104 protein-coding genes, 5 pseudogenes and 1 riboswitch (2 of these 110 only partly in view) are annotated in these 115,343 nt (G+C 34.5%); of the genes and pseudogenes, 30 read left to right on the forward strand and 79 right to left on the reverse strand.

Annotated elements, in window-relative coordinates; genetic code table 11:
- Nucleotides 1-501 carry the start of a DUF2812 domain-containing protein gene (locus ACTXGU_RS01185; protein WP_443479660.1) on the reverse strand. The gene continues 684 nt to the left of window position 1, outside the view, so the window shows 501 of its 1,185 coding nt (coding positions 1-501); its start codon is at nucleotides 499-501; its stop codon lies off the left edge, out of view.
- Complete coding sequence (locus ACTXGU_RS01190) at nucleotides 498-827, reverse strand: PadR family transcriptional regulator (protein WP_443479661.1); 330 nt, start codon at nucleotides 825-827, stop codon at nucleotides 498-500. The genes ACTXGU_RS01185 and ACTXGU_RS01190 overlap by 4 nt, the downstream gene beginning before the upstream one ends.
- Before the next feature lie 563 nt (nucleotides 828-1,390).
- Nucleotides 1,391-1,450: riboswitch (Fluoride riboswitch) on the forward strand.
- A 128-nt stretch (nucleotides 1,451-1,578) separates the two neighbouring features.
- Here ACTXGU_RS01190 and ACTXGU_RS01195 point away from each other — a divergent pair.
- Nucleotides 1,579-2,457, forward strand: a pseudogene (locus ACTXGU_RS01195) (chloride channel protein); the annotation flags it as partial.
- A gap of 573 nt (nucleotides 2,458-3,030) precedes the next feature.
- On the opposite strand, the gene ACTXGU_RS01200 reads toward ACTXGU_RS01195, so the two are convergent.
- The 4 genes and pseudogenes from ACTXGU_RS01200 to dacB (ACTXGU_RS01215) all read right to left on the reverse strand — a co-directional run bounded on the left by ACTXGU_RS01200 (nucleotide 3,031) and on the right by dacB (ACTXGU_RS01215) (nucleotide 5,768).
- Entirely contained in the window at nucleotides 3,031-3,354 is a 324-nt protein-coding gene (locus ACTXGU_RS01200; protein WP_443479662.1) for a DUF1304 domain-containing protein, read from the reverse strand.
- Between the two features lie 39 nt (nucleotides 3,355-3,393).
- A pseudogene (locus ACTXGU_RS01205) lies at nucleotides 3,394-4,032 on the reverse strand (nitroreductase family protein).
- Nucleotides 4,033-4,046: 14 nt separating this feature from the next.
- On the reverse strand, nucleotides 4,047-4,481 hold the full coding sequence (locus tag ACTXGU_RS01210; RefSeq protein WP_443479663.1) for a MarR family winged helix-turn-helix transcriptional regulator: 435 nt from the start codon (nucleotides 4,479-4,481) through the stop codon (nucleotides 4,047-4,049).
- A 561-nt stretch (nucleotides 4,482-5,042) separates the two neighbouring features.
- Entirely contained in the window at nucleotides 5,043-5,768 is a 726-nt protein-coding gene (gene dacB / locus ACTXGU_RS01215) for a D-alanyl-D-alanine carboxypeptidase/D-alanyl-D-alanine endopeptidase (RefSeq protein ID WP_443479802.1), read from the reverse strand.
- A 194-nt stretch (nucleotides 5,769-5,962) separates the two neighbouring features.
- On the opposite strand from dacB (ACTXGU_RS01215), the gene ACTXGU_RS01220 reads away from it, so the two are divergent.
- Genes ACTXGU_RS01220 through ACTXGU_RS01230 form a run of 3 tightly spaced genes read left to right on the forward strand, consistent with a single transcriptional unit; the run spans nucleotide 5,963 to nucleotide 9,568 of the window.
- A complete protein-coding gene (locus ACTXGU_RS01220) occupies nucleotides 5,963-7,105 on the forward strand; it encodes a tyrosine-type recombinase/integrase (RefSeq protein WP_443479664.1) in 1,143 nt (380 codons plus the stop codon).
- Nucleotides 7,102-9,195: a tyrosine-type recombinase/integrase gene (locus ACTXGU_RS01225; RefSeq protein ID WP_443479665.1), complete on the forward strand. Its 2,094-nt coding sequence runs from the start codon at nucleotides 7,102-7,104 to the stop codon at nucleotides 9,193-9,195. Before ACTXGU_RS01220 ends, ACTXGU_RS01225 begins: the two co-directional genes overlap by 4 nt.
- Nucleotides 9,188-9,568, forward strand: a complete 381-nt coding sequence (locus ACTXGU_RS01230) for a DUF6262 family protein (protein WP_443479666.1) — start codon at nucleotides 9,188-9,190, stop codon at nucleotides 9,566-9,568. Before ACTXGU_RS01225 ends, ACTXGU_RS01230 begins: the two co-directional genes overlap by 8 nt.
- A gap of 599 nt (nucleotides 9,569-10,167) precedes the next feature.
- Here the strand turns inward: ACTXGU_RS01230 and ACTXGU_RS01235 are convergent.
- Together ACTXGU_RS01235 and ACTXGU_RS01240 are read right to left on the reverse strand one after the other, a co-directional pair.
- Nucleotides 10,168-10,689 (reverse strand): VOC family protein, encoded by a 522-nt coding sequence (locus ACTXGU_RS01235; RefSeq protein WP_443479667.1) that lies wholly within the window; start codon nucleotides 10,687-10,689, stop codon nucleotides 10,168-10,170.
- Nucleotides 10,690-10,806: 117 nt separating this feature from the next.
- Nucleotides 10,807-11,853, reverse strand: a complete 1,047-nt coding sequence (locus ACTXGU_RS01240; protein WP_443479668.1) for an NADH:flavin oxidoreductase/NADH oxidase — start codon at nucleotides 11,851-11,853, stop codon at nucleotides 10,807-10,809.
- 193 nt (nucleotides 11,854-12,046) lie between these two features.
- Between ACTXGU_RS01240 and ACTXGU_RS01245 the strand changes: the two genes are divergently transcribed.
- Nucleotides 12,047-12,466 carry a MarR family winged helix-turn-helix transcriptional regulator gene (locus ACTXGU_RS01245; protein WP_443479669.1) on the forward strand — a complete coding sequence of 140 codons (420 nt, stop codon included), beginning with the start codon at nucleotides 12,047-12,049 and terminating at the stop codon, nucleotides 12,464-12,466.
- Between the two features lie 272 nt (nucleotides 12,467-12,738).
- On the opposite strand, the gene dacB (ACTXGU_RS01250) is transcribed toward ACTXGU_RS01245, so the two are convergent.
- Complete coding sequence (gene dacB, locus ACTXGU_RS01250) at nucleotides 12,739-13,560, reverse strand: D-alanyl-D-alanine carboxypeptidase/D-alanyl-D-alanine endopeptidase (RefSeq protein ID WP_443479670.1); 822 nt, start codon at nucleotides 13,558-13,560, stop codon at nucleotides 12,739-12,741.
- A gap of 480 nt (nucleotides 13,561-14,040) precedes the next feature.
- Between dacB (ACTXGU_RS01250) and ACTXGU_RS01255 the strand changes: the two genes are divergently transcribed.
- Together ACTXGU_RS01255 and ACTXGU_RS01260 are read left to right on the forward strand one after the other, a co-directional pair.
- Nucleotides 14,041-14,574 carry a sigma-70 family RNA polymerase sigma factor gene (locus ACTXGU_RS01255; protein WP_443479671.1) on the forward strand — a complete coding sequence of 178 codons (534 nt, stop codon included), beginning with the start codon at nucleotides 14,041-14,043 and terminating at the stop codon, nucleotides 14,572-14,574.
- On the forward strand, nucleotides 14,567-15,589 hold the full coding sequence (locus ACTXGU_RS01260) for a DUF4179 domain-containing protein (protein ID WP_443479672.1): 1,023 nt from the start codon (nucleotides 14,567-14,569) through the stop codon (nucleotides 15,587-15,589). The genes ACTXGU_RS01255 and ACTXGU_RS01260 overlap by 8 nt, the downstream gene beginning before the upstream one ends.
- A gap of 158 nt (nucleotides 15,590-15,747) precedes the next feature.
- On the opposite strand, the gene ACTXGU_RS01265 is transcribed toward ACTXGU_RS01260, so the two are convergent.
- The 11 genes from ACTXGU_RS01265 to ACTXGU_RS01315 all read right to left on the reverse strand — a co-directional run bounded on the left by ACTXGU_RS01265 (nucleotide 15,748) and on the right by ACTXGU_RS01315 (nucleotide 25,564).
- Nucleotides 15,748-16,716, reverse strand: a complete 969-nt coding sequence (locus ACTXGU_RS01265) for a DMT family transporter (protein WP_443479673.1) — start codon at nucleotides 16,714-16,716, stop codon at nucleotides 15,748-15,750.
- A gap of 11 nt (nucleotides 16,717-16,727) precedes the next feature.
- Nucleotides 16,728-17,387 carry a GntR family transcriptional regulator gene (locus ACTXGU_RS01270; RefSeq protein ID WP_443479674.1) on the reverse strand — a complete coding sequence of 220 codons (660 nt, stop codon included), beginning with the start codon at nucleotides 17,385-17,387 and terminating at the stop codon, nucleotides 16,728-16,730.
- 327 nt (nucleotides 17,388-17,714) lie between these two features.
- The gene (locus ACTXGU_RS01275) at nucleotides 17,715-17,933 is read right to left on the reverse strand and encodes a carboxymuconolactone decarboxylase family protein (protein ID WP_443479675.1); all 219 of its coding nucleotides are present in this window, start codon (nucleotides 17,931-17,933) and stop codon (nucleotides 17,715-17,717) included.
- A 10-nt stretch (nucleotides 17,934-17,943) separates the two neighbouring features.
- Nucleotides 17,944-18,693 carry an ABC transporter permease gene (locus ACTXGU_RS01280; protein ID WP_443479676.1) on the reverse strand — a complete coding sequence of 250 codons (750 nt, stop codon included), beginning with the start codon at nucleotides 18,691-18,693 and terminating at the stop codon, nucleotides 17,944-17,946.
- Nucleotides 18,694-19,455 carry an ABC transporter ATP-binding protein gene (locus ACTXGU_RS01285; protein WP_443479677.1) on the reverse strand — a complete coding sequence of 254 codons (762 nt, stop codon included), beginning with the start codon at nucleotides 19,453-19,455 and terminating at the stop codon, nucleotides 18,694-18,696.
- Nucleotides 19,456-19,716: 261 nt separating this feature from the next.
- Nucleotides 19,717-20,058, reverse strand: a complete 342-nt coding sequence (locus ACTXGU_RS01290) for a DUF1048 domain-containing protein (protein ID WP_028402823.1) — start codon at nucleotides 20,056-20,058, stop codon at nucleotides 19,717-19,719.
- Between the two features lie 71 nt (nucleotides 20,059-20,129).
- Entirely contained in the window at nucleotides 20,130-20,450 is a 321-nt protein-coding gene (locus tag ACTXGU_RS01295) for a PadR family transcriptional regulator (protein WP_443479678.1), read from the reverse strand.
- Nucleotides 20,451-20,930: 480 nt separating this feature from the next.
- Nucleotides 20,931-21,524 carry a hypothetical protein gene (locus tag ACTXGU_RS01300; protein WP_443479679.1) on the reverse strand — a complete coding sequence of 198 codons (594 nt, stop codon included), beginning with the start codon at nucleotides 21,522-21,524 and terminating at the stop codon, nucleotides 20,931-20,933.
- Nucleotides 21,525-21,548: 24 nt separating this feature from the next.
- Nucleotides 21,549-22,931: a DEAD/DEAH box helicase gene (locus ACTXGU_RS01305; protein WP_443479680.1), complete on the reverse strand. Its 1,383-nt coding sequence runs from the start codon at nucleotides 22,929-22,931 to the stop codon at nucleotides 21,549-21,551.
- A 376-nt stretch (nucleotides 22,932-23,307) separates the two neighbouring features.
- On the reverse strand, nucleotides 23,308-24,366 hold the full coding sequence (locus ACTXGU_RS01310) for an undecaprenyldiphospho-muramoylpentapeptide beta-N-acetylglucosaminyltransferase (RefSeq protein WP_443479681.1): 1,059 nt from the start codon (nucleotides 24,364-24,366) through the stop codon (nucleotides 23,308-23,310).
- Nucleotides 24,367-24,763: 397 nt separating this feature from the next.
- Nucleotides 24,764-25,564, reverse strand: a complete 801-nt coding sequence (locus ACTXGU_RS01315; protein WP_443479682.1) for an HAD family hydrolase — start codon at nucleotides 25,562-25,564, stop codon at nucleotides 24,764-24,766.
- Between the two features lie 242 nt (nucleotides 25,565-25,806).
- Between ACTXGU_RS01315 and ACTXGU_RS01320 the strand changes: the two genes are divergently transcribed.
- From ACTXGU_RS01320 to ACTXGU_RS01340, 5 genes are all read left to right on the forward strand, one after another.
- The gene (locus ACTXGU_RS01320; protein ID WP_443479683.1) at nucleotides 25,807-26,187 is read left to right on the forward strand and encodes a GntR family transcriptional regulator; all 381 of its coding nucleotides are present in this window, start codon (nucleotides 25,807-25,809) and stop codon (nucleotides 26,185-26,187) included.
- A complete protein-coding gene (locus ACTXGU_RS01325; protein ID WP_443479684.1) occupies nucleotides 26,184-27,050 on the forward strand; it encodes an ABC transporter ATP-binding protein in 867 nt (288 codons plus the stop codon). The genes ACTXGU_RS01320 and ACTXGU_RS01325 overlap by 4 nt, the downstream gene beginning before the upstream one ends.
- Entirely contained in the window at nucleotides 27,040-27,681 is a 642-nt protein-coding gene (locus ACTXGU_RS01330) for an ABC-2 transporter permease (RefSeq protein ID WP_443479685.1), read from the forward strand. The genes ACTXGU_RS01325 and ACTXGU_RS01330 overlap by 11 nt, the downstream gene beginning before the upstream one ends.
- Before the next feature lie 240 nt (nucleotides 27,682-27,921).
- Nucleotides 27,922-28,716 (forward strand): alpha/beta fold hydrolase, encoded by a 795-nt coding sequence (locus ACTXGU_RS01335; RefSeq protein ID WP_443479686.1) that lies wholly within the window; start codon nucleotides 27,922-27,924, stop codon nucleotides 28,714-28,716.
- Between the two features lie 30 nt (nucleotides 28,717-28,746).
- Nucleotides 28,747-29,379: a DUF2238 domain-containing protein gene (locus ACTXGU_RS01340; RefSeq protein WP_443479687.1), complete on the forward strand. Its 633-nt coding sequence runs from the start codon at nucleotides 28,747-28,749 to the stop codon at nucleotides 29,377-29,379.
- Nucleotides 29,380-29,613: 234 nt separating this feature from the next.
- Here the strand turns inward: ACTXGU_RS01340 and ACTXGU_RS01345 are convergent, their stop codons facing one another.
- The 6 genes from ACTXGU_RS01345 to ACTXGU_RS01370 form a co-directional block, all read right to left on the reverse strand.
- On the reverse strand, nucleotides 29,614-30,186 hold the full coding sequence (locus ACTXGU_RS01345; protein ID WP_443479688.1) for an NAD(P)H-dependent oxidoreductase: 573 nt from the start codon (nucleotides 30,184-30,186) through the stop codon (nucleotides 29,614-29,616).
- Nucleotides 30,187-30,680: 494 nt separating this feature from the next.
- Nucleotides 30,681-31,964: an aminotransferase class I/II-fold pyridoxal phosphate-dependent enzyme gene (locus tag ACTXGU_RS01350; protein ID WP_443479689.1), complete on the reverse strand. Its 1,284-nt coding sequence runs from the start codon at nucleotides 31,962-31,964 to the stop codon at nucleotides 30,681-30,683.
- Between the two features lie 495 nt (nucleotides 31,965-32,459).
- Nucleotides 32,460-33,215 (reverse strand): exodeoxyribonuclease III, encoded by a 756-nt coding sequence (locus ACTXGU_RS01355; protein ID WP_443479690.1) that lies wholly within the window; start codon nucleotides 33,213-33,215, stop codon nucleotides 32,460-32,462.
- A 330-nt stretch (nucleotides 33,216-33,545) separates the two neighbouring features.
- On the reverse strand, nucleotides 33,546-34,166 hold the full coding sequence (locus ACTXGU_RS01360; protein WP_443479691.1) for a nitroreductase family protein: 621 nt from the start codon (nucleotides 34,164-34,166) through the stop codon (nucleotides 33,546-33,548).
- Between the two features lie 207 nt (nucleotides 34,167-34,373).
- Nucleotides 34,374-34,814, reverse strand: a complete 441-nt coding sequence (locus ACTXGU_RS01365) for a CoxG family protein (RefSeq protein WP_443479692.1) — start codon at nucleotides 34,812-34,814, stop codon at nucleotides 34,374-34,376.
- 104 nt (nucleotides 34,815-34,918) lie between these two features.
- The gene (locus tag ACTXGU_RS01370; RefSeq protein ID WP_443479693.1) at nucleotides 34,919-35,878 is read right to left on the reverse strand and encodes a tyrosine-type recombinase/integrase; all 960 of its coding nucleotides are present in this window, start codon (nucleotides 35,876-35,878) and stop codon (nucleotides 34,919-34,921) included.
- A 219-nt stretch (nucleotides 35,879-36,097) separates the two neighbouring features.
- On the opposite strand from ACTXGU_RS01370, the gene ACTXGU_RS01375 reads away from it, so the two are divergent.
- Both ACTXGU_RS01375 and ACTXGU_RS01380 read left to right on the forward strand, forming a co-directional pair.
- A complete protein-coding gene (locus tag ACTXGU_RS01375) occupies nucleotides 36,098-36,400 on the forward strand; it encodes a DUF5658 family protein (RefSeq protein ID WP_443479694.1) in 303 nt (100 codons plus the stop codon).
- 99 nt (nucleotides 36,401-36,499) lie between these two features.
- Nucleotides 36,500-36,757 (forward strand): DUF2533 family protein, encoded by a 258-nt coding sequence (locus ACTXGU_RS01380; RefSeq protein WP_443479695.1) that lies wholly within the window; start codon nucleotides 36,500-36,502, stop codon nucleotides 36,755-36,757.
- Between the two features lie 403 nt (nucleotides 36,758-37,160).
- On the opposite strand, the gene ACTXGU_RS01385 is transcribed toward ACTXGU_RS01380, so the two are convergent.
- From ACTXGU_RS01385 to ACTXGU_RS01445, 13 genes and pseudogenes are all read right to left on the reverse strand, one after another.
- Entirely contained in the window at nucleotides 37,161-37,592 is a 432-nt protein-coding gene (locus tag ACTXGU_RS01385) for an RrF2 family transcriptional regulator (RefSeq protein ID WP_443479696.1), read from the reverse strand.
- 59 nt (nucleotides 37,593-37,651) lie between these two features.
- Nucleotides 37,652-39,016, reverse strand: coding sequence for an MFS transporter (locus ACTXGU_RS01390; RefSeq protein WP_443479697.1), 1,365 nt, complete (start codon nucleotides 39,014-39,016; stop codon nucleotides 37,652-37,654).
- A gap of 207 nt (nucleotides 39,017-39,223) precedes the next feature.
- Complete coding sequence (locus ACTXGU_RS01395) at nucleotides 39,224-39,679, reverse strand: hypothetical protein (protein ID WP_443479698.1); 456 nt, start codon at nucleotides 39,677-39,679, stop codon at nucleotides 39,224-39,226.
- 444 nt (nucleotides 39,680-40,123) lie between these two features.
- Nucleotides 40,124-40,717 carry a type 1 glutamine amidotransferase family protein gene (locus ACTXGU_RS01400; RefSeq protein ID WP_443479803.1) on the reverse strand — a complete coding sequence of 198 codons (594 nt, stop codon included), beginning with the start codon at nucleotides 40,715-40,717 and terminating at the stop codon, nucleotides 40,124-40,126.
- 126 nt (nucleotides 40,718-40,843) lie between these two features.
- A pseudogene (locus tag ACTXGU_RS01405) lies at nucleotides 40,844-41,200 on the reverse strand (Tn3 family transposase); the annotation flags it as partial.
- Nucleotides 41,201-41,299: 99 nt separating this feature from the next.
- Nucleotides 41,300-41,932, reverse strand: coding sequence for a type 1 glutamine amidotransferase family protein (locus ACTXGU_RS01410; protein WP_038182224.1), 633 nt, complete (start codon nucleotides 41,930-41,932; stop codon nucleotides 41,300-41,302).
- A 74-nt stretch (nucleotides 41,933-42,006) separates the two neighbouring features.
- Nucleotides 42,007-42,969: a helix-turn-helix transcriptional regulator gene (locus ACTXGU_RS01415; RefSeq protein WP_047155544.1), complete on the reverse strand. Its 963-nt coding sequence runs from the start codon at nucleotides 42,967-42,969 to the stop codon at nucleotides 42,007-42,009.
- 63 nt (nucleotides 42,970-43,032) lie between these two features.
- The gene (locus ACTXGU_RS01420) at nucleotides 43,033-43,608 is read right to left on the reverse strand and encodes a recombinase family protein (protein WP_033728358.1); all 576 of its coding nucleotides are present in this window, start codon (nucleotides 43,606-43,608) and stop codon (nucleotides 43,033-43,035) included.
- Nucleotides 43,609-43,803: 195 nt separating this feature from the next.
- Complete coding sequence (locus tag ACTXGU_RS01425; protein WP_443479699.1) at nucleotides 43,804-44,751, reverse strand: AlbA family DNA-binding domain-containing protein; 948 nt, start codon at nucleotides 44,749-44,751, stop codon at nucleotides 43,804-43,806.
- A 221-nt stretch (nucleotides 44,752-44,972) separates the two neighbouring features.
- On the reverse strand, nucleotides 44,973-45,407 hold the full coding sequence (locus tag ACTXGU_RS01430) for an NUDIX hydrolase (RefSeq protein ID WP_141434276.1): 435 nt from the start codon (nucleotides 45,405-45,407) through the stop codon (nucleotides 44,973-44,975).
- A 213-nt stretch (nucleotides 45,408-45,620) separates the two neighbouring features.
- Nucleotides 45,621-46,433, reverse strand: coding sequence for an AAA family ATPase (locus ACTXGU_RS01435; protein ID WP_443479700.1), 813 nt, complete (start codon nucleotides 46,431-46,433; stop codon nucleotides 45,621-45,623).
- Entirely contained in the window at nucleotides 46,426-47,874 is a 1,449-nt protein-coding gene (locus ACTXGU_RS01440; protein WP_443479701.1) for a Mu transposase C-terminal domain-containing protein, read from the reverse strand. Before ACTXGU_RS01440 ends, ACTXGU_RS01435 begins: the two co-directional genes overlap by 8 nt.
- A 19-nt stretch (nucleotides 47,875-47,893) precedes the next feature.
- Nucleotides 47,894-48,448: a recombinase family protein gene (locus ACTXGU_RS01445; RefSeq protein WP_443479702.1), complete on the reverse strand. Its 555-nt coding sequence runs from the start codon at nucleotides 48,446-48,448 to the stop codon at nucleotides 47,894-47,896.
- 383 nt (nucleotides 48,449-48,831) lie between these two features.
- Between ACTXGU_RS01445 and ACTXGU_RS01450 the strand changes: the two genes are divergently transcribed.
- Together ACTXGU_RS01450 and ACTXGU_RS01455 are read left to right on the forward strand one after the other, a co-directional pair.
- Complete coding sequence (locus tag ACTXGU_RS01450; RefSeq protein ID WP_443479703.1) at nucleotides 48,832-49,782, forward strand: serine hydrolase domain-containing protein; 951 nt, start codon at nucleotides 48,832-48,834, stop codon at nucleotides 49,780-49,782.
- A 403-nt stretch (nucleotides 49,783-50,185) separates the two neighbouring features.
- Nucleotides 50,186-53,153: pseudogene (locus ACTXGU_RS01455) on the forward strand (Tn3 family transposase).
- A gap of 68 nt (nucleotides 53,154-53,221) precedes the next feature.
- Here the strand turns inward: ACTXGU_RS01455 and ACTXGU_RS01460 are convergent.
- The 3 genes and pseudogenes from ACTXGU_RS01460 to ACTXGU_RS01470 form a co-directional block, all read right to left on the reverse strand.
- A pseudogene (locus ACTXGU_RS01460) lies at nucleotides 53,222-53,803 on the reverse strand (Tn3 family transposase); the annotation flags it as partial.
- Nucleotides 53,804-53,887: 84 nt separating this feature from the next.
- Nucleotides 53,888-59,707: a TIM-barrel domain-containing protein gene (locus ACTXGU_RS01465; RefSeq protein ID WP_443479704.1), complete on the reverse strand. Its 5,820-nt coding sequence runs from the start codon at nucleotides 59,705-59,707 to the stop codon at nucleotides 53,888-53,890.
- Nucleotides 59,708-59,835: 128 nt separating this feature from the next.
- Nucleotides 59,836-61,125 carry an ROK family transcriptional regulator gene (locus ACTXGU_RS01470; protein ID WP_443479705.1) on the reverse strand — a complete coding sequence of 430 codons (1,290 nt, stop codon included), beginning with the start codon at nucleotides 61,123-61,125 and terminating at the stop codon, nucleotides 59,836-59,838.
- Between the two features lie 285 nt (nucleotides 61,126-61,410).
- Between ACTXGU_RS01470 and ACTXGU_RS01475 the strand changes: the two genes are divergently transcribed.
- Nucleotides 61,411-61,941, forward strand: coding sequence for a ribonuclease H-like YkuK family protein (locus ACTXGU_RS01475; RefSeq protein WP_443479804.1), 531 nt, complete (start codon nucleotides 61,411-61,413; stop codon nucleotides 61,939-61,941).
- Nucleotides 61,942-61,986: 45 nt separating this feature from the next.
- On the opposite strand, the gene ACTXGU_RS01480 is transcribed toward ACTXGU_RS01475, so the two are convergent.
- The 4 genes from ACTXGU_RS01480 to ACTXGU_RS01495 form a co-directional block, all read right to left on the reverse strand.
- Nucleotides 61,987-62,751: a TerC family protein gene (locus tag ACTXGU_RS01480; RefSeq protein WP_443479805.1), complete on the reverse strand. Its 765-nt coding sequence runs from the start codon at nucleotides 62,749-62,751 to the stop codon at nucleotides 61,987-61,989.
- Nucleotides 62,752-63,582: 831 nt separating this feature from the next.
- Nucleotides 63,583-64,329 carry a glucose 1-dehydrogenase gene (locus ACTXGU_RS01485; RefSeq protein WP_443479706.1) on the reverse strand — a complete coding sequence of 249 codons (747 nt, stop codon included), beginning with the start codon at nucleotides 64,327-64,329 and terminating at the stop codon, nucleotides 63,583-63,585.
- A 110-nt stretch (nucleotides 64,330-64,439) separates the two neighbouring features.
- Nucleotides 64,440-65,078 (reverse strand): DUF1796 family putative cysteine peptidase, encoded by a 639-nt coding sequence (locus ACTXGU_RS01490; protein WP_443479707.1) that lies wholly within the window; start codon nucleotides 65,076-65,078, stop codon nucleotides 64,440-64,442.
- Between the two features lie 37 nt (nucleotides 65,079-65,115).
- Nucleotides 65,116-65,685 (reverse strand): DUF1796 family putative cysteine peptidase, encoded by a 570-nt coding sequence (locus ACTXGU_RS01495; protein WP_443479708.1) that lies wholly within the window; start codon nucleotides 65,683-65,685, stop codon nucleotides 65,116-65,118.
- 87 nt (nucleotides 65,686-65,772) lie between these two features.
- Between ACTXGU_RS01495 and ACTXGU_RS01500 the strand changes: the two genes are divergently transcribed.
- Complete coding sequence (locus tag ACTXGU_RS01500; protein WP_443479709.1) at nucleotides 65,773-65,925, forward strand: hypothetical protein; 153 nt, start codon at nucleotides 65,773-65,775, stop codon at nucleotides 65,923-65,925.
- 21 nt (nucleotides 65,926-65,946) lie between these two features.
- A complete protein-coding gene (locus tag ACTXGU_RS01505; RefSeq protein WP_443479710.1) occupies nucleotides 65,947-66,159 on the forward strand; it encodes a hypothetical protein in 213 nt (70 codons plus the stop codon).
- A gap of 111 nt (nucleotides 66,160-66,270) precedes the next feature.
- Here the strand turns inward: ACTXGU_RS01505 and ACTXGU_RS01510 are convergent, their stop codons facing one another.
- From ACTXGU_RS01510 to ACTXGU_RS01530, 5 genes are all read right to left on the reverse strand, one after another.
- Nucleotides 66,271-66,705 (reverse strand): peptidylprolyl isomerase, encoded by a 435-nt coding sequence (locus ACTXGU_RS01510; protein ID WP_443479711.1) that lies wholly within the window; start codon nucleotides 66,703-66,705, stop codon nucleotides 66,271-66,273.
- 87 nt (nucleotides 66,706-66,792) lie between these two features.
- A complete protein-coding gene (locus ACTXGU_RS01515) occupies nucleotides 66,793-67,440 on the reverse strand; it encodes a peptidylprolyl isomerase (RefSeq protein ID WP_443479712.1) in 648 nt (215 codons plus the stop codon).
- A gap of 365 nt (nucleotides 67,441-67,805) precedes the next feature.
- Nucleotides 67,806-68,012: a hypothetical protein gene (locus ACTXGU_RS01520; RefSeq protein ID WP_443479713.1), complete on the reverse strand. Its 207-nt coding sequence runs from the start codon at nucleotides 68,010-68,012 to the stop codon at nucleotides 67,806-67,808.
- A gap of 77 nt (nucleotides 68,013-68,089) precedes the next feature.
- Nucleotides 68,090-70,330 (reverse strand): AAA domain-containing protein, encoded by a 2,241-nt coding sequence (locus ACTXGU_RS01525; RefSeq protein ID WP_443479714.1) that lies wholly within the window; start codon nucleotides 70,328-70,330, stop codon nucleotides 68,090-68,092.
- Nucleotides 70,331-70,469: 139 nt separating this feature from the next.
- A complete protein-coding gene (locus ACTXGU_RS01530) occupies nucleotides 70,470-70,997 on the reverse strand; it encodes an HD domain-containing protein (RefSeq protein WP_443479715.1) in 528 nt (175 codons plus the stop codon).
- Nucleotides 70,998-71,843: 846 nt separating this feature from the next.
- Here ACTXGU_RS01530 and ACTXGU_RS01535 point away from each other — a divergent pair.
- Both ACTXGU_RS01535 and ACTXGU_RS01540 read left to right on the forward strand, forming a co-directional pair.
- Nucleotides 71,844-72,347, forward strand: a complete 504-nt coding sequence (locus ACTXGU_RS01535; protein ID WP_443479716.1) for a GNAT family N-acetyltransferase — start codon at nucleotides 71,844-71,846, stop codon at nucleotides 72,345-72,347.
- Nucleotides 72,348-72,834: 487 nt separating this feature from the next.
- The gene (locus ACTXGU_RS01540; protein WP_443479717.1) at nucleotides 72,835-74,220 is read left to right on the forward strand and encodes an amino acid permease; all 1,386 of its coding nucleotides are present in this window, start codon (nucleotides 72,835-72,837) and stop codon (nucleotides 74,218-74,220) included.
- A 50-nt stretch (nucleotides 74,221-74,270) separates the two neighbouring features.
- Here the strand turns inward: ACTXGU_RS01540 and gltD are convergent, their stop codons facing one another.
- On the reverse strand, nucleotides 74,271-75,764 hold the full coding sequence (gltD, locus tag ACTXGU_RS01545; protein ID WP_443479718.1) for a glutamate synthase small subunit: 1,494 nt from the start codon (nucleotides 75,762-75,764) through the stop codon (nucleotides 74,271-74,273).
- A 16-nt stretch (nucleotides 75,765-75,780) separates the two neighbouring features.
- Complete coding sequence (gltB, locus tag ACTXGU_RS01550; RefSeq protein ID WP_443479719.1) at nucleotides 75,781-80,340, reverse strand: glutamate synthase large subunit; 4,560 nt, start codon at nucleotides 80,338-80,340, stop codon at nucleotides 75,781-75,783.
- Nucleotides 80,341-80,478: 138 nt separating this feature from the next.
- On the opposite strand from gltB, the gene ACTXGU_RS01555 reads away from it, so the two are divergent.
- Nucleotides 80,479-81,381: a LysR family transcriptional regulator gene (locus ACTXGU_RS01555; protein WP_443479720.1), complete on the forward strand. Its 903-nt coding sequence runs from the start codon at nucleotides 80,479-80,481 to the stop codon at nucleotides 81,379-81,381.
- A 123-nt stretch (nucleotides 81,382-81,504) separates the two neighbouring features.
- Here the strand turns inward: ACTXGU_RS01555 and pepF are convergent, their stop codons facing one another.
- On the reverse strand, nucleotides 81,505-83,316 hold the full coding sequence (pepF, locus tag ACTXGU_RS01560; protein WP_443479721.1) for an oligoendopeptidase F: 1,812 nt from the start codon (nucleotides 83,314-83,316) through the stop codon (nucleotides 81,505-81,507).
- 53 nt (nucleotides 83,317-83,369) lie between these two features.
- The gene (locus tag ACTXGU_RS01565) at nucleotides 83,370-83,984 is read right to left on the reverse strand and encodes a protein kinase family protein (protein WP_443479722.1); all 615 of its coding nucleotides are present in this window, start codon (nucleotides 83,982-83,984) and stop codon (nucleotides 83,370-83,372) included.
- Between the two features lie 296 nt (nucleotides 83,985-84,280).
- Between ACTXGU_RS01565 and ACTXGU_RS01570 the strand changes: the two genes are divergently transcribed.
- On the forward strand, nucleotides 84,281-84,469 hold the full coding sequence (locus ACTXGU_RS01570; RefSeq protein ID WP_443479723.1) for a hypothetical protein: 189 nt from the start codon (nucleotides 84,281-84,283) through the stop codon (nucleotides 84,467-84,469).
- 3 nt (nucleotides 84,470-84,472) lie between these two features.
- Here ACTXGU_RS01570 and ACTXGU_RS01575 read toward each other — a convergent pair whose 3' ends face one another.
- Nucleotides 84,473-84,676: an IDEAL domain-containing protein gene (locus tag ACTXGU_RS01575; protein ID WP_443479724.1), complete on the reverse strand. Its 204-nt coding sequence runs from the start codon at nucleotides 84,674-84,676 to the stop codon at nucleotides 84,473-84,475.
- 191 nt (nucleotides 84,677-84,867) lie between these two features.
- Between ACTXGU_RS01575 and ACTXGU_RS01580 the strand changes: the two genes are divergently transcribed.
- Nucleotides 84,868-85,689 carry a Cof-type HAD-IIB family hydrolase gene (locus ACTXGU_RS01580; protein WP_443479725.1) on the forward strand — a complete coding sequence of 274 codons (822 nt, stop codon included), beginning with the start codon at nucleotides 84,868-84,870 and terminating at the stop codon, nucleotides 85,687-85,689.
- A gap of 226 nt (nucleotides 85,690-85,915) precedes the next feature.
- Here the strand turns inward: ACTXGU_RS01580 and ACTXGU_RS01585 are convergent, their stop codons facing one another.
- Both ACTXGU_RS01585 and ACTXGU_RS01590 read right to left on the reverse strand, forming a co-directional pair.
- Entirely contained in the window at nucleotides 85,916-86,986 is a 1,071-nt protein-coding gene (locus ACTXGU_RS01585; RefSeq protein ID WP_443479726.1) for a branched-chain amino acid aminotransferase, read from the reverse strand.
- Between the two features lie 587 nt (nucleotides 86,987-87,573).
- Nucleotides 87,574-87,705 (reverse strand): hypothetical protein, encoded by a 132-nt coding sequence (locus tag ACTXGU_RS01590; protein WP_443479727.1) that lies wholly within the window; start codon nucleotides 87,703-87,705, stop codon nucleotides 87,574-87,576.
- A gap of 291 nt (nucleotides 87,706-87,996) precedes the next feature.
- Here ACTXGU_RS01590 and ACTXGU_RS01595 point away from each other — a divergent pair, with 291 nt between their 5' ends.
- A complete protein-coding gene (locus ACTXGU_RS01595; protein WP_443479728.1) occupies nucleotides 87,997-89,127 on the forward strand; it encodes a CAP-associated domain-containing protein in 1,131 nt (376 codons plus the stop codon).
- Between the two features lie 260 nt (nucleotides 89,128-89,387).
- On the opposite strand, the gene ACTXGU_RS01600 is transcribed toward ACTXGU_RS01595, so the two are convergent.
- From ACTXGU_RS01600 to ACTXGU_RS01650, 11 genes are all read right to left on the reverse strand, one after another.
- Nucleotides 89,388-90,299 carry an AEC family transporter gene (locus ACTXGU_RS01600; protein WP_443479729.1) on the reverse strand — a complete coding sequence of 304 codons (912 nt, stop codon included), beginning with the start codon at nucleotides 90,297-90,299 and terminating at the stop codon, nucleotides 89,388-89,390.
- Between the two features lie 738 nt (nucleotides 90,300-91,037).
- Nucleotides 91,038-92,345 (reverse strand): allantoinase AllB, encoded by a 1,308-nt coding sequence (gene allB / locus ACTXGU_RS01605; protein WP_443479730.1) that lies wholly within the window; start codon nucleotides 92,343-92,345, stop codon nucleotides 91,038-91,040.
- Between the two features lie 117 nt (nucleotides 92,346-92,462).
- Nucleotides 92,463-92,816: a hydroxyisourate hydrolase gene (uraH, locus tag ACTXGU_RS01610; RefSeq protein ID WP_443479731.1), complete on the reverse strand. Its 354-nt coding sequence runs from the start codon at nucleotides 92,814-92,816 to the stop codon at nucleotides 92,463-92,465.
- Nucleotides 92,817-92,965: 149 nt separating this feature from the next.
- On the reverse strand, nucleotides 92,966-93,481 hold the full coding sequence (gene uraD, locus ACTXGU_RS01615; protein ID WP_443479732.1) for a 2-oxo-4-hydroxy-4-carboxy-5-ureidoimidazoline decarboxylase: 516 nt from the start codon (nucleotides 93,479-93,481) through the stop codon (nucleotides 92,966-92,968).
- A gap of 36 nt (nucleotides 93,482-93,517) precedes the next feature.
- Nucleotides 93,518-93,994, reverse strand: coding sequence for a (2Fe-2S)-binding protein (locus ACTXGU_RS01620; RefSeq protein ID WP_443479733.1), 477 nt, complete (start codon nucleotides 93,992-93,994; stop codon nucleotides 93,518-93,520).
- Nucleotides 93,995-94,014: 20 nt separating this feature from the next.
- Complete coding sequence (gene pucD / locus ACTXGU_RS01625) at nucleotides 94,015-96,306, reverse strand: xanthine dehydrogenase subunit D (protein ID WP_443479734.1); 2,292 nt, start codon at nucleotides 96,304-96,306, stop codon at nucleotides 94,015-94,017.
- 28 nt (nucleotides 96,307-96,334) lie between these two features.
- Nucleotides 96,335-97,201, reverse strand: coding sequence for an FAD binding domain-containing protein (locus ACTXGU_RS01630; RefSeq protein ID WP_443479735.1), 867 nt, complete (start codon nucleotides 97,199-97,201; stop codon nucleotides 96,335-96,337).
- Nucleotides 97,149-97,835: an NTP transferase domain-containing protein gene (locus ACTXGU_RS01635; protein ID WP_443479736.1), complete on the reverse strand. Its 687-nt coding sequence runs from the start codon at nucleotides 97,833-97,835 to the stop codon at nucleotides 97,149-97,151. Before ACTXGU_RS01635 ends, ACTXGU_RS01630 begins: the two co-directional genes overlap by 53 nt.
- 101 nt (nucleotides 97,836-97,936) lie before the next feature.
- On the reverse strand, nucleotides 97,937-98,935 hold the full coding sequence (locus ACTXGU_RS01640; RefSeq protein WP_443479737.1) for an XdhC family protein: 999 nt from the start codon (nucleotides 98,933-98,935) through the stop codon (nucleotides 97,937-97,939).
- 391 nt (nucleotides 98,936-99,326) lie between these two features.
- Nucleotides 99,327-100,934 (reverse strand): aminotransferase class V-fold PLP-dependent enzyme, encoded by a 1,608-nt coding sequence (locus tag ACTXGU_RS01645; RefSeq protein ID WP_443479738.1) that lies wholly within the window; start codon nucleotides 100,932-100,934, stop codon nucleotides 99,327-99,329.
- Between the two features lie 100 nt (nucleotides 100,935-101,034).
- Nucleotides 101,035-101,598: a glycerol-3-phosphate acyltransferase gene (locus ACTXGU_RS01650; RefSeq protein ID WP_443479739.1), complete on the reverse strand. Its 564-nt coding sequence runs from the start codon at nucleotides 101,596-101,598 to the stop codon at nucleotides 101,035-101,037.
- A 385-nt stretch (nucleotides 101,599-101,983) separates the two neighbouring features.
- Between ACTXGU_RS01650 and ACTXGU_RS01655 the strand changes: the two genes are divergently transcribed.
- Both ACTXGU_RS01655 and ACTXGU_RS01660 read left to right on the forward strand, forming a co-directional pair.
- Entirely contained in the window at nucleotides 101,984-102,220 is a 237-nt protein-coding gene (locus ACTXGU_RS01655; protein WP_443479740.1) for a helix-turn-helix transcriptional regulator, read from the forward strand.
- 441 nt (nucleotides 102,221-102,661) lie between these two features.
- Nucleotides 102,662-103,393, forward strand: a complete 732-nt coding sequence (locus ACTXGU_RS01660; protein ID WP_443479741.1) for a hypothetical protein — start codon at nucleotides 102,662-102,664, stop codon at nucleotides 103,391-103,393.
- Nucleotides 103,394-103,417: 24 nt separating this feature from the next.
- On the opposite strand, the gene ACTXGU_RS01665 is transcribed toward ACTXGU_RS01660, so the two are convergent.
- Both ACTXGU_RS01665 and ACTXGU_RS01670 read right to left on the reverse strand, forming a co-directional pair.
- Complete coding sequence (locus ACTXGU_RS01665; protein ID WP_443479742.1) at nucleotides 103,418-104,176, reverse strand: LysM peptidoglycan-binding domain-containing protein; 759 nt, start codon at nucleotides 104,174-104,176, stop codon at nucleotides 103,418-103,420.
- 205 nt (nucleotides 104,177-104,381) lie between these two features.
- Nucleotides 104,382-106,511, reverse strand: coding sequence for a PAS domain S-box protein (locus ACTXGU_RS01670; protein ID WP_443479743.1), 2,130 nt, complete (start codon nucleotides 106,509-106,511; stop codon nucleotides 104,382-104,384).
- Nucleotides 106,512-106,915: 404 nt separating this feature from the next.
- Here ACTXGU_RS01670 and ACTXGU_RS01675 point away from each other — a divergent pair, with 404 nt between their 5' ends.
- Nucleotides 106,916-107,065, forward strand: coding sequence for a hypothetical protein (locus tag ACTXGU_RS01675; protein ID WP_443479744.1), 150 nt, complete (start codon nucleotides 106,916-106,918; stop codon nucleotides 107,063-107,065).
- A 117-nt stretch (nucleotides 107,066-107,182) separates the two neighbouring features.
- Here the strand turns inward: ACTXGU_RS01675 and ACTXGU_RS01680 are convergent, their stop codons facing one another.
- The 6 genes from ACTXGU_RS01680 to ACTXGU_RS01705 all read right to left on the reverse strand — a co-directional run bounded on the left by ACTXGU_RS01680 (nucleotide 107,183) and on the right by ACTXGU_RS01705 (nucleotide 112,458).
- The gene (locus ACTXGU_RS01680; protein ID WP_443479806.1) at nucleotides 107,183-107,374 is read right to left on the reverse strand and encodes a cold-inducible protein YdjO-related protein; all 192 of its coding nucleotides are present in this window, start codon (nucleotides 107,372-107,374) and stop codon (nucleotides 107,183-107,185) included.
- A 369-nt stretch (nucleotides 107,375-107,743) separates the two neighbouring features.
- Nucleotides 107,744-109,900: a DNA helicase RecQ gene (recQ, locus tag ACTXGU_RS01685; RefSeq protein WP_443479745.1), complete on the reverse strand. Its 2,157-nt coding sequence runs from the start codon at nucleotides 109,898-109,900 to the stop codon at nucleotides 107,744-107,746.
- Nucleotides 109,901-110,043: 143 nt separating this feature from the next.
- Nucleotides 110,044-110,205, reverse strand: a complete 162-nt coding sequence (locus tag ACTXGU_RS01690; RefSeq protein ID WP_443479746.1) for a YjcZ family sporulation protein — start codon at nucleotides 110,203-110,205, stop codon at nucleotides 110,044-110,046.
- A gap of 28 nt (nucleotides 110,206-110,233) precedes the next feature.
- On the reverse strand, nucleotides 110,234-110,350 hold the full coding sequence (locus ACTXGU_RS01695) for a YjcZ family sporulation protein (RefSeq protein WP_443479747.1): 117 nt from the start codon (nucleotides 110,348-110,350) through the stop codon (nucleotides 110,234-110,236).
- A gap of 380 nt (nucleotides 110,351-110,730) precedes the next feature.
- The gene (locus tag ACTXGU_RS01700) at nucleotides 110,731-111,021 is read right to left on the reverse strand and encodes a hypothetical protein (RefSeq protein ID WP_443479748.1); all 291 of its coding nucleotides are present in this window, start codon (nucleotides 111,019-111,021) and stop codon (nucleotides 110,731-110,733) included.
- 246 nt (nucleotides 111,022-111,267) lie between these two features.
- Nucleotides 111,268-112,458, reverse strand: a complete 1,191-nt coding sequence (locus ACTXGU_RS01705; protein WP_443479749.1) for an MFS transporter — start codon at nucleotides 112,456-112,458, stop codon at nucleotides 111,268-111,270.
- Nucleotides 112,459-112,723: 265 nt separating this feature from the next.
- On the opposite strand from ACTXGU_RS01705, the gene ACTXGU_RS01710 reads away from it, so the two are divergent.
- Complete coding sequence (locus tag ACTXGU_RS01710) at nucleotides 112,724-113,455, forward strand: ZIP family metal transporter (protein ID WP_443479750.1); 732 nt, start codon at nucleotides 112,724-112,726, stop codon at nucleotides 113,453-113,455.
- 119 nt (nucleotides 113,456-113,574) lie between these two features.
- Here the strand turns inward: ACTXGU_RS01710 and ACTXGU_RS01715 are convergent, their stop codons facing one another.
- Nucleotides 113,575-114,399, reverse strand: a complete 825-nt coding sequence (locus ACTXGU_RS01715) for a formate/nitrite transporter family protein (protein ID WP_443479751.1) — start codon at nucleotides 114,397-114,399, stop codon at nucleotides 113,575-113,577.
- A 273-nt stretch (nucleotides 114,400-114,672) separates the two neighbouring features.
- Nucleotides 114,673-114,810 (reverse strand): hypothetical protein, encoded by a 138-nt coding sequence (locus tag ACTXGU_RS01720; RefSeq protein ID WP_443479752.1) that lies wholly within the window; start codon nucleotides 114,808-114,810, stop codon nucleotides 114,673-114,675.
- A gap of 524 nt (nucleotides 114,811-115,334) precedes the next feature.
- On the opposite strand from ACTXGU_RS01720, the gene ACTXGU_RS01725 reads away from it, so the two are divergent.
- Nucleotides 115,335-115,343, forward strand: partial view of an ABC-F family ATP-binding cassette domain-containing protein gene (locus tag ACTXGU_RS01725; RefSeq protein WP_443479753.1) — the start only. It continues 1,611 nt past the right edge of the window; 9 of the gene's 1,620 nt are visible here — the first part of the coding sequence; its start codon is at nucleotides 115,335-115,337; its stop codon lies off the right edge, out of view.

Genomic DNA, 115,343 nt, shown 5'->3' on the forward strand with positions numbered 1-115,343 from the left:
GGAAAGAATAATTAGTGCTATCTCCATTCCAAAAAAAGTGTAGGTTAAAATCCACAAAGGACTTTCATCTACTTTACCAGATGCATTTTGAAACAAAGAAATGCCTATAGTAGATATAATGAATGTCAGATTAAGTAAAAAATATATTAATACCGCGCTAAAAATGTACATAATTTTCCTGTTGTGTTTGATAATACCGTCGCGAACAGACGACGTTTTTATTTGTTCAATGGGCTGTTCATTCGACGTTACATACCAGTTTCCACTCTGTATTACCTTTACCCAGTCTTCTTCTAATAAAGATGTAGACAATGAAACACCTTTAATTTTATCGTACCCTATTCGATAAGTGATTGATTTGGACTTGTCTTGACGAAAGAAAAAGCAGCGTGTCCATCGATTTAACCCGACTAATAAATAGCCTTTTTTCGCCATAGAGGAAAGCCATGCTTCTGTTTTTGATACATCATAGCTCCAAAATGGCCGAAATACTTTAATCATAAAAAATCCTCCTCGTATTTTCGTGCATTTTCGTGTAACTCTTTTAGTCTGCTTATCTCAGCTGTCATTAATTTTTTTCCAATTTCCGTTACTTCATAAACTGTTTTTCTTTCTTCATCCGCAAATACAGTGATAATCCCATCTTTCTGCATTTTCGTTAAAGTCCCGTATACGGTACCCGATCCTAATCTAATCCGTGATTTTGAAATCTCCTCCACATGTTTGACAATTCCGTATCCGTGTCGAGGTTTTGTTAAGGATAGAAGAATATAAAATGCAGTTTCAGTCATGGGAATGTACTTTTTCAGTATCTTTTTAATATCCAAAATAACCACCTCTTTTTCAGTACAACTGTGGATGTTGTATGACAATGCGATAGCAATCTTCTATATCGCATTTAGATATATCATGATATGACTATATCACAACGTGACATACTAAACAATAAAATTCATTCCATATTTTTGTATTTTAACTAATAAGAAGGAGAACTCAAAGAGGCTGATTTGAGTTTGAAGAAATAAAAGAAATAGGGTCCCATTACATGCCCATCTAGCTAATATTTTCTAGTGCCCCCAGAACGAAAATCTTGTGTAATTCTCACCACGATTCATGAACCTATGTTATGAATCTACTTAATACTTTGGCATTTTTTTAAACCAACCCACCCGTTAGTTTAAGTAGCAATCTTCACAATCTCTTCTGAACTTGACAATAAAATGGATAACCTCAATATCTCCACGATCAAATACACCTTAGCTTTTTCAAACTAACTCAACACTTTAAATATCTTGAAGTGATATGATTATTTTTACATCTAGTTGTAACAAAATAGTTATAATTTTATCTTGAAGCCATACATTGTAATATTGTATAGTGAAAAAGGACATGATGAATAGGCGATGGAGTTCGCCATGAACGCCCTAGAGCTGATGACTCCTACTAGAGATGTGACCTGAAACGGTCTTTCCCTAGTAGGAGTCTATTTTTTTGTCTAAAAAGAACTATACTAAGTAAAAAGGAGAGAGAGCATTGGAGAAAATAAAACAACGTATTGTTACAGTTTCTTCCCAGAGAATGCATGTTGGTCTGCTATTTTATGTATTCAAATGGATCATATTAGGTGGAGGAGTAGGGATTCTGGCTGGTTCGGCCTCTGCATTTTTTTTGGCAAGCTTAGATTGGGCTACGAAAACACAACAAACGTATTTATGGCTGTTATTTTTATTACCTATTGGAGGAGCATTTGTTAGCTTGCTTTATTGGAAATTTGGTCAAAACTCTTCGAAAGGAAATAATTTAATTATTGAACAAGCGCATGGTGCGAAAGAAAGTGTACCATTTCGTATGGCACCTTTGGTTCTATTTGGTACAGTTGTGACACATTTATTTGGTGGGTCTGCAGGACGTGAAGGAACCGCCGTTCAAATGGGTGGTGCTTTTTCTGAATTAGTAGGTAAATTATTTAAATTAGATGAAATCGATCGTAAAATTATTATGATTTGTGGGATTAGTAGTGGTTTTGGCTCAGTATTCGGAACGCCATTGGCAGGTACCGTATTTGGGTTAGAAGTATTAGTAATTGGACTCATTCGTCATGAAGCCATTTTTCCTAGTTTTGTTGCAGCCTTTATAGGGGATATTGTGACAAGTGCTTGGGGCATATATCATCACCAATATCATATTGGAAGGATTCCAGAATTATCGTGGTTATTAATTGTAAAAATTGTAATAGCTTCAATATTATTCGGCTTAACTAGTACGTTGTTTAGTGAATTAACGCATTTGTTAAAGAAAACTTATACAAAATTGTTCCCTAACCCAGTTATTAAAAGCTTTATTGGTGGACTTATTGTTGTTGTTCTTGTTTATATTGTAGGCACAAGAAAGTATTTAGGACTGGGGATTCCTTTAATTGATCAAGCGTTTGATGGGACAGTATCGTTCTTCACGTTTTGGAATGTATATATAAGATTGAGCTAAAAAAAGGAAAACTTCGTTTAAATCATAAATGCATAATCCAGACGGTGGATCATGGACGTTAAGGCCAGGGAGTCAACCCGCTTTTTATGATATGGATTCACTAGGTGTGTATACATTTCATATTGAAGTTGGGGAATATGACAATATGGAGGACCGTTTTGAAGTGGTAAATAAAGCAATGAGAGAAATAGCAATCTTTTCATATATAATTGAGCCTTTGGTATAGGGAAGTTATACAAAAAGAACGCAGGGTTAAAAACCTTTTGCGTTCTTTTTCATAGTTTACAAACGAAAAAAGCAATTTCCTGTTTTTGCTTTTAAAATTATCAAGACCTAAATTTTTAAAAACCAAAAAACATAAGCTGTTTGATATATTATACATGACTAATGTGTTGAAAAAGCTTTTTTATTATGACTAAAACCCTCATTTCCTATGATTCTACAGAAAGAATAGCGTATTTTTTCAAAAATGAGTTCTTTTATTGAAAAGCTTTGGTTCTATATCATAGATAAAAGGGCAACCAGTGCTAAAATAGCTGGAAGTCCTTATTTCACAAGAATTGATTTATTAGATGTGAAACCTCCGAAAATAGCTGCTACCACCACACAAATTACGAAAAATAATTGAACCATATAACCAATTGGGTTGAGCCCAAGTATAAGTCCCCAAATGAGACCTGCGGCTAAAAATCCATTATATAAACCTTGGTTTGCAAACATAATGGCTACATTTCGATCTCCTTCTAAATGCTTCAGTAATTTGAAAGCGCGTTTTGCTACTTTTGAATCAATAAAAAACATTTCGAGGATCATGATAAATAAATGTTCTAATGCTACGATCCCGACTAAAATAGCTGCGATTATTTCCACACCATTCTGCCCCCTCTACTCCCTAATATCAGTTTTATACTATTTCCATTGTGCAATTCTATCAACAGGGAGACGGTATGAAGCATATCCTTCGTCGGCTGCTTTACCGATAGATAGAAGCATAACTGGTACATAGCGCTCTTTTTCCAATCCAAAGATTCCAGCGATATTTTCCTTGTCATAACCCCCGATTGGATTTGTATCATATCCATGTGCACGTGCTGCCAGCATTAACTGCATGGAGACAAGCCCTGCGTCAATCAGAATAGTTTCGCGATTTTCTTGGACTGGAAGCTTTTCAAAATGTGCAGTCAATGCTTGTACTTGTCTGTCTTTTACCTCTTGCGGCATATATCCTAGCTTAACAGCTTTTGAATATATTTCTTCTATATAGTCACTGTTGTCCATATCTGCAAATACTACTATAACGGCAGATGAAGTAGAAACTTGTAATTGATTGAATTTAGCGAGTTTTGCAAGCTTTTCTTTTCCCTCCGAGCTTTCGATAACAAGAAAGCGCCATGGTTGTGCATTAACTGAGGATGGTGCCGTAGTAGCTTCCTTTAATATTTCAGCCATCTCTTCTTTGCTGATTTTGACTGTTGGATCTTAATTACGTATGGATCGACGTCCTTTCATTATTTTCATAAAATCGTTTGTTTTTAATGTAGTTCCCATGTATAAACACTCCTCTATCCTTTAATATTCTCTACATTTTTTTGCATCTGTGATAGAACATGAATAAGTACATTGCGTTCTTCTACACTGATATTTACGAGCATTTCCTTCATAAAACGTTCCTTTTCTTTCTTGGAAGACTCGATTCGTTCTCGTCCTTGCTCAGATAACCGAACAAGCGTTATACGGTTATCCTCAGGCTTCTTTCTTCTTAATACGATTCCTTTGGCTTCAAGCTGCTTAACGTGTCTGGTGATGGCTGCGCCATCAATATTCACCTTTTTTTGAAGGTCGCTTTGACTAATTTCATCAACATGATAAAGCAATGCGAGCAATTCCAATCGAGATTGACTAATACCAATGCATGCTTCAAACTTCGCACCAATTACTTTGCTCAAACTTTGTAGCTTATATAAAATTTCGGCATCTTCTGAACAACATGTTTTCAAAACTCACCCCTTCTTTCTTATTAAAAAATTAATTGACGTATCAATTATTGATACGTCAATAATATACATCTCTCTTTTTAGTTTTGCAAGTTTTTTTTTGCTCAATTAGTTTTATTTTGTTCCAGCAGCTTTAAATTAATTCACAACATCAGTTCGCATTTCTAGAAATCATAGTTATTTTAAGTTTATTCTGATAATCATATTTAGCTAAATATATAAAGGAATTGAGTTATATCACCATCAAGTTAAAAAAATTAGTTTTTTCTAAAAACGGATATTTTATGTATTTTATAGTAATGAAACTCATTTTTATTGTTTTGGGGGCAATCCATTTTGTTAGCTTGATAGTGATGTGGCGGGACCCCCAAAAGAGAAAATACTTATTGATTAACGGGTGCCCATTACTTGAAAAGACATCAAAAAATGATCATATCTTTGTAAACCAATATTTACATTGAATGCATGTAAATATTGTGAGAACCATTGATATTCCAATAGTTCTCACATCGAAGTTAAGGTAAACGTGAAATGTTAGCGGTACCCCTACTATTACAATAACTTTCATTGTTTTGCTAATAACTCCACTATTTTATCCTCAATTACCTTTCCTTTTTCTTCATCTAATAAATGGTTAAACAGTATTGAAAATATATATTGATGTCCGGTTTTTGTTTGAACATAACCAGACAGCGTACTAACTGAGGATAAAGTTCCTGTTTTTGCTTGAACCTTTCCTTTTGTATTTTCTGATTGAAGACGATTCCGGAGTGACCCTCCAACCATTCTTTCTTTGTTTCCGGAAACAGGTAAGGAATGTAAATAAGTAGAAAACCATGGTTGCTTCTGCACCGTAAATAAAAGCATTGATAAATCATTGGCAGTCAACAAGTCAACTGGTGAAATGCCAGAAGCATCCCGCAATAGCATATTGTCTGGATTTAACCCGAAGTGAACTAGCTCTTTTTTCATTACCTCTAAGCCCTTTTCAAAGCTTCCTTCCCCTGTTTCCACTTTTCCCATTTCTTTTAACAGCGTTTCTGCTATTGTATTATTGCTTAGTTTCATAAATGGAATGAGTAATTCAGACAACGGAATGGAGGAATGGGATGTTATTAATGATGATAGTTCTGGCGTTGTACCTTCTTTTATTCTCCCTTCAACGCTTATCCCATTTTTCTGCAAGGATTGTAAAAATAAATCTGCTGCAAATGTACTAGGGTTCCAAACGGAAATCCATTCTTTCTCTAAAGGCGCCTCCATCGGAATCGTTCCGGTGATTTCAATGATTAACTATAGTAATATTTTAAGAGGATATTATGTCCATTATAAGGGCATGTATTCTCTTTTTTTAATATATTAAATTAGTTAAATGGGTCTTAAAAAATATGTCTACTATGTTTACTATATTATGTCTAGATGGGAGGTTAACCAATCATACATAAAAATAATGTTCATTATTGAAAGCATAAGGTGGAGAGTAAATGAGGGTTCAAGAGATTTACTTAGAGAATAATGCCAAGAGATACATACTCGTAGATGGAGAGGGAATACCAGTTATTCCCGTCATGAAATACTTAAAGTATTTGGATGTCACAGAAAAAAGTAGAAATACACAAAAAACCTATTGCTACGCACTAAAACAATATTTTGTTTTCTTAAAGCAAAATAACTTAGACTACAAGATGATTAAATTAGAGGATTTGGTCGAGTTTATAGCATGGTTAAGAAATCCTCATGTAAATCTAAAAGCTACCCCTCTGCACCCTGCAAAAGCAAGAAAGACAGAAAGTACAATAAATCTTACCCTTACTGCAATTACAGGGTTTTACAATTATTTATATCGCAATGAGGAAATGGATACAGCAGTGGATGATATAGTTATGAAACAGGTTTTTACCAGGGGACAAAGGAAGTATAAAGATTTCCTTTACCATGTGAATAAAAATAAAACGGTACAGAAGAACATTTTGAAAATCAAAAAGAAGAGGAGAAAAATCAAAACATTAACTAAAGAGGACGTACGGGAATTAATTAAAGCAACTAGTAATATTAGGGATAGGCTGCTGTTACAAACTCTGTTTGAAACAGGACTAAGGATTGGAGAACTACTTTCTCTCTACCTGGAGGACTTCGTGTTTGATCATAAAAATGGTCATCGGATACGTTTAGTTGATCGGGGAGAATTAGAAAATGGAGCAAGGTTGAAGACAGGGGAAAGAGAAATATATGTTTCCCAAGAATTAATGGATTTGTATGATGACTATTTATACGAAATCTTAGATGAAATGGATATTCATAAAAATTTTATATTTGTTAAATTACGTGGGAAAAATGCAGGCCAGGGCATGGATTATCAAGATGTATCAGCTTTCTTTAAACGATTAAGGAAAAAGTGCAACATCTCTGTTCACCCCCACCTTTTACGTCATACGCATGCGACTCTTTATTACAATCAAACTGGTGATATTAAACAAGTTCAAGAACGGCTAGGTCACAGCAATATACAAACAACCATCAACCTATACCTTCATCCTTCTAAAGAAGATATTCGAAATAATTGGGAAAAAGCCCAAGATGCTTTTAAAATTTACAATAAGAATAATCCTGGAGGAAACATTGAATGAGCACCAATCCCTTAATGATTCATGGTTTTGAAAGTGTACACGATTACATGAGAAATGAACTATCGTCGTATGTAGACCGATATATTGATGAAGATGGAAATGAACAAAAAGAGATTGTCAATAATCCATATTTTTTATATAAAAATTCTTGGCATATTGATTTTTTCAGTGCCATTTCTCAGTTTAAACCTTATTTAAAAGAGCCTACGTTTAACAGAAAAGCAATACATATTCCATTCAAAAGCGAACTAATAAATTTAGAAATTAAATTTTTTGTACATACAAAAATATTTCGAGATGAATGGACTATGAACACTATGTTTGTTGGACAAGCGAATAACATTCAATTATTTAACCGATTTATAAATGAAAAACACCCCAATTTAAACTCTCTAATTGATTTAAATATTGATAGGACAAACCGAGAGTGGCTATTTTGGTTAGAGAAAAACGGAATATCGACCACTTACATTAGTAAACGGGACGGATATAAAGTAAAGTCTCCTCAAGCTAAATACTTATCAAATCTTCTATCCGAGCTTAATAAACTGATAGACTTTCGCGATGAATGGGAAAAGGATATTTGGGAAGCTAAAAATCTGAATAAAGAGTATGGTGTGTATTTTAATCAAGCTTCAAGTCATACTACAATCGACTTTACAGTGATTAAAAATCTTAGATTCCGTGAGGAAACAAAACAATATTTAAAACGTCGCTTATTGTCAAATGATTTGACATGGGGTTCTGCTAGAAACTATATGAGTTTTATCCCTCCGTTCCTAGATTTTATTTTTACATTGGAACCTGATTGGTACAACTTGGTCATGTTAACTAGAAGTCACATTGAAAAATACCTAGAGAAACTAAATAAGGAAGTGAAGATTAAGCAAAGAGTAACAAATTCACGACACCATATCATAAAATCAGTTTCAGCAGTTAAAAAATTTCTTCAGGGATTACAAGAGGTTCATTCGGATTTAGCACCTGAAAAAGATATTAGAGTACTTATTTTTCCAGAAGATAAACCAAAATATAAAAGAAGGTCAGAAAAAGTAAACTTCATCCCGGATAATGTATTAGAGCAGTTATTTGAGAATTTAAGTTATCTTCATGAGGAAGTACAACCGATTATTTGGATAGCATTCAAAACAGGCTTGCGAATTTCTGATACTTTAAGACTTAACCATGACTGTTTAGTCAAATTGAATGGAAAATATCAATTAGTAACGGACATTTCTAAAACAAATGTGCCAGATCACTCAGTACCAATAGATGACGAACTAGCAGATATTCTCGCTGTGCTAATAGACAAATCAAAAAAGAATAGCAATGAAGAAAACAACCCAAATCGATTTATTTTTGTTAGGTATAGAGGAGTTCGAAAAGGTCGTCCCTTTTCGAACGGTTGGATAAGTGAAAAACTCAACGATCTTGCGAAAGCAAGAAGAATAGTGGATGAAAATGGCGATATTTATCATTTTAGATTCCATCAGTTCAGACACACGTATGCAGTTAAAATGTTAAATAGTGGAGCTGATATACTTACAGTTCAGGAACTATTAGCTCATTCCTCTCCTGAAATGATTATCCGGTATGCAAAATTATTAGATAGTACCAAGCGAAGAGTATTTGAAGAAGCTATGAAACAGGGTTTGTTTAGCTTCGATATGAATGACCAAATGAAACAAATTAGTCCAGATGATGAAATACCAACAGATATACTCGAAATGCTATGGCGTGATCATAAATTAAATGCAATTGATAATCCATATGGAAGTTGCCACGCAAGAATAAATGGTAACTGTCCTTATTCAGAAGAACCTCCTTGCCTAACTTGTAACGGTGGAAGTCCTTGTAAGGATCTAGCGATTGGTTTTTCCGATTTAGACAAACAGAAATATGAATTATTGATAAAAGCAACTAGAAAGACGATTGATGCCTTAGAAAAGCGTGGGCGATTGGATATTGCAGAAAAGAATAAAAAGAATTTAAGCCGTTATACAAGTATTTTAAACACTATTGAGGGCGGACACATTATATTTGGTCGACTAGAAAGATTAAAACGAAAGCAGGAAGAAAATAATGTCTAATTTCGACCTTAAAGAACATCTAAAACAAGTACATAAGCACCGTAAGGCTGCCACCACTCAAAAAGTTGATGAAGCTATTAAACAGCTCGTGAGAGCCAATAAGTACATTAATTTTAATAGCGTAGCAAATGAATCGGGTGTATCGAAAGCAACCCTCTACAACAATGTCGCTATTCGGGAACGGATTGAAGCATTAAGGCAGCAACAATCACTAGAACCTACACCTAAACAAGTTAAGCGAGAAATAAATGAGAGCAACAAGGATGCTCTCATTGAATCACTGAGACGAAAGATTAAGAATCTAGAAGGTGAAAACAAGCAACTACGAGACCAATTGAAAGTAGCGTACGCAGAGGTATATAAAAGATTTTAGTATCGATTGGAGAAAAACTCCCTTCCTACTTGTCTTTATCTTCAACAATCGGGCCAGATTGTTGAGCAAGGTTTTCAATAAAATTGGATAATTTATGTTTAAATATAGAGTAGAGATTGTGAATGTTTGCACTTAAACAAAAGGTTAGTTGAAGAAGAAATTTCCTTTTCCATGAAAATAGGTATGCTAATATACACACCTAATAACTACTATGGTGTAGGTTAATTGCTAAACGACTTAATGCAGCATATCTACATACGACATTTAAAATGGGAGACAATAATAAATTTAAATAATATATTAACTTCTACGATGTGTACTTAAAGTATATGGTAAACAATTTTTTAGAGAAAGAGAACTTTATGAATAATTGGGGCAGTCTTATTTAGTTTTTGAGAATACACAATAGATACAAAAAATTTTAAAAAGTATAGGATGGTTAACTGTTCATCATTACTTGTCTGGCATCATTTATTTAGTTAACGAATAAGAAATATGGTTACTATTTCAATGAACAAAAAGCGCATTCCTATATTTATAGAAATGCTGCTTTTTGAGTTATTTTATATTTTAAATATGACTAGTCACCAAATTAGCCATTAAGGTGTAAAACGTTTTGCTTCACTCTCTACCGGATAATTTAATCCATTTGGTGTATAGCTAATGAGTTCGATTAACATTCCCCAAGGTGCACGGCCATATACAAAATGTCCTGTTCCATCTTCAACATCTCCTAACAATTCGCCAGGATCATTTAATAGCTCTCCGCCTGCTTCAACGAAACGATTAGCAGCTTCTTTTATGTCATCCACATAGAAGCCAAAATGTTGAACACCGTAATCAGAAGCAATAGACGGTTGTCTTTGATCAGTATCTACGTATTTAAATAGTTCGATACTAGCACTGTTTTCGAAAGAAAGTATACGCATATGGACAATTCTTGTCCCTTTTTTGAGGCCTAATGTTTTTTCTACATCTGGTCCGGCTAAAGGTTCATCTTCTAATTTTTTATTATCATAAGCAATTTTAGCGTCAAAAGCTTTTTTAAAGAAAACTGTAGCTTCTTCGATATCGGGTACTGTTACTCCAATATGGTCAATGCCTCGTGTAATGTTTGTCATGTTGTAAAATCTCCTTTGTTAAATGTTTTATTAGTATCAGTATTGTTTTAAAAGCGTATGCACACATTTTAAAACGAGACTATAGAGTTATTTAAGAAAGAAATGCTTTATAAAACGTTATCGAATTGCTCTTTCGTACTGTACAGGAGGTGTTACTGTTCGAGCTACTACTTTTATAGCGTGCAATCCCCAATATGGGTCATTTAACATTCCTCTAGCTACAGCTACAAGATCTGCATCTCCATTTGCAAGTGTAGCTTCTGCTACCTGTGCGTCACTTAAGTTACCTACTGCAATAACAGGAATATTTAATGCTTCTTTAAATGCACGTGCAAAAGGTACTTGATAAGCCGGATGATTTGCTGGCTTTAATTCGCCTGGAGGTCCTTCTCCACCACTTGAAATATGGAATATATCGATACCGGCATTTTTAAATTCTTTAGCCATTTCAATAGCATGTTCAATCTTATAACCGCCATCTATATATTCAATAGCTGACATTCTCATAATAAGGGGCATGTCCTTTGGCATAACACTGCGCACAGCTTGAACAACTTCCACTCCAAATTTAGATAGATCTTGACCATACTCATCAGTGCGATTGTTAATTGCTGGTGATAGAAATTGATGCATTAAATAGCCATGTGCACCGTGAAGTTCAATTGTGTCAAAGCCAGCTTCAACAGCTCGACGTGCAGCCTCCTTAAATTGAACTACTGTTTTTTTAACTTCTTCTGTTGTCAAAGCTCTTGGTGGTTTTAACTCTCCATTTTTGCTTTCTTCTGGTAAAGGTTCCACCGTGATCTCTGAGGGACCTACTGGTTGATTTGCATCTTCAGCTTTTCGACCAGCATGTGCAATTTGAATACCAATTTTCGCTCCGTATTTATGAACTTCATTGACAATTCTTTTATAAGCAGGAATTTGTTCGTCTGACCACAACCCTAAATCTCCATTTGTAATACGCCCCTCAGGATCAACACTTGTCATTTCAACGATGATAAGTCCTGTTCCACCTATTGCTCTTGAAACATAATGAACAAAGTGCCAGTTGTTTGGAGTACCATCCTGTTTATCTACTGAATATTGACACATAGGTGCCATCACGATTCTGTTTTTAAGTTCTAACCCTTTTATGGTAAATGGCGTTGGTAAAGTTGCCATAAAAATCATCTCCTTCATTTAGTTGTTTGTGCAAGCAACTAATTTAGTATTATATTGCTTGCGCATGCAAGTAATAATAATTCAATCCTATATATTTGTCAAACATTCAGTATGGTAGATAAAAAATTAGAAAACATAACACATGACATGTTATAGTGATTTTATATTTAGTTGTAAAGTAGGGTGAATTGTTTTGAAGAATTCTGACCATATAGTTGATTCCTGGGTTAATTATGCTAAGTTTTATTCTAGATTACAAAGTAGTATTGATTATGCGTTACAACAGCAATACCAACTAAGTTTAAACGAATTTTATTTTCTGTACTACCTTTCCAAAGCAGATAATCAGACACTAAGATTGTCTCAACTTCAACCTAAAGTTGGTCTTAGTCTTAGTGCAATATCTAGGCTGGTAACACGCATGGAAAGTTATCAAAATAAACAAATTGTAAAGAAATCCACATATTTAGAAGATAAACGGAGTAACACTGTTACGCTAACAAATGAAGGAGAAGAATTGCTCGCTTTAATTGAGGTGACGTTAAACGATAAATTACGCGGATTTTTAACAGATAGTGACTTAGAACACATACTTAAAATTGCAAATGAATAAACATTAGATAGCTGTTATTTTACTATCACTGAACCTTTCTGTAATAAAAGAAACTGTGAAAAGAACAAGAATGTGAACTAATTCACTTAAACTATCGGGTGCAATAGTTAAAGATGAAGGTCGCTGCGGCGGTCTTTTTTTGATGAACTAACTGGCAGCAATAGTGAAAGAACATTATTATTATCTTTTAAGGTTATCTTGAAATCGAGTCTTCTGTTAAAGGACGCGATTGTTGAGGAGTATTCCTAATAAATAGGCTGTTTACATATTAGTCATGTATAATATGTTAAACAGCCTATGTTTATTGTTTTTTTAAAATTTAGGTCTTGATAAATAATGATATTACTGCCATGTTCCCGGCTAAAATGCAGCTCTTTTTTTCCTTCTTTTTGTACGGTTTTTGTTTTATTGATGATGTTTACTTCATTCGTTTGCGGTTTGACTGTAAGGTTTGCAGTTTGCCCCGCTTTTTTTGAAGGTGTAACTTCTGCAATTACGGTCCCTGCATCATAGTCTTTGTTTGGTGATGCGGTTAATGCGGAAATTTTGGCGCCATAATAGGTGGATTCATCACTCCATGCTAAATCAATAGATAGAAGGGTGGAATCATACCAGCTGCTGTCAGCAATAAGATTACCGGTAACTTGCTTTATACCTTTGTTCTTTAATGTTTTGGCAAGCTTATCTAGTTCAACAGCATCAAGGCTGGTATCCCCTTTTCCCTTTAAATAAAGATCTCCATGCAATATCCCATTTTTTACGATCCCATCTGTATACAATTCTGTTTTAAATCGATAATTTTCCCCTAAAATGGCTAATGCAGTCGCTGCTGTTAATAGCTTCATATTAGAGGCTGGCGCCAATCTTGTGTTTCCTAAATGCTCATAAACAATCACTCCGCTGTTTTGGTCACGAATGCTAATAGCTGCTAGACTTCCTTTCAAATCAGGTTCACTTGTCAAAATGGTGTGAATATCGCTGCTTAACTTGCTTGTATGTCCAGTTGCTTGAACATGCTGATTTCTGCTCCCGTTTAATTGTATGATGAGAGAAAAAACTAGCATAAATAACAATATTTGTTTTGTGGATTTCATTCATTTCTCCCCTACTTTTATTATTCAGCTAATCAGTATGGGCAAAAAATCGCTGATATAAACGAATCTCAGTAACTATCGGCAACTTAAAAATAAAGTTTTTTTTAAAAGAAATAGTTATTTAATATATTGTATTATTGTATAGGTTGCATGCCTTTTTCTGTGAATACATAACAGGTAAGTTAGCCTATTTTCCCGCTAAATTATTTAACTTAATTTAAAAAATAAATGATTAAACTTTTGTTTAATTACAAATAAAGTCGGTTAAGGAATAACTTTAATATTTTATTTTTCTCAATTTTAATGAGTGCTTATGAGGAAAAAGCGTCATGTATTTATGATGGCTGTTTTTGAATTTTAAGTAGTTCAGTAAATGTATGTTAGAAATTAATAGAAGTAGAAATGTTGCTGTTTTTAATTATATTGCAACGTTTTCACTTCCCTATTCGACTTTATGGTGTATCGGAGGGGATAGTCAAAATGGATATTGCTAAATTAGTACAAAATGCGAAAAAGGGTAATGATGAAGCGTTTGAACAACTGATTAGTTCTGTTCGCCATAAATTGTATCGAACAGCCTATTCATATGTTAGAAATGAGCAAGATGCTCTTGATATTTATCAAGAAACAATTTATAAGGCATATACTTCTTTAAAGTCATTGAAAAAACCAGAGAGTTTTCAAAGCTGGATTTTAAAGATTCTTGTTTTCAAATCTATTGATTTTATTCGAAAAGATTCACGCCATTTTACTACAGATAATACTGAGATATTTGCAGAGCTAATTTCTAAAGAAAACGTTGATTATATAGCTCATTCAATGGATCTTTCGGATGCTTTTAAATTCTTGGACCCTAAATATAAGACCATTATTTTATTAAGGTATTATCACGATCTGTCTATTAAGGAGATTGCGACCATATTGAATTATCCGGAAGGCACGGTAAAATCCTACATCAATAGAGCGAAAAAAGAGCTAAAACCGATTTTAAAGGAGGGCTATATGTATGAATAAAGAAAAATTTAGTCGTTATATTGATGATATTAATGTACCAGAAGAACTATTAATGGAAAGAGAAAGGGTTGCTATGTTCCAAGCGAAGAAAAAACGAAAAATTGGTAAGAAAACAAAACCCATGATTCTTATTGCATCCGGTATTTTTATCTCCTTATTCGGATCCGGCTTTATTTTACCTGGTGCGGCAGAGGCATTATCCAAATTACCACTTATTGGTCCTATTTATGAACAATTTAATGACGTTGCCTCAGAAAAGATTCAAAATGATAATCTCTCTACAAAAATTGAAAAAAAGGATAGTCATGATGGGTTAACCATGAATGTGAAGGAAGCAGTCTATGATGGTGGGCGTTTAGTAGTAACTGTAGAGTACGAAGGAAATAAACCTTTTTCAAATAATGAGGCAAACACAGGTTTTAGTTATATAACCATCAATGGAAAAGAAGCTAATGTTTCCATAGGTTCTTCTAAACAAACTTCAAAGGATTCTAATATTATTGTTCAGTATCATGAATTCACTTTAACTAATTATGATGAGTTTGGTGATGAAATCGCTGTTGCTGTCCATGGGGAAAATTTATTTGGATATAAAGGTAAGTGGAAAGTTGACTTCCCACTTGAAAAAGTAAATGGAAATATACACGAGTTCTATCCAGAAGTAAAGGCTGAAACAATGGACAAGGTTTATGTTTTAAAAGCTGACAAAATATTATTTTCCCCCCTATCAACAAGAATAGACTTAACGGTAGATTACCCTGCTGAAATGGATGAAAACGATACATGGCCATGGTTCGAGTTCTCTGTAGTCGATGATACAGGTAAAGTATATGAGGGAATAAAATTGCAAGAAGGCATGGCAGGAAACAATGGACGCCATATGATTCTAGTTTTGCCTCCAATGGATAATATACCTCAATCTTTGACTTTCAAACCTAAAGATGTTGATAATGAAGGTCAAAGTGAAGAAATAAAGGATTTAGAGTTGGTCGTTCCATTGGATAAACTGAAATAAAATGGTCATTCTAATCAACTTTTTGTTGCAACTCTTTGAAGTTTGACTCAGTATTTTAAATGAAGTGTTGTGCTTTAAGAAAGAAGACAAATTCTTTTACGAAAACAAATCCCAACTGTCCAGATGAAAAGTTGGGATTTGTTTATTTTTAATAGACTTTATGCACTTACATCTTTACTGCGTATAACTTCCCCTCTATGAGAAGTAAAACTATGTAAAATCATCCCAAGCATAATAATCAACATGCCACACCACGATAACACGGAAGGAAGCGGTGAAGCTAATAAATAGATTTCTCCGATCACAGCGAAAAGTACTTCCATCGATTGAGTCGCTTCTACTGCAGCTAGCTTTTGCATGTCTCCTTTCACTATATCCGTTGCTTTGAAAAATAATATCGTTGCAATTACCCCTGAGCTAAGCGCCACTAAAAAAGATTGCATTGTTTGCTCTTTACTTGGTGCTCCTGTTGTAAAAAAACTGTACAATGATAGCATTAACCAAAATGGCAGGCTAGCCAAAGTCATTCCTAACACCCTTTGAAATACATCTAAACGCTCTCCACAAATCTCCATCATTTTACGGTTGCCAAGTGGGTAAGCAAAAGAAGCAACGATTACTGGGATAATGCCTAACATAATATCGGTTGCAGAAAGATGTTTTGCTTGGTCCACTTGCATAAAGATAATCCCAAGAAGAATAACGAGGGACATAGCCAAACCTTTCATCGGTATTTTGCCTCGTTCTTTAAGAAGCCCTTCTGGTGTTTGAATCGTCTGTATAAACAAAGGTGCTAGTAATGATCCAGATATGATCGTTATTTGCCATGTTCCAGCAATGATCCATCCTTGAGCATGTGCTGCAGCAAAGCATAATGGCGCATAAAATAGTCCGAATCCGACAAAACTCCATAAAAACCATGGTTTTGGATTTTCTCTCATCACTTGTAATAGAGAAGTTAAATTTTTTCTAACTATTACAATAAGCAAGAGGAATGGAATCATAAATATAAATCTCAGCGATGCACTCCACATCCAGTTTCCTCCCGATAATTCCATTGCTCGATTAAGAATAAACGTAAATGCAAAAAAGAAAGCAGCACAGCTGCCTAAAAAAATTGGACGCAAGTAAATTCACCTCATTTTGTTTGATCAGTCAGTATTTTTCCAAGGCTTAGCCAGTTTTGTTCCACCAAATGCACTGTTTCTTCTAAATTATTATGTTTACAGGTTTCGATAATTTGTTGATGCTGCTCTACTGACTTTAAACCATTTACAGACGTAAATTGCGAAATCTCAAGGCGCTGAATCTTTGGGATGCTTCTTTCTAATGCAGTAATAATTTCAGGATTTCCTGCCGCTTCTAAAAAAACATCGTGAAATAACTCATCTGCTTCCATTGCTTTAAAAACATCTTTTTTCTCAATCGCCTTTAGCAGAGCATGATTATGGAACTCTAACGCTTCAATATCCGCTTCTTTTATGAACGGAACTGCTAAACGAGCAGCTAAAGCGTGTAAAGCTGCTACAACAGTAAATGCATGTTTCGCCTCCTCTAGATTTAATGGAGCAACGCGAGTAGATGAACCAGGGATGGATTCTACAAGCCGATCATCTTCAAGACGTTTTAGAGCTTCTCGAACAGGAGTGCGGCTAATACCAAATTCCTCTGCTAGTTCTTTGTCATTTAAACGCTGCTCTGGCTGTAATTCCAATGTAATAATTGCTTTTTTTAACGTTTGATATACTTCTTCTCTCAGTGACATCCGTTTAATTGGCTTTATCTTAACTTTTTTCATAAAACCAATATATCGAATATTGGATTTTTATTCAATTTAATTTTTTATTTTAGGGGTACTACCGACAAAACACGAATATCGTATAATATCCGTGTATTGTCGGCGGGAACGCATGCCCATCAAGTTAACTATTGTTCAAGAGGATTCCTAAATAAAATGTGTGCTGTTTTTAAGTAATAAAATAGCCCTCAATCGAAAAAAACTATGGATTACATTCCAACTAAAATGTAATCCATAGTTCCTTAACTTAATGACATTGATTACCAAAGCGGTTTTGCTTCGGAATCTACTCTTTTACTGTCAATTTTATCTATGGGCTTTATTCTTTTAGTTTCTCCTCCTGCGAAAGAGCACTACCCGCTGTAAATTCTTTTTAAGCATGCATGGCAAACCTAGCGTTGGGATAAGTGATCGAGCCGCACCAATCACACCAATTTTGAGGGTTTCCATGATTTCGTCGATGGTTGCCCCGGCATTTAAGCAGCCTTCCATGTGATAGCAAATGCATTCATCGCAGCGGCTGACTATTGATATGGCTAATCCCATAATGGTGTACTTACCCTAACTTACGTTTAAATTCTTTACTGGCGAAGAAGTAAGCGATGACCATGATGCCGACGCACCAGGCAAGCGCGATCCAGATACCGTTGCCAACAGACCCTTCATACAAGAGGGCACGAATCGCATTCACGATTGAAGTCACGGGCTGGTTCTCAGCGAACGCACGGACAATTTTAGGCATGGTTTCGGTGGGGACAAAGGCCGAACTGATAAACGGCAGGAAAATCAGTGGATACGAGTAGGCTGTCGCCCCTTCCATAGACCCTGCTGTTAATCCGGGAATGACCGCCAGCCATGTCAGCGCAAGCGTAAACAGCCCGAGTATCCCAGCTACCGCGAGCCAATCCAGGATATCAGCGCTGGAACAGAAGCCCATCAAGAGCGCGACGAGGATAACCACCACGACAGTAAGCGCATTGGAAACAAGCGAGGTCAACACGTGAGCCCACAATACCGACGAGCGCTTGATGGGCATGGTAATGAAACGCGCCATCAGCCCGCTCTTTACATCCGTAAACAGCCGCACGGAAGTGTAAGCGACGCCGGATGCGATAGCCATTAGCAAGATTCCCGGCAATAAATAATTGACGTAGTTGTCCGTGCCTGTCTCTATGGCGCCGCCAAATACGTAGACAAACAGCAGCATCATCATAATCGGCGTAATCGCCACCGTAATAATCATATCCGGGCTGCGCATGATGTTGCGCATTAAACGCCCTAGTAATACCCCTGTTTTGCTTTTCATTTACATCTCCTCCTTTTTGCCGATGATCGCGAGGAAAATTTCCTCCAATGTCGGCTGCTTCTCGATGTACTCCACTTTCGCTGGCGGGAACATCTCTTTGAGTTCGGTAAGGGTACCGGTCGTGATGATTTTTCCGCCATGCAGGATGGCGATACGGTCCGCCAGTTGTTCGGCTTCCTCCAGGTACTGGGTCGTCAGCAAGATGGTCGTGCCGCCGCCGGCAAGCTCCTTGACGGTATCCCAGACTTCAAGCCGTGCTTCGGGGTCAAGCCCTGTCGTCGGTTCGTCGAGAAAAATGACTGCTGGCGTCCCGATCAGACTCATAGCGATGTCAAGCCGGCGCTTCATCCCGCCGGAATACTTATCCGCCCGGCGGTTGGCCGCATCGGTCAGGCTGAATCTTGCAAGCAGATTGTCGGCGACTTGAGCGGGATTGGAAACTCCCCGCAACTTGGCGATCATCATCAGGTTTTCCCGCCCGGTGAGCATGCCGTCTAAAGCTGCGAACTGCCCTGTCAGGCTGATACTCTGGCGAACATGATCCGGTTGACGCTGGACGTCAAAGCCGCAAATACCTACTTCGCCGCCATCGGGCTTCATCAGCGTCGAGAGGATGTTGACCGTCGTCGTCTTGCCCGCTCCATTTGAGCCCAGCAGTGCGAAAATTTCGCCACGCCGCACCTCAAAATCCACCCCCTTTAAGACTTCCTTGTCTTTAAAGGATTTTTTTAACCCTTTTACAGAAATCGCTGCATTGCTCATACTTTTTTCCTCCTTATAAAAAGCGCAGCAAGGCCGCTTGCGAGATCCGGAAATTACGGAGCTTTGTCTGATAAGCGAGCGGGTTGCTCTCACGGAGTAATTATCCGGTCGAGCGTCTTGCGGAGCTAGATTGCCTATACTCTTCTATTTAGTATGACTGATAATCTGTATAACTTATTACAAGGTTGAAAATATAACTGAATAGCGAAGGTGGCAATTCACATTTGTAACCAGCTATTCAGTCGGTATTATCTATTGAATTTATTTTTTTCCCAATCGCTTCATGATACTCTGATTCAAATCTTCACGATACTTGGCGACATAGGTTTTAGCGTTTGCCACTAGTTCGTCGGCAAAGGACGCTACGTCGTCCCCAGTGATTTCCAGCACTTGTCTGCCTTCCGCCGCACCGGCTTCGAACAACTCGATTAATTCATACTGTATGTGCAGCATATCCATCCCGCCTCCCGCTGAGAAATTCCACATGTAGTTTTGAATTTTCTTAAATACAAACTGGTAGTCCTCTGGCAGGGCTTCAACCCGTGCCATCATCATCTTGTACTCTTTTTTATCACCAATCATTTTTTTGAACATTTCCATCATGTTATTTTTCCTCCTTTTTTATAAAGCTGAACAAGACACTCCAAAAATATCGGACGGAACATCTTATGAAGCTAGATTGACTTTAAGACGTTGATTTTTGATGATACAAAATTCCACTTTTTCCAAAACAATTCAAGTTCCTGGCGGCCAGCCTCATTAAGTGAGTAAAACTTGCGGGGCGGCCCCATATCTGACGGCTTCTTTTCTATGTTCACAAGTTTTTTCTTTTCTAATCGCACGAGGATGGTGTAGACCGTCCCTTCCACAACTTCGGTAAACCCAAGCTCGTTCAAGCGGCGGGTAATCTCGTAGCCATAGGTTTCATGACGGCTGATGATTTCCAGTACGCAGCCTTCCAGCGAACCCTTCAGCATTTCAGTTAAATTTTCCATGTTCATAGCCTCATTTCAGTTAATTTTTCCATTTCATAGCCTCCCCTATTTTGTCTGACTTATATTCAGTATAACTTAGTACTAAGGGAATTTTTACTGAATAGCTATTGGGAAATCACGCTATTCAGTATTACTTATTACATGTACAGTGTAACACTGAGTAGAGGGGGTGTCAAATAATTTTCTTAAAAATACTTTTGTAACCTCACTATTCAGTGGTGTTGGTATCCAGTGTGACCTACTACAGGTAAATCGTAACACGTAGTAGTCGGACTGTCAACTGGATTTTCTAAATATAGGGTAGCACCACATCGCCATCAAGCTAACAAGAACGAGTTACCCCAAAACGATAAAAACAAGCAACATGCACAAAATTTTCGTTCTGGGGGTATTATGATATCTTAACTTGATGGTCATGCGGCGGGACCCCTTTGTAGAAAAAAAGAAGCCACACATAATGTGTAAGCCCCTAAGGTAGGATCATGATAATTTATCTTCTATTTCATCTTCCATTTGAAATAAAAATAAATAGACTAATTGCAGCGCTTCATTAATTTCCATGTCTTTCGAAAAAGTGTTTAACGCTTCAATTGGAAAATTAACTTCCCATAACCCTTCTTGATCATTAAATAGCAGGTTATATGTAAGCCCTTCTTTTTTTATGGATTCGTTAAAATAAGAGCGAATGGCATCTCCCAACTTTTTAGGCAATTTTAATCCAAATATTACTTCGTACGTTCGAAAAACAGAATCGACCTCAAATATTAACCCATCTATACCAATTATTTCAAATGTATCAGTTTCGAGATACAAATAATGATCTAAATGCTGCTCAAAATAGTTCATTTTCTCTGATAAAAAATCTAGATTGATGTTATCTTGAATCCTTTCATCGCTTTCTTTATTCACCAGCTCGAGATATAAATTTTGAAATCTTGCTGGAGAATCTGCTAAAGCAATCTCTGCTTCTCCTAATAATGATTGTTTAAATACATATGCCTTTTCTTCTGAAAATAAAGGATATTTTTGATTATTTTGATTTTCAATATAGCGTTGAAATTGTTTTTTTAACATGTTGTTCCTCCATGCGGAAAAAAATTATTTTCTTTTTGATTTTTTCGGCTTGAAAATAGCACTACCGGTTGCTTTTCTATTTCTCCCTTTTAATAAAGGCTTTTCTGTTTTTCTGTTTTGGTTTCCCTCGCTGTTCCCTCGAATGGACGGGGAGGATTGCTTTTTTGCCGTTCGGTTTTCCGATGAAAACGTATTTTCCTTCGATTTACCGGTTGTCTTTCGACTTTTTGAAGTTCTAACCGGTTTTGTAGGAGAATATTGATTATTCGCAGTTGCTTGCTTTTTCTGTTCTGTTTCTTTTTTTGGCAGCTGCATTTTCTCTATTTTGATTTGTAATTGCTTTTCGATTGTATCTAATAAAGGTCTGTCTTCTGAAGTATAAAAAGTAATAGCAACGCCTTCAGAACCTGCTCGTCCAGTTCTGCCAATTCTGTGTACATAGCTTTCTGCATCTAACGGAATATCATAATTAAAAATATGGGTAATCCCATCGATATCGAGTCCTCGTGCAGCTACATCCGTTGCAATCAGCAATTGAAATTTCCCTTCTCTAAACTCTTTCATGACTTGCTCTCTTTTTCCTTGTGAAAGGTCACCGTGCAGCTCACTGCATGAAAAATGATAAGCTTTAAGTGCTTCATATAATTTGCTTACCCGCCGTTTTGTACGGCAAAATATAACCGCCATAAACGGCTGTTCCTTTTTAATGATCGTCATTAAGGCAGCTTGCTTTATACGAGGCGGCGTATGGATACACTGTTGTTTTACCGTTAACGCTGGCCCCTGCTTTTTTTCCACCGTAATATATGTCCCATTATTGGTGTATTTTTTCGCTAATTGTTTGATGTCATTTGAAATGGTGGCGGAAAATAACAGCGTTTGCCGCGTTTTTGGTGTTTGTTTTATAATAAAATCGATTTCTTCTAAAAATCCGATATGCAGCATTTGGTCGGCTTCATCTAGTACAAGGCAAGTTAGTCGGCTAAGATCAATCGTTCCTCTTTTTAGATGGTCCATCAGTCTTCCAGGTGTTGCCACGACAATGGAAATTCTTTGCTGAAGGCGATGTAATTGTTTTTCGACGTCTTGTCCTCCATATGCCGCTAATACTTCAATATCGTCGCTTTTTATCTTGTTTATCTCTTCTGTTATTTGAATCGCTAACTCTCTTGTTGGACTAAGAATTAATGCTTGAATATAAGTCGCTTCCTTGTTTATTCTTTCCAATATAGGCAAAGCAAACGCAAATGTTTTTCCTGTCCCAGTTTGTGCTTGCGCAATAATATCTTTTCCGTTTAAAATGGTTGGAATTGCTTGTTGTTGAATCGGTGTTGGTTTCTTAATATGATGTTTTTTTAACGTTTCCTGCAACAAAGAAGAAATTCCTAATTGTTGAAAATCCTGCAAATGTATCCCTACTTTCTAAATGCCGCTAATTGCGACTGAACATTACTTATTGTGGCTTTTTCCAGCAAAAATAGCAAGAAAAAGCTGCGAAAAATCGTATTATCAAGTACAAAAGCGCAAGCGCCTTGAACAGCTCTGAAGAAAAATGTTCACATGACTCAAAAAGTGCTTTTTACTTTTAGAGGCATGGGGTTATTTTTCACAAGAGCTAGGCGCTGGCCGGCTAAATACGCCACGTCCTGTGGCGACGCCGGCACTAGTACATCCTGTACGTCGGAGCTGGATGCGGACACAACCGCCAAGTTATCCACAATCCCATTTCGTTTATAATTTCCTAGACGATTAGAAAAAGCTTCCCAAAAGGAAGCCAATTTCATTAATATTTTTTTAATTCCTGTAAAATTTCTGTTAGTCCACCATTTTTTACATTAGAATTCATTGCTTGTTTAATGGCTGCTTGTTTTTCATCCAATTGCTGCACAGTCTCTAAAAATGTTACAGAAGTTAAATTTTCCTCTTCCAACGTTAAGGAAAAACCTTTCTTCGTAAAAGATTTTGCGTTTAAAATTTGGTCTCCCCTGCTCTGTTGTTTACTTAGTGGAATAATAAGCATCGGCAATTTTAAAGCAAGAAATTCGAAAATCGCGTTGGAACCGCCTCTTGTGATAACGAAACTAGTTGCTGCTAAAATATCGGCTAGTTCATCATGTACATATTCTAACTGTTTATAGCCTCTATTTGTTGTTAACGCTTCGTCTACATTGCCTTTCCCGCATAAATGGACAATTTGATATTTTTTTGTTAATACGTCCAAGTTTTCGCGAATCGCTTTGTTAATTTTTTTAGCACCTAAACTTCCGCCCATAACGGTAATAATAGGTTTGCTGCTAGTAAAGTCTAAAAAGTGTCTTCCAGCTGTAGCAGAGCCTGTTAAAATATCTTTACGAATCGGAGATCCGATACAACTGCTTTTTTCTTTTGGCAAATAGTTTAACGTTTCTTCAAAAGAAGTAAATATTTTTGACGCAAAACGCATCGCAATTTTATTGGCAAGACCAGGCGTCAAATCACTTTCATGAATAAGAACGGGAATCTTTAACATGCTTGCCGCAATGACTACAGGTACAGAAACAAATCCTCCTTTTGAAAAAACAACATCCGGCTTAATTTTTTTTAGTAATTTTCTAGCATCATAACAGCCTTTTAATACTTTAAAAATATCCTTTACATTTTCAACAGACAAATATCTTCTTAACTTTCCGCTGGAAATAGAATAATAAGGGATGTTGATTTTTTCAATTAGTTCCTTTTCAATCCCTTTTTTTGAACCTATGTAATGGATATCCCATTCATTTTTATTTAATTCCTTTATAATGGCTAAATTTGGGGTAACATGTCCCGCAGTCCCTCCGCCAGTAAAAACAATTTTCTTCAAAATTTCATCATTCTCCCTACGTTAATTCCTTTTATGAATCTTATTGTAATTCTATGTACTATACCAATTAAACATTATAAATTATTTTATAGAAAAATGCTTGAATAATTGGCATTATATAACGCTCTTTTCGTATAGATTGTTGTTATTTACCCCACAGCCTGAATACACTTCGCTTTCCGCGGACGAGTGCCGAGCCTCCTCGTCGCTATGCTCCTGCACAAGTCTCGTCTTTCTTGCTTTTCTAAGCAGGAGTCTACGTGTATTCAGGGTGCTCAGTGCTTTAGCCACGTTTATTATTTTATTCAAAAACATCAAACTTTTAGAAAACAGCCTTATATAAAAAACGTTTCTACTTAGGGACAGTAGAAACGTATGTACATTATCTCAAAATACTTTACACCAATTTTAATATATGCTCAATAGCGTATGCTACTCCATCTTCATTATTGCTTTTCGTTAAATCGCTTGCGCTTTTTTTAATTTCATCTGGTGCATTTTCCATCGCAAAGGAGCGGGTAGATACTTCAAACTGAGTCACATCGTTTCCACCGTCCCCGAACGAATAAATTTCCTTAAAGGTTACATTTTTGATATTTTCATATCTTCTAATTGCTTTTCCTTTTTGTGCATCGTTGGAAGTAATTTCACAGTTATTTGGAAAAGACGAGGAAAACGAAATTGTTTTGTAGTTTCGCAGTGTTTGTTTTACTGACTCAATTTTCGCAATTTCCGTTTCGGCAACAACCGCAATGATTTTATATATTTTGATGCCTTCTATTTGTGGAATGCTGTCATAATTTTGGGCATCAAACATCTTTTGGATTTCATCCCATGCTTTCCCTCTTAACTGAGGCAATGTTGCTGGAAATCCACCTTGATTCGTATAAACAAGAAGGCCGACGTCTAATTTTTGTAAATCGGCTAAAAGCTCGTAATATAGGTCAGTTGTTAGCGTTGTTTCGTATATTAACTCTCCTGTTGGAGAATACATCATGCTTCCATTTAAGCAAAAAATCGGAACTTCTAATTCTGAAACACCTGCAACTTTGATTACATCCGGATATTGTCTGCCCGTATTTAAAATAACATGTACATCGTTATCCTTAAGTTTTTGTATTATCTTTTTATTTGCTTCCGTAATTTCATGATGATCATTTAATAATGTACCATCTAAATCAATCGATACACATTTCATTTTGGTTCTCCCCCTAAATTCTTTAGTGTCTATAAATTATATGTTCATAATAGCACAGAAAGCAGCGTACATGCTTTGATTCTTTTTTCAATAACTTTGTAGGTAGTTGTTCACGAGCAGTATATCACCTATTTTCTAAATGTGACATTTTTATGAACTTCCTTAATTTGGTTGAAGAAAATGATCATTGTGTATATACTGTGTATTAAATATATATACAGTTGAAAAACGAGGTAATTTTCATGAACATTATTATTCAAAATCTTTCCGATAAGCCTTTGTATCAACAAATTAAAGAACAAATCAAATCTGCCATCTTACGTCAAGAATTAGTCACTGGAGAACAGCTGCCATCTATTCGTTCGTTAGCAAATGATTTACAAGTGAGTGTACTCACGACAAGAAGAGTATATGAGGAGCTTGAAAAAGAAGGTTTTATTATTACGAAAGCTGGCAAAGGATCTTTTATTGCACCAGATAATCTAGAAATGTTAATAGAATCCAAAAAATATATGATTGAAAAAAAACTAGCAGAAGCATGGAAAATGGCAAAAGATTTCGGCATATCAAAAGAAGAATTATATCAAATGATGGATGTACTTTTTGAGGAGGAAGAAAAATGAATACGATATTACAAGTGGAAAACTTAGACAAACAATTTAATGGATTTTGTTTAAACAACGTATCTTTTTCTTTAAAAGAAGGCTGTATTACTGGATTTATTGGCGTTAATGGTTCAGGGAAAACCACAACAATCAAAACAATATTAGGACTATATACAAAGGATAATGGAAGTATCCTATTTAATGATAAGGACTTTACAAAAGCCGAAAAGGAAATAAAAAATCGAATCGGTGTTGTCCTAGATGAGGGATATTTATATGAAGAAATGACGTTAAAGGAAATGAAAAGCATAATTGCTCCTTCCTATTCAAACTGGGATGAAACCGTTTTTTTAAGCTATATAAAAAGATTTCAATTACGTTTAGACCAAAAAATTGCCACTTTATCAAAAGGAATGCGCATGAAATTTGCTCTTAGTTTAGCTCTTTCCCATCATGCTGATTTATTGATCATGGATGAACCAACAAGTGGACTTGACCCATTAGTTAGAACAGAGCTCTCTAAGATATTGTTAGAATTTATGGAGGAAGAAGGAAAAAGTGTTTTCTTTTCTACCCATATAACAACTGACCTAGATAAAGTGGCAGATATGCTTATCTTAATTGATGATGGAAAAATTGTCTTAAATGAAAGCAAAGATGACTTATTAGACAGACATCGAGTCGTTAAAGGAGACAAAAGGTATTATACAGATGATATCCAATCTTTATTTATAACGAGTCAACAAACACTGTATGGCTTTGAAGGTTTAACCAATCAAGTAGATGTGGTAAAGAAAAAAATACCGGATATTATTACCGAACGACCAACGATTGAACAAGTGATGCTTGCATACATTGGAGGTAGTTGTCATGCTATTTAATTTAGTGAAAAAAGACTTTATTTTAGTCAAAAAATATCTAATATTTATGCTGGTGTTTTCGATCGTAGCACCTATATTCATTTATTCAAAGTTCGATGTAAGCAATGGAAGCAGTATTAGTTTTTTTATAACGGTGTTTTATGTCGAATTTATTTTATTTAGTTCTGTTTCCATGATAGAAACAAAATACAAAGGTGCTGCACTTCTATGTACTACTCCCTATACTCGCAGTGGAGTTGTAAAAGCAAAATATCTTTTTATTTTAGTTATTTTTCTAGGGTGCTATTTGTTGTATCAACTTGCAGTACTATTTGGTGCTTCTCGTGGTTTAACAACACTATCTATCTTTTCAACCGGTATCAGCTTACTTATTATCACCGTCTTATTTGGCATACTTATACCGGTTCAAATAAAGCTTGGTTATATAAAAACAAAAAATATTTCTATGTTCATCGTGTTTATCACGCCATTTGTACTTCCGCATTTAATGAAAAATATACCAATACATCAGTTGACAAACTTCAAACTATCTAGCTCTATTGAGGAATGGATTCCGTTTATTCTTGCATGTTTAGTTTTTTTAGTATCGATGCAGATTTCTCAAAATCTATATAATGGAAAAGACTTATGAAAATCTTATTTCAATAAAAATATTAAAAAGATCTCGTTCTAGGCAAAGAATTATCTAGTTCGAGATTTTTCTATTTTTCCGGCATTTTCGAGTAAATATTCGATAAGAAGCAATAACATATTCGAACCTAGATGTCCTCCCGATTTTTTACGAAAACAATTAGTAATAAAAAAACAATAAAAAGGGAAAATAAGATAAGACTTTTGAAACGATATTATTTTTATTGAGGTGATCTATTACATGCCAATGTTAGACGTAGATGGTATTAGCTTGTACTATCATGTGAAAGGAAAAGGAGTTCCAATTATTTTTATTACTCCTCCTTTACTCTCTGACATGAATTTCACATATCAAATAGAGGAATTATCCAAAGAATTTCAAATTATTACTTTTGATATTAGAGGCCATGGAAAGAGTCAGTATTCAAAAGTACCCATTACCTATCCACTAATTGTAAACGATATGATATCGATTTTGGACCATTTAAACATTAAAAAAGCAATGATATGCGGATATTCTACTGGTGGTTCGATCGTATTGGAATATTTGCTTCATTTTTCTGATCGGGCATTAGGAGGCATTGTCATAAGTGGTATGTCTGAAGTGAGGGATATTTTAAAGGATAAAATTTCGGTAGGAGTAACCCTTGCGAATAATAAAGAATTTCCAGTGCTTGCGCTAGCAATTTCATGGAGCAATTCTAATACGAAAGAGTTGTTTAACAAGATGTATCAAGAAGCTATAAAAGGAGATGCAAGAAATATTGAGCAGTATTACCGTTTTAGTTTGCATTATAACTGTACCAATCAGCTAGAGAAAATCAAACAGCCAGTTTTACTTGTATATGGTAAAAAGGATCGGATATTTTCCTATTATGCCAAAATATTAAATGAAAAATTGCCATGTAAGGAATTAAAGTACATTAGTGGTGTAAAACATCAAATCCCTACAAAAGCTGCACATGAACTTAATGAAATGATTAAAGACTTTATTTATAAACATCATGAAATGAATACAGATGGAACCTACTATTAAAAAATACATGAATATAATGGAGTGAAAAAATTGGAAAAAGATAAAAGTAGAGGAACTTCTTTATTATTACTAATATTAGTAATAGCCGTTCTTATTTGGTCTGTTATCCAGCCATCTGGATACTTGATATGGACGATGGAAGCACTTCCAGCAATTGTGCTATTGATCCTTGTCATGGCTACATATAATAAATTTCGCCTTACTACATTATCCTATATCATTATTGCGATTGTTACGATTACTATGTTTATCGGCGCACATTATACGTACGAAAAAGTTCCTCTATTTAATTGGATAAAAGATCAATATGACCTAAAACGGAATCACTATGATCGGTTTGGACATCTACTAAAAGGTTTATTTGCAATTGTGATTAGAGAAGTATTAATACGAAAATCCCAGTTAACAAAAGGAGCATGGTTATGGGCTGTTACATTAAGTTTTGCACTTTCAATTGGAGCGTTATATGAAATTATAGAATGGTTAGCCGCAATCATTTCAAAAGGCAATAAAGCTTCAAAAGACTTCTTAGGAACACAAGGCGACATTTGGGATTCACAATGGGATATGTCATTAACATTAATAGGCTCTATCATTGCACTGCTTATCTTATCAAAACTTCATAACAAGTTGTTAAGTAAAAAAAATATTCACATTGATTAAATGTTATTTCGTTATCTTCACGCTATATTGGATAGCTTCATGAAAAATATACAACGTCAATATTTACTTCACTAAATAACTCGATTCCTTTGTCTAAGTCAGGATATGGGGTTGTTATTTTCTATGAATTTCGGAGCAAATGAACACTTCTATCATCTTGTATAATTAACCGATGGGGTTCTTAAGTTTTAGAACTTAAGAATCCCCGCTTTAAGCTTGCTAAGTGGGAATAGTTCAACCTTCTAGTTGTTTTATATAGTTGCGAAGGCGAATCTTCGGGTTTAATTCTTTATTTGTAATATGTTCTACATATCGAATCGCACTTTGGGCGATTTCTTGGTCGCTGATTTTATTTGCACGATATTCGACAAAGGAAGGAAGATAAGTCATGCCTACTAAACTAGCAGATGCTTGGAACGGCTTTGTCAGTTCGCTAACTGAAAATAAATTATATCCACCGGCTTGATAAGAATGTTCTGGTGAACCAATGGAAATGGCTATTACCCATTCCTTCCCATTCAATTTCGTTCCACCAGGGCCATGAGCCCAACCGAAGGTAAACACTTCATCAAACCACTGTTTTAAAAGTGGAGGACTGCTGTACCAGTATAACGGAAATTGAAAAACAATACGATCATGAGCGAGTAGTAGTTGTTGCTCTAATTCTACATCAATGGGTTGATTACGATATTTTTCATAGAGATCATGAACTGTTAATCCTGGTACAGTCAAAACCGCTTCTTTCCACTTTTTATTTACTCGAGAGGATTCTATGCTTGGATGCACAACGAGTACTAGCGTTTTCATATAAATCTCTCCTATCGTTTTTATTGTTTGTACAAACAAATATGTGTTTAAAATTTTTCCTTAACTCAATTTGCAGCTAGCCCCTAGAAGATGACTACTCAATTGATTACAAGCTTCTTTTCCAAGTACAGTTGAATATCTTTAAATAGTTTTTCCCTCATTTAGTATTAGTATCACTTCTCATGTATTATTTGTATGTACAAACAAATAATACATCCAATCTACCGTAATGTCAATATATTGAATTATAGTTGTATCTTGTATACTTAATAAACCCTTTCCTCTTTTCGTTTAATAATCTGTTTACATTTTTTCATCGTAAAAAAAGCCTATCTGAACATAGACGGCCTCTTCCCTAAAATATATTTTATTTCTATAATAACTCCTTATTTCTTGAATCGGTGCCATACTCAAACTAAATAATCTAGATTATCTAGTTTAGAATTTTTCATATTTTCTAACTATAGTTATATCAGTTTACTCAAACTGGTCTTTTATTTATTTTGAAGTAACTTTTTAATACTCGCTAGTTGTACACATAAACATAATACCTCAATTGCCGTTTTTAATTCTGTTGTCGTTGGGTATGTAGGAGCTATGCGAATATTTCTATCTCTAGGGTCTTTTCCATAAGGAAATGTCGCTCCTGCTTTCGTTAATGTAACGCCAGCTTCAGAAGCAAGCTTTACTACTTCTGCTGCACAACCATCTAATGTATTTAAACTGATAAAATAACCGCCTTTAGGTTTGCTCCATGAGGCAATTTTATATTGGCTTAATTGGGAATCAAGCACGTTTAATACGATATCGAATTTAGGTTTGATGATATCACCATGTTTTTTCATATGTAATGTAATATGTTCCAAGTTCTTTAAAAAACGAACATGCCGTAGCTGATTAATCTTATCTGGACCAATTGTTTGTACAGAAAGCTGCTCTCGAATAAAGGAAATGTTTTCTTCACTGGCTGCCATCACTGCAACACCAGATCCTGGTAATGTCACCTTAGATGTAGAAGCAAAGATAAAAACTCGATTAGGATGACCTGCATCGCGACAAGCTTTTAGGATACTTTTTAAATGAGGCTGTTCATTTGTTAAATGATGAACAGTATATGCATCATCCCAGAAAATTTTAAAATCATTGGCTTTCGAAGACATATTTGCAAGTCGGTTAACCACTTCATCACTATATATTATACCTTCTGGATTGCTATATTTAGGAACACACCAAATCCCTTTTATCGAGTCATCTTTACTTACTAGTTCTTCAATTTTATCCATATCTGGTCCATCATCTAACATGTCTATTGTGATCATTTCGATATTAAAAAATTCGCAAATAGCAAAGTGCCTATCATAACCTGGACTTGGACACAAAAACTTTACTTTAGGTAATTTTACCCATGGCAAGTCACTGTCAATAACCCCTTTTATTAATGCCCTCGATATCGTATCATACATTAAATTAAGACTAGAATTACCGCCAACAATTATTTCTTGAGGACTTACTTGCAGTATTTCAGCAAATAGATTTTTTGTTTCTGTTAAACCATCCACTGATCCATAGTTGCGAATATCTATTTTATCAGCTGCTTCCATTTCACCAGCATCCAAAATGGTGAAAAGATCAGATGAAAGCTCTAGTTGATCCGGACTAGGCTTTCCTCTAGACATATCTAATGATAGCTTTTTATCTTTAAATTCCGAATATTTTTTCTCAAAATTTGCATATAGTTCCTCTAAATTTGTATGATTTAAAGTGCTTAAGTTTGACAAAATGAACCCCTCCTAATTTCCTTGAAATTTTACATGATTAATAAATTTTTACGGTGTTTCATGAATAAACTTTTTCCTATATGTTAGCAACTTCAACAATCATAATTTCGATTACATGCGGCCAATTTTTTATAGGAATTCAATGGTAAATTCGATATATTCATTATACGAAAAAATCGAACTCTTTTCACTGAAATTTCGGAAAAATCAAGTGGAGAGTCTACTTCAATAGATTGCTGTTGAGTACTTCTTCTCCCATTTTTTTACTTAAAAAACAACAAACTTTGAGAAAACCCACCCGTCTTTTTAAAATTTTACTTGTAAGTTTATTTCTAAGGACTTTAGAAAAGCGTCTTGAAAATGTGCTTTTTATCGTAGAGTCACATTTTTCAAGACGCTATCACTTTATCGGTGAAATTGTTTTTCGCTTCAATTAGATTCCAATCTACACTATATCCATTTTTAAAAGTGTATCAATCGTCCCCTTCTTTCAAACTATATGTTAATAGTCAAAGAGACTGGACAGTGATCGCTGCCCATGATATGACAATGACTTTCTACATCGATCAGCTTATCTTTTAAACTTTCCGATAAAATAAAATAATCAATTCTCCAACCGATATTTCTTTCTCTTACTTTTGCCATATACGACCACCATGTATATACATCCGTTTTTTCGGGATAAAGATAACGGAACGAATCAATAAAACCTGCTGCAAGCAAAGTGCTCATTTCCCCTCGTTCTTCTAGCGTAAAGCCGGAATTCCCCATGTTTGATTTTGCATTTTTTAAATCGATTTCTTGATGAGCTACATTTAAATCGCCGCAATAAATAACGGGTTTTTTTTCCTGCAGGGAAATTAAATAGCTTTGTAGTTGTTTTTCCCATTCCAATCGATACGGCAGTCTGCTCAAATCTCGTTTTGCATTTGGTGTATACACATTTACTAAATAAAATGTGTCAAATTCAAGGGTAATCGCTCTTCCTTCTCGCTCTTCAAAATCATCTCCCAGTCCATAAGCGACGGAAAGTGGTTTTATTTTTGAAAATACGGCCGTACCCGAATAGCCTTTTCTTTCTGCATAATTCCAAAACTGATGATAGCCATCCAGTTCTAATGAGATTTGTCCTTCTTGTAATTTTGATTCTTGAATACAAAATATATCTGCATTTATTTCGTGAAAAAAATCAAGAAATCCCTTTTTCACACATGCTCTAATTCCATTTACATTCCATGTTACTATTTTCATGAAAAAAAGCTAACTCCTATCGTTTATTATTTCATTCTATATGATAGATTAACAGAATTATGTTTTTTCATAAAGAATTTTTACATGGTTATTCAATCACCCTGACATGAATCCCTATTTATTTATCTATGTCTTACTATAAGAGGAGACAAACTTGCTTCAATTTTTTCACTTTGTGATTCATACCATGCGGGCAACATTGATATTTATCCTAGATGAGAATCCTCTTAATCAACAGTAAATCCAGGGGAATCTGTTGCTATTTCACTATAAAAATCAAAATTCTCTTGTGGATTACAGCCAATTGCTGAAATATGATGTTTTCCTCGCTTACAGAAAGGTAACAAATTCACCAACAGGTTTACGATAACCACGCGGCTTTCGACTTTCTACCTTTTCTTTTCCGATCGTAATCATAAGTACAGGTTCTAGGTTGTCATCAATTTTTAATAATTCGCGAACTTTTTCTTGATCAAAACCTATCATGGGACAAGTATCCCATCCTTTATTTTTTGCTGCAAGCATAAAGAGCATCGCTGATAAAGATGCATTGCGTATCGCTTCATCTCTTTGAAAAACAATTCCGCGATTTTCATGTAATTGAATGACTTCTTGGACCATTGCTTCATATTGGATATCATTTAAAATCCCTAACATATTTAAGCCTTCATAAATTTTTGCCACGTTTTGATATGCTTGTTTATCACCTAAAACAATAATAACTGCAGAGGATGTTTTAATCTTGTATTGACCATACGCTGCCTCTCTTAATTGTTCTTTTAATGCATGGTCCTGAATGACTATATATTGGGCGTGCTGCAAATTAAACGCACTTGGCGCTAATTTCACTTCTTCAAATATTTCGTTTAATTCTTGCTTGGAAATTGATACATTTTCAACAAAATTGTTAGCAGATCTTCTGTTTTTTATAATCGTTTCAAAATTTGTCATTGGATATAGTCTCCTTTTAATAAGTTAACCTTGTTAATAGGTTTATTGTACTAGAAAATTATTTCGAATTCAAGATATTTGAATGAAATGAAAACAGCACTCCCTCTACTTTTGTTTACATAATATTATTATTGTTTTTATAAAGATATGAAAAAACCTAATAATAGATAATTAGGTTTTTAGTTTACATAATGTTATTATAGTAGCTTATAAACTCTCTATCTCTTTACAAATACTAATCGTCAATTCCTGTATTAATTCATCTAACTTTGGTTCAAGCATACTGTTCTTCATACTCGCAAACGTACCAACAGCTTCTATTTGTAGGAAGCTTGTCATTTTTGTTTCCTTTTTGGAAATGGGACTTGCCAAAAAATAGCCGCTGCCAGTAAATTTATCGTTTATTCCTGTTAATTTAAACGTTATTTTACTTGGTTCTTCCCATTTTAGAATATCTACCCTCAATTGAATTTGTTTCTGAATAAAACCAAAATCCGTTTTAAACTCCCATGTAGAGACTAAATCAGACAGAACTTGATGTTGAATATAACCAGGAACAAGTGGTGCCCAGTTGTTGATAGATCGTACGAAATTCCATACTTTCTGAATGTCTGCTTTTACAATGATGCTATGTTTTTTCTGAGGCATCGCAACACTTCCTTACTAAGCACTTATATTTCTATTTCTATGCATAGATAAGTAAAATATGCCTATATCCAACCGTTAGTTTACATAATATTATTATGGTGATATCAAGATAAATAATCTGAGATTTCCATATCCATCGCTTGCTCTTTTTGGCTATCTGAAACATGCGTATACTTTTGAGTTGTATTTAAATTTGTATGTCCTAATAATTCCTGAACAGTTCGTATATCTCTTCCATCTCGGACTAAATGTGTTGCAAAGGAGTGCCTTAATTTATGACTGGAGATTCCTTTCGCTTTCCAATGAAACTCTGGAAATTCCTGCTCAACTCCATTACAGATTCTTTCTGTTATTTCTTGTATTCTTCTACGAGAAATTCTTTTTCCTCGTCTGGAAATAAAAATAGCCTCTTCATACCCTTTCATTGGTAGAATTCTATCCTCCTGAATATAATAGAGCAACTCATCATATAAGGCTGCTGGAAGTGGAATATATCTTGATTTATTGCCTTTCCCGATCACTTGTATTCCTTTTTTATGAGTATGAATCGATGTTACATTTAACGTATGTATTTCTGTTACACGAAGGCCGGCAAATGCCATTAAACCTAGCATCACTTTATTTCTTCGTACATGCTGTTTTTGTGATACTTTCTCAATCATTGCGAAAAATGATTTTAACTCCTCCTTTTCCAGATAACTAGGCAGTTTGCCTTTTTGTTCTTTGGCACTTTCATAGTCATTCGCTGGATTTTTTGCAACGAGTTCATAATCGATTAAACATTTATAAAAGGAGCGAATCGCAGTTAACCGTCTATTTCTAGATTCAGCACTGTTTGCTCGTTTCGTTTTTAATTCATTCATAAATAATGTTAACGTAATTTTTTTCACTTCTTCTAAAGGAACTTTTTGTTGTTTTTTGCGGGTAATAAATTCTAAATAGAATAAAATATCGCGAAGATAATTGTCGATAGTGAATCTACTATAATCCTTATTATCCATATGTGTCGTAAAGATCGTTAATTCTTCTTCATACCATTGCGATAAAAGTTCTTTTTCTATCATTATATCCTTCCACCTATCTATTAATTTACTAGTTTAAGTATACTATATTCCTTCAAAAACCGCACATAAGAGATATTATGCGCGGTAATGCAGTAGAATCCATTACAATAGAATTATTTGCACTTTCATTAGCAAGTACCTATTTCATTTCTTCATTAAAATAGCGATAATTAGTAAAAAGTTTCCATTTTGGTTATACTTATACTAGGAGCTGATTGTATGAAAATATTATTTATTTTGCTTAGTTTATTTAATCTGGCTGATGGACTTTTCACTTGTATTGGATTGCATTTACATTTCATTTCAGAATCTAATCCGCTTATGGAAAGTATATGGAATATTTCTCCCTTTCTGTTTCTTTTTTGCAAAATTACTCTTTCCGTTTTGTTATTTTGCATTTCGATGCTTTTTTTAACTAGGCATCAAAAAACATGGACGATTTTCCTGTTTGTCCCACTAAGTTTATATTTATGCATTATGCTGCTTCATTTTGCTTGGATCGTTACAGCAGTTTCATTTTAGTTTACTATAATTATGTTATGTAATTTAATAAATGTTCTTTCATTTTTTTAAAAACAATATTACAATGAAGAAAGATTGATAAAAAAGGGGTAGTAAATCATGAGTGTACATAAAGCAATTACAAAACATGTGGAACAAGTAAATAGTCGGGTGAATGTTTTTAAACAATTGGATGATTTGCGTGAACAATATATTGAAGAAGCCTTACAGCTTTGTTCAAAAGGAGAAAGCTTCTCTGTTCAAAAAATAAATGAAGTAACAGAAGAAATCAATACAATGGCAAAACTAGGAGTTACTCCGACACGAAAAGTAGTAACAATCGAAATGGTTAAGGAATACGCAGAAAAGTTGAAATGATTAAAAAAGCAGAATTTCTACTAGATGGAAGAAATTCTGCTTTTTTAATCATAAAGGATGCAAATGATAGAAAATTTAATCAATATGTCTAAAGAAACAATAGGAAGAAAAAAAATTAATCTAAAAGGCATAGTGACAGGGTTCCTGCTGTAGACCGCAAAGTAAAATTGGTGAAATAATAAAACGCGCCCTATTTTTTTATTTCTTCAAGCCTTCTTCTATTGACTGCTCTATATAAAGAACCTGGATAGGTTACACTTAGTTGGACAGATATTTTAAGGTCAAGTAGAATACGAATAAGACAATTAGAGGAGAAGCTACAATGACCAAAAAAGCACGCCGAACATTTACTGCGGAATTCAAACAACAAATGGCCTTTTCCGCTATATATCATAGCTTTCATTTAATCCTCCATAATTTCCCATACAGTTTTCTTTTTCAAAACCTCTAACATCGCTTGTTCAGCTTCATTTAATAAATCACTAACCTGATTGAGTTGCTTTTCGACTTGTTGAGCGTGTTCAAATTTAGAGACATCAAATCCTTGATAAAACTTAAACATGGCTTTACTGCCTTCTATCGCTTTAAAAATGTCAAATAAAGTAATGTTTTGCGTTTTTTTCATTAACATTAAACCACCTGAAATGCCCGTTTTTGAAGTAATTAGGCCTTCGTTTTTTAGCAATCCGACCAGTCGTTTTACACTTGGAATTGGCATATTTAGTTTTTCTGAAATACTCTGTATTGACAAGTATTTAGATTGTTCTTCCTCTGACTTTATGCTGATATACAGAATAATTTCTGTAGCTTGTGAAAATGCGATTGAATATGACATGGGATAATTCTCCTATTTGGTATAATTAAGTTATTTTAATTATACCAAATAGTTAAAGTTTAATCCATCTTTTTTCTTTTAAAGAGAAGACTCACCATTGATGTTAAAAACACAAAGAAAAGCGCAACTTTATATATACTTGTGAAAGCTGAAATTTGGGTATATTTAACATCAATTTCTTGAATGTTGCTATTAAGAGCTGAGATAAAAACCGCAAAAGCAAAAACTAGACCAACTTGACGCAAAACAAACAAAACAGATTGCGAAGCTGTCAGTAGATCACCTTTAAAATCACTCGCCCCTAAAACTTGAACTGGCCCAAGTAAAAGTCCATATCCAGCACCTAATAAAGCACAAGCAACATAAATTTGTATCGTGCTAGTCATACTTATCGTTGCAAAAAGACTATAAGAAATTCCCATCAAAATAAATCCTAAGAAAATAATTAGTCTAGCACCAATTTTTGAAATCAACATAGAAGCCATCGGTGAAAAAATAGAAAGTACAATGCTAATAATCGTCAAAAGTAACGCAGCTGCCAATTCAGTTTGATGTTGAATTTTAACAAAATAAGTTGGCAAAATAATGAACACCCCAACAAAGAAAACTGTACTCAAAACCATAGTTAAAGCCGCACCGTTGAACTGGCGATAACTAAAGAGCTTCATTGGAATCATAGGGTAATCAATTTTATTTTCATACCAAATAAATGCGAGCAATGAGATGAAACTAATTGCAAATAAACTCATTATAGCCAGACTTGTCCAATGCCAAGCATTGCCCTGTATTGAGGCAAGTGTTAAGGTAAACAACGTTGAAATACAAAGAAGCGATCCGATGACGTCAATTTTTTCATTATTTACAGTTTCATTTTTAAAATCTAGTGTGTAAAAACATAAAGCAATAATGAGGAAAATGATTGGAGCATTTACAAAAAAGACCCAACGCCAAGAAAAGTATTGCGTCAAAACACCTCCAATACTGGGACCAAGCGCTCCCGCTAGACCCTGAGTCATTGCAACTGTTGCAATAATTGGTTTTCTGTTTTCCACAGCAACTGTTGAATAAGCAATCGTCATTGATAAAGGTAGCACAATCGCTGCACCGAATGCTTGCATAAGACGCCCGCCAATTAGAAATGCAACATTACCTGCAGCACCTGAAACAAGTGAACCTATTAGAAAAACAACAATACCAATCAAAAATGACTTATTTAGCCCGATACGTCCTGCCACCTTCCCTAAAGGAATCGCAAAAGCCGCAAATAATAGACTATAAACATTTAATGCCCAGTTCAAAGCTGTTAAATTTGTGTTCAAACTTACTTGGATACTTGCCAATGCAATATTCATTACCGTTGTATCAAGCAAGGTCAAGAAGACACCTAAACACATTGCAATTATAATTAATATGTTTTTATTCATGTCACATTCCTTTCTTAAAATACATAACTGAAAAATAACCACTTAAAAATAATTTAGAATTTTGATACACAGTGAAGAGACATAATCCTATTCCTTTATTTTTCTTTCCTTTTACTGGGATCGTTTGAATCAATATATCGTTACTTCTTTGAACAATATCTCTATATTTTTTAAATTCTTCAATGATATGATACTCGGCATCTGAACCTAAAAATCTAGATAGACTGTTACCATAGAAGTTTGTCTACATAATTCAGTTAATAGACTTGCTTCAATGTGTTCCTGATTGACATGGTCTAAATTTATTTCAGTTGTATGTGTAACATCACCTGAAAACAAACCAATTTTTGTCTTTATTGGCAACTCAATTTCTGAAATCATAACATTTTCCTGCGATGTTTTATGAACTATATTTTTATCTACTAACCTTATTTTTGTTCCCAATAAACCACTGAAATTAATTTTTTCTAAACATTGAAGCAGACACTTTTTATCAGAAGGTGTGATTCTTGACTTTAAATAATTTTCTAAATTATGTTTTTCTAGACAGCCTTGAGTTTTAAAATCTTGAGCTACTAAACAATTTTCAAGCATATAGCGAAATGCTGTCAGGCTTTCTTCATCAGATACTACTAGTACTTTTTCTTCTCCTTTCCTTGTCAAAAGTTAAAACGTAACGTACTTCACTGAACTTTACCTCTACTTCTTGCATAAATAACCTCATTTCTTTCATTAAAATAATAAGCATAATTAGTATAAGTCATTTATACTAATTTATCAATTATCAAGCATAAATATTTTTCTAATTTATTAATAAGTCGGTGAATAGTATGAATTTTATTAATCCTAACAAAACAGATTTTTGGGATTCTGAAATTGAAAAAATACTCTATTATGAGTTAGTAAATAACATGCCCAGTACAATATGGGGTCCTACCAACAAAAAGCGCAAAACATACGCTAAGCAAATTTCGACATAAAGAAAGCCGATTTTCCCTACGTTAAGGAAGTATCGGCTTTTATAGTTGCTTTGGAATTTAAAGTTTGACCATTGCTGTGATCCATCCTTATGCCATTAAAGCGCTCGGTTCCGGAGGATTGATTAAATTAACCAAAATACGGGTTCCCATATTTTTCGCAATAATTATAAAAACCATGCCTATTCATATACATCATTTTTTCAATATTTTCAGGGGTATCAAATTCTATCAATTCCAAAATTAAATTAGTAAATTCAATAGGAGCCGTTCCATTTGCAGTAACCAAATTTTTATCTTTTACTGCTTGTTTCTCTAGAAAACTGCTAGTAGGATTATAATTTTCATAATCATTCCAAATATAAACTGAGTTACCAGTATGGTTATGATCATTTAGAAAACCGTTTCTTGCCAAGAAGTCCACCGCACCACATATAGCTCCTATGGGAATATTGTTTTGAAATGTAGTTTTGATTAACTGTAAAAGCTTCTTATTATCATTACTCCATGAATTTCCGCCAATCATCACTAGTAAATTAAAATCTTCAGGTTCAGACCCAATGATATAATCGACAGAAGTTTTAAAGCCACCTATTGAACTTACAATACTATCTAAAGAAATAGTATTAACAGACCAATCCTCTCTTTGATTTAATGTCGATGATAAGTAGGCACCTTCCCAATCTGCATACTCGTCTAATATAAGAAATAACGCCTTTTTCAAACTATATTTCCCCCGTATATTTTTAGTTTTTGAGTGTAGTTGTGCAACAATCTGGCCCGTTTGTTGAATTGTCACAATTTGGCTTCCCAACGTAATTGTATCAAACTTTTCAAATCAACATTTATTTTATTGAATAAGAGGTCGCAACGAATGTAGGCTTGCTATTTTCTTCATATCAAAGGTGTATTCACCAAGAAAATTGATATGTTCCCATCCTAATGGCGAAATATGTTTTAGTAAGTCTTCTCGTAAAATCCCTTTTTCCTTCAGTAAATTTGTTGCTTCGGTTAGATATACGGTATTCCATACGCTAATGACGTTAATTATAATATTTAAGGCACTTGCACGTTGAAGTTGGTCTTGCAGCCCTCGTTCCCGTAACTCACCCCGTTTTCCAAAAAATAATGCTCTTGCCAAACCATTCATTGCTTCCCCTTTGTTCAATCCCCGTTGAATACGCCTACGAAGTGCTTCATGGGGTAGCGTCAGGAAAATGCGGATTTACAACGATAAGGAAATTCCAAATTAAAAAGCCCAACTTCTCTACAAATCAAAATAGAGAAATTAAGCTTTTCAGTTACTTCATTTATTTATTGAATTCATTAACTGGAAGAAGTATTCAGGTTTATGAGTCTTATTTAGGTTATACCATGAATGTAATGCATCTGGTGTAAATACATCTATTTTTTTCAGTACCTCCATTGCAAATTCCAGAGGAGCTATTCCTGATGCAGTAACTAAATTCGCATCAGATACCGCAGATCCCAACTCATAGAACTTTTCTCCTTTATAGTTAGGACATACCATTTTAGTATATTCTAAGTTATTACTTGTATGCTTTCTAGTATCTAAGTATCCCATATTCGCGAGGCCCTCAGTTGCACCACAAATTGCAGCAACAATAGTGCCAAGCTTTAAAGCTTGGCCAATTCTTTCCAAGATAGGTTGATGAATTTCTTCACTCCAAGTAGTCCCTCCTGGTAAAATTAAAAGATCTTTACTCTCAAGAGTACATTCATCAAGGGAAATATCTGGTTTTATGCTCAGTCCTCCCATAGTAGTAATCATTTCTTTATTAGCTCCTACTGTAATTACTTTTAAAGGTGCTAAATCTTTTTTGAAATATCTTCCTGAGTTTAGTTCAGCAATTAAATATCCATATTCCCAGTCCGACATTGTATTAAATACATATAGAAAAACTTTTTTTGTTTGCATCCAATAACACTCCAATCACAATTGATATAGCTATTATAATATAACTTCCCTGACAGTTAACGTCAGGGAAGTTATCATACTTGATGAAATTTTATTAATTCCGACAGAACTTCAATAAGTCTTTTCTTAAGACTTATTGGCTCAATAACTTTAATAGATTTATTGTACGGTAAAAGTAAATAAGGTACATATGTATGTATCATATCTTTTTCAAGAAGAAAAACTGCTTGATTTGAAGTCCGTTCTTGTAAATAATGTCCTAAAAACCAATGTTGGCAAATATCAGCCAATACACTTTTATCCCCATTAATAACCAAAGAAATAATCCCTTCCTTATCTTCTATAGTTGGAAGAAGACTTTTTATAAAAAAGTCACGTGCTGAAAAATTTTCTGGCCGGTTAAACTTATTTTCGGTTAGCATTAGACTTTCAATTCGATCTACTCTAAAACTACGGATATCATTCCTAAGATGACAAAATCCAATCACATACCACTTATTATTCCAATAGATAATTCTGTACGGATCGACCAATCTATAATTTAATTGCTTTTCGCCACTTTTATGGTAAAGAATTTTTACTGAGTACCCGTCAGCTACGGCCTGCTCCAACTCCTTCAAAAAAGGTTCCATAGAGAGTGAACTTAATCGACTTATTACTTCAAGACTAGTTAAATGTTGGTTTATCTTTGTTTCCTGCTCTTGATTTGAGTATTTACTTAGTTTTGAAATGGCCCTATTTAGTGCTTCACCTCCATAATATCCGGCTTCTTCTGCAAAAACAGCAGCGTGAAATAGTGAAGTTTGCTCCTCAAAATCAAAAAAAAGAGGAGCCTCAATAAAATTGTTCAATAAAGTGTATCCACCGTTATGTCCTGGTTCTGAAATTATAGGTACGCCACTTGTTGAAATTGTATCAATATAACGATACACAGTCCTTATATTCATCTCTAACTTTTCTGAAATTTGTTTTGCAGTAATTTTTTCACCTGAACGAAGCATCCATAGAATTGCTAACATATTGTCAATTTTAGGCATATAATTCCACCTCTATATGAAATTTATTTTCTATTATATATTTCCGATTTTTGGTATAACTCATCAACTGTTCCTTTCCGATAGCTTTCTATATAATGAGGCCCTAGACACATTTGTAATTTCACAAATTTGATTTACAGTCATATCTCCCTCTTTATAAAGCTTTACTGCATAATTCATTCCTGCATGATTTTTATGGTACTTCTTTAACCGACCTTTAAACTTTCCTTCTTTCTTAGCCAGTTCAATTCCTTCACGCTGCCGCATACGGATAAGATCACGTTCTAATTGGTTTACACCCGCCATAACCGTAATTAAGAATTGGCTGTAGGGATTATCTTCTGATAAATCTAGCCATGTATCTTTTAAGGATTTTAAATTCGCCTTTTTACTCCGTATGTTATCGATTAATTCAAATAAATCTTGTGTACTACGAGTAATCCGAGTTAAGTCCGTAACATAAATGATGTCACCTTCTTGTATATCCTCTAACATTTTTTGAAGTTGCTCACGATCTTTTGTTGCTCCGGAAACTTTTTCTTCAAAAATAATATCCATTCCGATTTCGTTCAGTTGCTGAAATTGCCTTGAAGGATTCTGGCTAGTTGAACTGACACGTATATAACCGATTTTTCGCAAAATATCACCTCATTTTTGAGACAAGTCTTATGAGACGCTCTTAACTATGATTTTATCAGTCTCCTTGTCACTTTAGGAGGTATTTTGCTTCTATTTTAAGTGTTATTTTGCACTATAAGGAAAAATAAAAAAGCCCAATTTCTCAGCATTGAAATTAAGAAATTGGGCTTTTTTTTACTCCGGAAAAGCGCCCGATTACGGAATAAACCCATTTAACAGCGCTTGATTGCTAAAAGATACTATATCTGATCTTACTTTTGCTCCACTAACATCAGTTAATTCAAGGTACCCTGTTGTATTTGAAAAATCCTTCTCTCTAAATTCAGAGTACTCTTCTTCTCCTTCATATATAAAACCCATATTTACTTTTAATATATCATTTGGAGGTATCTTAATATATTCATCATACTCTAATCGTCTCCATAAATTGTCTACAGTATTAAAAAAGCTATTGTGTTCGAACTTATAAGATTCACGTTCATTTTCAATTAATACTAATTTTGCTTCTTTTACCATGTTTATGTTTTGACCAGTATTTAATATATGAGCATTAAACCCTAAAGTTTTAATTCCTTTTTGACCAACAGCTGGAATTAATGTAAAAATTGTATTTTTTGATAAATGAATTGCTAATCTATACGGTGGAATCACTATTTTATCTCTTTCACTGTACATTAAATCTAAATCATATTTAGTCGCTGCATTTATACTAGTACCTTTACGTACAGGAATAAAATGATGTCTATTATTAAAAGATTTTATTACATGTGGTTTATTTTGTGATTTTGGGATATGGACAATAATAATATTCTTTCCTTCAACTTCTTCTTCATAAAACTCAACATCCATTGGCTCAATAACCTTTTTATATATTAAACCAATTATCTTAGAAGGGTCATCATAATTACTTTGCGGAAAAGGTGAATTAAAAAGGTCTCCATTTTTCCCATCTAATCCTATAATTATATACCCATCATCACCTTGTGTATTAGCCATAGCTGTTACATCCTTTATAAATTCTTCTTGTCCCTTATTTTGCGAAAAATCCCACCACTCTTTTTTTAATTCAATCTTTGGGTTTTCTACAGTCCCACCGTTTTTTATTATTCGACTATACATTTTAATTTCATCAACATATAGCATATTCTCACCCTTATAATCTATTTTTCATAGTTTTCCATTTCTGCATTTTGTGACAAATAACCTCTATTTTTACGGATGAAGAAATTATAAAATCACTTCTCCACTAGCTCCTTATTTCTTTCATAATCTGGACCGATTGTTGAAGTTCAGTGGCTGCTGAAGATGGCTCGCATTTATTGAAACCTAACACTCTTTAGTTGATTTATATAGGTAGAAACAAGTTAAATCCATTTCCTTAAAAGCCTTAGCATATAAGGTTCCTTTAAATATCTTGTAATATTAGTTTTATTATTTAGGTAATCCTTAATTTGAAGTTTCCTGTTCGGTATTAAAAATAAAGGCACTTTTTTTGGATAAAACCAAGCTAACTTTGAAGTCTCTGTTCCATTCTCAATTGCTTTTCCACCTACAATTTTAGCTATAAATAAATGCTGCGTGTCCTGGTATTGAGGACGATGGTACTCCCCAACTTTTTTTACTATACTAATCTTATATCCAGTTTCTTCTTGCGTCTCTCTGATTGCGCATTCTTCTAATGACTCTTCGTTTTCTAATCTACCACCTGGAAAATCCCAAATTGGGTAGTCTTTTCTTTTAACTAATAACAATTTATACTCTTTATTTACAATAATTGTAAAACAGCCTTGTGTATTCATTTCCCTCTCCCAAACGATAATTTACTTTATTTGTTAATTCTTCAAATCCCTTAACGATTCCTTTTTCTTCAGTAAACTAAACTGCCACTTTAATTTAAGTTTATTCCTTCGCATTCTTATACCAACATTATCATTAATATCCATTTTCGTTTAGATGTCTTACTCAATTAAATGGCCCGATTGCTGAACAATCGGGAAAAACTTTTTTTACTTTTACTTTATTCCGATTACTAAACTATCTCGTGCGGCTTCAACAACTTCTGTTGTTATCTTATCAAGATTATTAATTTCAAGTATTCTTTCAATTTGTGTAAATAGTCTTTGTATGAGCCTAAAGTTTCCTCCAGTAATCTTAATTATACTTGTTATTGCTTCATAATCAGAAAAATCTTCAAGCTTTATAGATAGTCCTAACTCTTCCCATTTATATTCTAAAATATGATGGGTTTCATCTTTACTAAGTTTATCAAATTCATGAGCAAATCCAATTCTAGAGTAGAGTTGAGGATACCGGGCTAATCGCTTTTCAATGCCGGGCATTCCAATTAATATCATTGCTATATCATTTCGATCATAAATATCCCTAAGTTGTTCTAAATTTTGCATTTTTAGACGATCAATTTCATCAACAATAATCAAGTCAATGTCATCATAATCATTAGCGGAATACTTTTCTTCTTCTCCTTTAGTGAGGACTTTGTACATTGTCCTCGTCATATTCATTCTAGCTCCAATAAGATTAATCTGTTCAGTCATTTTAGTCGCTCGTACTGCTGGAGCCGTATAAAAAATTGTTTTAGCTTCAAGTATTTCTTCATTTGCGTCTAATCCTATATTGTTAGCTGATTTGTAAGCTATTTGTTTTTCAATGGAACCCCAATTTGAATAATACCTCGATGATAACGTTTTTCCGACACCAGGTAAACCATAACAAATGCCTATGTACTTGTATTTAATGCAATCGTCACAGAACTCGGCAAACCTTTTATATTCCTTTGTTTCAATAAATTTTTGACCTTTATTCATTGAAATACCTCTTTAATTTTGACTTTTTAGCATTTGGTTTGTCTGTGTTGTTCTCAAAATCCTTTTGCTTTGACAAGGCAATTTCCTCTGCAACAGTTTTTCCAGAATCAAATTGTTTTTTTAGATTTCTCCGTACTTTATTTCGTGCTGATACGATCTCCTTTAAATCTACTGTATAATCTGAAATTTCTGGGGAGATAGCCGTACATAAGTATTTATCTTGATAAAACACTCGTATTTCCGCAATATCTCTTGGATCATAACGAATAATGACTGTTTCACCGACGTATGCAGCTAGATTCGTGTCTATATATCTAAGTCCTTGAAAGTGAATCCCATCAGAATGAACCTTCCTTGGTTTAGCAACGTTCAACAGTAATAAATCAAGGCTTTCCAAACTCTCAGGCATATTGGGAAGAAATCCAGAGTTATTCCACGACTGTATCGGTTCTTTTTTGGTTGTCCCATGAATCCTATGGTGATAATTATATAGGATGAAATTCAATAATTTTTTATTTAGTTCCTTAAGGGTAAGAAGTGAAGTAGTAGTCTGATTTCCCAAGTACCCGGGTAAATCTTGTAAAAACAATTGATTAACGGTTAAAAAGAATCTTTCTATTTTCCCTCGCCCTCTCGGAACACCAATTGAAGAAAAGACCAGATTAATTTTCAAATCAATTGCTACTTGCTCCAAATGGTTGGACGTAAAATCACTTCCATGGTCTGTATAAAATGTTTCTGGGATACCGCATATTTGCCAATCTGGATTGCATTTTTTCCATATTGCTTGATGTAAGACCAATGATGTATGTGTAGCTGAGGGGTTTTCAAAGGTTAAAAAATACCCAGCGACTGCTCGGCTGTAATCATCTAAAATAATTGTGAGCCAAGGTCTTTCGGGTTTCCCTTTTTCATTTAAAACTATAATATCTAATGGGGTATGATCGGCCTGCCAAATTTCATTGGGGTAGCTCGCTTCCCTACGATAAACTAAATCATATTGGTTATCGTATGCTTTTTTGCCATCATGCGCTAACTTCTTCAAGCCTGGTGAAAGGGATTGCGATACCTTATACACTTGATAATAACTTGGTTGTTGCCAGCCGTTTTTCTGACATTGCTCACAGATCATTCGATGAATAGATGTTAGTGAATTCCTTTTGTACTTTAAAATCAGTTGTTCAATCGAAGAGACAATTTCCGGTTCTAAATGTATTTTGCCGTTATCACTTCTTGTTTTTCGAATTAAACCTTTTAATCCAAATTGTTTATAGTCCCGAATCCAGTATTGCAACGTTCTCTTTGAAATACCTGTTTCTTCTGTAATGGTGGTTAATGTTTTTTCATTGATAAGATAGGGTGCGATAATTTTATACTTTTCTACTGCTGTTTGCCGTTGTTCTTCCGAATAAGCTGTTAATGGGAGTTGTTCATTTTGCATAGGCATCAACCTTTCCGATTTACTGTCTTTCCAAATAGCGATAAATCGTTGTGCGAGACACACCCCACTTTTCCGCAACATCTTTAATCGGTGTGCCACTTTCAATTAAATCCTTCATCATTTCAATATCTTTAGCTCCATACTTTTCAGGGCGTCCACCTAGACGCCCACGTGCTTTGGCAGCTGCTCGTCCCGCAGCAGAGCGCTCCTCGATCAAATTACGTTCAAATTCTGCAAATGCTGCGAACAAGTGAAACATTAATTGCCCCGTCGCATTGCTTTTGTCCATTGTTATGTTCTCTTGCAGACTATGAAAGCCGATACCTCGATCATTTAAGCTATTTACAATTTGAATCAAGTCTTGCATATTGCGCCCTAGTCGATCTAATCGCCAAACGACAAGCGTATCTCCTTTACGTGCATACTTAAGCGCTTCTTCCAAACCGGGGCGTTGTTTTTTTGATCCACTCATTTTGTCGTGGAAAATCTTCGAACAACCATGTTGCGTTAAAGCATCCAATTGTAAATCCAAATTTTGTAATCCCGTTGATACACGTGCATATCCAATTAGCACAAAACCACTCTTTTCTGATTTTTACCTTTGATTTCATTGTAACATAAGATGTTAAATACATGGTTAATGAACATAGATTAATGAACGGAGTTTTGTTACATTTTAAGCGGTAAAAAACGCCTTCTATGAATCTAAAAGGGGCGTGTTCAGAAAAGGACGAGTTTTGGAACATAAAAATTTCATGAAATTTCCAATAGTTCTTTTGGCAGCATAAATATAGAGAATCTGAAGTAATTTTTCCACATTGTTATTTATATGTAAAAATGAATTGAAAATAATTTTATAATAAATTATTCTTTATTACATCAATATTGATCAATCAATTTAACGAAAGGAATGGATTGATATATTTGACGTCAATGTGTCAATACGAAAAGGTGAGAATGAATAATAATAACTTTGAAGATTTAATAAAAAGAGAATATTCCAATATAGCAGGCATTGCTATTAGAAAAGATGAAAGTTTGATTTATGAAAAATATTTTGATGGGTACACCAAAGATGATGTATTGCATATAGCATCTGTAACAAAAAGTGTAATATCAGTTCTTATTGGTATTGCAATAGATAAAGGATATATCAAAAATACAGAACAGAAAGTTTTAGAATTTTTTCCGGATTACACAGTTAGGCGTGGCGAAAAAACAATACAAAATGTCACCATAAAAAATTTGATGACAATGACTGCACCATATAAATACAAGTCAGAGCCATATACAAAGATTTATACAAGTGATGACTGGGTAAAAGCTACATTGGATTTACTAGGGGGAAAAGGCGGTTTTGAAGAGTTTAAATATTCTACCGTTGGCACACATATTTTATCAGGTGTTCTTACAAATGCAACTGGTCAATCTGTGATTGATTTCGCTACAGAGAGCTTGTTTGAACCTCTTGAAATCAAAGCTCCTAATAATGCATTTATACAAAATAAAGAGGAACATTTCGCTTTTCTTAAGGATAAATATGTAACTGGTTGGGTAATAGACCCTAAAGGTGTAAACACCGCCGGTTGGGGGCTTACTTTAACGCCACGGGATATGGCAAAAATAGGTCAGTTATATTTAAATGGCGGTGTATGGAACGGTAATCAAATTCTATCTTCCAAATGGATAGAGGACAGCACAAAGGAAAAAAGTAGATGGGGAGAGTTGTCATATGGTTACTTGTGGTGGATTGTTGATGATTGCTATGCAGCTTTGGGTGATGGTGGAAATGTAATTTTCATAAACCCCAAAAAGGAAATGGTAGTTACTATTGCTTCTCGCTTCATGCCACGTGCCAAAGATAGAATTGAATTGATTAGAAAGCATATTATTCCATTGTTCGAATAGAGTCAAGAGATTGTGAAGGATTCTACTTAAACTATCGGTAAGGTTAGCTTAACAAGCCAAACAAAAAAGTCGATTCCTTAGAATACAGGAATTCGACTTTTTTTAGGTTGAAATTCTCTTACCATACAAAATGCGTAATGTTGGCGGTACGCCTAATAGGGTATTCCCGGACGATATTTAATTAAAAGGCGCTTTCCGGAGTAACGAGAAAAGTCCAATTTTTCAATTTTAATGCTGAGAAATTGATTTTTTTATATTTACTTATAGTGCAAAATAACGCTTAAAATAGATGCAAAATAACTCCTAAAGTGACAGTCTCCTACACTTGTATCAATAGAGTAAACTCTATTGATATATAATTGAACTAATTAACTGAATAATTACAGAAATGAGATGATACTGTATGAAAATTGCGAGAGGTAGGGAATTGCTTACATCAGAACAGAGACAGGCTCTTATGCAAATTCCTGAAGATGAGTGGGTACTAGCAACCTACTATACTTTATCAAAACAGGATTTAGAAATTATAAATAAGCGAAGGAGAGAAGAAAACCGTTTAGGATTCTCCATTCAATTAGCCGTTCTTCGGTATCCCGGTTGGCCATACACTCATATCAAAAGTATCCCGGATTCAGTCATACATTATATATCGAAACAAATCGGTGCCACTCCTTTTTCGCTTAGTCTTTATCCCCAAAGAGAAAATACACTTTGGGATCATTTAAAAGAAATTCGTAATGAATACGACTTTGTAACTTTTACTCTAAAAGAATATCGAATGACATTTAAGCATCTTCATCAATTAGCTTTTGAAAATGGTGATGCTATTCATCTACTTTATGAATGCATTGATTTTCTAAGAAAAGACAAAATCATACTGCCTGCTATCACTACACTTGAAAGAATGGTGTGGGAGGCAAGGGCAATGGCTGAAAAGAAGCTATTTAATACGGTTAGTGAATCTCTAACAAATAAACAAAAAGAAAAACTTGAAGAGATCATTACTTCACAGCATCCATCCGAATCCAATAAAACGATATTGGGCTGGTTAAAGGAGCCACCGGGTCATCCTTCACCCGAAACTTTTCTAAAAGTAATAGAACGACTCGAATACATACGAGGAATGGAATTAGAAACGGTACAAATTAGTCATTTGCATCGCAATCGCCTGTTACAACTATCTCGCTTTGGTTCAAGATAAGAGCCTTATGCATTCCGTGATTTTCAAGAAAATAAACGATATTCGATATTAACCGTCTATTTATTACATCTTACTCAGGAGTTAACGGATAAAGCTTTTGAAATTCATGACAGACAAATACTTAGTCTGTTATCAAAAGGCCGTAAGGCTCAAGAGGAAATTCAGAAACAAAACGGTAAAAAACTGAATGAGAAAGTTATACACTTTACGAACATCGGACAAGCTTTGATCAAGGCAAAACAGGAAAAATTAGACGTTTTTGAGGTTTTAGAATCCGTTATCGAATGGAATTCTTTTGTCTCTTCGGTCGAAGAAGCTCAGGAGCTTGCACGTCCTGCCGACTATGATTATTTAGACTTATTGCAAAAAAGGTTTTATTCACTAAGAAAATATACGCCAACGCTATTAAGGGTATTGGAATTTCATTCTACAAAGGCAAATGAGCCACTTTTACAGGCTGTTAAGATTATCCGAGGAATGAACCGAATCCGGAAAGCGAAAAGTGCCTGATGACTCACCTGTGGATTTTATTTCAAAACGATGGAAAAAGCATTTATACGAGGATGATGGTACAACAATTAATCGTCATTACTATGAAATGGCTGTTTTAACAGAACTTCGGGAGCATGTTCGGGCGGGAGATGTTTCCATTGTTGGCAGCAGACAATATAGAGATTTTGAGGAATATTTGTTTTCTGAAGATACATGGAATCAAGCGAAGGAGAATACGAGATTATCAGTTAGTTTATCATTCGAAGATTATATAACGGAGAGAACAAGCAGCCTTAATGAAAGGTTAAAGTGGTTAGCTGCCAATTCCAACAAGTTGGATGGAGTTTCTCTTGAAAAAGGAAAGCTGTCTCTTGCACGCTTAGAAAAAGATGTTCCAGAAGAGGCAAAAAAATTTAGTGCAAGCCTGTATCAGATGCTACCAAGAATAAAATTAACTGATTTACTGATGGATATTGCTTATATAACAGGATTTCATGAGCAATTTACTCATGCTTCCAATAATCGAAAACCGGATAAAGAAGAAACGATTATTATTATGGCTGCTCTTTTAGGAATGGGACTAAATATTGGATTGAGTAAGATGGCAGAAGCAACACCCCGACTTACATATAAGCAATTAGCCAATGTATCTCAATGGCGCATGTATGAAGACGCAATGAATAAAGCCCAAGCCGTATTAGTAAATTTTCATCACAAATTACAATTGTCTTCCTATTGGGGAGACGGTACAACTTCTTCGTCAGACGGAATGAGAATGCAGCTAGGTGTTTCATCACTACATGCAGATGCAAACCCACATTACGGAACTGGAAAAGGAGCCACCATCTATCGATTTACGAGTGATCAATTCTCTTCTTACTACACAAAAATTATTCATACTAATTCAAGGGATGCAATTCATGTTTTGGATGGTTTATTACACCATGAGACAGATCTAAACATTGAGGAACATTATACAGACACAGCTGGTTACACAGACCAAATTTTCGGATTAACTCATTTATTAGGATTTAAATTTGCTCCAAGGATAAGAGATCTATCGGACTCAAAATTATTTACAATAGATAAAGCAAGTGAGTATCCAAAACTAGAAGCTATTTTACGTGGACAAATAAATACAAAGGTCATTGAAGAAAATTATGAAGATGTTTTGCGGTTAGCCCATTCAATAAGAGAAGGAACAGTCTCAGCATCCCTTATTATGGGGAAATTAGGTTCTTATTCAAGACAAAACAGCTTAGCTACAGCCTTACGTGAAATGGGGCGAATAGAAAAAACGATCTTTATTCTTAATTACATTTCAGATGAATCTCTAAGAAGAAAAATACAAAGAGGATTGAATAAAGGAGAAGCCATGAATGGACTGGCAAGAGCTATTTTCTTTGGAAAACAAGGAGAGCTTAGGGAACGAACCATACAGCATCAATTGCAAAGAGCCAGTGCTTTAAACATAATTATCAATGCCATCAGTATTTGGAATACCTTACATCTAACAAAAGCAGTTGAATATCAAAAACGGTCAGATAGTTTTAATGAAGAATTATTGCACCATATGTCACCTCTAGGTTGGGAACATATTAATTTACTTGGAGAATACCATTTTAATTCAGAAAAAATGGTCTCGTTAGATTCTTTAAGACCATTGAAACTTTCTTAACGTTGTTAAAAATGGGGGAATCGGCTTGAAAATGGGCTTAGCGTTGTAAATCCGCATTTTCCTGACGGTACCCCTTCATTAGATATGTAATCCAAGATAAAAATAGTTTTTTCAATTCTTCTCATTTCTCGCAATGCAGTAGCTAACTTGTTTTGCCTTGCATATGATCCTAATTTCCCCATAATAAGTGAACCGGACACTTTTCCTTCTCGAATAGAATGGGCTAAACGGAGTACATCATCAAAGTTTTCTTGAATAACCTTCATGTTAATCCGTCCACGAAGTAATTTTTCTAGGTTAGGAAAATCACTTGGTTTTTGAATGGTATATAGTTTGGCATCGGCTAGATCACGAAGCCTTGGTGCAAAACGAAATCCTAACAAATGACTTAAACCAAAAACTTGATCGGTATAACCAGCTGTATCAGTATAGTGCTCTTCAATATTTAATTCTGTTTCATGATGAAGTAATCCATCGATGACATGGACGGCATCTCTCGCATTTGTATTAATAACTTTCGTATAAAAAGACGAAAATTGATCACTTGTAAACCTGTAAATGGTTGCCCCTTTCCCTGTGCCGTAATGGGGATTTGCTTCGGCGTGCAACGATGAAACACCAACTTGTACTCGCATTCCGTCAGATGAAGAGATGTACCTTTCCCAGGTAAAAAGAAAAAGGTAATAAGGAGAAAAACAAATCCTACCCCATTACCTTTTTTATACATACATCAGTCAGTTTACTTTCCCTTTATTAATGGTTATTACTTGTTCTTGAGAAGTAGTAACTTCTGCTGTCTTTACGATTACCATCTTTGTTTGCGCATCGTAATACCAAACATCGTTTTCTGCCTCTACTGCTTCTTTCGAATTTACTAACTTTAATTTTTTTCCATTTCGTTTTACAGATTTAATTGCCTTAGGGTTATTCACATCGACTTTTATTTCTGAAGTCCATGTTCTTTTTTCTATTCGTCCGTCAAAGCTACCCTTCATTGGTGCAATTTCAAGGGAAGTCTCTCTCGTATTTGATTGAACTGAAAGCTTTGTTTCAGTAGATTGACCATTTTCATATTGGTACGTTTGGCCGTCATCTTCATATAACGTAAAGCTTGTTGCTTCACCATTTTGTTTTGGATAGGCATGAAGCGTTATTTTATTTGCTGGTCTTTCAGAAGTATAGTTTTGCACCTCTCGCTGTGGTATAATCGCACCTTCTTTTACAAATACCGGAACTTTAGACAAATCCGCTTCATACTCTATGTTTTGTCCGCCCGTATAGTTTTTTTGGCTGCTCCAATCAAACCATGTTCCTTCTGGAAGATAAATATTTCTCTTCACAACCCCTTCTAATGACATTGGAGCTACAAGCATATTAGGACCAAACATCCATTGATCTTCAATTCCGTATACATTTGAATCTTTTGCATAATCCATTACAAGAGGTCTCATCAGTGATACATTTCCTTCTGAAATTTCTTTTGCAGCAGAATAAATGTAAGGCAGCAGTTTGTAGCGCTGTTCAATCGCTTGCTTTACAATGCTTTCTGTTTTTTCTCCAAACGCCCAAGGTTCTCTAGTATTTGTTGGATCTCCACATTCACAATTATGTGCACGAAAGATTGGCATAAAGGATCCAGCCTGCATCCAACGGGTATATAATTCAGCGGATGGTTTGCCATAAAATCCACCAATATCAGTAGTAAAATAAGGTATTCCAGACATGGATGAGCTCAAGCCTAATTGCAAATTATGTCTAAAAGACTCCCAGCTTGCATCCACATCGCCGCTCCATACTGTTGTGCCGTATTCTTGGATGCCGGAAAATCCGGATCTTGCTAAGCTCCATAAACGATTATCACTGTAGCTTCTATGACCGTTATAGAAGGATTTTGCTTCATTTAGTGCATACACATTTCGAATCTCAGCTGCACTTCCCTTATAAAATTGATGCCTTAAGGAATCTGTTGCAATCTCTGGTTCGTTTAGATCAATCCAATATCCTTTTACACCTGCATCATGCAATGTTTTCACTTGTGCATTAAACCAATCAACCGCTTTTGGATTCGTAAAGTCGACTAAGCCAGCTTTCCCATACCAAGCGTCATATATAATGGTATTTCCAGAAGCATCTTTCACAAAGTATCCATTACGATCTCCCTCATTAAAGTTATTTGCCGTTACTTGAATGTAAGGATCTACTATCGGAACCGTTTTGACGCCTTTTTTTGCTAATTTCTCCATGCTTTCTTTCGGATTAGCAAATGCTTCAGACCAGGTCATATCAAAGTAATGGTTTTCTTTTGCCCAATACGCATCAAGAATCATTCCATCCATTGGAATTTGTTTATCTCGAAACGTATCTACAATCTTATTTACTTCTTGCCAGCTCTTATACCCAAACTTGGATTGGATATAACCTAGTGCCCATTTCGGTGGCATCGGCGGAGTACCCGTTAGGTCTGCATAGCTCTTCATAATATCAGTTAGAGTAGCTTCCTTTTCTCCAGACATAAAGTAGTAAATCATTTCGCCATTTGATGAATGGAACATATACTTTTTGTTGTCTGTAGCACCCATATCAAACGTTGCATTTTCATAGGTGTTGTCAAAATAAAGTCCATATCCCTTCGTACTAGTGAAGAAAGTACCAGAAATATCAGACGTGTTTCCTCCGTATCCTCCCTTCATTGCATTGTTCATTACGACCTTATGACCTCTACGGTCGAAGGTTTGTGAATCACGATCGATTCCTAATCCAAAGAAATGCTCATCAGAATCTAGTTTCATAGTGGAATATATACCAGTATCCCCGTCGTATCCTAAACCTTCCCCTTCACTATGCTCTGTTAACAATTTTGTATTTGCTGCATCAAAATACGCTATTTTGAAAGGAGACTTATAGACACGTACGCTCATTTTATCTGTTTGGATCAAGATGTAATCTTGTTGATTGCTTACTTTTGGAACTACCGTAGCAGCTTCTTGATCCACAACAAAAGATGCTTTTTTCTTAAATGTACCAGTTGGTTCCATCCAAACTTTAGCGGTATCGTTCTGTAAAAATTCAATTTTTACCTTTTCTTGGCCATTTGCATTTAACACGATACTTTTCCCATCATCGGCAACAGTATAAGGTGCATTTGCATTTAAGCTATCAATATATGAAACATTTTGATATTCAGATGAATCTTTTTTCATCATTTTTACTTGACTGATATCAAGAACACTGTCAGCATTGCCATCTGCTCTGATGCCAACCTTGGCAACTTCATCATTTAATAACTCGATATTTGGGACTTTTACTTCCTTCCAATCTCCGCTTTCCGGAATTGGAACTTCTTTTATACCGCCAGAGTATACGACATAAAGAACCGCATTTTCAAAGTTTCCAGATTTACGCGTGTTTACCGATAAAGTGTAATTCCCATCTATAGGTGCATTGCCAAATTGCCATAAATCAGATAAATAAGCTTCTGAACCCGTTATTCTTGCAAAATTCTTTCCATCTTCAGATTTAATGGATTGGTTCACCATGTTTGTACGGCTCCATCCTGTATACCCTTGGTCAAACTCGCTGTTATATAGTTTGATCTGCACATCTTCTTGGTCATTAGAGTTTACTGGTTGAAGCTCCACATTGTCTATTTGCATGGAAGTATCAGCTTTCGAAGCTTCCATATAGTATTCGATCGTTAATTGCCCTTCTGTAACTTGAATTTTATCAGTATTTATTTTTCTATATTCAAAATCATCAGCAGTCCACTTTTGTTTTGCAGGACCATCCGGATCTTTTAATTTAGGATCAATGTCTACTTCTACTTTTTCTTTGCCTGGTTGAGAGATAATTAATTTTGCAACCCCTCCTGAAAAACTCGGATCTAAATGAGGCATTAATTTAACCATTGATGATACCGTGTACTCTCCATTCTTTAAACCAACAATCGTTTGCTTAGAAGAAGCTTTGCCACCTTCATTAGGAGAATACAAGTATTGTTTATATCCTTCATATGCATCGTTTTTATCAACACCATGCCATAATGTTGTTCCAAAGGTATTAACAGTCCAACCTGTTTCATTGCCTAATTCAAAATCTCCGTTAACGAGTTTGCCGGAACTTGCTTCAAACTGAAGGGAGTCAAGTAAAACAGATCCTTTATTTTCATTTGAAAATTCCAAGGTGACTAAATTTTCGCCTTTATTAAGTTGGATAGAATCCTTCACCGTATTCCATTTGTCTTTACTAGCAGGGAAAGATACTGTTTTCGGTGTATCTATCACGTTTTTTTCTTCATCTTCGGCGGAAAGGGATAAGTTGCTCTCTTCATCATTTTTACTCGCATATTTTATTGCTAAAGGAAACTGTCCTGATTCAGGCATGTCAATTGCAATCGTCACTTTCGAACCGTTTTTGTCTAGCCCTTTTATATAGCCAAATCCATCAAAGCCCATTTGTTCATTATCAAAGATGGCTCCTCCTTGATACGAAGCGACTTCTGTTTGAAATGCTTTTTTATTTGATTTTGGAACTAATTTTAATACAGTACTATCATGAGGCTCGAGCATTTCAGAATACATAGAGCGGTAGCCAAGATCTTTATGTTCCCAAAGGCTGCGGACGAATGCTTCTTCACTGAGCCCAAGATCTTTTTTGAAATCAATGGAAAGTCCCTTGCTTACATCGCTACGGTTGAAGAGGGATACAACCCATGAACCATCTGGCAGCTGACCAACCCATCTTTCACTGTCGCGGCTTCCATTATTTTTATAGTGTAAATTGGAATAAAATAAAGGTTTTCCAACAAAGCCTCGTTTATTTAATTCTATTAATTCAGGATTTTGATAATATTTATAGTTGTCGCTAATAGTGTCATATTGATCGGCAATCGTAATTGGAGAACCTGCCATCGTAAATAAAGATATCGCTGTTTTCTTTTCATTTTCTGCATATCTGCCCTTAAACGTATTTAACCTTAAGAAGTCGCCGTCATTGATCATAGAACTGCGTCCAGAAATATCAGCAAAACCTGTAAACCCTTGGAATGGATTGGCCCATTGAGACCAATTATTTGTCCACTCTTGTCTTCGTCCACTGATATGATCCCAACCTCCATGAAAAGCATCTTCATCAATACGAATCATATCCCCATATTTTTGTTCGAATTCTCCGTGGTTAAATAAGTTTGGCATGACCAAACTTAGGAAAATATTATTTTCTTTCGAAGCTTCATCCATCCATTGCAGTGCTTTTCGATATTGTTCTCTCGTATGACCAGTACCAATTTGACCTAGCCCCTTATCGTAACCGCTTTCATACCAAGATAAAAAGTCTACTCGCAAATAAGAAGCGCCTTGTTTCGCGAAAAAGTCTACATATCCTTTTAAAAACTTTTCTGCGTCAGGATGATCAACATTTAACCAGTAAAGAGCTCTTTCCCCCCCTTGACCGCCATCAAAACGATCACCTTGCAGGGTTTTGCCGTTGCCTAAATCTTGAGGCTCTTTAATCACGAGGTCTGCTACTGGAGTATCTGTCCCTACGACTTTGTATTTATCCGGATGTTTCACTACTTCCGGGCTAATCCATAGAGGATTGTAATAGATTCCAAACTTCATTCCTTTACTTTTTACATAATCAGCCCAATGTTTCCAAGTATGGCCATCTGGGTAGCGTTCATTTGGATAACCTTGCCATGCATCAGCAGACGTTGGGGATTGATTTGAATCGACTGCTTCAAAGGAGATATCATCGAGCTGCAAGGAAGCATTTCCTTTTTTGCTGTCGATGACAAATTCGACTTTCATATCTTTTCCAATCGATTTTATATCCACTGTATAGTTTTGATAACTGGAATTTAACTTGATAGGTACCCTTTTAATTAATTCACCATTTTGGCTAATCCGCATTTCAGCAAAGCTTCCGATTGATTCATCGGTAAACTGATTTGATCCGCTGAAATCAGCTAAAGTTGCCCATGCGGAAATTCGATACGTTTTTTCTCCGTCAAGTCCTGTCACTGATTGATGCGCAGAAGCATTAAAAGCCGTATTTTTATAAAAGTAAAACTTAAAGTTATTGCGTGCGCCTGATTTATCTACACCATAATCAGCATTCCCGTTAATATCCCATCCTTCCGTGGTCGCATACTCAAAGTCACCATTAAATAGTTTCCCTGGCTTAATATACGGTTTATCACGTCCATCCATATAGATTGGATCACTCATCCATCGATCATTATGTGAAACGACGTAACCGTTTTCATTTAATAGCGTTGATCCTTCAATCCATCCATCCGTACTAATCATATCGTAGCCATAAGCTTTAAAGTTTTTGGACATCCAGTCAATATTCTCTTTTAAGCGATGCTCCGGCATAAAAACATCTTTTGTAAATTGATGCTCATACGTAATCCAATACATTGGCCCTGCACCTTGTCTAGTAAACTGACTATCTCTTGCATAAGTTGAATGAAAGATAATTGTAGAAAAAAACAAAATGAAAATTGTTGACATGATGAATATTTTTAGTGAAAAACTACTCCTATATTTCTGCATGTCACATCCTCCCAATCATTTAGGATATTCCTTCATTGCATGTATACATATTATAAAAAATAGCTATCTAGAGAATTAAATGTAATGTTCCCAACTAAAGAAATGAATAAAGCCGAAAAAATTTTTTTCTATTTATAAATTGAAAATTCAAATAAATGACAAATTAGTAATGCACATGCGCCAATTAACCACACATCTTCTCCAAGCTGGGAAATATGAAACTGTAGTTTATTTGGATGTTGATTAAAAAAATGAACGGCCAACTCCTTTTCAATACTTTTTTTCAGAATTTCACCTCCCCTTAAGCCTCCTTCACCTAGTATAATGGCTTCCGGATTAAACAAATGGATCATATTTTTAATTCCTAAAGCGAGATTTTGTCCTTGCTTTACTAAGATTTCTTGTGCGTATCTATCCCCCATTTGTGCAACCAATCTGATTTTTTCTGGTTTAATCGGAGTTAGCGATTTTAATAGAGTTGGAATATTATTTATGTTCACTTCGTTTACTTCACTTATGAGAAATGCATCAGATGTATACATTTCCAGACAACCTCGTTGACCACAATAACATAGCTGTCCATCTGGATGAATGATAATATGTCCTAACTCACCAGCTCCCCCAAATGCTCCTCTAAACAACCTATTATCTATGACAATACCTGCCCCAACACCTGTACCAACGGTTATACCAATAAAATTATTAAATTCTCTTCCGATCCCTATCCACTTTTCAGCGAGCGCAAATACATTTGCGTCATTATCAATTAAAACTGGTACACCAAAATGCTCTCTTACTGGTTTCAAATCGATATGATTTATTTGCAAAATAGGAGAATATACAATTTCAATGTTGTCTCGATCTATTAATCCTGGAGCTGCTATTCCTATACCTACTAATTTGGAAGCGCATACATTTTGTCTGATGAAAAAATCAAGTTTTTCAATTAACAAACTTAATAATTGATGCTCATCAATCAGATGATAAGTGAATTGATCTTTGTGTAAAATAGTACCTTCTAAATTAGATATACACATCTTTATTTCGTTTTTCTCAATCTTAAGACCAGCAACTACACCATAGTTGCCATTAAAATTTAATAATACAGGTTTCCTTCCTCCATTAGAGTCTCCCGTACCAATTTCATAAACAAGTTTATCATTTAGTAGTTCTTCGATAATATAAGTAACCGTTGATAATCCAAGGCCAATTTTTTTAGCAATTTCGGTACGTGAAATATTTCCTTGTAAACGAATTAAATCAATAACCAGGGATCTGTTTAGATCTTTCATGAGCTCTCTATTTCCATATCGGAGTGCTTTCATCCCTCCATTTTCTCCCTCCTTCCAATCTTTAGGTTGAATGTAACATAATTCATTCAATGAAACAAGTGAAATAATTTTTTTCTTTTTTATCATCCATTCTCTGTTTATTTTAGATAGTTTTAAACGTCAGTTCGATATTTCATGCACACTCTTCCTTTTATCACCATACAATAATACAAGCTTTATTGGATAAGAATGTGATAAAATTGCTGCGTAAGCCATACAATAGTATTAAGGAAAAATGCAAGCGGCTTGTTCAGCCTGAAGCCAGACATCCATCCAACTTCAAAAATTTTATGCTTTTTATCTTTTAAAGAAATAAAATGATTTCGAGTAATGATGGTCCTATCTTTTTTAAGGAGGAATTGTTCGGTGAATATGAATGAGAGTTTTCCAATTACTTTTCAAAACCTACAAGAAAGAGACATGTCATTTGATATTGTTTTTCAACGAATTATTGCCTTTATGGAAAGAAATCCGATTGGCCATTATAAGTTAATGATCGGAACAGATTCTCAAGTACATCCTAAATATACAACCTTTATTACTGGGATAGTGATTCAAAACAAAGGAAAAGGGGCTTGGGCTTGTATTCGGAAAATGATTGTACCAAGAAAAATATTACGTTTGCATGAAAAAATTTCTTATGAAACATCGTTAACGGAAGAGGTGGTTTATTTATTTACTGAAGAGAAAAAAACAGAATTAATTAATATTGTGCTGCCATATATTTATCAAGGAGCGACATTTACGATGGAAGGACATATTGATATTGGATCAGGAGTTCGCAATAAAACGAGAGAGTTCGTAAATGAAATGGTCGCTAGAATTGAATCGATTGGCATTGAACCAAAGATAAAACCAGACTCATTTGTTGCTTCTTCTTATGCAAATAAGTACACAAAATAAAAAGCCTGTCCCAAAAAGAAACAGGCATCATCATGCTTGTTAAGATTATTTTTTTGTTGAAACAAAATCTCTCGGAATATTTTTAGGTTTATTCGTAAAATGAATAATAAACGTAATAATAAACGCCAGAAGTAAAATAGCGAAAAATACATAATGATGTAATTCAAATCCGAAAACACTTGCAAACATTTTTAAGGAGATAATACCGATTAAAACAAATGCAGTCGTTTCCAACTCAGGAACTCGATCGATTAATAGCAAAAATAATTTAGCTACCGTTCTCATCATCAATATCCCAAACATACCGCCTAATAACAGGATCCATACTTCCTCCGACACAGCAAATGATGCTAAAATGCTGTCAACAGAAAATGCCAAATCCATTAATTCAACAGAGATAACCGTTGCCCAAAAGATGCCAAACATCCGAACAGACCAACTGTTTTTTTTGATTCCAGAAGCCTCTTCCTCTTCGTCCCCTTTCCAGAAATGTTTAATAACAATCCATGCTAAATAAGCAGCACCTAATACTTTTATCCACATGAATTTAATTAAAAATACGCCAATTCCGATAAAAAGAAACCGAAAAAAGTAAGCGCCAAAAAGTCCGTATGTTAATGCTTTTTTTTGTTGATCTCGTGGTAAATGCTTGACCATTATGGCAAGCACCAATGCATTATCTGCAGACAGCAGCCCCTCCAAAATAACAAGAGAACCAATTAGCCCCCATGAAACAGGATCTGTAAGTACTTTCTTCCACATCTCCCAATCAAAAAAAGATGCATAAGTCGATAAAACATGATTGATCATTTCCACAAGAAATGCCTCCAGTATTTGTTAAAATATTACTAATATTATACTCCTTGTTTCCAACATCTGCAAATTTGTTCGTTGCTTTTCAGCTCTAAGGAGTGAATGAGTGATTAAATAATGCTTGTTCATTGCTTGTTATAAAGGAATTTAGCTTAAACGATAATTAAAACCATTGTTTTCGAGCTAGCACAGACTCTAATCAATGATATTAATTGTTAACTATATGTACAATTTTATTAATGATGAAACAAACGCAGATTCGAAAATGCCATTACTATTCCATATTTATTACATGCCTTAATTACAGTATCATCCCTCATAGATAAAAATGAGTTGATCAACATAATTGTAATTTTTATCTAGTTGCAACTCTGAATTATAAAGAGGCTTAGTAATTGATAATAATAGAATGTCTTCCTTAATTAAAAGCTCTGTTGAGATTTAGTGTTGATTTATAATGGCCAGGTAATTTACTCGCTATCCGCGGATGAACTGGCAAGACTCCTCGTTCGTACCCGTTTAGCGGGGTCTTTCAAGCCCGTTTTTCCGCAGGAGGCTCGCAAATTTCCTTCTAAAATCAATTGTATTGTTTAACAGAAACCCCCATGCTAATAAAATTCCCACTATGGCGCATGGAAAGAAGCAGTCTCCACATTTATAGCGCAGAGCAGCGTGAATACACGAAGACTCCTGCGGGAAAGCGAGACAGACGAGACCCTGCAGGAGCGGAGCGACGAAGCGGCTCGGCGCTCGCCCGCGGAAAGCGTAGTGTATTCACGCTGCGGAACTTCTTTTCAGGTTAGCTAAATGAAAAGATTCTTATATACACTATCCTTCATACATCATCTTCACTGTCATTCCGCCATCTATCGTTAAGTTTGTACCTGTTATAAAGTCATTTTCCTTGTTCGTTAAAAACAAACAGGCTCTTGCTATATCTTCTGGTTTGCCGACTCTTTTTGACAGATGCTGCTCGTGATCTTTGTCTCTTAGATTTTCATAATCTTTTGTTTCAATCCATCCTGGTGCGATGCTGTTAACTGAAATACGATCATGTGCTAAACTGTTGGCCAATGCATGTGTAATAGCCATTATTCCACCTTTACTTGCACTGTAGCTTTCCGTATTTGCTTCCGACATATACGCTCTAGTAGAGGACATATTGATTATGGCTCCCCCGTCTGTATTTTTTCTCATTACTTTTGCAGCTTCACGCGAACACAAGAATACACTTCTTAAATTTGTATTAATTATATCGTCCCACTCTTCTAACGATACGTCATAAACAGATTTAAACAATGCTTTTCCTGCATTGTTCACTAATATATTCAGTTTGCCAAACTTTTCGATTGTTTTATTCACTAAGTCAATTACTTCTTTTTCTTGTCGTACATCTGTTTTTATAAATAATGATTGTTCTGAATTCGGCAATGTGTTGATAAAAGTCATGGCAGCCTCTTCATCTACATCAGCTAAAACAACCTTTGCCCCTTCTTTTAAATAGCTTGCAGCAATACTGCGGCCTATCCCATTACTTGCTCCTGTTACGATAATAACTTTTCCGTTAAACATCATGTTCATTCTCCTCAAAAATCATGATAATAGATAAACTTCATTATGTATTATACTATGATTAACTTCCCATCAGCAGGGATGAAGAATCCGCTGCTGATGGGAAGTTCACATTATCTTATCGTCACATTATCTAAAATTTCTTTCCAATAATGATCATTGTTTGTCCATTTTTCGTACTCGGGTAATTCAACGACAGTGACTCGGTTTAAAGGCCAGTGTTTTTCTGTCATCGTATTGCCCTTTGTATGATTAATAATAAGAATATGAAAGTCTTTTTTCACTAATTTTGATAAAACTCCTTCCAATTGCAGTGTTTCTGAAAAGGTAGCTTCTGTTCTCACGAATAGTATTCTTTTACCCTTTTCCATCATCGTTAACATTCTTTGAATTCTTCTATCCAATTTCTCTCTCACTTCTGGGTATGTTGCTAAATTAGTAAGAGTGTTTCTGTCAGCTTTAAAATCGTGGCTGGATACAATCCCATATGATTGATCATGTACAACTAGAAATGTCTCCGGTGTATCAATACCAGTAGAATAACCTGTCGGCAATAAATTAGCTAAGTCCATAAATCCATGAAAACGATTTTGCAATAAACGATTTACACTTGATAAAGATGGAGATGACATCCAATCAAGAGGACCAGCGAACGGTCTTAATTTAAATTTACGCAACTGTATACTTGCTAAGCATAAATCACCTAAACTAAATATCGCATTATATTTTCCTTTCATATCTGCTAAAGCCATTTTTTCACTCCTTTTTATCGCTTGATCCTTAAAACAGTTAAGGTCGAATGGAAATATCCTCAAATAATTCTTTCCAGTACTGATTATTCCCCTTCCATATCTCTACATTTGGAAGCTCAATAGCACATACATTTTCGATTGTCCAAACTTGTTCTGCCATATGGTCGACAGCAGTATGATTAATTATTAGAATATGAAAATCATTTTTAACGACCTGTTTTAAAACTTGTTGAAGTTCACTGACTTCATCCATTTTTCCTTCTGTTCTAATGAAAAGTATGCGTTTACAATTTTCCGTCTTTTCTAGAAATCTTTCAATCCTTCTATTATATTTTTCTTTTATTTGCGGTAAATCTTCTAAATTTTCGAGTGTATTTTTATCTGGTTTAAAATCATGATTAAAACTGATTTTGTTTACTTTATCGAAGACTAGCATTTCAGTTTCTTCTATATAATTTAGTCCTAGTAAGTTTTGTTTATCTAAAAATCCATAAAAACGATTAAGGATAAGCTTTGATACTGTTCTTAAATCCGGGGTGCCAACCCAATCAAGAGGGCCAGCGATGCTCTTAAATGATGATCTCTTAATTGTATACCGGCTAAACAATTATGTCCTAAACTAAAAATAGCATCATATTCACCTTTTATTTCATCCAGCCTCATGAAATTGCACCTTTTTCCTATAGTTTTGAAGATGATTAGCATCAATCAAACGATTCTCTTGTGCGGATTTCCTGTAAACCCGAATATTACGGTTGCAAAGGAAAGATTAAAGTCATTTGATGTCGTTGGCATTACGGAAATGTTTGATGAATCCTTATTTTTATTGCAGAAACAGTATAAGTAGAAAAATGTTCATTATCAAAAAATGAACATTACGAAAAAACGATTAAAAAAAGAAGATCTTTCTCAAACTACAATAGATTTAATTGAAAAATATAATGCAATGGATATGGAACTTTATGAATTTGCCAAAGAACTATTACAAAAAAAGCTGGATGCATTCACAAAAACAGAAAAAGTAGAATTAGAACAATTTTTAGAAAGACAAAATAGTTTTTCTAAGCATAATTCACATTAATTCCTTTTTACTTTCTTTTTTTTAAAATTTTCTCTTTATTTTGGATGCGTAAAATTTTATTTTTGATAAAAAAAACAGAACAGCTATTTTCAGCCATTCTGCCGCTTTTGCTTACTCAGTAATTTCTACTTTTTCCATTACATCGCCATTTCTCATTGCTTTTACTGCAGCGATGTTTGATGTTACTTTGCCAAACACTGTATGAACACCATTTAAATGCGGTTGTGGGTCATGAACGATAAAGAATTGACTGCCGCCTGTATCTCTTCCTGCATGCGCCATAGAAAGTACTCCTTCTACGTGCTTATGAGGATTTCCTTCTGTTTCACATTTAATCGTATATCCAGGTCCCCCTGCACCAGTTCCATTTGGACATCCACCTTGGCTTACAAACCCAGGAATAACACGATGGAAAGTTAATCCATCATAAAACCCTTCTTTGATCAACTTTTCAAAGTTTGCAACTGTTCCAGGTGCTTCGTTTGGATATAATTCAAATTCAATTTTTTCGCCATTTTGCATTAATATGTATCCTTTTTTTGCCATTATGAACACTCCTCTTATATTAAAAATCAGCTTTTATCATACCATGATTTAAACAAGAAAGAAAATGTTTCATTCTTGTTTTTTTCGTTATTCGATCGTCTCTGGTGCTGGATATTTTACCCCTTTTGTATCAACAGTTACTTTTTTTATAACCACATCAACTTTGGGTTTATCGCTTGCATCACGATCCACTTGAACTATTTTATCGACAACATCCATTCCTTTTATTACTTTGCCAAAGGCTGCATATTTTCCATCTAAATGCTGTGCATTTTCGACCATAATAAAAAATTGCGAACCTGCAGAATCAGGATCATTAGATCTTGCCATACTAATGACTCCTCTTTCATGCTTTAAATTATTTTCCACTCCATTTGAGCTGAATTCCCCTTTAATGGAATACCCTGGATCCCCAGTTCCATCCCCATTTGGGTCGCCACCTTGAATCATAAAATCAGGAATGACACGATGAAAAGTTAAACCATTGTAAAATCCTTTATTTACAAGAGAGATAAAGTTATTTACTGTGTTTGGAGCCATTTCAGGATTAAGCTCTACATCAATTGTTGCTCCATCGTCCATTGTAATCGTTGCAACGGGGTAATCATCTCCCTTTTTAAACCCTGTGTTTGACTCTTTTCCTTTGTCTTTGTCTGTTCCACACGCTGTTAAGACAAGCATGAGCAGGAAAAGACTTATATAGGAAATAATGCTGCTTTTCTTTTTTTTATTCATTGAATGTTAACGCTCCTATCTATTATGATGTAACCGAATTTAATTGTATTAAAAAAGCATAGAATAAACAAATAATAGATACAATGGAAGAAAATAAAAGAAAGGCTGTTTTCGTATAGAATGTTGCTTTTAAATGCGCAGCCTTCATACACTTCGTCCGTTTAGCGAGCGACGAGCCTCCTCGTCGCATACGCTCCTGTGGGGTCTCGTCTTTCTCGCATTCCCACAGGAGTCTACGTGTATGCAGGCTGCTAAGAAACACTTTCTAAATGTTTATGTAAAAAAACAACGAACTTTGAGAAAACAGCCAAAAGAAAAGAGCCGTGCAATAAGTCAGCAATCAAACTTATCGCACAGCCCGAATATTACAATTCAATATATAAACGATGTACTCCATCAATAAACTGTGTATCATACACGTAAAAATCATTTCCTTCTAATAGATCTAGTAATTTTTGCTGCATTTCTTCTGAAGTAGTTGGTATATACCCTTCTTGCTCATAGACATTTAGCATCTCTTGTAATTCTGCTTCATTTGTTATTACTTCTGTTAATGTATCTTTTAGATTCATGTTGTTTCCTCCTATGATTAACTATGTACCATCATAGCATGAATTCTTATTTTTTTTCACTTCTTTTATAAAAATTTTTATTGAACTAATTGTTTTAACATATATTGAGCTAAAAAAATAGAATGCATTCGTACAGCAATAGACGGTGGCAAGCTCCCTATCACACTCTCCAAAGGATGTCCTAACCATATAATTTGTTCATCAATAATAATTATCGGAAAAGGGATGTCATTCCATTGCTTTCGGTCATAAGGGCGTTCCAATTGCAGAGATGGTCCAAAATACGTCACTACAACCGTCTTTTTTGTTTTTTCTAATTGCTCGATCCACTCAAACGGCAAAGACGTATTTTGCGGTAATGCAATGGTGATGGAATGTTTAGCTGATTTAATATCAGCAAAAACCTTGTCTAATTGTTTTGCATGCATCCATAACAAGGAAGGTGATTGTTTGTTAACCCATGTTCCTATTTGTTTTGGTGTTACTTTCGTGTAATGTTTTTCTTGGTGTTCGATTAGCTGTCTAATCGTTTTTCGGTATCCTACTTTTCTTTTTAAAAAATTGCAATGACTTATATGAATAAACTTTCCTTTTGTCCGGGTGATGGCTACATTAATTAATCGTTCGCTATCTTTTCCGACTAACAGCATTCCCGGTCTTTCATGTGAAGTGCTATCGACCGTATCGAAGACTATGATATCTTTTTCACTGCCTTGAAAACGGTGGACTGTTGCTGCTGCTACGATTCCTGCCGCAAGCTCCTTTGGAAAAAACTCTTCTATTAACCCGCTCATCAGTTCTGCCTGTGCCCGGTAAGGTGTTACATAACCAATGCTTGCTGCTCCATCCATTAATCCCTCATAGATGACTTGCAGCGACAATACTAAATGCATTACATTCCACCTGGAATTAGATCCCTTTTCAATCGTTCCATATGCACCATAATGACTTGTGTCTAAGAGAATATTCGCTATATTTTTAAACGGTTGTTTATCCGCAATTTGTTCTCTTTTCTGTAAAACCGTTCGATGGTCGCCAACAAGCGAATGGTAAATATATTGATTCGTAAAGGAAGAAATATGAGGATGCATTCTTCTTTGTTCATTTAATAGTAGTAAGTGTGCGTGTAATTGATTGGAGGACACACTTTCTGCAACATTTGCTGCAGAAAAAATATCTTCTTTTAACCATTTATCCACTAACTCATTTCTTCCAGCTGCAATTGGTGGCAGCTGCTTAAAGTCTCCACAAATAATGATCCTCTTTCCAAGCGTCGCTGCAAACGCAGCCTGCGGTACATATGCCATACTTGCTTCATCCACTAATACTAAATCAAATTCTTCTTCATAAATGGTTGGATCCGTTGCTGCTTTCGCTAATGTCGTTCCAATAATCATCGCTTTTTTAACAAACTGTACTTCTCTTTTTCTTATTTTTTCTAAAACCAAAGCGAGTTTTTCCTCTAATTTCAATAAACTTGACGAATCGCGGTTGCTGAAAGAGTTTGCAAGAACCATTTTCAGCTGTTTTTTTTCTTCAGTTAACTGGTTTTTCTCTACAGATAAATGACGTTCTTTTTCTACAAGCAACGTACTTGTTGTCACTTGTTCGTCTCCTAATAATCCATCTGATGTATTGGAGCCATATCGTAGAATGTCACCTAATTTAAAACGACCTTTATTCTTTGAAGTAGACGTTATTTCTTTTATAAGCACGTCTACTGCTTGATTGCTATGGGACAAAATCAAGATGCGTTTACCTTTCCAATATCGCTGTAAAGCTACTCTCGCTAATGTATACGTTTTCCCTGTTCCTGGTGGTCCCCAAACAAACGTAACAGGATTATACTTGCATCTTAATGCTAATTCATGTACATGGTTTTTGATTCCTTCGACAGGATGTTTTGGATCCATTGTTGGATTCATTAAACAATAGATTCTTCTTCTTTTCCGCTTATTTTCTTTAATAGAATCGAAACGGATCATTAGTTGTTCTAACAACTCCCATGGATCATGAAATAAATAGGCTTCTGATACACTATCCCCTATTGATTTTTCTAAGACTACAAGGAGACTCTTTCCATCAGACGATAAAATGCGCCCATTTATTTTAACTGTTCCCCATTCTAATACGATAGTAGAGCCAATTGGAATTTTCGTATACGAACTTGTTTCAAAATAATACGTATACTCTTCTTCTGTATTTAAAAATTTCCCATTATAAAGTGCTATTTTCGTTTGAGAGAATTTTTTCAAGTAATTTATTTCAGATTGCAGCGCTTGCTGCCACTCTTTAATATAAGTTGATGTTTTGATCATGTTATAACCTTCTACTCGCTTATTTTCTATCTAATATTATAACATGAGATCATTACTTGTTGTGAGGAGGGATGGAATGAATTGTTTCTGTCCCATTTTGGCTGTTGGTATTCTGAATCTTTATTCAATTTTCATTTCCCTATCTTCTTTCCATTAACTCCAACACTTCCTCAATTCTTTTATCTAAATGCTCGAGGCTTTTTAAAGCTCTTTCTTTTGTAATACTTCGATAATGGTGGTGGCCGCCTGGCTCCTCATCTTTTTCATCAGCAATCTTTACAATTTGTTGAAGCGGTGTAAGTATCACACTACCACCAGGAATAAAGCTGTCTGTATGAAATAATACAGCAAGTGCAATTTCCTTTGCTTTAATTGGATTCTCTCCAAGACGGATTAACAGCTTATGCGCCCTTTCCGCACCTTTAATCGGATGAATATCATTTTGTTTATATAGTTGATAATCCCATTTTCCGTCTTTGTACCAAGTATAATGACCCATATCATGAAGAAATCCGGCCTTTGCTGCAATATCCACATCAAGATCATTTTCTTTTGCTAATTCAAATGCATGATAGGCAACTGCCAGAGCATGAGCCAATCCTGATCTCGTAATGTATTTTTGTGCAATATGATGGTTAAAAATATCAGTTAGTTTTACATCTCTCATCTCCGACACTCCCTTGTTGTTTATATGAAAAGCACAAGCGCCTTGATCAGCCCCGAAGAAAAATGTTCTCTTGGCTCAAAAAGTGCTCTTTACTTTTAGAGACAAGAGGTTATCTTTCACAGGGGCTGGCTGCTTGCGCTAGACACCCGTCAAACTTTAGAAAACTTATACATCTTGTTTATAAAAAAACACCCTCAACAGGTGTCTCCTTTATATCGCTTATAGGTTTAATCAATTTGTAAAAAATAATGTTTTAGAACACAAACGTAACTGTTATAAAACATCATTCACTAACAAAACCATTAGCATAATATAATTATTTATTGACATTTTATACACTTATATCGGTCCGATTAAAGTATTTTTACTATTATACAATAAAAAGGAAAAAATGATAATGAAAATGTCCTACTATTGCGAAAATAATTTTCACTATTAATAAATTGCATTTTATTCCAACAATTATAAAAAATAGGCGGAAACTTTTGCCGATTTTTTTATCTAGGCTGTTTTCGTATAGATTGTTGCTTTTAAACGCGCAGCCTGCATACACTTCGCTTTCCGTGGACGAGCGTCGAGCCTCCTCGTCGCATACGCTCCTGCGGGGTCTCGTCTTTCTCGCATTCCCACAGGAGTCTACGTGTATGCAGGCTGCTAAGAAACGCTTTTTAAAATGTATTATGTAAAAAACAACAAACTTTGAGAAAACAGCCTTTATCTAATAAGTGCTTCCATTCAATTATAATTAGCGAAATATGGTATCTAATAAAAGGCCGGAAACTATTCTGGAACGATCAGCATAATAAGACTATGATATAATGTAATGATAGTGAAAGGTGGTCAACAATGCTATTACGAAAAATTCAACCTGATGAATATCATACTGTTTTTCAAATGGGCTACAAAGAATGGCCAAAAGGAAGAACGTATGAACAATATGTAAATGACAATAAAAAAGAAGATGCGTATGGTACTCGTTATGTCTATGTAGACGAAACTAATTACATAATTGGTTCCATGATCGTATTATCAAAAACCATACAATTTTCCGATCAAACAGCACCGATCTATGGTCTTGGATCCATTGTCATTGACGAGAAATATCAAGGCAATGGATACGGAACAATGATGCTGAATGAATTTTTTTCTTTGTATACAAAGGAAAATAAAGATGCTATTTTTCTTTTATACAGTGAAATAAATCCACAATATTACTACCGATTCCAATTTAGAGAACTTCTTCGCAAACAGCAGCACGAGACAAAATCAATCTGTATGGTCCGCTGCAATCATGAAATGTATGAAAAATTATCACAATTGCCAAAATCACAAATTCCTGCTTATTTTTAACATTTCGAAATAATAATCATTTACTGTTGAGATATTATTCAACAGTTTTTTTCATTTCATTATCTTTCATTAATTTTTCACCATGCTTCTGTTTTTTAGCCAAACTGTTTTCCTTTCTCTACTAAAATTAATATGAATTTATTGACATTGACTTTTTTGTTAACAAACACATAATTTGGTAATACTAATTATATGACAAGCAATTTCATAAGAATTTTTGGTATATTTTCTAAAGGATCTTTTCGTATAGATTGTTGTTATTTCCCCCGCAGTCTGAATACACTTCGCTTTCCGCGGACGAGTGCCGAGCCTCCTCGTCGCTATGCTCCTGTGGGGTCTCGTCTTTCTCGCTTTTCCCGCAGGAGTCTACGTGTATTCAGACTGCTCAGTGCTTCAACCATGTTTATTGTTTTATTCAAAAACAACATACTTTTAGAAAACAGCCTTTCTAAAAAATATGTCATGAAAACATCTAGGAGGTAACAGCATGAATCAGCTTTTTCGGAAAAAATCAATGAGTTTAATGATCGCTCAAACAAAAAGTAAATCATTAGCTCGTTCTATTAATGTAATGGATCTTATTTTTTTAGGGGTGGGATGTGTAATAGGCACAGGCATTTTTGTAGTAACAGGTGTTGTAGCTGCTAATAATGCAGGACCGGCCATTATGATTTCATTCGTAATTGCAGGAATTGCTTGTGCTCTAGCGGCTTTTTGTTACGCAGAATTTTCTTCATCTGTCCCCTTATCTGGAAGTGTTTACACTTATACCTATGCTACTTTAGGTGAATTATTGGCATTCTTAATCGGCTGGGATCTTATGTTAGAATATGTTCTCGCAGTATCAGCCGTTGCAACAGGATGGTCTGCCTATTTTCAATCATTGCTAGCGGGATTTAATATCCACATCCCTTCTATTATTGGCTCTGCACCTGGAATGGGAAAAGGGGGAGTAATTGATTTACCGGCAATATTAATCATTCTTTTCATTGCTGGTCTAGTAAGCAAAGGAATTAAAGAAAGTATAAAGTTTAATAATATTATGGTATTTGTAAAATTAGCTGTTATTTTATTATTTATTATTGTTGGTGTATGGTATGTAGAGCCTGATAATTGGTCGCCGTTTATGCCATTTGGATTTGAAGGGATTATTACAGGGGCTGCTACTGTTTTCTTTGCCTATATCGGTTTTGATGTAATCGCAACAGCCTCTGAAGAAGTGAAAAATCCGTCGAAAACAATGCCGATTGGAATTATTGGATCATTAGCAATCTGTACATTGTTATATATTGCAGTATCAGCCGTAATAACAGGAATGATTCCATTTACTAAGTTAAATGTAGGAGCCCCAGTTGCTTTAGCATTAGAATCAGTGGGGCAAGATAGTGTTGCAGGCATTATTTCTGTTGGAGCAGTAATGGGAATTACAACCGTTATTTTAGCTTTAATTTACGCACAAGTTCGATTAAGTTTTGCAATGAGCCGTGATGGTTTATTGCCAAAAGTCCTGGCAAATGTTAACCAAAAAACAAAAACACCATTTGCCAATACTTGGTTAACAGGAATAGTTGCTGCATGTATCGCAGGGTTTATTGATTTAACTACTTTAGCTCATTTAGTTAATATGGGCACCCTTGCTGCATTTACCCTTATTTCCATTGCCGTTATTATTTTGCGCAGGAACTTTCCTGAATTAAAAGGCTCTTTTCGTGTACCATTTGTACCTGTACTGCCAATAATCAGTGCGTTGCTATGCATATGTTTAGCTATAAGCTTGCCTAGCATTACATGGTTTTCATTTGTTATATGGATTATTATTGGTTTATTTATTTACTTTTTTTATTCTAAAAAACATAGTAATCTAAACAATTAATTTATAAGCATAGAAAAAACCAAGGAAAAGACATTTCCTTGGTTTTTAATTTAAGCATTAACAGTTGGTAAATGAGAGACTCCCATTAAATATTCATCTACTTTACGGGCCGCTTCACGACCTTCATTAATGGCCCAAACAATTAAGCTTTGTCCTCTTCTTGCATCTCCTGCAGCGAAAACACCTTCTACATTTGTTTGGAATTCTCCATATTTCGCTTCAATTTTACGAGATTTTGTATCTACGCCAAAATGGTTTAGAACTGGCTGTTCTGGTCCTTCAAAACCGATTGCGATAAATACAAGTTGAGCTGGCCATACTTTTTCTGTTCCAGGAAGTTCATTGAAAACAAAAGTACCATCTGCTTGTTTTACTTTTTCCATAGCAATAGTATGAAGCTCTTTTAAATTTCCATTTTCATCTTTTACAATTTTTTTCGTTTGAATGCTGTACTGTCTTGGATCGCTTCCAAATTTTTGCTCAGCTTCTTCATAAGCATATTCCAATGTAAATACTTGTGGGAAAGCTGGCCACATATTGTCATCCGAACGAGATGTTCCTAATTTAGGATGTTTACCAAATTGAACAACGCTTTTACATTTTTGACGAAGAGCTGTTGCGACACAGTCTGCTCCAGTATCTCCACCACCGATAACGATAACGTCTTTTCCTTCTGCATTAATAAACTTGCCGTCTTTTAAATCAGAATCTAATAAACTTTTTGTATTTAAAGTTAAATAATCCATGGCAAAATGTACGCCATTTGCATCTCTGCCTTCAATAGCTAGATCACGTTGTTTTTGAGCACCTGTACAAAGGATAACAGCATCAAATTGTTTTTTTAATTCCTCTGCTGTAATATCTTTGCCTACTTCTGTGTTTGTCACAAAATCAATGCCTTCTTGTGTTAATAAATTGATGCGGCGCTCAACATCTTTTTTCTCTAATTTCATATTAGGAATACCGTACATCAATAATCCGCCGGCACGATCAGAGCGTTCAAAAACGGTAACAGAATGACCTGCTTGATTTAATTGATCAGCACTTGCCAATCCAGCTGGACCAGATCCGATAATCGCTACTTTTTTCCCTGTTCTTTTTTCCGGAATTCTTGGTGTTATCCAACCATTTTCAAACCCTTTATCAATAATGGTGCGTTCGATATTTTTAATCGCAACAGCAGGATCAGAAATGGCAACCGTACAAGAGCCTTCACATGGAGCAGGACATGCACTTCCAGTGAATTCTGGGAAGTTATTTGTTTTTAATAATCTGTCCAATGCTTCTTTCCATCTACCGCGGTAAACAAGATCATTCCATTCTGGAATTAAGTTATGGATTGGACAACCTGATGTTGAACCACCGATATCCATTCCAATATGGCAAAACGGTGTTGCACAATCCATACAGCGTGCTCCTTGTCTACTTAGTACCTCATCAGAGAAAGGAGCAGAATATTTTTTATAATCGTCTAAGCGGGAAAGCGGAGATCTTTCTTCCGCTTCCTCCCGTTTAAATTCCATAAAACCAGTTGCTTTTCCCATATTATTCTCTCCTTTCTTACTGAACAGCTACTGTTAACTTAGTAGGTTGATGTTTTTTTTTGTCTTGATTTGAATTGTTTTCAAATGCATTCATAACCGCTTCTTCTTCGGATAAACCGTTGTTTAAGCCCTCTTGAATATGAGAAATCATTCGTTTGTAGTCTTTTGGAATTACTTTTACAAATTGACTTACTGATTTTTCCCAATTCTCTAATACTTGTTTTGCTGCAATACTATTTGTTTGATCTGCATGTTTTGCAATTAACTCTTTTACAGATTCTACTTCATTTGCATCCTCTAATGATTCAAATAAAATCATTTCTTGGTTGCAATGATGTTTAAAGTCTTCTTTGTCATTTGCTAGAACATAAGCTACTCCGCCTGACATACCTGCTGCGAAGTTCTTTCCTACTTCGCCAAGGACAACTACTTGACCACCAGTCATGTATTCCAGTCCATGGTCACCAATTCCTTCTACGACAACGTTAGCACCGCTGTTTCGAACAGCAAAACGTTCTCCTGCTTTTCCATTTACAAACGCTTCGCCACTAGTTGCACCGTAAAAAGCAACATTTCCGATAATGACATTATCTTTTGCTACATAAGAATCTATTGCTGGAGCTGTAACAACGATTTTGCCTCCAGATAGACCTTTTCCTATATAGTCATTTGCATCTCCAGTTAAATAAAGACTCATGCCTTTAGGAATAAATGCACCGAAGCTTTGACCAGCAGATCCACTAAAATGAAGGTTAATCGTATTGTCCGCTAATCCCTCTTCTCCATATTGTTTGGAAATTTCACTTCCAACAATGGTTCCAATTACTCGGTTCGTATTGCGTACAGAATAATGCATATCTACTGTTTCACCTGTTTGAATCGCTTTTTCAACAGCTGGCAGTATTTTTTGCATATCTAAGCTTTCATCAATTTTATGGTTTTGTGGAGTTTGGAAAGTACGAGCTCCATCCACTTTGTATAATAATTTAGATAAATCAAGATCTTTCGCTTTCCAATGTGCTTTTGCACGGTCACTCACTTCCAGAACATCTGTTCTTCCGACCATTTCTTCTACTGTTCTAAATCCTAACTGAGCCATTAATTCACGAACTTCTTCTGCAACAAATTGCATAAAGTTCACAACATGGTCAGGATCCCCTGCAAATTTATATCGTAATTCTGGATTTTGTGTAGCAACGCCGACAGGACATGTATCCAAATGACATGCACGCATCATAACACAGCCTAAAACAATTAACGGTGCTGTTGCAAAACCGAATTCCTCTGCACCAAGTAATGCCGCTAATACAACGTCTTTACCTGTCATTAACTTACCATCTGTCTCAAGGACAACACGGTTGCGCAGCCCATTTAACATTAACGTCTGATGTGCTTCCGCTAGTCCTAGCTCCCATGGAAGTCCAGTATGTTTAATACTTGTTTTTGGTGATGCTCCTGTACCACCATCATAGCCACTTACAACAATTACATCAGCTGATCCTTTTGCAACACCTGCAGCAATCGTTCCAATTCCGCCTTTTGATACAAGCTTCACGCTAATGCGCGCTTCTTTGTTTGCATTTTTTAAATCATGAATAAGCTGAGCTAAATCTTCAATCGAATAAATATCATGATGCGGTGGTGGGGAAATTAACCCTACACCTGGAGTAGAACCACGAACTTCTGCTACCCATGGATACACTTTATTTCCAGGCAATTGACCACCTTCACCTGGTTTTGCTCCTTGCGCCATTTTAATCTGCAGCTCTTTTGCATTAATTAAATAATGACTTTTTACACCAAAACGGCCGGATGCTATTTGTTTAATGGCACTGCGACGATTATCGCCATTTTCATCCAACTCAAAGCGTGCTGGATCTTCTCCGCCTTCTCCACTGTTGCTGCTTCCGCCAATTCGGTTCATGGCAATTGCTAATGTTTCATGCGCTTCTTTACTTAATGAACCAAACGACATCGCACCTGTTTTGAAACGCTTCACAATACTTTCCACTGATTCTACTTCATTGATATCAATCGCCTGCTGATTAGACGAAAACGAGAATAAATTACGTAGGAAACTTAATCTTTCGTCATTTGCTGCGTGTGAATATTGTTTAAATAAGCTGTAGTCTCCTTTGCGACAAGCCCATTGTAAAGTATGAATTGTTTTTGGATTAAAGGCATGATGTTCTCCACCTTTTCTCCATTGGTATTCACTTCCTGAATCTAATGTGTCATCCAATACACTTGCAAATGCTTCTTCATGGCGTTTAGTTGTTTCCGCTGCAATTGTATCTAATCCAATACCACCTAATTGCGAAACGGTACCTTCAAAATATTTGTTGATAACCTCTTCACCGATTCCAACTGCTTCAAAAATTTGAGCCCCACGATAACTTTGAACAGTTGAAATACCCATTTTAGACATAACTTTTACTACGCCTTCTGTTACTACAGTATTAAATCGGGAAACAACTTCTTCATAAGGAAGCGCTAAAATCTCATCATCGATTGCTTTTTTATAGGTTGCATAGACAAGATAAGGATTAATAGCGTCTGCACCAAATCCGATTAAGCTTGCAAAATGATGAACTTCTCTTGTTTCTCCTGACTCCACGAGGATGCTTGCTTTTGAACGAATTCCTTGATTAATTAAATATTGATGCAATGCACTTACTGCTAATAATACAGGAATTGCTTTTTTCTCATTATTTAATCCTCTGTCAGATAAAATAATTAAACTAACACCTTGTTCAATTGCTGTTTTTGCTTCTTGCAAAACGGTTTGTAAACTTGCTTCTAAATCTTCTTCAAATAATGTATCAATTGTTTTCGTTACAAAGTCTGAAACGACATTTTTTCTTAACAACTCTAATTGTCCATTTGATAAAACTGGTGAATCTAGTTGGATTCGCTGACAATTTGTTTCATCTGGATGAAGCAGATTTCGTTCTGCACCTAACCATGAAAGTGTCGATGTTACCATCTGCTCACGAATAGCGTCGATCGGAGGATTCGTAACTTGGGCAAATAATTGTTTAAAATAATTAAACAACGATTGCGGCTTATCTGATAATACAGCAAGCGGTGTATCATTTCCCATCGACCCGATTGGATCTTTACCTTCCGTCACAACCGGCATAAGATTTTTTTGTACATCTTCATATGTGTATCCAAATGCCTTTTGGCGTGTTAATAAATCAGATAATGTTTCTTCTGTTTCTTCACTTGGCTGTTGTAAGCGAATAACGTTTTCATCCAGCCATTTTTGATACGGTTGTTCTGAAACAATTTGTCCTTTTAACTCTTCATCGGAAACAATGCGTCCTTCTTCTAAATCAATTAATAGCATCTTTCCTGGACTTAAACGATCTTTATATAAAACATTTTCTTCTTCTACTGGTATAACTCCTACTTCAGAAGAGAAAATAATATAGTCATCTTTTGTCACATAATAGCGAGCTGGTCTTAATCCGTTGCGGTCTAAAATAGCACCAATTTGTTTTCCATCTGTAAAGGAAATGGCCATTGGTCCATCCCACGGCTCCATTAAGCTGCTGTGATATTCATAAAACGCTTTTTTCTCTTTTGAGATATGCGGATTTTCTGTCCATGGTTCTGGAATTAACATCATTGCTGCATGTGCTGGCTTTCTACCAGATAGAATAAAAAATTCTAATGCATTATCAAAAACAGACGAGTCACTTCCATTCGCATCTAAGATAGGCAATACTTTTTGTAAATCATCACCAAATGCTTCGGATACAAATTGCTGCTCTCTTGCTTTCATCCAATTAAAATTGCCGCGAAGTGTGTTAATTTCTCCATTATGGATAATATAACGGTTTGGATGCGCTCTTTCCCAGCTTGGAAATGTATTTGTACTAAAACGGGAATGCACTAAAGCAAAAGCCGAAGTAAATTCTGGATCTTGAACATCTAAATAAAAGGTACCAACTTGTTCTGATGTTAATAGTCCTTTATATACAATCGTACTGCTTGAAAGACTGGCAAAGTAGAAATCTCTTCCTTCTATTTTACCCCAGTTTTCTGCTAATTTGCGGATAATATACAATTTGCGTTCAAATGCTAATGCATCTTTGCTGTCAACATTGGCTTTAATAAACACTTGGCGGACAACCGGACAGCTTTCCTGTGCGACTTTTCCGATTTTTCTGAAATCAGTAGGAACTGTTCTCCAGCCTAAAAGTTCTTGTCCTTCCGCTGCGATATACTCGTTAATCTTTTCTTCAATTTTTTCTCTATGTTGATCCTTTTGAGAGAAGAAGATCATTCCAACACCGTATTGTCCTTTTTCCGGCAATGAAAATTCTGAAATTTCTTTTCGAAAAAAACGATCTGGAATTTGAACCATTAAACCAGCTCCATCACCAGTTAATGGATCACTACCTTGCCCACCACGATGATCTAATTTACATAGCATGCTTAAACCTTTTGTCACAATGTCATGTGTTGCTGTTCCTTTAATATGAGCGTATAAACCGATACCACATGCATCATGTTCAAATTCAGGTCGATAAAGACCTTGTGCTTTTTCCATTTGGTTGTACGTCATTTCAACCACCCCTGTCAGATTTTCTAACAACTTTTTTAGTTCAGATAACCCAATTATACTATGCAAATTCATATATACAATATATTATTTGGATAGAAGTAATCTAATTTTGATATGAATGGAGAGGATTACAAAAAAATGGAACTTAGACAACTAAAATATTTTATCGAAGTTGCAGAAAGAGAACATGTTTCAGAAGCTGCTGAACATTTACATGTGGCCCAATCGGCAATAAGCAGACAAATTGCCAATTTAGAAGACGAACTAGGTGTTCAACTTTTTGAAAGAGAAGGCAGAAATGTTAAATTAACCTCAATTGGAAAAACCTTTTTAAACCATGCGTTAGCTATTATCAAGGCAGTTGATCTTGCAATCGAACAAGTAGACGCCTATTTAGATCCAGATAGAGGATCTATCAAAATTGGCTTTCCAACTAGTTTAGCAAGTCATTTGCTGCCAACTGTTCTATCTGCATTTAAAGAAAAACATCCTCATATTGCTTTTCAATTAAGACAAGGCTCTTACAGTTTTCTAATTGAAGCAGTCAAAAATCGGGAGATTGATCTTGCATTCTTAGGTCCAGTACCAACAGATGATTTCACAATTGAAGGAAATATCCTGTTTATCGAACGGATACTAGCATTAATACCTAGTAATCATATTTTATCAGAAAGACGAAGTTTACGCATACGTGATTTAAGAAATGATCCTTTTGTTCTGTTCCCGAAAGGCTATATTTTACAAAAAATTGCGATTGATGCATGTAAACAAGAGGGCTTTTTGCCTAATATAAGCTCAGAAGGAGAAGATTTAGATGCCATTAAAGGCTTAGTATCTGCGGGAATGGGCGTGACTCTGCTTCCAGAGAGTACATTCTATGATACTGTTCCTAAATTTACAGTGAAGATTCCAATAGAAGATCCTGTTATTAACCGAACAGTAGGTATTATTATTCCGAAAAATCGAGAACTGCCTCCTTCCGTGCAAACATTTTATAAATTTGTCATTGACTTCTTTTCTATATTAGAAAAGTATCAATAATACTAGAAAAGCGGAAGCGTCTTGGTCAGCCCCTAAGCTGAACACCTATCGGACTTCAGAAAATTTCAGCTTTCTTACCATATAAAAAGGATGTCTAGTTAATAGACATCCTCAAATTTCGTGTCATTTTAAAGATAGCATTTTGTCATCTGCAATCACTTCTTGCACGAGTGAATGAAAAATCGATAATGCGTGGTCAATTGGTTCTTGTGTTGTTAAATCCACACCTGTTCTTTTTAATAATTCTAAAGGGAACTCCGAACTTCCGCTTTTTAGAAATTGTAAATATTCCAGTCTATCTTTCTCGTTCCCCAACAGCAATTTATCCGCAATTGTAATCGCTGCTGCAAAACCGGTTGCGTATTTATAGACATAAAAAGGACGATAAAAATGAGGTATTCTTGACCAGCCATATTTCACTTCTTCTTCGACCACAAGGTCATCGCCATTATATGCTTTAAATAGCTCTTCATACGTTTTATTAAACAGATCAAGTGTTAATGCTTCCCCTGATTCTGCTTTTTCATGTACAGTTTTTTCAAATTCACTAAACATTACTTGAGTAAAAAAAGTGCCTTTAAAACTATCAATAAAATGGTTTAACAAATGCTCTCTTTTGTTAGCATCTGTTTCCACCTTTAATAAATAACGAATCAACAACACTTCATTTACCGTAGAGGCCACCTCTGCTACAAAGATACTATAGCCTGCTGTGATCTGCGGTTGATATTTACTGCTGTAATAAGAATGCATCGCATGGCCGCATTCATGTGCTAATGTAAATAAACTGTCTAAATCGTCACGATGGTTTAATAAAATAAATGGATGCACACCATATAAGCCTAAATTATACGCGCCAGACCGTTTCCCCGGTGTTTCCCGAACATCTAAATAGCGTTTCTCCTTAAATGATTTTAATATTTTTATATAATCTTCACCGAGCGGTTTTAACGCTTCCATCATCATATCGTAGGCTTTATCATAAGCTATCTTTTCCTTTGCAGCGTCTTTCACCAATGGTACACTTAAATCATATGGACGGAGCTCGTCTAACCCTAACTTATTTTTACGGTATTGCATATATTCATTCATATACGGTAAATTTTTTCTTGTTGCGGCAATAAGATTTTCATACACTTCTTTTGGAATTCTGTCAGAAAACAAGCTTTTTTCTAAAGCAGACGGATAATTTCTTATTTTTGACGTTTTCACATTATTTTTTACTGCCGAAGCAAATGTAGTAGCAATTGTATTTTTTAGCGTAATATACGGTTGATAGTAGGCTTTATATGCCTCTTTCCTTTTTTCTCTATCATCATTTTCCATCAGTTTTGCATACATTCCTCTTGTAAGCTCCACCATTTGTCCTTCTTCATTCGTAACAGTACCAAATTTTATATCAGCATTATTGATCATGCCAAATATTTGGCTTGGAACGGATAATGATTCTCCAAGCGCAGCAAGTATTTCTTCTTTTTCTTTGCTTAACACATGTTTTTTATAAGAGAATGACTCCAACAAGTTTTTTTCAAAATATTGTAATTCTTTCACTTCTTTTATGTATTGTTTTAATACTTCTTCTTCCATACTTAATAAAAAAGGCATAAAAAATGATGTAGCACTACTCCATTTTTGTCCAAGCTGTCTCGCTTTATCCAACAGCTTTTGCGCATGAGTATTTCTTGTATCTTGATCTAACAATAGCATACTATAACAATATAATTTTTTGTAAATAGCTCCAATTTCTTCTGCAAGTTTTAAATAGGAAAACAGTTTAGCTGCATCTGTTATTTGATCATTATATTGGCCAATTTCGATAATTTTTTCTTCTACTAGCTTATAATCTCCTTCCCACAATGTTTCATTTTCATATATATCCTGCAAATTCCATTTTTCCTGTTCCAATACCTCTTGTCGATTTTTATAACTTACCATTACTACTCCTCCTTTAATAGAACCATCATTTCCTTTAAAAAAATGATCATCCATTAAACAAATACTTTTAATAATTGCTTTTTATATAATATTCGAATAATGTGCAAAATATATTTGCTAACTTTTTTCGGAAAAAAGCGTTTTTGATATAATTTATAATAAGCTTTTTTTAAATCACTCCATTGGGTACATTTTTTCACTTGTCTAAAACGAGCTAAATCAATGATTTTAATCTCATTTCTTTTTGTTAAAATAATATTTTTTAAATGAATATCCGAAGGGTTCAACCCTTTTTGCTTCGATAATAAAATAGCTTTATCAGCCTCTTTTATATGCGGTTCTGTAATAATAATGCCTTCTATTAAACAATCAAATAATGTTTTCCCTTTTATATAATCAATTACGATATAATTTTCACCGATCTCGTGAATTTGAGGAAAAAAAGGGATGCCTTTGACTGTTTCATATATCTCTCCCTCTGTTTTAGCTAAGTGTTTATATTTATTAAAAAACACTTTGATTACCAAATCAGTATGTTTGATTTTAAATACGAAGGCACTTCTCCCTTTGCCGATTAGTTCTAAGTCTTTATGTTTTTTTGCCTCTGCATACTTTTTATTAAAAAAATGGTAGTAAATTGTTTGTGCAAGAACATCATATTTTTTCAAAGGACCTGTCTCCCTTATAGATTTTTATTACTAACTGATAAGGATAAACTATATTATTCTAAGATCTAAACAATTTTACAGATTCCCCACCGCAAGAATTCGATTAGTTTTTGTCTCAATAATGTTATATTATGCTGTTTCTACCTTTACGGTGAAATGCGAGTTAATGTTAGATAAAATGAAAGTACTGTCATCTTAGTCGAATGATCAAAGTTAGTCAATTAATTTAATTTTTTTATAACATTTGTTGTGTTCTATCTAAGAATATGCTATATTTATTTTTGCGATGAGCTCTATTGAATAAGTCAATAAACATGAAAGTGCAATGTGGAGCACTGTTTATTGCCTCAATACGTAAAAAGACACCAATTAAATTGGTGTCTTTTTTATTGTTTTTTACGATAGAAGGCTGGCAACCTATTCTGATTATGAATATTATACGAATACTATTAATTTTAGTAGTTATTATTAAATGGTTTGAATAAGATTTATGATGCCAATAACTCATTTAATTCATTGGAAAGGCGCATAAATTCTTTTTTGTCACCTTTAATGAGTGTAGCATCAATTTGTTTCTCAATAGTTGTTTTACGGAACTCATAAAGGGCTTTTTCTAATACCATTTCAGCAAATAAAGAATCCATTACATTTCCTACAGACTGTTGTGGAGCATTTAATAAATACTTTTCCATTTGAATCAACCCCTTTTCTTTTTTATAGTATAACAATAATTTTCTGATAATTCAAATACTTTTTCACAGAAATTATTCCCTTTATTGATTTTTTCTGTTTTTTATTTTCATACTAATATTTACGGATAGTGATATATTCATTTATAATGAGGGTGATTTCGAATAGAACGTAGATTGCGAGGAGATACTAAATGGCTTATAAAATGATTGTTTTAGATATGGACGATACGTTATTACAAGATGATCACACTATATCAGAAGTAACCAAAAAAGCGTTGATGGATGCACAGGAATTAGGTGTAAAAGTAGTGCTTGCTTCCGGCAGACCTACTTTTGCAATCGTACAAAGTGCAATAGATTTAGATTTAGCTAAATATGGAAGTTTTATCTTATCGTTTAATGGTGCAAAAATAACCAATTGTCATACAAATGAAGAGATGTTTAGCAGCACTCTTCCCCCCGAAACAGTTCATAACCTTTTTGAAATAAGTAAAAGGGAAAATGTGTGGATCCATACGTATGTAGGCGACAGCATTGTAACAGAAGAAAATAATCCTTTTACAGAAATTGAGTCTCAATTAACTGGACTTCCTATTACGCAAGTATCAAACTTTGTAGAAAGTATTCAAGAACCAGTAGTAAAAGTATTAATGGTAAAAGAAGAAGAACATTTAAAAAAGGTGGAAAGTTTACTACAAGACGAATTACAACATAAACTAAGTGTTATGCGCTCAAAGCCGTATTTTCTGGAATTCACCGAAAAGGGAGTTACGAAAGGAACAAGTCTTGAGTTATTAATTAATAAATTAGGGATTACTCGCGACGAAGTAATCGCTATTGGAGACAGCTATAATGACTTAGCCATGATTGAATTTGCTGGACTTGGTGTTGCAATGGGCAATGCTCCAGAAGATATAAAAAAAATCGCTGACTATACAACAGATACTAACAATAATGACGGTGTAGCAAAAGTAGTCGAAAAATTTATTTTAACTCAAAATGCATCAAAATAAAAAAGAAAAGCGGAAGCGCCTTGTTCAGCTCTGAAGAAAAATGTTCATTTGACTCAGAAAGTGCTTTTTACTTTCAGAGGCAAAGGGTTATTTTTCACAAGAGCTAGGAGCTGGAGCTAGACACTCGTCTAAGTTGAAAATTTTATACTTTCTTATCTATTAAAAAAGAGGCAATCTGCAGATTGCCTCTTTCATACTATTATTGTTTCCTGTTAAACGAAGTGTTTTAAACTTCTACAGTCCAGCTAAATGGATCTTCTTCTTTCCCATTTTGGATATTTGTAATAGTATCATATAATTTCTTAGCAAGTTCTCCAGTTTCTCCATTATTTACAACAATCACGTTTTCATTCCAGAAGAATTCACCAATAGGAGATATAACAGCAGCAGTACCTGTTCCAAATGCTTCTTCTAATTCTCCGTTTTTATGTGCTTCGAAAATTTCTTCCACTGTAATTTTTCTTTCTGCAACAGGAATATTCCAATGTTTTAATAATTCGATAATACTTCTTCTTGTTACACCCTCTAAAATACTGCCATTTAAAATAGGTGTAACAATTTCTCCGTTGATTTTAAAGAAAACATTCATTGCCCCTACTTCTTCAATGTATTTTTTCTCTACACCGTCTAGCCATAAAACTTGGGAATATCCTTTTTCTGAAGCAATTTGTTGAGCTTTTAAACTCGCTGCATAGTTTCCAGCTGTTTTGGCAGAACCAGTTCCCCCAGAAACTGCACGAACATATTCATTTTCAACAAATATTTTAACTGGTTTAACTCCTTCTTTATAATAAGAACCTACTGGAGATAGAATAATCATAAATTTATAACTTGTAGAGGCTGCAACCCCTAAGTATGGCTGAGTAGAAATGATAAATGGTCTTATGTAAAGTGAAGTTCCTTCTCCTGTTGGAATCCAGTCTTTATCCACATTAATTAATTGTTTAAGTGCTGTTAATGCAAACTCTTCATCAATTTCCGGAATACATAAACGATCATTTGATTTGTTCAAACGCTCCATATTTTTGTCCGGTCTAAATAATAATACTTTTCCTTCTTTTGTTAAATAAGCTTTTAATCCTTCAAAAACTGTTTGACCATAGTGGAAAATAACAGAAGCAGGATCTAAAGAAATTGGCTGATATGGAAGAATTTGTGCATTATGCCATCCTTGATCTACTGAATAATCCATCATAAACATATGATCGGTAAAATTTTTACCAAATTCCAAATTAGCAGGATCTGGTTTTGTTTTTTTTTCTGAAGCTAATGTTACGGTAATAGTTTGTTCACTCACGTTGATTTCTCCTTATATTCATATTATTTTTCTATTTATTATAACGCAACTTTGAAAAAGATGAAGGAAAATTTCATGATCTTTTGAAAAAGATGATCGAAGTGCCAATATTTATTTTATCCTAATTTTTTTATGAAATAAAATATATCCATAATCCTTCATACACTAGATCATTCCATTTTATATTTCGCTATTCGAAGCAAAAATCCTTTTTTAAACAAAGCTACCCTGAAAAGAAGTTCCGCAGCGTGAATACACTACGCTTTCCGCGGGCGAGCGCAGGAGTCTTCGTGTATTCACGCTGCTCTGCGCTATAAATGTGGAGACTGCTTCTTTCCATGTGCCATGGTGCAAATTTTGTTGCATAGGTGTCTACCCTGTAAATAAGCACTGTTAAAAGGGCTTTTCTGAAACTTATCGCTCGCTGAGTGAGCGAGGAGGCTTATAAGTTAATTCACGGAAAGCGAGTGGATTCCCTGACCATTTATAAATCAACAATGAAATATAACAGAGCGTTAAACAAAAAAAAGACTTACAATACGTAAAAAATTGATTACGAATGCAGTCTTTTTTTACAATACAATTTTCTAGTTCCAGCTTTTCGTGTTTTCCAACAATTCATCTATTTCTATTATGATAAAATCCCAATTAATACGGCTGTTTCCTATCTCAACTGTCGCTTGTAATATTTCATCAATATCGGCTGTTACTAAATGCATATGAAGCCTCCTTTAGTGCTTTGTCATGCATAGCAAAACCATTTAAAGCGCTTTTCTCTTTCATTAATGTCAGTATAACAGTTAAATGAAGGGGATTACAATAATAACGAGATTACATATTCGTAACATTATGATTGCATTTATAGATCAAAATGGAAACCATATTACTCTACATAGTCTAAAATTCCCTAAGCATGATTTACAGTTTTTCTTTTGTTATACTAAAAAAAAGGAAACACTTATGCCTACATTAAAATATGGTTATCCTTTTAAAAAGGAGGAGTTAAAAAAGTGAAAACATGGATAAAGCTTTTCTTTTTTGTTTTTATCGTGTATGCATGTTATCAATATATACAAGGGAAAAATGGTTCAGTTTCCTTTTCAAATACAATAGATCGTCTAAAAACGGAAGTGAATCAAGATTCTATTACTTCTTTTTATCATGATGTACAAGAGGAATGGAGTAAGGCAAAAACACTTTTTCAAGAAGCACAGAATACATTGCCAGATTGGAATGTTGAAAAAGAACAAAAAAAACTGGAACAGCCAAATTTAACAGCACCAACCAAACATACTTTTTCCATCTATAATATTCAAATTGGGGATAAAAAAGCATCTGTAGAAAATCAATTAGGCGAAGCGAAACGTCATAGTAGAAATGAATACGGAATTGATTGGTATGTATATCACCAAAACTATCAACATTATGTAATGGTTGCATATGATGAACAGCAATCTGTAACAGCGTTATATACGAATCAGGATCTAATCGCTTCGAAAATAGGAATTCAAAAAGGTACGAGTAAAAGTTCCGTATTAAAAACGTTAGGAAAGCCCTTAACCGAATTACAAAAGGGATTTGTTTATTATAAGCTTCCTGCTGATCGAGATTATGAAATGTTTTTATTAGATAAGGAATATGTTACCGTGTTTTTTGATAAAGAAGAAGCTAACACTGTTACGGCTATGCAAATAATTGCTGAAGGACTGGAAGAAAAACGAAATGATTTTTATACAAAAAGCTCGTCTGATTTACAAGTCGGTTTTGAGTACCAATTGTTTGATTTAACCAATGCCAGCAGAGTAAATAATGGATTATCACCATTAAAATGGGATGACCATGTGAAAGAAACAGCCCGTAAGCATAGTAAAGATATGGCCGTAAACAACTATTTTGATCATACTAATTTAGAAGAAGAATCTCCATTTGACCGCATGCTTGAAGATGGCATCCGATACCATACAGCTGGTGAAAACCTTGCTTACGGACAATACAGCAGTATATTTGCTCATGAAGGCTTAATGAATTCACCTGGCCATCGGAAAAATATTTTACAAAAAAGTTTTAACTATTTAGGAATTGGTGTCGCATTTAACGCTAATTCTCAACCATACTACACAGAGAATTTTTATTCACCTTAATAAGAAATGCGGAAGCGCCTTGCTCAGCCCCGAAGAAAAATGTTCTCTTGACTCAAAAGTGTCTTTTACTTTTAGAGTCAAGAGGTTATCTTTCACAGGGGCTAGGCGCTGGCCGATTAAGAACGCCACGTCCTGTGGCAACATCGGCACTTGTACATCCTGTACGTCGAAGCTGGATCGAGAAAAAGCGGAAGCGCCCGTATAAAGACTCGTACTAATTGTACGTCACTATACGAGCGCTAATTTTTCCTGTTCTTCAATTAAACAAGCATATTTCCGATAACCCATAATAACACAAAACTTAATAATATCGATATATTCGCAGCGGTCCCAACAAAACGCTGATTATATTTGAATTCTATACTATATGGTAAAGCAGCAGATGCCATTGGAAGTATAAGGGCAATTAGTACAGTATAACGAAACATATCTTCTACAGGCAATAAATAAAAGCCTAAAACACCTACTATAAGTCCTACTCCATATCTTAATCCTAATACTTTTCCAATCCCTCTCCAATAACTTTTCTCAAAGGAAAAATTCAAATAAATTCCTAATAATAATAAGGATAATGACATATTTGCTTTTCCAATAATCCCCGCAACTTCAACAGCTGTATCAGGTAAGTGCAGCCCACTTAAATTAACAATAAATATAATAAAATATGTCATTAAAGGAATAGATTTCCTCAGTTTGTTAACAATATGCTTAAAATCTAAAACTTCCCCTTCTTTTGAATAATAGCTGCCAATTAAATAATTTAAACCAAATATGATAAAAGCATTTCCTACATCAAACATGCCAAAATACTTAAGCCCTGCTTGTCCCCAAATTCCTTCCACTAATGGAAATGCAAATAATCCAATATTAAATCCAGGAATAAGCATGCTAAGCATCCCTTTATCATGTCTTGTTTCTTTTCTAAATAAATATAATCCGATAACAGCAACGAGCATGCCATACAAAAGCCCTAATATGACTAACATAATCAATGAGAGTTCCATTTTAATATTATGAAAGGTATAAATGATTAGACAAGGTAATGTAATATTAAAAATAACTCGAGCAATTGCTTCCCCATCTTTTTCTTTTAATATATTCCATCTTTTAAAACAATAGCCTAAACCAATAATAATAATGGAATATAAAAACTGTATATTTAAACTGTCCATTTTGCATAACTCCCAACATATGTTCACTCCACAAAACACAAGACATAATCCTACTCTATTATAGAGAATATGCACAGCTGCTGTAAATGAGGATATGAAAAAAATCTTAGTTGAGATCAGCAATAAAAAGCTTTTGATTCTCTTTAAGGTTATCTTTTATTTCCACTCTTTTCGTATAGATTACTGTTATTTACCCCGCAGCCTGAATACACTTCGCTTTCCGGACGAGTGCCGAGCCTCCTCGTCGCTATGCTCCTGTGGGGTCTCGTCTTTCTCGCTTTTTCCGCAGGAGTCTACGTGTATTCAGGCTGCTCAGTGCTTCATCCATGTTTATTATTTTATTCAATAACAACAAACTTTTAAAAAACAGCCTTTATTTTAAAATACCATTATTGATTATCAAAAGGTCAGGGAATGCACTCCCTTTCCATGGACATACTTTCAAGCCTCCTCGCTCGTTTCTCTGCGGGTCTAGTTCAACCCGTTTTTCCGCAGGAGTCTTACAGATTCTCTTCCTATAAACAACATTATCGTTTAACAGAGTTTATTTTAAAAGTAATATCATTTGGATGCGTAAAATTTTTTGTTTATAAAATAAATGAAGCCTGAAAAAGAAGTCACCCATAACATATACTTTATGGGATAGACTTTTTTCGAGCCTCATTTTATTTCTTCATTTAATTTAATGGTAATTCATTACCGGTTCCCTATAGATTCAGCGTGCTGAATCTATTTACCTTAATCCTCGTATACAACCGCACCTGCAATAATCGTTTGTTTTATTTTCCCTCTAAACTCTCTGCCAACATAAGGACTTTGTTTATTCCGATATAATAAATCTTCCTTATTTAAAATAAACGCTTCTTCTAAATCAACCAATACGAAATCAGCGTCCTTGTTTACAAAAATGCTGCCTTTCTGCTCTTCTAATCCAAATCGTTTTGCAGGATTTAAAGAAAATACATTCGCTAATTGAGGAAGAGATACTTGTCTTTTCCAGTATCCTTCTTCTAATAAAATATTAAAGGTAGATTGGCAGCCAGAAATTCCACCCCATGCTTCTAAAAAGCTCCCTTCCTTCATAAAAGCTGGTGATGGGGAGTGATCCGAAGCAATCGTATCAATTTCACCATTTTTTACTGCTTCCCACAATGCTTCTATTTCCGTTTGATCCCGTAATGGCGGAGCACATTTAGCAACCGCACCTAATGATTCTAAGTCCTCGATTGTTAATGATAAATAATGTGGACATGTTTCTACTGTCACGTCAATCCCTTTTTGTTTAGCAGCTAAAATCGGTTCTAACACTTTAGTACTGCTTATATGTACAATATGCAGTTTACATTTCGTTGCTTCTGCATACGCAAGAATTCTTTGCACAGCTTCCACTTCTGAATAGATGGGCCTTGAAGAAGAAAAAGATGCAGCTCGATTATCGTTTGCTTCCGCTGTTAATTTTCCTAAATGGGACGTAATCACGTCACTTTCTGCATGGACAGCTAATATGCCATCGAATGCCGCAATTTTCTCCATTGCTGTATAAAGGGTTTGATCATCGGAGCTTTTAAAATCTTCAATTCCACTGTTTGACATAAATGCTTTAAATCCAATAACACCTGATTGCATTAACGCTTCTAAGTCATCTGCATTACCAGGTACTACCCCTCCCCACAATCGATAATCAACGATTGATTTTTCTTCTGCGATTGTATTTTTTAGCTCAAATGCACTTTTTGTCGTCGTAGGTGGATGACTGTTTAATGGCATATCAAAAAAAAGAGTAACACCACCGGCTGCGAGACTTTTGCTGCCCGTTTCAAATCCTTCCCATTCTGTTCTCCCAGGTTCATTAAAATGAACATGGGAATCTATCAAACCTGGAAATATATGTAATCCCGTGGCATCAATCGTTTGTTTCGCCTCTATTTCATCTGGAAGTTCAGATAAAGTGACAATTTTCCCATTTAATACCCCGATATCTTCTTTTACAACTTCCTTTTCTTTTACTACAGATCCATTTCGAATAATTAAATCATATTTTTCCATAAAAAGCTCCCTTCCTTTTTGCCTATTGTTAACACGTTTGTATGAAATAAATTAAGAACGTTTCATTTAAAATGATAAAAATATAAACTTGTCCCATTTCCTTTCAAAAACACATCGTCAGCTGCCGCGATATGTCTGGTATCCCCAAGCAGAGAGAAGCAGCGGAATATGGTAATGTTTTTCTTCACTCCTTGCATAAAAACGGATCGGAATGGTTTTTAGAAATGGTTGTTTTTGTTCATCATTCGAAAACTTTTGATAATAATCTTCAATCAAAAAAAGCAATTCATACTCTCCTGTTTCAACTGTTTCCAATAAAACCGTATCCACTCTGCCGTCATCGTTTGTTTTGCCTTCTGCTATAAAGACTTTTTTATTATCTCCTTCCCATTTCCATAGTTCCACTTTAATATCGCTTGCTGGTTTTCCATTTACTAAATCAAGAATATGTGTTGTAATCCCTGTTTTCATTTGAATCTCCTATTCTATTAATATCATACAATTGTATACAATGGTAATGCTAACTATTTATTAAGATTGTTTTCAAATAAGTGACAAATTAGAAGCAATCCAACGAAAAGATTCGTGTCTTTCAATTCATACCTTTTTGAACATCCTATTTAAGAAATCGTTTCTGTTTTTTCAATAATTAGATCCTGCAACCGGAATAATACAATCTTCTGAATTTGAGCTAAAGCTGTTTGAAATTCTTGGTCCGGCTCTTGATTTAATCTTGTTTCCATTTCACTGTAAATGGAGTCTTTTGTATGCCCTTTTACTGCTAAAATAAATGGAAAACTAAATTTATCTAAATAAGCTTTATTTAAATTTGCAAAATTGTTATACTCTTCTTCCGTTAATGTATCTAGGCCTGCTCCCTTTTGTTCTTTCACGGAAGACTCTGTCATTTGGATTCGACCAGCTAAGTCAGGATGTGCACGAATTAAATCTAACTGATCTTCCTTTGCTGCTTCTTTCACAACATTTACCATTGTATCGTACAAAGCTTCGAAATTATTAAATGGTTTAAAACCCCAAGATTTTTTGGCAATCCAAGGGGTATGTTCGAATACCCATCCTATCTCTTTAATAAACTCCGTTTGATCCATCTTATTTATTTGTTCTAATGTATACAATACGCCACTTCCATTCCAATATGTTATTTTTCTTGTCTATTTTTCTTCGAGTAAATCCACTGCCCGTAGAATTCCTTCATATCCTGTACAACGGCATAAATTTCCTGATAAAGCTTGCAAAACTTCTTCACGGCTTGGTTTGTTTTTTTCATCTATTAATGTTTTTAAAGCCATAATCATACCAGGTGTACAATATCCGCATTGTAGGGCACCTCCTTTTAAAAACGCTTCTTGAATAGGATGAAGTGTTTCGGTTGAAACACTTTCAATCGTTTGGATAACTGCTTCTTCTAACTGATAAGCCATGACAAGACAGCTATTCACTAATTTACCATTCATAATTACAGAACAAGCCCCGCATCTTCCCACTTCACAGGAGACTTTTGTACCGGTTAATTGTAATTCCATCCTTAGTATATCTACTAATCTATAAGTTGGAGGGACATGTAATTCCTCTAACACACCGTTAATTTTCACCCGCACTGTTTTCGTTACTGAATTTTTCGTTTCCATCCATTTCCCTCCGCTCTACACTATAAACGTTTGGTTTGTTCTTTCGTAAACAAATGATTGGAAACAATATCCAACAGCTCTTCTGAATGAATTGGTAACTTATTAACCCAATGTCCTGTTGCATCATGAATGGCTGCAACGATTGCCGGGGCGACTGCTACAGAGCCTATTTCACCAACTCCTCTAGGTCCATATTCATCTCCATCTACAAGTGATTCGATTGCAATCACATTTGTTTCTGTTGGAATATCTACTATAGTTGGAACCAAATACGAGTCAAGATTTTCTGTCATATAACGACCGTTTTCCATTGTAGCATCTTCAAACAATGTAAAACCTAGCGCCATATTGGCGCCGCCTTCTATTTGTCCTAAGTAGCCCATCGGATTAACAATTGGTCCTGCAGAGATGACATGATCCATTTTTGTCACATTTACTCTTCCCGTTAATATATCTACTTCAACTGCAGTTGCAACACCAGCAAAGGAATATAAAAAATGTCCTCCGTCAATACTGGTTGGGGTGGTTGGAAAGTGATAATCCGCCGCAACAACTGGCAATTCATCTAAAGTAAGCGCTAATTCTTTGTAGGAAAGCACCATTTTTTGTTCTGATTCACTATTTTTTTTATACCAAACACCCCCAACACCGACAGATAAATCTTCTTTATTAACATTTTTAATACTGGAAACATCCTGCAATACTTTTTCAATCCATGCTCCCTTTAATCGGCGAATTCCATGCCATGCCATATTTGTCGCTCTTGATGCAGTTGATGAACCTGAATGGGGAACTTTTGAGGTATCGCCAATTATAATGTCAATATCTTCAGAAGAACAATTAAATGCTTCTGTCATCATCATATCAATACTCGAAATTAATCCTTGACCACATTCCTCAAAACCGAATGCAACTTCTATTTTCCCTTCCTTATTTAAAGAAATTCTTGCTCCTGACGGGTCTGATCTATTATATCCGAGACCTCCTCCATGCATCGTAATACTATATCCTGTTCCGTATAACTTCCATGGATTAGATGCAGCAGTTTCTTTCTTTAATACAGATGATTGTAGGATTTTTTCGAGAACTTGTTTGGCACCATCAGTTGGCGCAATTAATTGGTTTACGGGGCCAAGATCTTTTGTTCCGCGAATATTTTTTAAACGAATTTCACTGCTGAGCAGGTTCATTTTTTCCGCTAATCGCTCTATTTGTGTTTCCAGCGCAAAGGTGATTTGATTACCGCCAAAACCTCGGAATTCCCCTGAAACACCGTTATTTGTATAAACGGAATAACCTTCCACATCTACAATATCTATCATATAAGGGCCAGTGCTATGTTCAACGGCAAAATCTAATACAGCAGGACCTAACGTGGCATACGCTCCAGTATCCGCAATAATTTTCACCTTATGTGCAAGTAATTTTCCATCTTGATCGACGCCTGTTTTCATTGTAATCTTCATTGGATGTCTTTTTAATCCTGCTTTGATGGAAGTTCTTCTGGATTGATGAATTTTCACTGGCTTTCCAGTTTTTAACGCTAATAAACATATATATGGCTGAATGTTTAATTCATCTTTCCCGCCAAATGAACCTCCTATAGGACTTGAAATAACGCGAATATTGTCTGCATCCATATTTAAAATTCTTGCCAATTGCATTTGATCTTTAAAGCCATGCTGGGTAGGTGCGTATAATGTGATTCCTCCATTTTCTTCGGGGATCGCCACGCCTCCTTCTGTTTCCATATAAGCATGCATTTGCCTTGGCGTGTCATACGTTTCCTCGACAATACATGTACATTTTGAAAATGCTGCTTCTATATCTTCCCCTTTTTGATAAGTGGCTTTATGAAGCAAGTTACCATTTTCATGCAGCTTACTTGTTGTATCTAATAAGCTTTCTTCCGGGTCGGTGATAGGTGTTAACGGCGTATATTCAACTTTAATAAGAGAGGCTGCTTTTTCTGCCACTTCCTTTGAAACGGCTGCTATTGCAGCAATAGCATCTCCAACATATCTCACTTTCTTGTCACAAAGTACTGGTTGATCCGGAATGATGATGCCAAAACCATTTAATCCCGGAACATCTTTATGAGTAATAACTGAAAATACACCAGGCAAAACTTCAGCCTCTGTTGTATCGATAGAAAGAATGGTTGCAAACGGATATTCACTTCGCAAAACAGTTGCGTAAAGCATATCAGGAAATGCCATATCGGTTAAATACTTTAACTCACCAGTTACTTTTCCTTTACCATCTCTTCTTATTTTCCATCGCGAGCCAGCACCCTCTTTCGTTAATACCAACTAACCTCGCCCCCTTTTTTCCTAATCATCAATCTTGATTAAAAATTGATTTACATTGTGCAAAAAAAATATTGGCTGCTACTTTTCTGCGGTATCGCTCTGTGACAAAAGGATCTGAATAAGAAACAAACCCATTTTCTATTGCTTGATAAATGGGGGCAAAATCTAAGTTTCCAGTATTTCTATGAAGCAGCATTTTTTCAGCAGACTCTAACCTAACAGGTTGATGAGCTCCACCACCAATTGCTAGTCTTGCTTCTTCTATTTTTGCATTTGCCTTTTTTATATATCCAGAAACCGATATAATTGCAGCAGTAAAACTTTCTCTTCTCCCAAGTTTTTGAAAAAAATAATGAACCCCTTCCTTTTGTGTTTGTATCGGAATACGTATTGTTGTAATTAGTTCTAAAATGTTTGCTTCTTTTTTTGTTTGCAGCCATTCTTTAATAGAAACCACATACTGTTTTTCACCGTTATAAATATTTAATTGGGCATCTAATACTAATAACGCAGGAATGGAATCGCCAACTTCACTACAAATATTTCCACCAATGGTTCCTCTGTTTCTAACTGCTGGAGCACCGATTTTGCTGCAAGCATCAGATAACACCTTGGCATGTTCCAGTACTAAAGAGTTCTTACAGCATTCTGCAAGGACAGTTGCTGCACCAATTTCTAAATATCGAACGCCCGCTTCTGAAATTTCCTTTATTCCTGCTAGTTCTATTATTTTCTCCATACTAATTAGATGAGAGGGTCGTTCTATTCCAGCTTCCCAATTCAACTGTAATAACGTGCCGCCTGAAATTAAGATGCTATTCGATTCGTATACCTTTTTGGCTTTAACGAGCGTTATCGGTATATCTACAATCGTTTGGTAGTAATCTGTTTCCATTATAGCCACCCCTCTCACCATTCAACTTTTCTATCATGAATGGAAGATATTTTTGATAATCTTCTTTTGTATCTATATCAGCAAAATTCAACTCATCTGAAAATTCAATTTTTTTACCTTGCAATAACCCTTTGGCGATTATTTTTTTCGCCCCAAAATCTCCTTTTATTTGTAATAATTCTCGAAATGTTTTTGCCGCAAAAATAATCGGAGGTTTTATCAGACCTTTATGACTGCTTGCAACATAATCATCATTTGCAGACATAGCTTGCATTTGTAGTGTATGAAGCATGGTTTCTTTAATAAACGGCTGATCCGCCAAGCAGACGATCACCTGTTCAGCATTCATTTCCATCGCTTTTGTTATCCCACATTTAAGGGAATATCCCAGCCCTTTTTTTGCTTCGCAACAAACTATTATTTCCCCTCTACCTCGTTTTAGTTCATTTATCAAATCTTTATTTAACCAATTTAAAGAATCGTTTTCGTTCACAATAACTAAAACATACTCTATTAATGACGACAATATTGTTCGTAACGCAATACTTCCAAGTGAAACATGATGAATAGGCAAGGACAGTTTTTTTTCTCCCATTCGACTGCTTTTTCCTGCTGCTAAGTAAATCGCAATCACAAACATTTCACCTTCTTTTTAGAGGATATTAAGAAAAGCGCAGGCCCCTTGCTAACCCCCGAAGATCTCAGGTTAACTAATTCCTTTTTGAATACACATTTTCATGCCGTTTTTTTATTTTTTTCTGCTATTAATTGTGCTACTATGCTGATAGCAATTTCATCTGGTCCTTCCGCGTTAATAGGTAAACCGATAGGAAAATGAAGCCAATCTGGTATCGTATTCGATAATAAAAGTCGCTGTGAACGTTTTTTTGAACCTAATAACCCTAAAAATCGCAGTTTTTTTGTTAATAAATAGTTCACTAATTCTTTATCCTTCGAAAAATTATGTGTCATAATAAGAACGTAATCTTCCTTTGATGGTTGAATTTTTTCCATTGCAACGATCGGATTGCCGATCATCACTTCATCAACACTCGGAAATTGCTGTTTATTGCATAAACCCGAACGCCAATCCGCTAATAAAATATGAAATCCAGCACCTTTTGCATACATGGTCAGTGGTTTTACATCGGGCCCTGCTCCATAAATGATTAAACGCGGCGGTGGAATAAATGCTTGTTTGTAAATATAACAATCTAATTGTTTATTATGTATCATTTTATTATTTTCATAGGGTGAGAAATCAATCCTATCCTTTAACTTCGTGCCAAATATTTCTCCAGTTTCAGTAATAAAAAGAGAATTAAGCAACTGAAAGTTTTGATCCAATACTTTTATATGGGAAACAGCTATTCTACCATCTAACAAATCCTTTAATTTGTGATAGTCATTTTTTACTGTAGCAGAAATACGTTCTAATAAAATATGAATACTACCATCACAGCCTACTCCCTGTCCCCATGATAAATCATCATCCGAACGAAGGTCATAGACTAAATGACATGAATTAACCGTGTTTGATTCCACCCTGGCCAGAATATCTTGCTCTACACAACCACCACTTAACAACCCCGTTTCTTCCCCATCTTCCGTAAAAAACATCATCGTTCCTTCTTTTCGATAAGCCGATCCCTCTACATGAATAATGGTTGCTACATAACTGCTACAATTACTATTTACGATAGATTGAATAACGGAGTAACTATCTGAAAACATTTCCGCACCTCCCATTATTTTCATCTTATCAACTAAACAAGTTTATTAGATTTTATGATGATTCATTCAATTAAATTGTAAAAATTCGAATTTTTTCCGAACTATCCGATGTTACAAAAGCTAACACAGGTTTTTATACAAATAATATATCGGATAGAAAAAAAAGTCACTGGGTTTATTATCTAATAAAAATAACATAAATTAGCTATTTTAAACAATTATTTTCACTTACATCATGCAGCATGATATAAAATATAACAACAAGTTATTTAAAGCAAGCTGTAACTTTGAGAACCCTTGCTCTTTACTTAAAGGGCTTTACCAAAAAAAAATGACACTAGCTTCCTTGAAGGTTTTTTCACCACAAAGAAAATAGTGTCACTATATTGTTCTACCATAGTACCTCTTTTTTGTTTTTTTCATGTTGTTTCATATAACGATAAATACAGAAAAGCACCCGCATCATTTGTTTTGTCTCATCGATTGTATTATTTCCAATGGTAGCTATTTGAATCCAATTGCGTTTTATTAAATACTTGCTTTCATATTGAAGAACATATCCTTGCAGCTTCATCATATCTCCAAGTAATTCTGTTGATAGGTCAGAATCTATTTGAACAGTAATAATCGTGAATGCTGCTTTTTTACTTTCAGTGATTACATGAAAGCCTTCTTCTATTAAAGATTCATAAACATATTGATACATTTTTTCCACTTGGAAAAACTTTTGTTCCGCTTTAATTTGAAGACTTTCTTCTAATGCCGAAACTAAGTGTGATGAATGAGAATATGGTACACTCTCTTTCTCCATATATTCTCCTAAATCAAGATAAGGAGGAAGTGAATGGCTGCTTTTAAGTTTATGATGATGAAAAACAAAGGATAAACCTGTTATGCTGCCAATCCCTTTTCCACTAACACCTGTAGCAAAATAAACATTTGTTAAATCAACAGGAATTGCTCCTATTGAACTAATGCCATCTACAATCAGTTTCATATGATTCTGCCTGCAATAAGTAGAAAGGTCGTCTATTGAGTTTAACATGCCCGTCGACGTTTCACAGTTTACGAACCAAATCCATTTAATATCCTCCGTAAGGGCCTCCTGTACTTCTTTTGCTGTAAACGATTGTCCCCATTCTTTTTTTATTGTATTAAAATGTAATTGAAATCTTTCTGCACGTGAAATTAATCTTTCTCCAAATTCACCATTGCTTAAAATAAGTCCTTTTTCGTTTAATAATTGAAGCTGTGAGGCAACACAATCATTTGCTAATGTGCCTGAACCTAATAATACTTGAACATGTTTGGCTGACGTTAGCTGACAAAGCTTTTGTTGAACATTTTTCATTTTGTTATAAAAAAGGTGGTCACGGTGGGAAATAACGTTATCAGTAAACGCCTGCATCACTTTTGAATTCACCTTAACTGGTCCTGGAAGGAAAGAAACTTCCTTTGTAAATAACTTGCTTTTTTGTTTAAACCATTCCGTTGTTACATACATCGGCTGATAGGCAGCAGTTTTCGTTCCAACAATGTGTGCAAACGGTGTAAATCCCATATGTTTGTATAATTTTAACTCATTTAATGTGCCGCTGATTACTGCAGCATCGTATTTGTTTTGCAGACAATATTTTAACAATAGTTGCATTAATCCAACAAATACTTTTGTTTTTCTATATTCTTTTTTTACAGATAATAATCTAACTTCACATAAATTTTCTGGTTTAATTGGTAAATAGGCAGATAGATCGCCAAGTTTTTTATCTAAAGAAAAAGGCCTTATATGATTAACACTTAACATGCCAATCACTTCATTATGTACTAATGCAATTAAATAAGTATTCTGCTTATGATAAGCATCTATTAACAATCTATCCTTATTTTCTTGATGCTGTGGAATTTCTTCCACAAATGTTTCATAATTTAATTGATGAATTTGTTCGATTTCATGCTGCAATGTTGCTATTTTAAATAAATAGGTTGGATTTATCCCCAATAGTTCCACCACCTAATAAATAATATATTCCATTACTTTTTGCATGTTTTTTCGTTAAGAGTGTAGAAATAATCTTTTTTCTATTTCTAAAAAATGATCGTTATACTGGCTTATTAATCGGAATAAATCCTTTCCAAGAAATATGATGAGACAAAAAAATCATCAACCATGTCAAGAGCGCTATGACAGTACATAACACGGTACCGTCTCTAAGAAGCAAAGAAACACAAACTAAAAATAATGCAATAAAACCGGTAAAAGTAAAACTTTTATAAATTAGATAAAAAACAAAAAAACTAATCATGATAATAATACTACTAAGAAAATCAAACGCGATTAGCCCTCCAATAAAAGTAGAAACCCCTTTGCCACCCTTAAATTGGAAAAACAATGGTTTTATATGACCTAAACAAACGAAAAACAAAGCAATTAATAGGATTTCATTCGAAAATTGAAAATACTTTCCTATTACAATCATCACAGCTCCCTTTAAAGCATCTCCTAAAAAGGTGAGGAAAAATGCTTTTTTACCATATAATCTACCCGCATTTCTTGCACCAACATTTTTGCTGCCTTCAAGTCGTATATCTACTCCTTTCAACAATTTCCCTACCAAATACCCAAATAATATATTGCCAATAAAATAAGATACTACTAAATACAAAATAATCGTAATCACACCTTAATAAATATATTTTCCATTGTGTTAATAACATTATTATACACTAAAAGAATAAATTTACACAAATGATTATTTTCTTCACATCTTCTTAATCCTAATAATGGTTAATAAATACATATATCCGATACTTTACGGCAAAAGAAGAATAATTTCACTTTTTTTGCTATTTATAATATAAATTTTTTTATTGAATAATTACGAATCTTTTTTTATGATATAGTTGTAATGCAAATTCCTGCCAAATAACAGCATCGTAAAGAATATTAACATACAATAAAGGGGATTAGCATTGTTTAGTGCATTTTACTTTATTTTATTATATATGTTTGCTAAACTTTACTTTTATGCAAGATGAAGAGGTGAATAAATGAACAAAGAAATAATTAAATTCCTTCGAAAAAATTATGAAATGACGCAAAGAGATTTTGCAAAAATAGTTGATTGTAGTTTTGCTTTAATTGCACTAGTGGAAGTCGGCAAAAGAAAAGTAAGTAAAGATTTAGAAAATAAAGTCAAAAGCGCCTTTAATTTAGATGATCAAGATATTCAATCTATTTCTTCTATTCTATCGGAATTCAGCAAGGGGATCCCTCCATTTATGTAAAAATACCTTTCCTATCTAAGCAAAATCTCATCTACTACTTTCTCTTCTCATTGATCATTCAAACTATATTTTGGAATACTTATACATACTTTACAAACCGATTCATTCTTTAAAAACTGTCCATTGTACATAGGACAGTTTTTTCATATTCTATCAATCGAAACCTCTTCCAATCCATGACTCAAATAGAAGTACCATTTTTTAATTTAGGCTGTTTTCGTATAGATTATTGCTTTTAAACGCGTAGCCTGCATACACCTTTGCGGGGACTTGTCTTTCTCACATTCCCACAGGAGTCTAAGTGTATGAGGCTGCTACGAAACGCTTTTCCATATGTACAGCCTTAATTTAAATGTCATCCTAAAACAATAATAGGAGCAGAATCCCCTTTTCGCTTGTTTTTACATAGTATAAAAGACGAAAGAAAAAAGGAGGAGAGCTATGCCAGACAAAAAGGAGCAATCACTTTTTCCAACTGTCTATAAACCTAAAACGAAATTAGAAGACAGTTCAAATCAAAAGACATTTCATCAAAATTATTTACATGATTATATGCAAAGCCAACATGATACTATGGATAAATTAACACACTTAATTCTAGACTTGCAGCAATTTGTAAAGGACAATCAACATGTCCAACAAGGGAAGTTTGATGGAATGAATCAAAAACTACTAGCTCAAGAAAGCCTATCATCTAATTTATTAACATCCTTTGCTAATCATCAATTAATGTCTAAGTCTTTTCAAGAAAAACTTTTGGCAATAGAATGTTTAATCAAAGAAAATGCAAACGTATTAGCAAACGAAACAATTATGAATCAAGCTATTCTCGATCAAGTTTCCTACCAAGAACAAGCTGTTATTTCATTAGGAGAACAGTTTCAAAACTATACCTTCATAGCTAATCAAATGCAAAAAAACATGGAGAAAGTGGATAAAAATTATGAAACAGTGACAGAAAAATTAGAGGTGCAGGAAATTTTCCACCAAACATTGATAGAAAAAATGGATGCAACCGAAGCAAATATGAGTAAAATCACAAGACAGATAGATGTGTTAAAACACCTCCTTTTTGAAAGAATTAGCTATTTATCAGACAAATTGGAAGCTAATTTCAAATCCATTTCTAAACCTGTTCAACGATTTCTTTTGCAAAAAGAAAAACAAGACTAAAAAACACCCATTTTTGGGTGTTTTTTAGTCTAATATTTTAACTTTTACTTTTTTTCTTCCCCAATCTAATGCATCTTTATTGGAAGAAACAAATACATCAATTTTATTTCCTTTAATTGCACCGCCAGTGTCCCCTGCAATTGCTGTTCCATACCCTTCCACATACACTTTTGTGCCTAATGGTATGACAGATGGATCTACGGAAATGACTTTTTCATTTGGTCTTTCTTTTAAATTTATTCCTGTTTTCGTTATGCCTGAACAGCCTTCACAGCTAGCTGTATAAGCAGTTGCAGTTACCGTTAATTCTTTGCCACTAGATTGTTCAGCATCAACTGTTGATTTCAAGTCTTTACTTTTATCATTTAGATTGTTGTTTTTCATTACTTTAACAGATTTTGAAGCTATATTTGCTTTCTTTTTATTACGCTTCCCTTTTTTAATAATTAAATCATTTCCTGGGAAGATACGTTCTGATTGTAATTGATTCCATTCAATTAATTGATCGACCGTAATATTATTTTTTTTCGCAATAGTCCATAAGCTATCGCCATTCACTACTTTATATGTTTTTTCCTTAGATACCACTAATGAATCTTTAGGTTTAATAATTTCCGTTTCTAGTTCGTTCCAGTTTTTTATGTCATTTACGGAAACACCATATTGTTGAGATATTTTCCAAAGTGTATCTCCATCATTTACGGTGATTTTCTCTGCATGTGCTTCAGTAGAAACAGTTGCTGTAATCGTTGCACAGGCGATAAATGATAAGATTTTTTTCATATTATGATTATTCCTCCTTGGTTAGCTTTACAAAGCTAACGGGACTAATCATAACACGAAATACACGTACAAAAAGAACAAGGAGATATTAAATCTGTTACTAATGTAACAATATTTTAACAGTTCAAAGACTAATCATCTGAAAAATACAAATATTATATTCTATTCTCCTATAAAAATATGATTTATACCTCTTTATACCTATTTAAGAAGCAGGAGGAAAGGTTAAATGGAAAGATGTTCCTTTATTTTTTTCACTATCAATAAAAACTTTTCCATTTAAGTTTTCGATTATTTTAAAGCTAACCATTAAGCCTAACCCGTTACCATCTTTTTTCGTTGTAAAAAAAGGCTCTCCTAATTTCTCTAATTGCTCTTTCTCCATACCAATACCAGTGTCTTTTATTATAATCTCAATTTCTTCTTTTACCTTCACTTTAACAAATATGTCTCCACCATTCGGCATCGCTTCTATCGCATTTTTGAAAAAATTTAAAAACACTTGCTTTAATTTATTTTCATCACATTCAATTACGACTTCTTCATTGTCATATTCAAAATGGATTTTACTCTTACTTTTTCTTAAATGGTAATCAAGTATGGATATAACATTTTTTATGATTGGAATTAATTCTTTTTTTTCCAGTACCGAAACAGTTGGTTTTGATAACAACATAAATTCTTCTACAATAGAATTTACTCGTTCAATTTCATCCAGAATAATAGTGAAAAATTCTTGCCGATTTTTGTCTAATTCATCCATACTTAGAAACTCTGTATATCCTTTAATGGATGTTAAAGGATTGCGAATTTCATGTGCAACACCTGCTGCCAGCTGCCCTACCGCTGCAAGTTTATCTTTGCGATGGAGAATTTCCTCTGTTCTTTTCTTGTCCGTTATATCGTTTCGAATTGCTAAGTATTGATAAATTTTATTGTTTTTATCTTGAAATGGAATGATGGTTGTATCCACCCAATAGTAGCTTCCATCTTTTGCTTTATTGCGAATTTCTCCCTTCCATACCCCGCCACTCGCTATTGTTGTCCATAATTGTTGAAAGAATTCCTTCGAATGAAAACCTGAGTTCACAATACGATGATCATTTCCAATCAACTCTTCTCGTAAATATCCAGAAATTTTACAAAACTTATCATTTACACTCGTTATTTTCCCGCGTCTATCAGTAAATGCAATAATGCTAGATTGATCAAGAGCAAAGTTAATATCACTTACTTCTTTAATACTTTCTTCTAATTGAATTTGCACCTTTTTTTGTTCCGTTATATCTCGTCTTATCGAAACATATTGATACGGAATACCTTTTTTATTTACAAATGGAACGATTACTGTATCTACCCAATAAAATGTTCCATCTTTTGCCTTATTACGAATCCCTCCTTTCCAAATATCCCCTTTTGATATCGTTTTCCACATATCTCTAAAAAATTCAGGAGGGTGATAACTTGAATTTACGATTCGATGATTTTGGCCAATTAATTCGGAACGCTTAAATTTAGAAATTTCTACGAATTTATCATTTACATATGTAATCATTCCATTATTATCCGTAAATACTACAATTGATGACTCATCAAGGGCATATTTCATATCACGAACATTTATATCACTTACAGCTAACTTTTCTGTTATGAGCGTACTTGTACCAATTAGCCCACCTAAAATTAAAATAGTAATAAATAACACAACATAGACAATAAAGCTGTTGTAATAGTCTGGAGATAATTCATTCCATTTAATAGGTGTTGTTTTATTCAGCAACATATATTGACTAGTCAGCGTCACCAAAGTAATTACAAAACAACAAAATGGTCTAATAAAAGAAGAAGGGATTATCGACTTTTTCGTTCGATAAAAAGAAAACCAGATCGAAAAAGAAAAACCTGCAAACAATAACCCAAAGCTAATAAATAATGAAAATAGATGATACTGAATTGTACTGCCTATTGAATATAATCCAATTACAAATACAGACAACATCGAAAAACTAAAAAATAATGCTCCAATATAAATTCGATGTTTATTATGTTCTTTATCTAATAATGAATAAAAGGCCATTCCACTAAAACAAATACCGACAAGCATCGATAATATGGTAATAGGAATTTCATAACTAGCTGTTGCATAAATATTATTTGCCATCATGCTGACAAAACTAAGAATCCAAAAACCAAAACCCATAGAAAAAGTGCTCGCTAAAAATAAGAATCGACTATTTTTTTCTGAATTTCTAACTAAATAAAATAAATCGAAGGAAGTAAACACTGCAACATACAATAAAAGTATGCTAACAATAATAAGAATGGTGCTGTACAATATTCATCCTCCTATACATAAAAATAAGTTTACTTAACATTTTACCCCCCCCAATCATTCTCGCCTAGTTAAAGCGTAATTATAGAAATGTTTCTTTATTATTCAAAATTAGCAACCTTTTCGTTTTTTAAGTTTTCAAAAATATGTTTCAACTATGATTGTAATGGAAATACAAATTATAGGAAAGTTTTTTTTACAAGCGATGGAAATAAAACATTATACTGGATCAATTGATTTGCTGTATATTTTTCCATTTTATTAAATTACTATTCTGCTGATGAGAATATTTTTTTACTGTAGCAAATTTCTATCATCAACTGCTGAATCCCCTCCAAAATTTTCTATATTTTTCTATCATATTTTTTGTTAATAAGCGAAAACTTTAATTAGGAGTGTGATAAGTAATGAAGAAAAAACAACAAATTCTGAATGCAGAAAGTAAATCGCTGAACGCTCGTTTTCGAGGAGATTCACTTGATACATTGGCAAATATAGAAGAAACGAATACAGCGTTAGCAAAAAAAGAAATAGAACAGCAACGAGATAATTTATAATACTTTAAAACGAAGTGTATCAAGAAGATTGTGAAATTAAAAATGAACCTGTGAAAACTGCCAATAAGGAATATCTTATCGATTCTATGGCGTTTGCAGGTTCAATTCTTTTTTCCCTCAATTATTTATTTGCGGTAATTCTCTCATTTCAACAGAAGTTTCATTTCCGCATAACGGACATTTTAAATCTTCTGTCGCAAAATCCTTTCTCATCCATCCATTACAGGAATTACATGCATATACCTCTAAATTTATTAACACTTCTTCTGGTTTTTCTTCTAACCCTTTTCTATTGAAAAATATTGGAATCGCCCCCTTTTTAAGTTAGTATGACCAATATTAAATAAATTAGTAATATTTTTTGGCTGTTTTCATATAGATTGTTGTTTTTAAACCCGAAGCCTAAATACACTTCGCTTTCCGTGGGCGAGCGTCGAGCCTCCTCGTCGCATACGCTCCTGTGGGGTCTCGTCTTTCTCGCATTCCCACAGGAGTCTACGTGTATGCAGGCTGCTAAGAAATACTTTTTCTCCCATTTTCCATGTAAAAAACAACAAACTTTGAGAACAGCCTATTTTTTAAAAAGGGATGCGCTTTATTAATACATGCATGCTAATAATTGTGCAACTATTAGCATGCTCGGCTCTTTATATTTTCGGTTTATTAAAATCATTTTTGTTATTTACTTTGACTGAGTTTTTCCAATTCCAGTTTGGCTAAAACGATTTTGATCATAAAATAGCTAATATGCTCTGGCACCAACTCTTTTATTGGCTTTAATTTATCTGCACCAACTTGACTTATTGCAGATAATACTTGTGATTCATCTGAAGCTGTAATAAACTTGCTCCAATCTACATTTTTCCCTTCTTTTCCTGAGCGAAGAAGATGATTCTCGATCGTTATATTGCTTAATTCTCGTTGATCTGCAATTTCGTTTATGGTTAACCCAGATTGAAATAACTCATAGCTGATAAAATGAGAATTTTCTACCGCTTCTTTTTTCTTTCTTTTCGTGGAATGAACAGTTGTTTGCACGATTGATTTATCTACTTTTTCTTCAGGATAACTACTTCTGAAACGAGCAATTGCTTCAATTATTATTTCTCCGTACTTTTTCAGCTTTAACTCTCCAACCCCTTTTATGTTAGAAAACTCATTCATAGTAGCTGGTTCATTTGCTGCAATGAGGCGTAAGGTTTCATCAGAAAAAATGATAAACGGGGCAACGTTTTCTTCTTCGGCGATCTTCTTTCTAATGGATCGCAAATGTTGAAATAGGACATTATCTTCAGCCAATTTATTAGCAACTACTTGCTCTTTTCGTAATACCGTTTTTTTTCCTAACAATACTTCTTTTCCTTTAATAGTAACCTTTAGTATCGGCAGAGTGCCTGTTGTCACCTCGATATAAGAGTCAGAAATTAAAAACTCGATAAAATCACTTACATCCTTGGCAGACTGCTCCTTCATTAGTCCATATGTCTTTATGTTATGCAGAGAAAAATCGATCAGTTTTTTATTCCGGGAACCAGTTAAAACTTGTGCAACCATTGTTTTGCCGAATCTTTCACCCATTCGTATGATACAAGACAGCACTTTTTGCGCATCTGTTGTTACATCTACAACCAACCTGTCATCATTACAATTGCTGCATCTTTCACATTTCTGCCCAGATAATTCCCCAAAATACTTAAGAATATATTCTTGTAAACATTCTTCTGTATGGCAATAATTGATCATTGCCTGCAGCTTATCAAGATCCTGTTTTTGCTTATTCGGGTCATTAGTCGTTTGATCAATCAAAAACCGTTGAATCCTTATATCTTGTGCAGAATATAATACGATACATTCACTTGGCAACCCATCTCTGCCAGCACGGCCAGCTTCTTGATAGTAGCTTTCCATATTTTTTGGGAGCTGATAATGAATACAGTAACGAATATTTGATTTGTCAATTCCCATTCCAAAAGCTGTTGTTGCGACCATAATTAAACAATCGTCGTTTATAAATCGCTGTTGTTCTCTTGCTCGATCAGCATCCAGCATACCCCCATGGTATTTTGCCACCTGCAGATTTTTCTTTTTTAAGCGTTCATACAACTTTTCGACATCCTGTCTGGTCGCTGCATATATAATGCCTGACTCCTCTTTATTTTTAGAAATAAATGAATCAATATAGGTTAATCTGTTCTCTCCTTTCACAACAGAAAAGGAAAGATTTTTCCTTTCAAATCCAGTAATAACAGTATGCTGTTCATTTATTTGCAATTGTGTACAAATATCTTTTTGAACCTGTGGCGTTGCCGTTGCAGTAAGTGCTGCTATTATTGGTTTTTTATGTAGTTTATTGATCATCTTTCCTAGTCGAGAATAGCTAGGTCGAAAATCGTGTCCCCACTGAGATATACAATGAGCTTCATCCACTGCGATTAATGGAATTTCGACTTCGTTTAAGATATCGATAAAAAAATCTGCCTCTAACCGTTCTGGTGCCACATATAAAAGCTTGTATTTCCCTGCTTTAATTGCATTTACTCTTTCTTCTACCTCCACCATTTGTAAAGTGCTGTTTATAAACGTAGCAGGAATACCAACTGCTGTTAATGTATCCACTTGATCCTTCATTAAGGAAATGAGTGGGGAAATAACAATGGTAACGCCATTAAAAATCATCGCTGGAACTTGATAACAAATCGATTTACCCCCACCTGTCGGCATGATGCATGCAACATTTTCTCCATTTAACAAGTAGTCAATTACCTGTGCTTGTCCATTTCTAAATTGCTCATAACCAAAATACTCTTTTAATATGGTTAACGCTTTATTAAACATATTTTCACTAAAACCCTCCCAAATCAATAGAATGGTGTTCTCTTATATATTTTATCATGAAATTCCAAACCAAAATCTAAAAAATAAAAGAGATCTTATAAGCCGGTGCTGCCGGCTTATAAGAAAGTCCCCTATTTATTATCTTATAACCAAGCTGCACCAACGATGATTAATAAAATAAATAATACTACAATTAATACAAAGCCACTTCCATAACCACAACCTGTTGCAACTGGTGCTACTGGGGCTGCATAACCACATCCATATGAACTTCCACAACCGTAACCGCCATAACCGTATGCCATTTATTTAACACTCCTTATTTGTTTTATATTAATAACAACAACCGATATAGCTTGAACCTACAATGATTAATAAAATGAATAGCACTACTAGTAGAGCAAACCCTCCACCAAAACTTTCTCTATATTCTTCTGGATGACCACTCATTTAATCCACCTCCCTCATACACATAAGCATCATATGTATGGAAAGCTTGTCAGGAATGGGCACTTTATTATTTTATAAAAAATTATTTTACTTTTCTAAGTATAAAAGTTTTCAACTTAGACGAGTGTCTAGCTCCAGCACCTAGCTCCTGTGAAGGATAACCTCTTGTCTCTAAAAGTAAATGACACTTTTTGAGCCAAGAAAACATTTTTCTTCTGGGCTGAACAAGGCGATTCCGCTTTTCTTATAATTTCGTTATGTATAAGCAATATTAACTCAAGGGATAAAGCATTTCTTTTTGATTTCTAAACAATAAAATCGAACAATCTTTTTTGTTATGAAAACAGAAAGAAATGCCTGTGGTATTAATTAACTGATTATTAAAAAAACGGAATAAATGCTAAAGCTGCAATTAGCCCAAGGGAAATGCCAATAGCTGCCCCTGCAAAGCCCCAACCAAATCCCCAGCCAGGACCTGGACCGTAACCTCTATAATAACCGAAGCCAAAGCCACCGTAATTTCTGCGACTTCCTCCTAATGGTCGAATAAACACTTTATTACGTGTTACCCTATCAATAATGCCAGTGTGTACTTTGCCATCATGTGTTCTAATACGAACGCATTTTCCAATTCCATTTGAACACTGATGATAATATTGATTACCAGACATATTTTACACCTCCAACGTTTGCTCTTTACTATACTATGTACAAGTGTAAGGAATGGATGGACAACCGTCATAAGATAATAGCGGATTTTAGTTACAAATCGTCAATCAAAATAAAAATCACCGACCTAGACAGTTCCAGGTCAATGACAAGTCATTCTCGTTTATTTGTTTTCATCATTTTAAAGATTGGAGAAAGTCCCTTCTAAGTGTAGTATTATTAGAAAACGGTTTCTCATTATCCACTATCTATATTGATTCTACTATCTCTTTATTGTTGATATATTTTTCTGCTTTCTCTATTTTTAGTAATAAAATAGTTAATACAACTCCTACGGAAGTTACTACACAAAAAAATAAATACACATAAAAGATATTAAACTGATCAAAAATAATACCACCAACAAACGTATTAAACCAAGTTCCAAGACCATTTCCGATGGCAGAATAAAATGTAATAGCGGTTGCCATCATATGTGAGGGTGCAATTTTTTTGACATATTGCAATCCCACTGGAATAAATAGCCCTACTCCAAATCCTTGTAAAAACGCAGTAGCATATATAATCATCAAATTTGGTTCAGTGAAATATAAAATCCACCTAACCAATGAAAGGATTCCTGATAATAAAGCAATTTCCAATAATCCAAATTTATTAATCCATTTACCAGCTATCTTCATGAAAGGAACTTCTGATAACACAGCAATTAAAAAGGCTATTCCGATACCTGTAAACGTTCCTCCACTGTTCTCTACAAATAAACCAAAAAAAGTATTATTAGCCAAGTTAGGACTAAAAATCATAAATGTAACGACTAAAAACATCATATATTTTTTTTGGACAACCAACTGTTTTATTCCTTTAAAAGGATTATTATTCGTTGCTGGTTTAGCCTTTGGCATTTTATTTGTAGAAAAGGAACAAATAAGAAAAGAAATAAAAAAAGAAATAAAAATAATACTAGGCTTTATTTCAGACAATTTTCCCATTATAAATACAGCAATACCAAATCCTAATGCCCCAAACATTCTAATATGGCCATAATCTAATTTATAATCACTAGTGAATTTAATCGTAATGCTGTCGGATAACGGAACAATCGCACTTTGAAAAATAGCAAGAATAATTGCTATGAAAAAAATCCAAAGAAATGTATCAAAAAACAGAAATCCTAAACTGAATATTCCTGTAAAAAATGTACATAATCTAAGAATAGTTGATGGATTGTTTCTTTTATCTGAAATCATTCCCCAAATGGGTTGAAAAAAGATAGTGACTACCGGTCCTATTGACATAACTATTCCAATTTCAAAGCCGGACAATCCAATGGAATTATTTAAATACACGCCTAAAAAAGGAAGTAAACTCCCAGTGCCAAAAAACGAAAAAAAATAAAAAGCCTGTAATATATAACTATTTCTAATAATTTGGTTTTTCATTATCTCGTACTCCTTTGCTTGTCCATTATACCTTAAGAATACAAGTCAATAAATGGGGGAATAGTAAATAATCCATCTAATTCTACCTTTTAATGTCTGTACAAAAAGGTAATAATTTAGAAAATAAAGTGCGATGTTACATAGCTCCCTGCAACGTTGAAGATCTTATTTAGATACATGAGCAAACCAACGACCTTCTCTCTTGATTGTCCTTACGCTCGGACACACACTTTTCACTAAATGCTTACGACAAGGAGAAATAAAAATGTTAGAAGCAGCGATTTGGGGTGCATTAGCAAGTATGTCCTTGTTAATTGGTTCTATTATTGGTATTTTTTTCACCATTCCAAAAAAAATTATTGCTTATTTAATGGCGTTAGGAACAGGTGTTTTAATCGGTGCCTCTTCTTTTGACTTATTAATAGAATCTTTACATATAAGTGGACTTTGTTTTACCATCTCATCTTTTCTTAGTGGATCTTTTCTATTTACTATTATTGAACTATTTTTATACAAAAAAGGTGGAGCAAATCGAAAACGTTCCAATAAAAAAACAGACAATCATTCTGGCATAGCTATCTTTGCAGGAACATTAATGGATGCGATTCCAGAATCATTAATCATTGGCTTAAGTATTCTTACAAACAATAAAGTTGATGCTTTATTTATCCTTGCTATATTTATTAGTAATTTTCCAGAAGCGTTATCTTCTACAGTAGGATTAAAAATGGGAGGCTTTACGAATAACAAAATAGTCAGTTTATGGGCAAGCGTCGTGTTTATTTCAAGTATCAGCAGTTTAATTGGGTTTATTTTCCTTAAAAATTTTTCCGAGGTTGCAATAGCAAATATTGAGGCGTTTGGTGCTGGTGGCTTGGTTGCAATGGTATGTTCTACTATGCTTCCAGAAGCATTTGAAAAAGGTGGGCCTATTATTGGATTTATTACTTGTTTCGGATTAATGATCTCCTTAACACTTACTTATATTTCCTTTTAATCAGTTCCCCATGCCATTTTAGAAGATGTTCAAAAAAGCACCAAATCATAAGCCTTCGTTTGCTTGCTTCCAAATTGCTACCTTTTTAAACACGTGCTTTTAGGAACATGGGGAATAACTTATTTTGCTATTCTTTTTTGGTTTTCAATTAATGGTTTATTTTCCGGTTTTGTTTTTTTATCCGAAAAAATATAAATATTAAGTGCACCCACAAAAAATGCTCCACCGACAATATTTCCTAAAGAAACAGGAATCAAATTATGTAACGCACTGGAGATCGTTATCGTATCAGGATGTGGAACAATTAAAGCGATGGAAAATAAGGACATATTCGCAATGCTATGTTCATAGCCTGAAATCATAAACCCAAACACAATTAATATGGTTGCTAAAATTTTACCAACATCACCTTTAATATTCATTGGTAGCCATATCGCTAAACAAACGAGCCAGTTACAAAGAATCCCTTTAACAAATAATTCAGTAGTGGTCGCACTCATTTTTATGTTTGCCACTTCCATCAACCATGTTGATTTTTCAGCTAAATGAAAAAGACCCGAATAATGAATAAGAACAGCAAAAAATAACGCTCCAACTAAATTCCCAAAATAGGTTGACACCCAATTATAAAGTGTATCTTTCCAAGTAGTAGCGCCCTTTAATGTACTCATCGTAAATGCCATTGTGTTGCCTGTAAATAGTTCGCCTCCACAATAACTGATTAATACTAAGGCAATACCAAAAAACAAACTTGTCATCATATAGGTTGCAGGTGAATGAACAGCAGAAAATGGCTGCGCAAGCTTATAACATATCATAATGGCAAAACCTATATATATACCTGCTAATATTGACTTGGTGAAATAACGCAAAAAAGAATCCTCGATTGTAGCTTTCTTTTTTAACGCATAATTAACCGCTTTATCTACTGGTTGAATGTCCATTATACTTCCACCCTTTCTTTGATAGTTGTATTATACTTTACAACAACAAACAAAAGATTGTGTAAAATTGAACAATCATTGACATTTTTAAAGCAATATAAGTCCGAAAACAAAAATTTTTTTCTGATTGTTTGGAAGACTTCCTTCATTTCAACCCCCTTATTAATTTACAATAATTAACAAAAAAGGTCTGGACGATAAACTAAAGCTTAAAAAGAAATCTTCCATTTTACTATTTTTTCATTATGTAGGGAAACCTTGCTTGTCTTCTAATCAATGAGATGTAGAAGAAGTCAGTTTATTACTTTGTTGCAACGGGACAATAAATTGGGATCTTGGTTTTGTAAAACTTATTTTTATTCCTGATTTTTTCATTTTATTTACTAAATCAACAAGCTGTTTTTTTGCCATAATATCTACTCCTTTACGACTGTTTTTTCTATCATACCGGGTAATTATGAAAAAATAATGAACGAATTATAAATTTTTATGTATTATTATTGTGACTAACTGAATTTTCATATGGAAGTAAATAAACTTGGCTGTTTTCTCAAAGTTTGTTGTTTTTTACATAAAACATTTAGAAAAGTGTTTCTTAGCAGCCTGTATACACGTAGACTCCTGTGGGAATGCGAGAAAGACGAGACCCCACAGGAGCGTATGCGACGAGGAGGCTCGACGCTCGCTAAACGGACGAAGTGTATGCAGGTTGAGCGTTTAAAAGCAACAATTTATACGAAAACAACCATAATTTTTAACGCTTACAACAATATATTCTATTATCACCCTGTTTTTCCTTTAATTTTTTTTTATTTTCTAATCTTTTTCTTTCTTTTTATATTGTTTACGATTAATTCATGAAAAGGATTCGCTCATCCTTATGAAAAATGATATAATTTTATAGATATTATTGTATGTTGGAGGAAATAAATTAAATGATAACA

It is taken from the genome of Niallia sp. 01092 (assembly GCF_052318935.1).
Classification (GTDB): Bacteria; Bacillota; Bacilli; order Bacillales; family Cytobacillaceae; genus Niallia.

Bases quoted from the DNA above. Each gene is read 5' to 3' on its own strand.
- ACTXGU_RS01220 (WP_443479664.1), top strand. From the start codon at position 5,963: ATGAGGGTTCAAGAGATTTACTTAGAGAATAATGCCAAGAGATACATA.
- ACTXGU_RS01225 (WP_443479665.1), top strand. From the start codon at position 7,102: ATGAGCACCAATCCCTTAATGATTCATGGTTTTGAAAGTGTACACGAT.
- ACTXGU_RS01230 (WP_443479666.1), top strand. From the start codon at position 9,188: ATGTCTAATTTCGACCTTAAAGAACATCTAAAACAAGTACATAAGCAC.
- ACTXGU_RS01235 (WP_443479667.1), bottom strand. From the start codon at position 10,689: ATGACAAACATTACACGAGGCATTGACCATATTGGAGTAACAGTACCC.
- ACTXGU_RS01240 (WP_443479668.1), bottom strand. From the start codon at position 11,853: ATGGCAACTTTACCAACGCCATTTACCATAAAAGGGTTAGAACTTAAA.
- dacB (WP_443479670.1), bottom strand. From the start codon at position 13,560: ATGAAATCCACAAAACAAATATTGTTATTTATGCTAGTTTTTTCTCTC.
- ACTXGU_RS01255 (WP_443479671.1), top strand. From the start codon at position 14,041: ATGGATATTGCTAAATTAGTACAAAATGCGAAAAAGGGTAATGATGAA.
- ACTXGU_RS01260 (WP_443479672.1), top strand. From the start codon at position 14,567: ATGAATAAAGAAAAATTTAGTCGTTATATTGATGATATTAATGTACCA.
- ACTXGU_RS01270 (WP_443479674.1), bottom strand. From the start codon at position 17,387: ATGAAAAAAGTTAAGATAAAGCCAATTAAACGGATGTCACTGAGAGAA.
- ACTXGU_RS01275 (WP_443479675.1), bottom strand. From the start codon at position 17,933: ATGGGATTAGCCATATCAATAGTCAGCCGCTGCGATGAATGCATTTGC.
- ACTXGU_RS01280 (WP_443479676.1), bottom strand. From the start codon at position 18,693: ATGAAAAGCAAAACAGGGGTATTACTAGGGCGTTTAATGCGCAACATC.
- ACTXGU_RS01285 (WP_443479677.1), bottom strand. From the start codon at position 19,455: ATGAGCAATGCAGCGATTTCTGTAAAAGGGTTAAAAAAATCCTTTAAA.
- ACTXGU_RS01290 (WP_028402823.1), bottom strand. From the start codon at position 20,058: ATGATGGAAATGTTCAAAAAAATGATTGGTGATAAAAAAGAGTACAAG.
- ACTXGU_RS01295 (WP_443479678.1), bottom strand. From the start codon at position 20,450: ATGGAAAATTTAACTGAAATGCTGAAGGGTTCGCTGGAAGGCTGCGTA.
- ACTXGU_RS01300 (WP_443479679.1), bottom strand. From the start codon at position 21,524: ATGTTAAAAAAACAATTTCAACGCTATATTGAAAATCAAAATAATCAA.
- ACTXGU_RS01315 (WP_443479682.1), bottom strand. From the start codon at position 25,564: ATGAAATGTGTATCGATTGATTTAGATGGTACATTATTAAATGATCAT.
- ACTXGU_RS01320 (WP_443479683.1), top strand. From the start codon at position 25,807: ATGAACATTATTATTCAAAATCTTTCCGATAAGCCTTTGTATCAACAA.
- ACTXGU_RS01325 (WP_443479684.1), top strand. From the start codon at position 26,184: ATGAATACGATATTACAAGTGGAAAACTTAGACAAACAATTTAATGGA.
- ACTXGU_RS01330 (WP_443479685.1), top strand. From the start codon at position 27,040: ATGCTATTTAATTTAGTGAAAAAAGACTTTATTTTAGTCAAAAAATAT.
- ACTXGU_RS01335 (WP_443479686.1), top strand. From the start codon at position 27,922: ATGCCAATGTTAGACGTAGATGGTATTAGCTTGTACTATCATGTGAAA.
- ACTXGU_RS01345 (WP_443479688.1), bottom strand. From the start codon at position 30,186: ATGAAAACGCTAGTACTCGTTGTGCATCCAAGCATAGAATCCTCTCGA.
- ACTXGU_RS01355 (WP_443479690.1), bottom strand. From the start codon at position 33,215: ATGAAAATAGTAACATGGAATGTAAATGGAATTAGAGCATGTGTGAAA.
- ACTXGU_RS01360 (WP_443479691.1), bottom strand. From the start codon at position 34,166: ATGACAAATTTTGAAACGATTATAAAAAACAGAAGATCTGCTAACAAT.
- ACTXGU_RS01365 (WP_443479692.1), bottom strand. From the start codon at position 34,814: ATGCCTCAGAAAAAACATAGCATCATTGTAAAAGCAGACATTCAGAAA.
- ACTXGU_RS01370 (WP_443479693.1), bottom strand. From the start codon at position 35,878: ATGATAGAAAAAGAACTTTTATCGCAATGGTATGAAGAAGAATTAACG.
- ACTXGU_RS01375 (WP_443479694.1), top strand. From the start codon at position 36,098: ATGAAAATATTATTTATTTTGCTTAGTTTATTTAATCTGGCTGATGGA.
- ACTXGU_RS01380 (WP_443479695.1), top strand. From the start codon at position 36,500: ATGAGTGTACATAAAGCAATTACAAAACATGTGGAACAAGTAAATAGT.
- ACTXGU_RS01385 (WP_443479696.1), bottom strand. From the start codon at position 37,592: ATGTCATATTCAATCGCATTTTCACAAGCTACAGAAATTATTCTGTAT.
- ACTXGU_RS01390 (WP_443479697.1), bottom strand. From the start codon at position 39,016: ATGAATAAAAACATATTAATTATAATTGCAATGTGTTTAGGTGTCTTC.
- ACTXGU_RS01410 (WP_038182224.1), bottom strand. From the start codon at position 41,932: ATGCAAACAAAAAAAGTTTTTCTATATGTATTTAATACAATGTCGGAC.
- ACTXGU_RS01415 (WP_047155544.1), bottom strand. From the start codon at position 42,969: ATGCCTAAAATTGACAATATGTTAGCAATTCTATGGATGCTTCGTTCA.
- ACTXGU_RS01425 (WP_443479699.1), bottom strand. From the start codon at position 44,751: ATGCTATATGTTGATGAAATTAAAATGTATAGTCGAATAATAAAAAAC.
- ACTXGU_RS01430 (WP_141434276.1), bottom strand. From the start codon at position 45,407: ATGAATACACAAGGCTGTTTTACAATTATTGTAAATAAAGAGTATAAA.
- ACTXGU_RS01435 (WP_443479700.1), bottom strand. From the start codon at position 46,433: ATGAATAAAGGTCAAAAATTTATTGAAACAAAGGAATATAAAAGGTTT.
- ACTXGU_RS01440 (WP_443479701.1), bottom strand. From the start codon at position 47,874: ATGCAAAATGAACAACTCCCATTAACAGCTTATTCGGAAGAACAACGG.
- ACTXGU_RS01450 (WP_443479703.1), top strand. From the start codon at position 48,832: ATGAATAATAATAACTTTGAAGATTTAATAAAAAGAGAATATTCCAAT.
- ACTXGU_RS01465 (WP_443479704.1), bottom strand. From the start codon at position 59,707: ATGCAGAAATATAGGAGTAGTTTTTCACTAAAAATATTCATCATGTCA.
- ACTXGU_RS01470 (WP_443479705.1), bottom strand. From the start codon at position 61,125: ATGATAAAAAAGAAAAAAATTATTTCACTTGTTTCATTGAATGAATTA.
- ACTXGU_RS01475 (WP_443479804.1), top strand. From the start codon at position 61,411: ATGAATGAGAGTTTTCCAATTACTTTTCAAAACCTACAAGAAAGAGAC.
- ACTXGU_RS01480 (WP_443479805.1), bottom strand. From the start codon at position 62,751: ATGATCAATCATGTTTTATCGACTTATGCATCTTTTTTTGATTGGGAG.
- ACTXGU_RS01485 (WP_443479706.1), bottom strand. From the start codon at position 64,329: ATGATGTTTAACGGAAAAGTTATTATCGTAACAGGAGCAAGTAATGGG.
- ACTXGU_RS01490 (WP_443479707.1), bottom strand. From the start codon at position 65,078: ATGGCTTTAGCAGATATGAAAGGAAAATATAATGCGATATTTAGTTTA.
- ACTXGU_RS01500 (WP_443479709.1), top strand. From the start codon at position 65,773: ATGATTAGCATCAATCAAACGATTCTCTTGTGCGGATTTCCTGTAAAC.
- ACTXGU_RS01505 (WP_443479710.1), top strand. From the start codon at position 65,947: ATGAACATTACGAAAAAACGATTAAAAAAAGAAGATCTTTCTCAAACT.
- ACTXGU_RS01510 (WP_443479711.1), bottom strand. From the start codon at position 66,705: ATGGCAAAAAAAGGATACATATTAATGCAAAATGGCGAAAAAATTGAA.
- ACTXGU_RS01515 (WP_443479712.1), bottom strand. From the start codon at position 67,440: ATGAATAAAAAAAAGAAAAGCAGCATTATTTCCTATATAAGTCTTTTC.
- ACTXGU_RS01520 (WP_443479713.1), bottom strand. From the start codon at position 68,012: ATGAATCTAAAAGATACATTAACAGAAGTAATAACAAATGAAGCAGAA.
- ACTXGU_RS01525 (WP_443479714.1), bottom strand. From the start codon at position 70,330: ATGATCAAAACATCAACTTATATTAAAGAGTGGCAGCAAGCGCTGCAA.
- ACTXGU_RS01530 (WP_443479715.1), bottom strand. From the start codon at position 70,997: ATGAGAGATGTAAAACTAACTGATATTTTTAACCATCATATTGCACAA.
- ACTXGU_RS01535 (WP_443479716.1), top strand. From the start codon at position 71,844: ATGCTATTACGAAAAATTCAACCTGATGAATATCATACTGTTTTTCAA.
- ACTXGU_RS01540 (WP_443479717.1), top strand. From the start codon at position 72,835: ATGAATCAGCTTTTTCGGAAAAAATCAATGAGTTTAATGATCGCTCAA.
- gltD (WP_443479718.1), bottom strand. From the start codon at position 75,764: ATGGGAAAAGCAACTGGTTTTATGGAATTTAAACGGGAGGAAGCGGAA.
- gltB (WP_443479719.1), bottom strand. From the start codon at position 80,340: ATGACGTACAACCAAATGGAAAAAGCACAAGGTCTTTATCGACCTGAA.
- ACTXGU_RS01555 (WP_443479720.1), top strand. From the start codon at position 80,479: ATGGAACTTAGACAACTAAAATATTTTATCGAAGTTGCAGAAAGAGAA.
- pepF (WP_443479721.1), bottom strand. From the start codon at position 83,316: ATGGTAAGTTATAAAAATCGACAAGAGGTATTGGAACAGGAAAAATGG.
- ACTXGU_RS01575 (WP_443479724.1), bottom strand. From the start codon at position 84,676: ATGGAAAAGTATTTATTAAATGCTCCACAACAGTCTGTAGGAAATGTA.
- ACTXGU_RS01580 (WP_443479725.1), top strand. From the start codon at position 84,868: ATGGCTTATAAAATGATTGTTTTAGATATGGACGATACGTTATTACAA.
- ACTXGU_RS01590 (WP_443479727.1), bottom strand. From the start codon at position 87,705: ATGCATTTAGTAACAGCCGATATTGATGAAATATTACAAGCGACAGTT.
- ACTXGU_RS01600 (WP_443479729.1), bottom strand. From the start codon at position 90,299: ATGGACAGTTTAAATATACAGTTTTTATATTCCATTATTATTATTGGT.
- allB (WP_443479730.1), bottom strand. From the start codon at position 92,345: ATGGAAAAATATGATTTAATTATTCGAAATGGATCTGTAGTAAAAGAA.
- uraH (WP_443479731.1), bottom strand. From the start codon at position 92,816: ATGAAAACAGGGATTACAACACATATTCTTGATTTAGTAAATGGAAAA.
- ACTXGU_RS01620 (WP_443479733.1), bottom strand. From the start codon at position 93,994: ATGGAAACGAAAAATTCAGTAACGAAAACAGTGCGGGTGAAAATTAAC.
- ACTXGU_RS01630 (WP_443479735.1), bottom strand. From the start codon at position 97,201: ATGGAAACAGATTACTACCAAACGATTGTAGATATACCGATAACGCTC.
- ACTXGU_RS01640 (WP_443479737.1), bottom strand. From the start codon at position 98,935: ATGTTTTCAGATAGTTACTCCGTTATTCAATCTATCGTAAATAGTAAT.
- ACTXGU_RS01655 (WP_443479740.1), top strand. From the start codon at position 101,984: ATGAACAAAGAAATAATTAAATTCCTTCGAAAAAATTATGAAATGACG.
- ACTXGU_RS01660 (WP_443479741.1), top strand. From the start codon at position 102,662: ATGCCAGACAAAAAGGAGCAATCACTTTTTCCAACTGTCTATAAACCT.
- ACTXGU_RS01665 (WP_443479742.1), bottom strand. From the start codon at position 104,176: ATGAAAAAAATCTTATCATTTATCGCCTGTGCAACGATTACAGCAACT.
- ACTXGU_RS01675 (WP_443479744.1), top strand. From the start codon at position 106,916: ATGAAGAAAAAACAACAAATTCTGAATGCAGAAAGTAAATCGCTGAAC.
- recQ (WP_443479745.1), bottom strand. From the start codon at position 109,900: ATGTTTAATAAAGCGTTAACCATATTAAAAGAGTATTTTGGTTATGAG.
- ACTXGU_RS01690 (WP_443479746.1), bottom strand. From the start codon at position 110,205: ATGGCATACGGTTATGGCGGTTACGGTTGTGGAAGTTCATATGGATGT.
- ACTXGU_RS01695 (WP_443479747.1), bottom strand. From the start codon at position 110,350: ATGAGTGGTCATCCAGAAGAATATAGAGAAAGTTTTGGTGGAGGGTTT.
- ACTXGU_RS01700 (WP_443479748.1), bottom strand. From the start codon at position 111,021: ATGTCTGGTAATCAATATTATCATCAGTGTTCAAATGGAATTGGAAAA.
- ACTXGU_RS01705 (WP_443479749.1), bottom strand. From the start codon at position 112,458: ATGAAAAACCAAATTATTAGAAATAGTTATATATTACAGGCTTTTTAT.
- ACTXGU_RS01710 (WP_443479750.1), top strand. From the start codon at position 112,724: ATGTTAGAAGCAGCGATTTGGGGTGCATTAGCAAGTATGTCCTTGTTA.
- ACTXGU_RS01715 (WP_443479751.1), bottom strand. From the start codon at position 114,399: ATGGACATTCAACCAGTAGATAAAGCGGTTAATTATGCGTTAAAAAAG.
- ACTXGU_RS01720 (WP_443479752.1), bottom strand. From the start codon at position 114,810: ATGGCAAAAAAACAGCTTGTTGATTTAGTAAATAAAATGAAAAAATCA.